At 60.4% G+C, this 114190-nt stretch carries 109 protein-coding genes and 1 tRNA gene (2 of these 110 cut by a window edge); 59 read left to right on the forward strand and 51 right to left on the reverse strand.

Going from position 1 to position 114190, the window contains the following annotated elements:
• Both MPZ60_RS08445 and MPZ60_RS08450 read left to right on the forward strand, forming a co-directional pair.
• Window positions 1-955 carry the 3' end of a TonB-dependent receptor gene (locus tag MPZ60_RS08445; RefSeq protein ID WP_034356621.1) on the forward strand. It extends 1136 nt beyond the left edge of the window, so only the last 955 of its 2091 coding nucleotides appear in the window; its start codon lies off the left edge, out of view; the stop codon is at window positions 953-955.
• 18 nt (window positions 956-973) lie between these two features.
• Window positions 974-2326, forward strand: a complete 1353-nt coding sequence (locus tag MPZ60_RS08450) for an NtaA/DmoA family FMN-dependent monooxygenase (RefSeq protein WP_034356624.1) — start codon at window positions 974-976, stop codon at window positions 2324-2326.
• Between the two features lie 665 nt (window positions 2327-2991).
• Here MPZ60_RS08450 and MPZ60_RS08455 read toward each other — a convergent pair.
• Complete coding sequence (locus MPZ60_RS08455; RefSeq protein ID WP_012837742.1) at window positions 2992-3426, reverse strand: YbaN family protein; 435 nt, start codon at window positions 3424-3426, stop codon at window positions 2992-2994.
• Window positions 3427-3642: 216 nt separating this feature from the next.
• On the opposite strand from MPZ60_RS08455, the gene MPZ60_RS08460 reads away from it, so the two are divergent.
• Window positions 3643-4746, forward strand: a complete 1104-nt coding sequence (locus tag MPZ60_RS08460; protein WP_034356627.1) for an enoyl-CoA hydratase/isomerase family protein — start codon at window positions 3643-3645, stop codon at window positions 4744-4746.
• 109 nt (window positions 4747-4855) lie between these two features.
• Here MPZ60_RS08460 and MPZ60_RS08465 read toward each other — a convergent pair whose 3' ends face one another.
• Window positions 4856-5965: a DUF72 domain-containing protein gene (locus MPZ60_RS08465; RefSeq protein WP_034356630.1), complete on the reverse strand. Its 1110-nt coding sequence runs from the start codon at window positions 5963-5965 to the stop codon at window positions 4856-4858.
• A 178-nt stretch (window positions 5966-6143) separates the two neighbouring features.
• On the opposite strand from MPZ60_RS08465, the gene MPZ60_RS08470 reads away from it, so the two are divergent.
• The 7 genes from MPZ60_RS08470 to MPZ60_RS08500 all read left to right on the forward strand — a co-directional run bounded on the left by MPZ60_RS08470 (window position 6144) and on the right by MPZ60_RS08500 (window position 16462).
• Window positions 6144-8525: a Tex family protein gene (locus MPZ60_RS08470; RefSeq protein WP_034356633.1), complete on the forward strand. Its 2382-nt coding sequence runs from the start codon at window positions 6144-6146 to the stop codon at window positions 8523-8525.
• A 60-nt stretch (window positions 8526-8585) separates the two neighbouring features.
• Window positions 8586-9833, forward strand: coding sequence for a S9 family peptidase (locus MPZ60_RS08475; RefSeq protein ID WP_242881841.1), 1248 nt, complete (start codon window positions 8586-8588; stop codon window positions 9831-9833).
• A gap of 66 nt (window positions 9834-9899) precedes the next feature.
• Window positions 9900-10742: an HDOD domain-containing protein gene (locus MPZ60_RS08480; RefSeq protein ID WP_034356638.1), complete on the forward strand. Its 843-nt coding sequence runs from the start codon at window positions 9900-9902 to the stop codon at window positions 10740-10742.
• 208 nt (window positions 10743-10950) lie between these two features.
• On the forward strand, window positions 10951-11712 hold the full coding sequence (locus tag MPZ60_RS08485) for a response regulator transcription factor (RefSeq protein WP_034356641.1): 762 nt from the start codon (window positions 10951-10953) through the stop codon (window positions 11710-11712).
• A gap of 156 nt (window positions 11713-11868) precedes the next feature.
• Complete coding sequence (locus tag MPZ60_RS08490; RefSeq protein WP_242607022.1) at window positions 11869-12582, forward strand: sensor histidine kinase; 714 nt, start codon at window positions 11869-11871, stop codon at window positions 12580-12582.
• A 133-nt stretch (window positions 12583-12715) separates the two neighbouring features.
• The gene (locus MPZ60_RS08495) at window positions 12716-13735 is read left to right on the forward strand and encodes a patatin-like phospholipase family protein (RefSeq protein ID WP_034356647.1); all 1020 of its coding nucleotides are present in this window, start codon (window positions 12716-12718) and stop codon (window positions 13733-13735) included.
• A gap of 300 nt (window positions 13736-14035) precedes the next feature.
• Window positions 14036-16462 (forward strand): AI-2E family transporter, encoded by a 2427-nt coding sequence (locus MPZ60_RS08500; RefSeq protein ID WP_034356650.1) that lies wholly within the window; start codon window positions 14036-14038, stop codon window positions 16460-16462.
• A 17-nt stretch (window positions 16463-16479) separates the two neighbouring features.
• Here the strand turns inward: MPZ60_RS08500 and MPZ60_RS08505 are convergent, their stop codons facing one another.
• The 8 genes from MPZ60_RS08505 to MPZ60_RS08540 all read right to left on the reverse strand — a co-directional run bounded on the left by MPZ60_RS08505 (window position 16480) and on the right by MPZ60_RS08540 (window position 25580).
• Entirely contained in the window at window positions 16480-17616 is a 1137-nt protein-coding gene (locus MPZ60_RS08505) for an iron-containing alcohol dehydrogenase (protein WP_003063321.1), read from the reverse strand.
• A gap of 590 nt (window positions 17617-18206) precedes the next feature.
• A complete protein-coding gene (locus MPZ60_RS08510; protein WP_034356653.1) occupies window positions 18207-18551 on the reverse strand; it encodes a DUF4148 domain-containing protein in 345 nt (114 codons plus the stop codon).
• Between the two features lie 277 nt (window positions 18552-18828).
• A complete protein-coding gene (locus tag MPZ60_RS08515) occupies window positions 18829-19923 on the reverse strand; it encodes a porin (protein WP_034356656.1) in 1095 nt (364 codons plus the stop codon).
• 107 nt (window positions 19924-20030) lie between these two features.
• The gene (locus MPZ60_RS08520; protein WP_242881840.1) at window positions 20031-20834 is read right to left on the reverse strand and encodes a CoxG family protein; all 804 of its coding nucleotides are present in this window, start codon (window positions 20832-20834) and stop codon (window positions 20031-20033) included.
• Window positions 20824-21303, reverse strand: a complete 480-nt coding sequence (locus tag MPZ60_RS08525) for a (2Fe-2S)-binding protein (protein ID WP_034356661.1) — start codon at window positions 21301-21303, stop codon at window positions 20824-20826. Before MPZ60_RS08525 ends, MPZ60_RS08520 begins: the two co-directional genes overlap by 11 nt.
• The gene (locus MPZ60_RS08530) at window positions 21300-22181 is read right to left on the reverse strand and encodes a xanthine dehydrogenase family protein subunit M (RefSeq protein ID WP_034356664.1); all 882 of its coding nucleotides are present in this window, start codon (window positions 22179-22181) and stop codon (window positions 21300-21302) included. The genes MPZ60_RS08525 and MPZ60_RS08530 overlap by 4 nt, the downstream gene beginning before the upstream one ends.
• A complete protein-coding gene (locus tag MPZ60_RS08535) occupies window positions 22174-24480 on the reverse strand; it encodes a xanthine dehydrogenase family protein molybdopterin-binding subunit (protein ID WP_034356667.1) in 2307 nt (768 codons plus the stop codon). The genes MPZ60_RS08530 and MPZ60_RS08535 overlap by 8 nt, the downstream gene beginning before the upstream one ends.
• Before the next feature lie 116 nt (window positions 24481-24596).
• Entirely contained in the window at window positions 24597-25580 is a 984-nt protein-coding gene (locus MPZ60_RS08540) for a tripartite tricarboxylate transporter substrate binding protein (protein WP_034356671.1), read from the reverse strand.
• A gap of 178 nt (window positions 25581-25758) precedes the next feature.
• Here MPZ60_RS08540 and MPZ60_RS08545 point away from each other — a divergent pair, with 178 nt between their 5' ends.
• Complete coding sequence (locus MPZ60_RS08545; protein WP_003061480.1) at window positions 25759-26283, forward strand: MarR family winged helix-turn-helix transcriptional regulator; 525 nt, start codon at window positions 25759-25761, stop codon at window positions 26281-26283.
• Window positions 26284-26764: 481 nt separating this feature from the next.
• Here MPZ60_RS08545 and MPZ60_RS08550 read toward each other — a convergent pair whose 3' ends face one another.
• Complete coding sequence (locus MPZ60_RS08550; protein WP_003061482.1) at window positions 26765-27937, reverse strand: FAD-dependent monooxygenase; 1173 nt, start codon at window positions 27935-27937, stop codon at window positions 26765-26767.
• Between the two features lie 143 nt (window positions 27938-28080).
• Between MPZ60_RS08550 and MPZ60_RS08555 the strand changes: the two genes are divergently transcribed.
• A complete protein-coding gene (locus MPZ60_RS08555; RefSeq protein WP_034356674.1) occupies window positions 28081-29052 on the forward strand; it encodes an AraC family transcriptional regulator in 972 nt (323 codons plus the stop codon).
• Between the two features lie 146 nt (window positions 29053-29198).
• On the opposite strand, the gene MPZ60_RS08560 is transcribed toward MPZ60_RS08555, so the two are convergent.
• The 5 genes from MPZ60_RS08560 to MPZ60_RS08580 all read right to left on the reverse strand — a co-directional run bounded on the left by MPZ60_RS08560 (window position 29199) and on the right by MPZ60_RS08580 (window position 34906).
• The gene (locus MPZ60_RS08560) at window positions 29199-31385 is read right to left on the reverse strand and encodes a TonB-dependent siderophore receptor (protein WP_052057628.1); all 2187 of its coding nucleotides are present in this window, start codon (window positions 31383-31385) and stop codon (window positions 29199-29201) included.
• A gap of 84 nt (window positions 31386-31469) precedes the next feature.
• Window positions 31470-32186: a DUF4198 domain-containing protein gene (locus MPZ60_RS08565; RefSeq protein ID WP_034356725.1), complete on the reverse strand. Its 717-nt coding sequence runs from the start codon at window positions 32184-32186 to the stop codon at window positions 31470-31472.
• Window positions 32187-32526: 340 nt separating this feature from the next.
• Window positions 32527-32886 carry a DUF3325 domain-containing protein gene (locus MPZ60_RS08570; protein ID WP_034356680.1) on the reverse strand — a complete coding sequence of 120 codons (360 nt, stop codon included), beginning with the start codon at window positions 32884-32886 and terminating at the stop codon, window positions 32527-32529.
• Between the two features lie 2 nt (window positions 32887-32888).
• Window positions 32889-34601 carry a PepSY domain-containing protein gene (locus MPZ60_RS08575; protein ID WP_034356684.1) on the reverse strand — a complete coding sequence of 571 codons (1713 nt, stop codon included), beginning with the start codon at window positions 34599-34601 and terminating at the stop codon, window positions 32889-32891.
• Complete coding sequence (locus MPZ60_RS08580; RefSeq protein WP_034356687.1) at window positions 34598-34906, reverse strand: DUF3649 domain-containing protein; 309 nt, start codon at window positions 34904-34906, stop codon at window positions 34598-34600. The genes MPZ60_RS08575 and MPZ60_RS08580 overlap by 4 nt, the downstream gene beginning before the upstream one ends.
• A gap of 902 nt (window positions 34907-35808) precedes the next feature.
• On the opposite strand from MPZ60_RS08580, the gene MPZ60_RS08585 reads away from it, so the two are divergent.
• Window positions 35809-36789, forward strand: coding sequence for an alpha/beta hydrolase (locus tag MPZ60_RS08585; RefSeq protein ID WP_034356728.1), 981 nt, complete (start codon window positions 35809-35811; stop codon window positions 36787-36789).
• A gap of 16 nt (window positions 36790-36805) precedes the next feature.
• A complete protein-coding gene (locus MPZ60_RS08590; protein WP_034356690.1) occupies window positions 36806-37663 on the forward strand; it encodes a GNAT family N-acetyltransferase in 858 nt (285 codons plus the stop codon).
• 26 nt (window positions 37664-37689) lie between these two features.
• Here the strand turns inward: MPZ60_RS08590 and MPZ60_RS25190 are convergent, their stop codons facing one another.
• Both MPZ60_RS25190 and MPZ60_RS08600 read right to left on the reverse strand, forming a co-directional pair.
• A complete protein-coding gene (locus tag MPZ60_RS25190) occupies window positions 37690-38136 on the reverse strand; it encodes a heme-binding protein (RefSeq protein WP_370688516.1) in 447 nt (148 codons plus the stop codon).
• Between the two features lie 333 nt (window positions 38137-38469).
• Window positions 38470-39426, reverse strand: coding sequence for a folate-binding protein YgfZ (locus MPZ60_RS08600; protein WP_034356692.1), 957 nt, complete (start codon window positions 39424-39426; stop codon window positions 38470-38472).
• A 44-nt stretch (window positions 39427-39470) separates the two neighbouring features.
• Between MPZ60_RS08600 and mltG the strand changes: the two genes are divergently transcribed.
• The 6 genes from mltG (at window position 39471) to MPZ60_RS08630 (ending at window position 44379) form a co-directional block, all read left to right on the forward strand.
• The gene (mltG, locus tag MPZ60_RS08605; protein WP_034356694.1) at window positions 39471-40463 is read left to right on the forward strand and encodes an endolytic transglycosylase MltG; all 993 of its coding nucleotides are present in this window, start codon (window positions 39471-39473) and stop codon (window positions 40461-40463) included.
• A gap of 89 nt (window positions 40464-40552) precedes the next feature.
• Window positions 40553-41242, forward strand: a complete 690-nt coding sequence (gene tmk / locus MPZ60_RS08610) for a dTMP kinase (protein ID WP_034356697.1) — start codon at window positions 40553-40555, stop codon at window positions 41240-41242.
• Window positions 41239-42264 carry a DNA polymerase III subunit delta' gene (gene holB / locus MPZ60_RS08615; RefSeq protein ID WP_034356700.1) on the forward strand — a complete coding sequence of 342 codons (1026 nt, stop codon included), beginning with the start codon at window positions 41239-41241 and terminating at the stop codon, window positions 42262-42264. Before tmk ends, holB begins: the two co-directional genes overlap by 4 nt.
• Before the next feature lie 123 nt (window positions 42265-42387).
• Entirely contained in the window at window positions 42388-42711 is a 324-nt protein-coding gene (locus MPZ60_RS08620; protein ID WP_012837773.1) for a PilZ domain-containing protein, read from the forward strand.
• Between the two features lie 112 nt (window positions 42712-42823).
• The gene (locus MPZ60_RS08625; RefSeq protein WP_034356703.1) at window positions 42824-43654 is read left to right on the forward strand and encodes a TatD family hydrolase; all 831 of its coding nucleotides are present in this window, start codon (window positions 42824-42826) and stop codon (window positions 43652-43654) included.
• On the forward strand, window positions 43651-44379 hold the full coding sequence (locus MPZ60_RS08630) for an ankyrin repeat domain-containing protein (RefSeq protein ID WP_034356706.1): 729 nt from the start codon (window positions 43651-43653) through the stop codon (window positions 44377-44379). The genes MPZ60_RS08625 and MPZ60_RS08630 overlap by 4 nt, the downstream gene beginning before the upstream one ends.
• Window positions 44380-44491: 112 nt before the next feature.
• Here the strand turns inward: MPZ60_RS08630 and msbA are convergent, their stop codons facing one another.
• A complete protein-coding gene (gene msbA / locus MPZ60_RS08635) occupies window positions 44492-46360 on the reverse strand; it encodes a lipid A export permease/ATP-binding protein MsbA (RefSeq protein ID WP_034356707.1) in 1869 nt (622 codons plus the stop codon).
• Window positions 46361-46660: 300 nt separating this feature from the next.
• Between msbA and tolB the strand changes: the two genes are divergently transcribed.
• From tolB to MPZ60_RS08660, 5 genes are all read left to right on the forward strand, one after another.
• Complete coding sequence (tolB, locus tag MPZ60_RS08640; protein ID WP_034356708.1) at window positions 46661-47980, forward strand: Tol-Pal system beta propeller repeat protein TolB; 1320 nt, start codon at window positions 46661-46663, stop codon at window positions 47978-47980.
• Between the two features lie 67 nt (window positions 47981-48047).
• Window positions 48048-48575, forward strand: a complete 528-nt coding sequence (pal, locus tag MPZ60_RS08645; protein WP_034356711.1) for a peptidoglycan-associated lipoprotein Pal — start codon at window positions 48048-48050, stop codon at window positions 48573-48575.
• Window positions 48575-49336: a tol-pal system protein YbgF gene (gene ybgF / locus MPZ60_RS08650; protein WP_012837777.1), complete on the forward strand. Its 762-nt coding sequence runs from the start codon at window positions 48575-48577 to the stop codon at window positions 49334-49336. The genes pal and ybgF overlap by 1 nt, the downstream gene beginning before the upstream one ends.
• Window positions 49336-50160 carry a ThiF family adenylyltransferase gene (locus MPZ60_RS08655; RefSeq protein ID WP_034356714.1) on the forward strand — a complete coding sequence of 275 codons (825 nt, stop codon included), beginning with the start codon at window positions 49336-49338 and terminating at the stop codon, window positions 50158-50160. The genes ybgF and MPZ60_RS08655 overlap by 1 nt, the downstream gene beginning before the upstream one ends.
• A gap of 96 nt (window positions 50161-50256) precedes the next feature.
• A tRNA-Lys gene (locus MPZ60_RS08660) sits at window positions 50257-50332 on the forward strand.
• Between the two features lie 460 nt (window positions 50333-50792).
• Here MPZ60_RS08660 and MPZ60_RS08665 read toward each other — a convergent pair.
• The 3 genes from MPZ60_RS08665 to MPZ60_RS08675 all read right to left on the reverse strand — a co-directional run bounded on the left by MPZ60_RS08665 (window position 50793) and on the right by MPZ60_RS08675 (window position 52503).
• A complete protein-coding gene (locus tag MPZ60_RS08665) occupies window positions 50793-50978 on the reverse strand; it encodes a hypothetical protein (RefSeq protein WP_003070780.1) in 186 nt (61 codons plus the stop codon).
• A 560-nt stretch (window positions 50979-51538) separates the two neighbouring features.
• On the reverse strand, window positions 51539-51937 hold the full coding sequence (locus MPZ60_RS08670) for a cytochrome c family protein (protein WP_034383582.1): 399 nt from the start codon (window positions 51935-51937) through the stop codon (window positions 51539-51541).
• Window positions 51934-52503, reverse strand: a complete 570-nt coding sequence (locus MPZ60_RS08675) for a ferritin-like domain-containing protein (RefSeq protein WP_012837780.1) — start codon at window positions 52501-52503, stop codon at window positions 51934-51936. Before MPZ60_RS08675 ends, MPZ60_RS08670 begins: the two co-directional genes overlap by 4 nt.
• Before the next feature lie 190 nt (window positions 52504-52693).
• On the opposite strand from MPZ60_RS08675, the gene MPZ60_RS08680 reads away from it, so the two are divergent.
• The 7 genes from MPZ60_RS08680 to MPZ60_RS08710 all read left to right on the forward strand — a co-directional run bounded on the left by MPZ60_RS08680 (window position 52694) and on the right by MPZ60_RS08710 (window position 73512).
• Window positions 52694-53389, forward strand: coding sequence for an RNA polymerase sigma factor (locus MPZ60_RS08680; protein WP_034356731.1), 696 nt, complete (start codon window positions 52694-52696; stop codon window positions 53387-53389).
• 412 nt (window positions 53390-53801) lie between these two features.
• Entirely contained in the window at window positions 53802-55037 is a 1236-nt protein-coding gene (locus MPZ60_RS08685) for an EAL domain-containing protein (RefSeq protein WP_034356719.1), read from the forward strand.
• A 1014-nt stretch (window positions 55038-56051) separates the two neighbouring features.
• The gene (locus MPZ60_RS08690; protein ID WP_242607023.1) at window positions 56052-57593 is read left to right on the forward strand and encodes a TolC family protein; all 1542 of its coding nucleotides are present in this window, start codon (window positions 56052-56054) and stop codon (window positions 57591-57593) included.
• Between the two features lie 17 nt (window positions 57594-57610).
• Window positions 57611-58393, forward strand: a complete 783-nt coding sequence (locus MPZ60_RS08695) for an efflux RND transporter periplasmic adaptor subunit (RefSeq protein ID WP_034356737.1) — start codon at window positions 57611-57613, stop codon at window positions 58391-58393.
• Between the two features lie 209 nt (window positions 58394-58602).
• Window positions 58603-69993: an Ig-like domain-containing protein gene (locus MPZ60_RS08700; RefSeq protein ID WP_034384959.1), complete on the forward strand. Its 11391-nt coding sequence runs from the start codon at window positions 58603-58605 to the stop codon at window positions 69991-69993.
• Between the two features lie 36 nt (window positions 69994-70029).
• Complete coding sequence (locus tag MPZ60_RS08705) at window positions 70030-71394, forward strand: efflux RND transporter periplasmic adaptor subunit (RefSeq protein WP_034356941.1); 1365 nt, start codon at window positions 70030-70032, stop codon at window positions 71392-71394.
• Window positions 71395-71400: 6 nt separating this feature from the next.
• Window positions 71401-73512, forward strand: a complete 2112-nt coding sequence (locus tag MPZ60_RS08710; RefSeq protein WP_187771867.1) for a site-2 protease family protein — start codon at window positions 71401-71403, stop codon at window positions 73510-73512.
• Window positions 73513-73685: 173 nt separating this feature from the next.
• On the opposite strand, the gene MPZ60_RS08715 is transcribed toward MPZ60_RS08710, so the two are convergent.
• From MPZ60_RS08715 to MPZ60_RS08845, 27 genes are all read right to left on the reverse strand, one after another.
• A complete protein-coding gene (locus tag MPZ60_RS08715) occupies window positions 73686-74273 on the reverse strand; it encodes an NAD(P)H-dependent oxidoreductase (protein ID WP_034356946.1) in 588 nt (195 codons plus the stop codon).
• A gap of 75 nt (window positions 74274-74348) precedes the next feature.
• Window positions 74349-74729: a MerR family transcriptional regulator gene (locus MPZ60_RS08720; protein WP_034356949.1), complete on the reverse strand. Its 381-nt coding sequence runs from the start codon at window positions 74727-74729 to the stop codon at window positions 74349-74351.
• Window positions 74730-75632: 903 nt separating this feature from the next.
• Window positions 75633-75836 (reverse strand): hypothetical protein, encoded by a 204-nt coding sequence (locus tag MPZ60_RS08725; RefSeq protein ID WP_242899885.1) that lies wholly within the window; start codon window positions 75834-75836, stop codon window positions 75633-75635.
• Window positions 75837-75952: 116 nt separating this feature from the next.
• On the reverse strand, window positions 75953-76204 hold the full coding sequence (locus MPZ60_RS08730) for a hypothetical protein (RefSeq protein WP_242881837.1): 252 nt from the start codon (window positions 76202-76204) through the stop codon (window positions 75953-75955).
• Window positions 76205-76299: 95 nt separating this feature from the next.
• Window positions 76300-77091 carry a DNA adenine methylase gene (locus MPZ60_RS08735; RefSeq protein ID WP_242881836.1) on the reverse strand — a complete coding sequence of 264 codons (792 nt, stop codon included), beginning with the start codon at window positions 77089-77091 and terminating at the stop codon, window positions 76300-76302.
• Window positions 77012-77245, reverse strand: a complete 234-nt coding sequence (locus MPZ60_RS08740; RefSeq protein WP_242881834.1) for a Com family DNA-binding transcriptional regulator — start codon at window positions 77243-77245, stop codon at window positions 77012-77014. The genes MPZ60_RS08735 and MPZ60_RS08740 overlap by 80 nt, the downstream gene beginning before the upstream one ends.
• A gap of 189 nt (window positions 77246-77434) precedes the next feature.
• Window positions 77435-78358: a phage Gp37/Gp68 family protein gene (locus MPZ60_RS08745; RefSeq protein ID WP_242881833.1), complete on the reverse strand. Its 924-nt coding sequence runs from the start codon at window positions 78356-78358 to the stop codon at window positions 77435-77437.
• Between the two features lie 88 nt (window positions 78359-78446).
• Entirely contained in the window at window positions 78447-78857 is a 411-nt protein-coding gene (locus MPZ60_RS08750; RefSeq protein WP_242881832.1) for a hypothetical protein, read from the reverse strand.
• Window positions 78858-78939: 82 nt separating this feature from the next.
• On the reverse strand, window positions 78940-79101 hold the full coding sequence (locus MPZ60_RS08755) for a hypothetical protein (RefSeq protein ID WP_242881830.1): 162 nt from the start codon (window positions 79099-79101) through the stop codon (window positions 78940-78942).
• Window positions 79098-79376, reverse strand: a complete 279-nt coding sequence (locus tag MPZ60_RS08760; RefSeq protein WP_242881829.1) for a hypothetical protein — start codon at window positions 79374-79376, stop codon at window positions 79098-79100. Before MPZ60_RS08760 ends, MPZ60_RS08755 begins: the two co-directional genes overlap by 4 nt.
• Before the next feature lie 235 nt (window positions 79377-79611).
• Window positions 79612-79902 (reverse strand): hypothetical protein, encoded by a 291-nt coding sequence (locus tag MPZ60_RS08765; protein WP_242881827.1) that lies wholly within the window; start codon window positions 79900-79902, stop codon window positions 79612-79614.
• Window positions 79895-80224, reverse strand: coding sequence for a hypothetical protein (locus tag MPZ60_RS08770; protein WP_242881825.1), 330 nt, complete (start codon window positions 80222-80224; stop codon window positions 79895-79897). Before MPZ60_RS08770 ends, MPZ60_RS08765 begins: the two co-directional genes overlap by 8 nt.
• A 172-nt stretch (window positions 80225-80396) precedes the next feature.
• Window positions 80397-80654 (reverse strand): hypothetical protein, encoded by a 258-nt coding sequence (locus tag MPZ60_RS08775; protein WP_242881824.1) that lies wholly within the window; start codon window positions 80652-80654, stop codon window positions 80397-80399.
• Window positions 80654-82033, reverse strand: coding sequence for a hypothetical protein (locus MPZ60_RS08780; RefSeq protein WP_242881822.1), 1380 nt, complete (start codon window positions 82031-82033; stop codon window positions 80654-80656). The genes MPZ60_RS08775 and MPZ60_RS08780 overlap by 1 nt, the downstream gene beginning before the upstream one ends.
• 52 nt (window positions 82034-82085) lie before the next feature.
• Entirely contained in the window at window positions 82086-82778 is a 693-nt protein-coding gene (locus MPZ60_RS08785; RefSeq protein WP_242881821.1) for a hypothetical protein, read from the reverse strand.
• Window positions 82779-82860: 82 nt separating this feature from the next.
• A complete protein-coding gene (locus MPZ60_RS08790) occupies window positions 82861-83427 on the reverse strand; it encodes a hypothetical protein (RefSeq protein WP_242881819.1) in 567 nt (188 codons plus the stop codon).
• Window positions 83428-83515: 88 nt separating this feature from the next.
• Window positions 83516-83776, reverse strand: a complete 261-nt coding sequence (locus MPZ60_RS08795; RefSeq protein WP_242881818.1) for a hypothetical protein — start codon at window positions 83774-83776, stop codon at window positions 83516-83518.
• Window positions 83766-84257 (reverse strand): hypothetical protein, encoded by a 492-nt coding sequence (locus MPZ60_RS08800; protein ID WP_242881817.1) that lies wholly within the window; start codon window positions 84255-84257, stop codon window positions 83766-83768. Before MPZ60_RS08800 ends, MPZ60_RS08795 begins: the two co-directional genes overlap by 11 nt.
• On the reverse strand, window positions 84254-84538 hold the full coding sequence (locus MPZ60_RS08805) for a hypothetical protein (protein ID WP_242881816.1): 285 nt from the start codon (window positions 84536-84538) through the stop codon (window positions 84254-84256). The genes MPZ60_RS08800 and MPZ60_RS08805 overlap by 4 nt, the downstream gene beginning before the upstream one ends.
• Complete coding sequence (locus MPZ60_RS08810; protein ID WP_242881814.1) at window positions 84510-84731, reverse strand: hypothetical protein; 222 nt, start codon at window positions 84729-84731, stop codon at window positions 84510-84512. Before MPZ60_RS08810 ends, MPZ60_RS08805 begins: the two co-directional genes overlap by 29 nt.
• On the reverse strand, window positions 84724-85053 hold the full coding sequence (locus MPZ60_RS08815) for a hypothetical protein (protein WP_242881813.1): 330 nt from the start codon (window positions 85051-85053) through the stop codon (window positions 84724-84726). Before MPZ60_RS08815 ends, MPZ60_RS08810 begins: the two co-directional genes overlap by 8 nt.
• Before the next feature lie 128 nt (window positions 85054-85181).
• Complete coding sequence (locus MPZ60_RS08820) at window positions 85182-85436, reverse strand: hypothetical protein (RefSeq protein ID WP_242881812.1); 255 nt, start codon at window positions 85434-85436, stop codon at window positions 85182-85184.
• Window positions 85437-85441: 5 nt separating this feature from the next.
• Window positions 85442-86344: a DUF2303 family protein gene (locus MPZ60_RS08825; protein ID WP_242881811.1), complete on the reverse strand. Its 903-nt coding sequence runs from the start codon at window positions 86342-86344 to the stop codon at window positions 85442-85444.
• An 85-nt stretch (window positions 86345-86429) separates the two neighbouring features.
• Window positions 86430-86783 (reverse strand): hypothetical protein, encoded by a 354-nt coding sequence (locus MPZ60_RS08830; protein ID WP_242881810.1) that lies wholly within the window; start codon window positions 86781-86783, stop codon window positions 86430-86432.
• A 40-nt stretch (window positions 86784-86823) separates the two neighbouring features.
• Window positions 86824-87150 carry a hypothetical protein gene (locus MPZ60_RS08835; RefSeq protein WP_242881809.1) on the reverse strand — a complete coding sequence of 109 codons (327 nt, stop codon included), beginning with the start codon at window positions 87148-87150 and terminating at the stop codon, window positions 86824-86826.
• Window positions 87151-87403: 253 nt separating this feature from the next.
• On the reverse strand, window positions 87404-87655 hold the full coding sequence (locus tag MPZ60_RS08840; protein WP_242881808.1) for a hypothetical protein: 252 nt from the start codon (window positions 87653-87655) through the stop codon (window positions 87404-87406).
• Window positions 87656-87935: 280 nt separating this feature from the next.
• Window positions 87936-88589, reverse strand: coding sequence for a VWA domain-containing protein (locus MPZ60_RS08845; protein ID WP_242881807.1), 654 nt, complete (start codon window positions 88587-88589; stop codon window positions 87936-87938).
• A gap of 484 nt (window positions 88590-89073) precedes the next feature.
• Between MPZ60_RS08845 and MPZ60_RS08850 the strand changes: the two genes are divergently transcribed.
• Both MPZ60_RS08850 and MPZ60_RS08855 read left to right on the forward strand, forming a co-directional pair.
• Complete coding sequence (locus MPZ60_RS08850) at window positions 89074-89409, forward strand: hypothetical protein (protein ID WP_242881806.1); 336 nt, start codon at window positions 89074-89076, stop codon at window positions 89407-89409.
• Window positions 89410-89764: 355 nt separating this feature from the next.
• Window positions 89765-90349: an HNH endonuclease gene (locus tag MPZ60_RS08855; RefSeq protein WP_242881804.1), complete on the forward strand. Its 585-nt coding sequence runs from the start codon at window positions 89765-89767 to the stop codon at window positions 90347-90349.
• Window positions 90350-90733: 384 nt separating this feature from the next.
• On the opposite strand, the gene MPZ60_RS08860 is transcribed toward MPZ60_RS08855, so the two are convergent.
• On the reverse strand, window positions 90734-91138 hold the full coding sequence (locus tag MPZ60_RS08860; protein ID WP_034371683.1) for a hypothetical protein: 405 nt from the start codon (window positions 91136-91138) through the stop codon (window positions 90734-90736).
• Window positions 91139-91208: 70 nt separating this feature from the next.
• Between MPZ60_RS08860 and MPZ60_RS08865 the strand changes: the two genes are divergently transcribed.
• Complete coding sequence (locus tag MPZ60_RS08865) at window positions 91209-91415, forward strand: hypothetical protein (RefSeq protein WP_242881802.1); 207 nt, start codon at window positions 91209-91211, stop codon at window positions 91413-91415.
• A 177-nt stretch (window positions 91416-91592) separates the two neighbouring features.
• Here the strand turns inward: MPZ60_RS08865 and MPZ60_RS08870 are convergent, their stop codons facing one another.
• Entirely contained in the window at window positions 91593-91814 is a 222-nt protein-coding gene (locus MPZ60_RS08870) for a hypothetical protein (protein ID WP_072248266.1), read from the reverse strand.
• Between the two features lie 24 nt (window positions 91815-91838).
• Between MPZ60_RS08870 and MPZ60_RS08875 the strand changes: the two genes are divergently transcribed.
• The 24 genes from MPZ60_RS08875 to MPZ60_RS08990 all read left to right on the forward strand — a co-directional run.
• Window positions 91839-92369, forward strand: coding sequence for a phage regulatory CII family protein (locus tag MPZ60_RS08875; protein WP_242881801.1), 531 nt, complete (start codon window positions 91839-91841; stop codon window positions 92367-92369).
• Window positions 92370-92792: 423 nt separating this feature from the next.
• A complete protein-coding gene (locus MPZ60_RS08880) occupies window positions 92793-95261 on the forward strand; it encodes a DUF5906 domain-containing protein (RefSeq protein WP_242881800.1) in 2469 nt (822 codons plus the stop codon).
• 311 nt (window positions 95262-95572) lie between these two features.
• Window positions 95573-95818: a hypothetical protein gene (locus MPZ60_RS08885; protein WP_242881798.1), complete on the forward strand. Its 246-nt coding sequence runs from the start codon at window positions 95573-95575 to the stop codon at window positions 95816-95818.
• Window positions 95818-96651, forward strand: a complete 834-nt coding sequence (locus MPZ60_RS08890) for a hypothetical protein (RefSeq protein ID WP_242881796.1) — start codon at window positions 95818-95820, stop codon at window positions 96649-96651. Before MPZ60_RS08885 ends, MPZ60_RS08890 begins: the two co-directional genes overlap by 1 nt.
• On the forward strand, window positions 96648-97280 hold the full coding sequence (locus MPZ60_RS08895) for a hypothetical protein (RefSeq protein ID WP_242881795.1): 633 nt from the start codon (window positions 96648-96650) through the stop codon (window positions 97278-97280). Before MPZ60_RS08890 ends, MPZ60_RS08895 begins: the two co-directional genes overlap by 4 nt.
• 113 nt (window positions 97281-97393) lie before the next feature.
• Window positions 97394-99217 carry a phage terminase large subunit family protein gene (locus MPZ60_RS08900; protein WP_242881794.1) on the forward strand — a complete coding sequence of 608 codons (1824 nt, stop codon included), beginning with the start codon at window positions 97394-97396 and terminating at the stop codon, window positions 99215-99217.
• Window positions 99218-99247: 30 nt separating this feature from the next.
• Window positions 99248-99553, forward strand: a complete 306-nt coding sequence (locus tag MPZ60_RS08905; RefSeq protein WP_242881792.1) for a Mor transcription activator family protein — start codon at window positions 99248-99250, stop codon at window positions 99551-99553.
• Between the two features lie 84 nt (window positions 99554-99637).
• The gene (locus MPZ60_RS08910) at window positions 99638-100498 is read left to right on the forward strand and encodes a TIGR04255 family protein (RefSeq protein ID WP_242881791.1); all 861 of its coding nucleotides are present in this window, start codon (window positions 99638-99640) and stop codon (window positions 100496-100498) included.
• A gap of 94 nt (window positions 100499-100592) precedes the next feature.
• Window positions 100593-101408: a hypothetical protein gene (locus tag MPZ60_RS08915; protein ID WP_242881789.1), complete on the forward strand. Its 816-nt coding sequence runs from the start codon at window positions 100593-100595 to the stop codon at window positions 101406-101408.
• A gap of 160 nt (window positions 101409-101568) precedes the next feature.
• Entirely contained in the window at window positions 101569-102012 is a 444-nt protein-coding gene (locus MPZ60_RS08920) for a hypothetical protein (protein WP_242881788.1), read from the forward strand.
• Window positions 102013-102139: 127 nt separating this feature from the next.
• Window positions 102140-102373: a hypothetical protein gene (locus tag MPZ60_RS08925; protein WP_045839672.1), complete on the forward strand. Its 234-nt coding sequence runs from the start codon at window positions 102140-102142 to the stop codon at window positions 102371-102373.
• 74 nt (window positions 102374-102447) lie between these two features.
• A complete protein-coding gene (locus MPZ60_RS08930) occupies window positions 102448-103953 on the forward strand; it encodes a phage portal protein (protein ID WP_242881787.1) in 1506 nt (501 codons plus the stop codon).
• 5 nt (window positions 103954-103958) lie between these two features.
• A complete protein-coding gene (locus MPZ60_RS08935; protein WP_242881785.1) occupies window positions 103959-105356 on the forward strand; it encodes a S49 family peptidase in 1398 nt (465 codons plus the stop codon).
• Window positions 105357-105388: 32 nt separating this feature from the next.
• Window positions 105389-105754 (forward strand): head decoration protein, encoded by a 366-nt coding sequence (locus MPZ60_RS08940; RefSeq protein WP_242881784.1) that lies wholly within the window; start codon window positions 105389-105391, stop codon window positions 105752-105754.
• A 29-nt stretch (window positions 105755-105783) separates the two neighbouring features.
• Window positions 105784-106824, forward strand: coding sequence for a major capsid protein (locus MPZ60_RS08945; RefSeq protein WP_045839669.1), 1041 nt, complete (start codon window positions 105784-105786; stop codon window positions 106822-106824).
• Between the two features lie 10 nt (window positions 106825-106834).
• The gene (locus MPZ60_RS08950; RefSeq protein ID WP_242881782.1) at window positions 106835-107170 is read left to right on the forward strand and encodes a hypothetical protein; all 336 of its coding nucleotides are present in this window, start codon (window positions 106835-106837) and stop codon (window positions 107168-107170) included.
• On the forward strand, window positions 107163-107636 hold the full coding sequence (locus MPZ60_RS08955) for a hypothetical protein (protein ID WP_242881780.1): 474 nt from the start codon (window positions 107163-107165) through the stop codon (window positions 107634-107636). The genes MPZ60_RS08950 and MPZ60_RS08955 overlap by 8 nt, the downstream gene beginning before the upstream one ends.
• 25 nt (window positions 107637-107661) lie before the next feature.
• Window positions 107662-108333, forward strand: a complete 672-nt coding sequence (locus MPZ60_RS08960; protein WP_242881779.1) for a phage tail tube protein — start codon at window positions 107662-107664, stop codon at window positions 108331-108333.
• Between the two features lie 44 nt (window positions 108334-108377).
• Window positions 108378-108833: a hypothetical protein gene (locus MPZ60_RS08965; protein WP_242881778.1), complete on the forward strand. Its 456-nt coding sequence runs from the start codon at window positions 108378-108380 to the stop codon at window positions 108831-108833.
• A gap of 473 nt (window positions 108834-109306) precedes the next feature.
• Entirely contained in the window at window positions 109307-112465 is a 3159-nt protein-coding gene (locus MPZ60_RS08970) for a phage tail tape measure protein (protein WP_242881777.1), read from the forward strand.
• Between the two features lie 2 nt (window positions 112466-112467).
• Window positions 112468-112824, forward strand: a complete 357-nt coding sequence (locus tag MPZ60_RS08975) for a hypothetical protein (protein ID WP_242881775.1) — start codon at window positions 112468-112470, stop codon at window positions 112822-112824.
• On the forward strand, window positions 112821-113282 hold the full coding sequence (locus tag MPZ60_RS08980; RefSeq protein ID WP_242881774.1) for a DUF1833 family protein: 462 nt from the start codon (window positions 112821-112823) through the stop codon (window positions 113280-113282). Before MPZ60_RS08975 ends, MPZ60_RS08980 begins: the two co-directional genes overlap by 4 nt.
• Entirely contained in the window at window positions 113282-113686 is a 405-nt protein-coding gene (locus MPZ60_RS08985) for a hypothetical protein (RefSeq protein WP_053282533.1), read from the forward strand. Before MPZ60_RS08980 ends, MPZ60_RS08985 begins: the two co-directional genes overlap by 1 nt.
• Window positions 113677-114190, forward strand: partial view of a DUF1983 domain-containing protein gene (locus tag MPZ60_RS08990; protein ID WP_242881773.1) — the 5' portion only. The gene runs 5687 nt beyond the window's last position; the window shows 514 of its 6201 coding nt (coding positions 1-514); it begins with the start codon at window positions 113677-113679; its stop codon lies off the right edge, out of view. The genes MPZ60_RS08985 and MPZ60_RS08990 overlap by 10 nt, the downstream gene beginning before the upstream one ends.

Genomic DNA, 114190 nt, shown 5'->3' on the forward strand with positions numbered 1-114190 from the left:
CGAAAGCCTGCTGCTGCGCGGCCTGTCCGCCTTCGACGACACGAAAAAGAACCTGGGTATTTTCGGTGAGCTGAACTTGCGCCTGACCGATCGCTGGACCTTGAGCAGCGGGCTGCGCTACCAGCAGGACGAGGTGGTGCGCAACGGCAGCTCGGTGCTGGCGCCTACCCCCCTGGGCTACACCAAGACCTTCTCGGCCCTGCTGCCCAAGGTCTCGTTGGCCTATGCAGCCACGCCACGCTGGACGGTGGGTGCCTTGGTCAGCCGTGGCTACAACCCGGGCGGCGTCTCGCTGAACCTCACCAGCCGGCAATGGGCCTACTTCAAGAAGGAGTCGATCTGGAATTACGAGCTGTTCAGCCGCACCAGCCTGTTCGATGACAGGCTGATGCTCAACACCAACCTGTTCTACATGGACATGCGGGATGCGCAGTACAACATCCCGGTGGTGATCTCGCCGGGCGTGGCTCAGTCCTACACCATCAACGCCGAGAAGGCCCATGCCTACGGCTTTGAGCTGGGCGCCGACTACCGCGCACTGGACAATCTGAGGATCAAGGCCGGCGCAGGCGTGCTGCGCACGAGGATCGAGGAGATGAGCAGCAACCCCGGCTACGAGCACAACCGCTTCGCCCGCTCGCCCGGCTACACCGTCAGCGTCGGTGTGAGCTGGGATGCCACTCCCCGGTTCAATGTCTCGGCTCAGGTGCGCCACCTGGACGGCTACTACTCCGATACAGCCAACACCCGTGCCTATGTGGTTGGCTCCAACACCATCGCCGACCTGCGCATGAGCTACGCGTACAACGCGCACGTGCAACTGTACGGCTACATCAAGAACGTCTTCGACAGGCGGGCACCCACTTACCTGCAGCAAAACCGCGGCATCGGCGGCATCGAGGCCAGTATGACGGCGCCACGCATGATCGGCGTGGGCGTGCGCGGAACGTTCTAAGAGGGGAAGGATGCAAGCATGACAAAGCGCAAACCACTGCACATCGGCCTTTCGCTGGCCCCCACCTGGCTGAGCGGCGATGCCTGGAGGCGACCCGGCAGCAATATCGAAGGGCTGTACTCCAGCGACTTCGCCCTTGACCTGGCCCGGCGCGCCGAGGCCGCGCACCTGGACTTCGTCTTCCGGCCCGACGTGAGCTTTCTGCCCATGGAGGTTCTGGAGACGGGCGCCGGCTTCGCCAGCCTGGACCCCACGGTACTGATGGCCGCGCTTGCGCGCGAGACTTCGCGCATCGGCCTGGTGTCCACGGTCTCCACCACCTTTTTTCCGCCTTATGCAGTGGCGCGCCAGCTCCAGTCGCTGCACTGGATCAGCAAGGGCCGCGCCGGCTGGAACATCGTCACCGCCTTGCAGGGCCACGAGAATTTCGGGCTGCAGGTCATGCCCGACGCCGACGAACGCTATGCGCGGGCTGCTGAGTTCACAGAGGTGGTGCGCCGGCTGTGGGACAGCTTTCCCAATGAGGCCTTGAAGATCGACCGGGGCAGCGGCCGCTATGCCGATGCTTCACTGGTGCGCCCCATAGACCACGAGGGGCCGCATCTGAAGGTGCGTGGCCCCCTGAACCTGCCCGCCTTTGGTGGCCCGCGAATTCCGCTGGTTCAGGCGGGCGCATCCAGCACCGGGCGCGATTTTGCGGCGTCCGTGGCCGACATCGTCTTCGCGCCCACGCCCGACCTCGACGCGGCGCTGGAGCTGCGGCGGGATCTGTCGCAGCGCGCGCAGCGCCATGGCCGCCAGGCCCAGGATGTGCGCCTGCTGCCCGGCCTGAGCCTGTACCTGGCCGACAGCCGCGAGCAGGCCCGGGAGCTGTTCAGGCAGACGCATGGCAGGGTCGACAAAGGCCGCAAGCTCGCATCGATCAAGGCCATGACCGGTCTGGATCTCACGGACTGGCCTGCGGACCGACCGATTACCGGAGCTGATCTGCCGGCGCCTGTGGCGACGCCCTCCAGCCGCACGCATGCGGGCCTGCTCAGGCGCCTGATCGAGCGCGAGTCACTGCGGATCGACGAGTTGCTGCTGCGGCCGGAGATACTCTCGGCTGCACACTGGCAGGTGGTCGGCACGGTGGACGATGCCGTCGAGCAGATCGTCGAATGGAGCGCCGCCGGCGCCATCGACGGCTTTCTGGCCGCGCCCGGCGGCTCCGTGGAGTCCCTGCATTGCGTGCTGGAGCAGTTGATACCCCGCCTGGTGGAAGCCGGCCTGTTCCGCTCCCGCTACACAGGCACCACGTTCATGGAGCACCTTGAAGAGTCGCGTCAGGAGCGTGTTCATGCAGCGGCCTACCCATCTGCTCGCTCGTAGCGGCGATCACGCAGCTTAGTTGTCGCAGTCACGTCCGTCATTGGCCTCAATACTCTGTGGGTCAAACCCTCCCTGGGGCTTGCAGTTGGAGTCGAGTGTCTGTGGATCAGGACATTCTTTGTTACGTTGGCGCCTGCCAATGAGATACGGAAAAAAGCATGGCGAGAGCATCGCTGTGCTTGGGGAGTCACACCAGCGCAGCCCGCCAATGCCGCGGCGGCCGCTGATGCGCTGCGCTAGCGCGTGAAGGCGCAGCACTTGACGTCGATCAGTTGGTGACTCGGTTTCCTGCTGCCCTTGATGTTGATCATCGTGCGGCCTTGGCGTTTTATGCTCATCGGCGCAGGCGCGCAACTTTTCCCGGATGTGCTGTCACCTTCCCAGCCCCTGGCCGGAACCTGCGTGTAGGTCATCGGGATATTGCTGGTGTCGCTGTCGCCCCGCTCACGCGGGTCGGCCTGGTTGCTTCCGCGCCAGCTCCCTGCGCGAGAGGCTCCTGCATGTCGATGCACACGGCCGATGCCGTGGCCAGAGCAGGCATTCTTGGGGGCAGACACTTGCCCTAGCTGTTGGTCTTTCCTACCCGATAGCGTGCGTTGTCCAGAACCAAGAATTGGCGGCAGCATTGCCTGCACATGCTTCGTGGAACGGTGCTGTGAGCTGCTCTAAACCTGCGGCTCCGGCCTGAGCCACAGCCAGAGCAATACGCAGGCCATGATGCTCAGCGTCATGGCCGTGAGCCATGGCTTGTACGAGAAATACAGAATCAGCAGGCTGCTGGCGCCCATGCTGACGGTTGCCGTCCATTTGGCACGGCGGCTGACCTTGCCGCCAGTGTCCCAGTTGTGCAGCAGTGGGCCGAACACACGGTGAGCATAGAGCCAGCGATGCAGTCTGGGTGAGCTGCGCACAGCCGCCCAGGCGGCCATCAATATGAATACCGTGGTGGGCATGCCGGGAACCACGGCGCCTATCAGCCCCAATATCACGCAAACCAGCGCAAAGGCAATGAGCAAATAGCGCAGCGGCGCGGAAAGCTGCTTGGACTCCAGGTGCGGTTCTTCGCGAGGGGTTTCGGGCGGTGGTGGCAGATCGTTCATGAGGCAGAAGGTGGGCCGCAGAAGCTGGTGAAGCTGCAGCCTGGCACGGCTCCCATATTAGTCAGCATTGCAGACCGCTCGGGCTTTGTGGCTGCGATGCTGGCGGTATTTGTCACGTCCTTGTCCCTGCTTGCGTGGAGTGCAACCGCATAATCGGTGCGCATGGCCTGGCGACCGATTGGCGACCAGCATGGAATTGATTCAAGGAGCAAGACAATGACCCCCACCCCGAGCGCCGATATGTCCGATGTGATTGCCGAAGTCCGTGGCAAGCTGGGCATGATTACGCTCAACCGGCCCAAGGCGCTCAACGCGCTGTCTCTGGGTATGGTGCGCGATCTGCTGGGTACTTTGCTGGCCTGGCAAAAAGACGACTCGATTCTGGGCGTGGCCATTCGTGGCAGCAACAAGGAAGGGGTGTTCGGGGCGTTCTGCGCCGGTGGCGACATTCGCTTCCTGCACGCGGCCGGCAGCAGCGGCAATCCGCAACTCGAAGATTTCTTCACCGAGGAATATGCGCTCAACCACCTGATTCACAGCTTTGGCAAGCCCTATATCGCTTTCATGGATGGCATCGTCATGGGCGGTGGCATGGGTATCAGCCAGGGCGGCTCGCTGCGTATCGTGACCGAGCGCACCAAGATGGCAATGCCCGAGACGGCCATTGGCCTGTTCCCCGATGTGGGGGGCGGCTATTTCCTCTCGCGCTGCCCCGGTGCCGTGGGCGAATGGCTGGCCTTGACCGGCGACACCATCGGCGCGGGCGATGCCCTGGCTTTTGGTCTGGCCGATGGCTGCATTCCTGCCGAACAGCAGACAGAGCTGTGGGAGACCCTTGCGACCACGGACTTTGCCAATGTAGAGGCGCTCAATGCCGTGGTGCGCTCCCGCTTTGTGAGCGCCGAACCAAAGACAACCACTCACCGCGCGGAAATCGATGCCTGTTTTTCTCAGCCCACGGTGGCTGCGGTTGTGCAGGCCTTGCAGGCCGGCAGCGAATGGGCCCAGTCCGAAGCTGCCACGCTGCGCAAGCGCTCGCCGCTGATGCTGCATGTGGTGCTGGAGCAAATCCGCCGTGCGCGCCAGATGGATCTGGCCGAAGATCTGCGCATGGAGCGCGATATGGTGCGCCACTGCTTTTATCTGCGTCCGGGTCGCAGCGAGACCGTGGAGGGCATCCGCGCACTGGCGGTGGACAAGGATCACAGCCCGCGCTGGAATCCCGCCAGCATCGAAGAGGTGAGCGATGCCGAGTGGCAAGCGTTCTTTGACAGCCCCTGGCCTGCGCATTCGCACCCGCTGGCGGCGCTGAAGGACTGATTGAAGTTCTCATTCAGAAAGCCCGGCAGGTTTGTGGCCTGTCGGGCTTTGTTTTTGATAGCCATCAGCGCTTTGAAAGTAAGCGTCTGAGGGGGATTCGAGTATTAATTCAGTATGACGGCCGCGGATGCTTGTCAGAGCCTGAGTCTGAAAGGCTCGCAAGCGCCTGCGCCAGCAGCGCTATCGAGCGGGGGGCACATCCCTCGGCATCGTTGCTGATGGTCACAAAAGCGGGCTGACCGGCACCGGTGATGCCGGCAATCGTGCGGGCCAGCCGCTTGCGGGTATGCCGATCTTCGCTGAGGATCTCGTTGAACGGCTGGTGCTTCTTCTGGGCATCGGCATAGCCATAGGCGCCAAAGATGCGATTCAGGTTCCAGCGGCACACCAGTGGCCCGGGCCACAGCGCACGCAGCATGGGCAACTGCTCTTCAATCGTAGGCATCTTGCCGTGCAGGCCCAGACAATAGGTTGCGCCATGGGCCTTGAGTGTCTGGGGCAGCGCCGGGGTCAGCAGCTCGGGGTCTCTGACCTCGACGGCCACGACGACTTGCGGATGTGCTTGCAGTGCCAGCCTCACGGCGGACAGCAGAAGGCCCAGCTTGTCCATCAACAGGCCGGGGCGGCTGAGCAGACTCCAGGGCAGGGGGCTGAGCTGAAAGACCAGCACGCCTAGTTTGCTGCCCAGCCCTTCGAGAGTGGGCTCCACAAAATGCTCTATGGCCAGGTGAGGGTCCAGAAACGCGGGGTTGGCTTCGCGCGGCTTGCCTTCCTCGCTGCGTACCTGGGCATCGGTGATTCCGGCCGGGCATTTGACGACAAAGCGAAAGTCGTCATCGACCTGCGCGGCAAAGGCTGCATATTGGCTGGCCGTCAGCGGCCGCCAGAAGGTGCGGTCGACGCAGACGGTGCGTAGCAGTGGGTGCTGGTGATAGGCCGTCAGACCTTTTTTGGCCAGCACGCTGCTGTCGTAGGCACCGTCCCAGACCAGGCCTTCCCAACCCGGATAGGACCAGGTCGAGACGCCCATGCGCAGCAGGGGAGGCAGTTGCGCGGCCAGGTCCTGGTACTGCGCAGCTGCAGGGGCCAGAGAAATAGCGCCGCGCCTGGGTTTGCGTTCAACTGTGTCATCGGCTTCTTCAGTCCGAGCCTTACCGGTGCCGTCTCCGGGTGGAGGCAGCTCATCGGCAAAAAAATCGTCCTGGAAGGTATCGGGCATGTCGCAATAATTTTAATGAAATTGGCCTTCCGTGCATGCTCATCAAGGGAAAGCAGCTATGGAAAGCATAGTTTTTAAGGTTTGCTTGCACTTATGCTGGATATCGAGGGCAGTCTGGCGGCATGCCTATGGCAAACTCATTGGCTTCCTGTGTTGAACGCCGTGGGGCGAATATCGAATGCAAAAAATCATTGGTCAGATTGCTCAAGAACTGAATGTCAAGCCGCAGCAGGTGAGCGCGGCTGTGGAGTTGCTCGATGGCGGCGCCACGGTTCCGTTTGTGGCCCGCTACCGCAAGGAGGCCACGGGCGGTCTGGACGATACGCAACTGCGCACGCTGGACGAGCGCCTGACCTATCTGCGCGAGCTGGACGACCGCCGTGAGACGGTGCTCAAGGCCATTGACGAGCAAGGCAAGCTGACCGATGCGCTGCGCCTGGCGATTGCCAGTGCGCCGACCAAGCAGGAGCTGGAGGACATTTACCTGCCCTTCAAGCAAAAGCGCCGTACCAAGGGCCAGATTGCCAAGGAGTTCGGCATCGAGCCGCTGGCCGACAAGCTGTTTGCCGACCCCACACTGGATCCGCACAAGGAAGCCGAGGCTTTCTGCAAGCCCGCGACGACCCTGGACGATGGCAAGCCCGGCCCCGACTTCAGCACCACCTTTGCCGTGCTGGACGGCGTACGCGACATCCTGTCCGAGCGCTGGGCCGAAGACCCGGCACTGGTGCAGAAGCTGCGCGAATGGCTGTGGGATGAGGGCCTGCTCAAGTCTAAGAAGGTCGAGAGCAAGAACGAAAACGACCCCGAGGTCGCCAAGTTTCGCGACTACTTCGAATACGACGAGCCCATTGGCCGCGTGCCCTCGCACCGTGCCCTGGCCGTGTTCCGTGGCCGTGCACTGGAGGTTCTCGAAGCGAAGCTGGTGCAACCGGTCGAGCCTGAACCGGGCCAACCCAGCCTTGCTGAAGGCAAGATCGCGCTGCACCTGGGCTGGAGCCATGCCAAGCGCGCCGCTGACGATCTGATTCGTAAATGCGTCGCCTGGACATGGCGTGTGAAGCTGAGCCTGTCCACCGAGCGCGACCTGTTCAGCCGCCTGCGCGAAGATGCCGAGAAGGTGGCCATCAAGGTGTTTGGCGACAATCTGCGTGACCTGCTGCTGGCGGCGCCCGCCGGCCAGCGTGCCGTGATCGGCCTGGACCCCGGCATTCGCACCGGCGTCAAGGTGGCCGTGGTGGACAGCACGGGCAAGCTGGTGGACACCACCACCATCTACCCGCACGAGCCGCGCCGCGACTGGGATGGTTCTTTGGCCGTGCTCGCCCGTCTGGTGGAAAAGCACGATATCAATCTGATTGCCATCGGCAACGGCACGGCCAGCCGCGAGACGGACAAGCTGGCGGCGGACCTGATCAAGATAGCCTCCAAGGCCGACAAGAAGATCGACAAGGTGGTGGTGAGCGAGGCAGGTGCCTCGGTCTATTCGGCCAGCGAGTTTGCGGCGCAGGAAATGCCGGACATCGATGTGAGCCTGCGTGGTGCGGCATCGATTGCCCGCCGCCTGCAGGATCCGCTGGCCGAACTGGTCAAGATCGACCCCAAGAGCATTGGCGTGGGCCAGTACCAGCACGATGTGAACCAGAGCGAGCTGGCGCGCCAGCTGGATGCCGTGGTCGAGGATTGCGTGAACTCCGTGGGTGTGGACTTGAACACCGCTTCGGCTCCGCTGCTGACGCGCGTCTCAGGCCTGTCGGGTTCGGTCGCCAAGTCGGTCGTGCGTTGGCGCGATGCCAATGGCTCGTTCAAGAACCGCAAGCAACTGATGGAAGTGGCCGGTCTGGGGGCCAAGACCTTCGAGCAGGCCGCAGGCTTTCTGCGCATTCGCGGTGGCGACAATCCGCTCGATATGACAGGCGTTCACCCCGAAACCTATCCCGTGGTGGAGCAGATCATTGTCTCTACCGGCAAGCCCGTGGACCAGATCATGGGTCGTGGCGAGGTGCTCAAGTCTTTGAAGCCTGAACAGTTTGCCAATGACAAATTTGGTGCTGTGACGATCAAGGACATTCTTGGCGAGCTGGAGAAGCCCGGCCGCGACCCGCGCCCCGACTTTGTCGTCGCCCGCTTCAATGATGGTGTGGAAGACATCAAGGACCTGAAGGAAGGCATGACGCTGGAGGGCACGGTCAGCAACGTGGCCCAGTTCGGCGCGTTTGTGGACTTGGGCGTGCATCAGGACGGACTGGTGCACGTGAGTCAGATGAGTCACAAGTTCATCGAAGATGCGCGTGAAGTGGTAAAGACCGGGCAGATCGTCAAGGTCAAGGTGCTGGAAGTCGATGTGGACCGCAAGCGCATCAGCCTGACCATGAAGCTGGACGCCGCGCCTGCGCGCCGCGATGGCCCGCGCGATAACCGCTTTGAAGGCGCTGGTCGTGGCAACAGTTACGGCGCCGGCAACCGTGGTGGCTATGCGCAACCCCAGCGTGGCAACCAGCCCACAGAGCAAAACGCCATGGCATCAGCCTTTGCGAAGTTGCAGGGACTGAAGAAATAATCTCCTACCGGGCCGCCACTTAATTCATATTACAGGCGGCTTTTTTGTGGGAGCACATCAATGCGCAAAGCGAGAGGGCGGGTGATACTACCGGCCATAGGGGTGGCAATCTTGGTGGTCTTTATCGGCGCCAAGATGGCATCGCGCGGCTGGATATCGTTGGACAGAATCAAAAGCAAGGCCCATGCCCAGCAGCCTGCACCCCTGGTCTGGCCACCAGCCCTGGCGCCAGAGAACGATGACTTTTGTCATACCGTCAAGCTCAATCTTGCCCAGGTTGACAAGGCCCAAGAAGAGGGCATCAACATAGATCAGCAGCGGCGCTGCATCACGCGTGCGGCGATGGCAGAGCATGAGGTGGCCAAAGTGCGTCATGTCGCCGCTCGCAAGCTGCACGAGAGCCAGCGCGCGGAGCAGGGGCAGATCGAGCAGGTGGTGGATCAACAGATCGCTTCTGGCGAAATCGCTCTGCAAAACCTGATGCAGGCTCGCGCAGGCAAGACAACACAGATTGCGACAGCCTTGTTGCCGGCGGCCCATAAGCCTATCCAGCCGATGCCGACACCGCCTTCTCAGCTGTTTGTTCCCATGAGCTATCGGAGCGGGGATCTGAAACTCAATGCCTTTGTTACCCCGGACCCCAGAGATGGGAGGAAGCAGCCTTTGATTGTCTGGCTGACGGGGGGAGATACCAATAGCCTGGACGATTTCTGGAGCGAAGGGCCAGCCGCCAATGATCAAAGCGCCAGCGCTTTTCGCAAGGCTGGCATGGCGATGCTGTTTCCCGCATTGCGCGGCGGCAATGACAATCCCGGCCAGCGTGAGTATTTCTGGGGGGAAGTGCAGGACGTGGCAGCAGCCATCCTGCAGGCCGCACAGCTGCCTTATGTCGATCCGGCACGCATCTATCTCGGTGGGCACAGCACCGGAGCCACGCTGGCCTTGCTGACGGCGACGGCTGGCTTGCCCGTTCAGGGGGTGTTCGCTTTTGGTCCGGTGGACGAGATCGGCGGCTATGGCTGGCCCGTGAAATGGGGCTTGCTCTCGGCGGATGAAAAGCGCTTGCGTTCGCCCGTCTACTGGCTGCATGCCATAAAGAGCCCGACGTGGATCATCGAGGGCAGCAAGAGCCCGGGCAATATCAACAGTCTTGACAATATGTGCGCCGCACGAAAATCGAATCAGCTGCACTGTGTCTCGGTTCAGGGGGCTGATCACTTTTCCGTGTTACAACCCCTGACACGCAAGCTTGCCAGCCAACTGGTCATGGGTCAGCCAGTGCAACTGAATAGAGATGAAAAGCTCTGACCTTCCTATGGGCCCACTCGTGTTCATTTCGTGGTGGCGACAGCCTTGCCACTGCCTTTGATCCAGATGAGCCGCGTCAAACCATTGAGCCTGTCAACGTTGCTGGAGCAGCATGTATTGCTGCCAAGCCAGCCGCGCGTCGTTGCGCTGCTGTCGAGTGAACTGCGCAAGCCGGAGCCCGGCATGCGCAGCCTGGTGCAATTGTTTTCCAGCGATCCGGTTCTGACCGCTCGTCTGCTGGCTGCGGCCAATGGGCCAGCGCATCTGCTGGGGCAGCGCGTGCACAGCATTCCCGAAGCACTGGTGCTGCTGGCGCCGGTTCAGTTGCGGCAATTGGTGCAGAAGGCGGCTCCAGTCAGCGCATCTCATGTTTCGGCAGGCTGGAGTCTGGCGAATTTCTGGCGCTACAGCCTGGACACGGCACGCATGGCGCGCGCGCTCGCAATGTCGGTTCAGGCCAACGCCTCGCAGGCCTATGCGTTGGGGCTGCTGCATGGCCTGGGAGAGTTGTTGCTGCAGGCCGCCGACCCTGACACTTTCTTCCGACTTTCCGAGTTGCTGGAGCCCATGCATCCCAAGCGCCCCCAGGTGGAAATGCAGCTGATGGGCTATTGCTCGGGCCAGATTACGGCCCATCTGGCGCGACAGTGGAATTTTCCGGAGCAGATCAGCGATGCCTTTCAGTTCATGCATGCGCCGATGGAGCAGCCTGTATTCGAGCCCTTGACGGGGGTGCTGCATCTGGCCATCTGGCGGGCATCGACCCGCGCGCTTAACTGGGGTGAGCGTCAGCTGGCTGTGACTTTCCCTGCTGAAACTGGACTGGCGCTGAGCATGGACATCGACATGGTGCTGCGTCAGGCATCCATCGACTGGCACGCGGCAGGCTCTCTGGATGTTCAGTTTTAGGGCTCCTGGGCGCCTGGGATGAGGAGTCGGCGGTTTTGAGTAGGTGTCGTCAGAAAACCGTGATTACTCAAATTGCATTTTTTCTTACGCTGAGTTGCAGTTTTAATTGCTAAAAACTATCTAATGACGCGCTGGGGAGTTTTTATCTATATGGTGTCTTGAGCACCATCCTGAGTCCCCGGCAGGCAACTCTGGCCAGGAGAGAGAAATGACCCCGAACGGTGCAAACAACTCTGGTGATGCCTTGATGCTCCGACCCATGGCTGTGGAGCTCGGTAGTCCTTCCATGTGGCCCGATCATATGGTGGGGCAGCCCGACAAGCCCGTCAGAGTTCTGTTGGTGGACGATGATGCGCATCTGCGCATGGTGATCGCACAGGAAATCATGAATGATCGGCGCACCATGGTGGTTGCTCAGGCGGACAACCTCAAGGATGCAAGAAAAGCCATTCGTCAACATGAGTTTGATGTCATGTTGCTGGATCTGAAGCTGGGGGCTGACGATGGTCTTGAGTTGATCGAGGTGATGAAAAGCCAGCGCCCGCAGGCCGAGGTCATTGTGGTTTCGGTGGTGGAGACGGAGGAGCAGGTGTTGCACGCTTTCGAGCTGGGGGCAACCGGCTATCTGGTCAAGAACTCCTGGTTTGGCAACTATCCTCAAGCGGTGCTGCAGGTCGTCAATGGCGGTGCATCCATCACTCCCAGTCTCGCCAGGCGGCTGTTGCAGCGGTATGACAAGCGGCCGGCCACCGGGGCCGTGCCGGGGGCCGGTATGTCCGACAGGCTCTCAAGTCGCGAATGCGAGGTCTTGCGCATGGTTGCCAGTGGCAATACCAGTGCAGAGATCGGCGTGCAGTTGGAGATCAGCACCATGACGGTCAACACGCACATCAAGAACATCTATCGAAAGCTCCAGGTGCGCACCCGAGCACAAGCCGTGCGTTTCGCCTACCTGCGTGGCTGGTTCTAGGCGCCAGTATCTGCGAACGCATTCACCATGTCCTACGTCTGGCAGCTGCTTCTGTGGAGTGTTCAGCTGCTGCTGTGGCTGCCCTGGCTTTTGCAGCCTGGAGCGGTGTTCAATTCAGCTCCCTGGTGGACTGCTGCGCTAGGCGCGGCGGGCAGCATGGCGGCTGTCGTCTGGCTGTTGCCTCTGGCATATCGCAGCGTGCTGTGGCGCAGACGTAAAAGCGCGCGTCCATCGAGAGAGGTACAGCTGGAGCGCAGGCGCATAGCGGAGGCATTGCATGACGATGTCGGCAGCCAACTGGTGCAACTGATCAGCCTGACAGGGCTCGGCACGGACCCGGCAATTCGCAGCAACGCAGAACAATGCCTGCTCGATCTAAGGCTGATTGTTGATTCCATGGATAGCCGAAACGAACCCTTGGGTGTCCTTCTTGCTCGTTTCAGGCACAGGCTGCAACCTGTGCTGGATCATCGAGGCATGAATCTGCACTGGGATGTTTGGGATCCGGAGATGTCTGGCGATGCCGGCAGTCTGCCGTGCGGCGCCATGGCCGAGGAAATCATGGCAGTGGTGAAGGAGGCCGTGAGCAATGTGCTGCAGCACACTGACGCGCCTGAACTCTGGATCACGCTGGCTGCCGACGAACAGTGGAAAAGTGCTTCAAATGTTTCAGATGCCTCCTTTGTGCATGCTCGCCTGAGCATTGAGGATGCGGGTCCTGTCAGACCGGCTGATGGCAGGCAAATCCCGGGCGTAGCATCTGCTGGCATGGGGTGGGTCAATATGCGCCGCAGAGCGCTTGTCATGGGGGCGAAACTGAGCATCTCCGCTCGACCCGGTGGCGGTACCTCGGTCACGCTCAACTGGTGAAGTCGCCGAGCTGATCGCGAGCAACGGGGCTTGCAAGCACAATGCCCACATGACGTCATCCACAAGAGCATTGCGAATCTATGCCGGTCTCAAGGCGCGGCAATCTATAGAGCGGCGGGGCTTGCAGCCGGATATGGTCAGAGTCATACCGGCGGCTGCAGGCGGTCCCAAGGGCTTGATTCTCGGACCTCTGGATCGCTTCATCTTTGGACAGTGGTTGCAGGCCAGCGCGCAGCCGGTGGATCTGATTGGTGCCTCCATCGGTGCCTGGCGCATGGCGACAGCTTGCCTGGACGCACCAGTGGAAGCCTTTGAGCGACTGGAGCGTGACTATATTGCACAGCGCTTCGATCCCCCCGAAGGGCAGAGGCGCACGCCGTCGTCGCTGGTCAGTGAGCGGTTTGCGCAGTCGCTGCAGGATTTTTACGGGGGGCGTGTGGGTGAGGTTCTGGCGAATCCGCGCTATAGGCTGCATGTGATCGCCGCCCGCGGGCGTGGCCTGCTGTCACGTGCATCGCCCTGGCGCACTCCATTGGGCTATGCGGCCGCGTTTGCAGGCAATGCATTGCATCGGTCGGCATTGGGCTGCTTGCTGGAGCGGGTGATCTTTTCCTCTTCTGCAAGCGATGCCGTGCATGCTCTTCCCTTTGGTGTTGCGGACATTCGGTCTGCGCAGACCCGGCTGACGGAGAGTAATTTCATGGATGCCTTGCGAGCCAGTTGCTCCATCCCTTTCGTGCTGGATGCCGTGCAAGACATTTCAGATGCTCCCAAGGGTGCCTACTGGGATGGCGGCATTACCGACTATCACATGCATCTGGATTATCTGGCCTCTCGTAACGGCGATGGGGTGGTGCTATATCCTCATTTCCAGAAGGCGGTGATTCCTGGATGGCTGGACAAGGGGCTGAAATGGCGTCATGGACCGAGTTCGTATCTGGACTCGATGATTGTGCTGGCCCCTGATCCCGCCTGGGTGGCTTGCCTGCCGAACGCCAAGTTGCCGGATCGGCACGATTTTCTGAGCTATGGCACAGACCATGATGCGCGCGCCAAGGCCTGGAATACCGCGGCGGCGGCCAGTCTGCAACTGGCCGATGAGTTTGCGCAGTGGCTGCATGCACCTGATCCGGGTCGAGTCGAGGCTCTATAGCGCTTTTTTGCAAATTACGACAAAGCCTGACAGCAGAGGGGGGCAGAGCCAGTTGGAATTCTGGATGAGCGCACTTTGTCTCAGAAAATCATAGACAACAGTCCATCAAGGATGCCAATGTCAGAGAACCGAAACGAGAATTCCCCGTCCGATGAATCGTCTGCAATCCCCGAGGTCAACTTTGGCGCGGTTGCGCCAACCAAGCCGTATGCGGGGGCACCGGTCGAAATCGAGACTTTCTCGCGAGAGGCGGGTTCGGCCGGAGAGGGCCGGCAGCCAGCTCCCGGTTTGTGGGAGGGCATGGACAGACGAGCCAGGGCCAACGTGGCTCCGGGGCTTGTGCATCTGGCGGAAATGCTGCCGGCCCTGCGTTTGCTCATCGGGCTGATGATTGCTTCCATCGTGATTCTTGCCCTCTATTTCGGGCGGGACATGCTGATTCCTCTGGCCCTGGCAATGCTGTTCGGCTTCTTGCTCGACCCTGCTGTCAGCAAGCTCAAGCGCTGGGGGCTGCCGCGAATGGCTTCGGCCATTGTGGTCGTGGCTTTTTCTCTGGCAGCACTCGGCGGCTTGGGCATGTATCTGGGCAGTCAGGTGCAGCAACTCAGTGCCGATCTGCCGACCTATCAATCGACGATTCGCGACAAATTGCGCAGCCTGCGCAAGAGCGCAAACATGCCCAGCGCCTGGGATGGCGTTTTCAAGACCTACAACACCGTTGAGAAAGAGATTGCCAGCGTGGACAACGCCAGGGCGCGGGTGCAGAAAGTGGAGGTTCAGCCTCCCGAGTCCAAGCCCACTACACGGATGCTGCAGTGGCTGGGGCGTATTGCCGAGCCGGTGACGACCGCAGGCATCGTGTTGCTGTTTGTCATACTGATTCTGCTTGACAGGGACGAGCTGAGGGATCGGTTGCTTAGGCTGGTGGGGGGCAACCTCAATGTGGCCACCGATGCGCTGGATGAGGCCTCGCAGCGCATTGGCAAATATCTGCGCATGCAGTTCATCGTCAACGTCAGCTATGGCGTGCCACTCGCCATGGGCTTGTTGCTCATTGGTGTGCCAGGGGCGATTCTCTGGGGGGTGCTGGGCGCCATCATGCGATTTGTGCCTTATGTGGGCCCGATGATGTCTGCGGTATTTCCGCTGGCGCTGGCCTTTGCGGTCGATCCCAGCTGGGATATGTTTTTGATGACTCTGGGCCTGATTCTGCTGCTGGAGTTGATCAGCAACAATGTGATCGAGCCGTGGCTATATGGCTCAAGTACAGGTTTGTCGACCTTGTCAATCATTGTTGCCGCAACCTTCTGGACAGCGCTTTGGGGGCCGATCGGCCTGATTCTTTCCACACCTTTGACGGTGTGCCTGCTGGTGCTGGGGCGCTACATCCCCTCGCTCAAATTCATGGAGGTATTGCTGGGCAGCGAGCCCGTTCTCGGGCCGCAGCAACGGCTGTACCAGCGTCTGCTGGCCGATGACGCTGATGATGCCATCAGCATGGCCGTACAGTCCGTGGAGGAGCGTCTGCTCTCGAAGTCCGGCCAGGATGACAGAGCCAGTGCCGTCAGCGGGTTTTATGATGAGGTTGCCATTCCTGCTCTGCGTATTGCAACCCAGCAGCATCTGGAGTCGGCAACGGCCGAACATCGCTTGCGGCTGTCCAATGGCATGGCAGCCTTGCTTGATGAGTTGCAGGACCAATATGCATTCAGAAGCAGTGGCGAGCATGCCCAGGCGGCTCCCGGTGAAGGTGATCAGCGTCGATGCCTGCGCATTCATTGCGCGGGTGTGCGCTGGGAGGTGGATGCCCTGGGCGCAGCCATGGTGGCCCATGCAGAGAGCTTGCATGGTCATGAGGTTAGCTGCTCCGGATGGGCACTTGCCCCGGACTCGAAGTCCTTGCAGTTTGATGCCAATGGCTTGTTGGCGGATCGCGAGTGGGTTCAGGCCGTAAAGCAATCGGATCTATTGGTGCTGTCGATCTTCAATCACCAGCCACAAAGCATGGCGAGACGCATTGTGCGGCGCATTCGCCGCCATTGGCCGGGTGCACGAGTGGTGCTGTGCCTGTGGAATGCTCCAGCCGTGGCAGCTGACCCCGAGTTTGCCCGACAGACAGGAGCGCAGGCCTGCGTTACCAGTCTGCGTGAGTTGCATCTGTGGGTAGAGGCCATGCAGGTTGGAGATCCCGGCGAGTGTGTGATTGCTGCTCCGATTCCCGATGACGATGAGCAGCGCGTCAAAATGCTGCATGAAAGCGGGGTGCTGGCACCAGCATTGACAGCGCTATATCGCGATACGGCCAAGAAGGCCGTCAATGCTTTCAACACCAAGTGGGCTCAAGTTTCCTGGGTGGATGCTGAACGTGTCTTTGCGCCGGGCAGTCTGCTTCCGCTGTCAGCGCAAGAGGGCGCTCAACAAGGCGTCCCTCGTGATGGCTCGGTGTGCTCGTATGTCGTGTATGAAGAAGAGGCCATTGTGGTCGGAGACTTGGCGCGAGACCCCCGATTTGCAAGCGACTCGGTGGTGCATAGCCTTAAGCTGCGCTTTTACGCGGGTGTGCCTCTGGTGGACAAAAAAGGCAATGTGCTGGGCTGCCTTTCCATACTTGATGACGAGCCTCGAAACATGTCCGACGATGAGCTCGAGGTGCTCAGCAGCATGGCGAGGCAATTGATGGACGATGTGCGCGAAGCGCTCAAGCAGGGCCCTGTCGTTGAGGCTTGAGCACTGTGTGCAGTCTGTCAGAGCGAGGTGCTGAGCATCTGCTCATAGTCCTGCGCGGATGCCAGCCGTGGATTGGTGGCGTGGCAGTGGTCCTTGAGTGCACCGCTGATGATTGCATCAAACTGCGCGCGCTCCACGCCCATGGCAGCCAGACCCGATGGCAGGTTCAGGCGGGCATTCATATCTCGAATAGCGTCGGGGATATCGCTTCCGCTGCTGAGACCCATGGCATGTGCCATGCGGTTGAGGCGGTCCTCGCGCTGAACGCTTTCGGCTTCGGCATTGAAACGCACGACTGCGGGCAGAAACATGGCGTTGAGCGTGCCGTGGTGCAGGCGCGGGTTGATGCCGCCCAGGCTGTGACTGAGGCTATGCACGCAGCCCAGCCCTTTCTGAAAAGCCATGGCCCCTTGCATGCTTGCGCTCATCAATTGGCGGCGGGCTTCCGCGTCGTTGCCATTGAGCATGGCCCGCTCGATATGCGCCCAGCCCCGGGTCAGCCCGTCCAGGCCAATGCCGTCAGCCGGTGGATTGAAGGCCGAGGCCATAAAGGTTTCCATGCAATGGGCTATGGCATCCATGCCGGTTGCTGCCGTCAGCATGGGGGGGAGGCCGAAGGTGAGCTCGGGGTCGCAGATGGCAGCCTTGGGCACCAGATGCCAGCTGTGAAAACCCAGTTTGCGATGGTCGTCCACGATGATGATGGCACCACGCGCCACCTCGCTGCCCGTGCCGCTGGTGGTGGGCACGGCAATCAGCGGAGCAACTCGTTCCGTAATACGAGGCGAGCCGCCTTCAATCGTCGCGTAGTACGAGAGCGGGCCTTCATGCGTAGCTGCAATTGCCACGCCTTTGGCGCAGTCAATGGCACTGCCTCCGCCCACAGCGATCAATCCATCGCAGTTCTGGGATTTGTAGATTTCAGCCGCAGCGCGCACCGCCGCTTCAGTGGGGTTGGAAGGAGTCTGGTCAAATACTGCATGGGGCAGGCCGCCCAGTGCATTTATGGCTTTTTGCAAGATTCCTGCCGCCTTGACGCCGGGGTCGGTCACGATCAGCGGCTTGCTGATACCGACACGCTCGCATTCCTGGCGCAGCATTTGAACGGCGCCAAAGTCAAACTGGATCTGAGTCACGTAATTGATGAAGGCCATGTTCTGTTTGCTCAGTAAAAAGGGAGTCTTGGCAATCTAGAAGCCTAGAAGCCGAATGCGGCCACGCAAAGACAGCAAACCCTAGGGGGGTGGAAAAATCGTCTCCCAGGGGACAGGGGGTGTTCTGGGCAGAGTCGATCACGCCACCCCTTTAGATGCCAACCTGAAGCACTGATGTTTCATACCTTCATGGCAAGACAATCCGTTAACAAAGAACTGTGGCGATGGCTGCCGCCCTAATTCCAGCCTTTGCACCTTTGCCAAAGGTTGTGCACGTAAGCTATCTGTGAGCGATGAAGCTACATGTGAACTGCGCTTTGCCAATTGACGGGCACTGTCTGCTGCTCGCCCGCCCCCCGTTGGTTGGTCTTCAGGAACGGCTCAGGGGGCGGCGTCTGTGGGGCGATGATCAATTGAAGGAAGCGGATAAAGGCTTGGACTGGGTGATGCCAGCAATCCAAGCATTGATCATCGCCACTCGGCCGGCAGCATGGGGCAGTTGCTGCCGGTGGTCAGATCAAGCATGCCGGTCATCGCATCGCGCAATGCTGGTCAAGGAAGACCGGGGCCCAACAAGGCCTCTATTGACCTCAGCGAGCGATGGACTGCATACGAGCTTCCCGCGCTGCTGGAGATTCGCGCAGCAATTCGTTAATCACTTCTTCGCGTGTTTTACCGGGAGCTGCAGGGGGTGCAAAGTTGGGGAAGTTGCTTTCTCCATACGACAGGCGACCGTTCTTCATCGCATCTGCAGTTTCGGCCTTGACTTGATCACGTGTCTTCTGGCTCACGAAGTGTTCGGGGTGAACAGTCACGCCTTGCTCGTTATTGGCTGGGTGTTCATAGGCTGCCGAAGCCATCCCCGGCATGGCTAGTACAGCTACTGCTGCTGCGCTTGCAAATACGGACGCGATGGAGAGACGACGTTGAGGCATGGTGGGAGCTCCTAAGAAAGTCGGTGAAACACAATCTCCCAGGCCTTGATAGAGGTAAGGAGGAGATGTGTGGATCTTAGGAATCCGACCCCAACAGAAGCGGGACAGCGCGGTGACATTGTTGTCAGCTTCTTCTCATGCCGACCTGGACTGCCCTTGGGCAGTTAGATATGTCCGGTCTATGTTGGTGAACGAGCACCGCCTGGGGAATGTCACTTCTTCTGAAAAGCGGGTGCAGGCCACCAGGCTACCCGCACCCGCTGTATTGGCTCCGGCTTTAGAACGTATGGCGCAGGCCCATGCCAAAGCCAGTCTGGTTGACGCCAGGCAGCGGTGTTCCACCAGCTTGAGCGCTGCTTGCTCCAAAGGCCGCATTGCCGCTGTTCTTCATATAGCCCAGCGAGGCATAGGCCGCAGTGCGCTTGGACAGGTTGTAGGTACCGCGCAGTACCAGCAGCTGACCCTTGTCCGCGTTGTCCTTGTACTTGAGCTGGTTGTACTGGGCGTCCACGCTCCATTGCCCAATGGGGTAGGTCACGCCCACAAACCACAGGTCGTTGCGCGGCGATGCGATATAGCCGTCATTCTTGCGACGCATATAGCCACCACCAATCTTGGCGCCACCAAGCTTCACATAGCCGTTGAGCATGGTGCGCTTGTCGACTTTGTCGCTGCTGGTCAGCCCCGCGAAAGCACCGGGGCCGCCGCGCAGCTCGTCATGCGCCAGCGCCGCTCCCCATGTCGTGGTGTCGTACTTGAGCATGGCCGACCACTCGCGGCAGGTCTTGGAGTCGGTGCTGCTTTCTCCCGCGCAGTTGGTACCGCCGGGACTGGGGCCCGCATTGACGGCATCGCGGCCGAAGCTATAGGTTGCGCCGACCGTCAGGCCCGAGAACGTGCCCTTGTAGGAGATCGCATTGTCGGCACGTGCATTGGGAAAGTAGTTGTCCAGACTGGCCATGCTGTGCAGGCTCGGACCGATCACGTCAGCGTCGAGTACGGACCAGAACAGCATGGTGTATTGACGGCCCAGCCCCAACGATCCCCAGGGGCCGTTGAGGCTGACGAAGGACTGGCGGCCGAAACCACGACCGCCCTGGTTGAGAGCTCCGCTGTCGGGACCGATACCCATCTCCAGCGTGAAGGATGCGCTCAATCCGCCTCCCAGATCCTCGCGGCCGCGAAAGCCCAGGCGCGATGGAACGCTGCCCGTCAGATTGGGCATGCGTGTGAGGCTGGACTTGGTTGCGCCCACGTTGTTCATGGTTTCGACGGCCGTGTCCATGATGCCGTAAATCTGTACGGACGATTGTGCATGTGCCAATCCTCCCACCCCCAGAAGCGCAATGGCGCTCGCTACCTTCTTCAGCATGAATGTCTCCAATTTTTAATGTCGTTCAGTATTTTTTGCATGCGTGGCTTGATGTGATTGAGCTGTTGAGTCGTGAGCCTCCTTGCTGGTCGGAGCAAAAACAGTGCTTACTTGTGCAGAGACCGGAGCCATTCCCGGCATTCGGATGCAGCTGTGGCAGGCCACTCGACACAGATCGTCTTGTCCATCTGACGCACTTCTACGCGTATGACCTGGCCGGCGCGGCGTGCATTGCGGGCACCTCCGAAGATGCGAGCCCACCAGCCGGCTTCGCTGTATGTGTCCTGTGTCGAGGCTGTGATGGCTGCTTCCATCTGTTCCTGCGGAACTTTGCTAGAGGAGACGGTCGGCGCTGCGGCAGGTTTGATCTCAGGGCTCGCGACAGCTTGCTCGGCCAATGAAGGCATGGCGGGCGCTGTCGAGGGGCTGGCGGAGGAATGTGGTGCGGCATCAACGATCAAGCCACCAGCCTCGATGCGAGCAGCCAGATTGCTGCCAAACTCTTCCCAGAGACGATCGGCCTTGGTTTTCATGACCGACAGGCCGAAGGCGCCCAGGCGGCCCAGCACGTCGACATTGACCTTGATCCGTAGATCGGTGCCGCCGTTGGCAGCAGGCGTCAGGAACACTTCGCTGGTCTGCTTGAGCGAACTGGCCACCGAGGCATCCTCGCCGGTGCCTTCCACGCGCATGTATTCCGGAGCCTTCTGCTCGACGATCTTGGTCTTGAGCTTGAACTTGGCGCTGATGAAGGAAATCTTCTGGTGCATCTCCGCCACGTATTCCGTGGGGCTGATGACATCGATGGACTTCATTCCGGGCACGGCTCCGGCCATGATCTGGGGATTGAGGAGCAGATCCCAGACCTGCTGGGGAGGGGCTGAAACGGTCAGGGTTTTTTCAATTTCCATGATGCATCTCCTGTGCTGCATGCAGCACGGATTCGACGATTTGGGTGTAGCCGGTGCAACGGCAGAGATTGCCGTTGAGGCCGTGGCGCACTTCTTCGCAGTTGGGCTGGGGCGTGTTCTTGAGCAGGTCGCAGGAGGCCATGATGAAACCCGGCGTGCAGTAGCCGCATTGCAGGCCGCCGCACTGCATGAAGTTCTTCTGCAGGGGGTGCAGCTGCTCGTTGGCGGCCAGCCCTTCGATGGTGGTGATGCTGCGCCCCTGAACCTGCACGGCCAGCATCAGACAGGATTTGATGACTTCACCGTCCAGCAGCACCGAGCAGGCGCCGCAGGTGCCGGTCTCGCAACCCCGCTTGGTGCCGGTCAGGTGCAGGTCGTCCCGCAGGAAATCCGATAGCAGTCGCCGTGATGCGACTTCGGCGCTGTGCGATTCGCCGTTGACCTGGCATTCGATGCGATGCGTGCTCATGCGGCAACTCCTTCATTGATATCAATTCCGAACAACGTGGCCACCGTGCGGCGGGTCACCGTGCGCACCATGGCGCGGCGAAACTCGCTGCTGCCCCGCAGGTCGGAGACCGGCTGGATGTCCTCGGCCACGATGCTTGCGACCTCTGAAGCGAGCTGCGCATTCACGGTCTTGCCGCGCAAGCAGTCTTCGGCACGGCGCAGCCTGGTGGGAATGGGCGTGGATGCCCCAATAGCCAGACGTGCCTGGTGACATATCTGCCCCTCTCTTTGCACGACCAGGGCCACGCTGACCAGGGGACGGTGCTCTGCTGCCGTGCGCAGAAAGCGCGTGTATTCCCCCTGGGTGCCGGGCGCCTGCAGCGGCACCCGGATTTCCAGCAGTAGCTCATCGCTCTCCATGGCCGTGGTGTAGTAGTCGACCAGGAACTCTTCCATCGACAGCACGCGTTCTCCGCGTGTGCTGCCCAGAACGACCGAGGCGTCGAGGGCCATCAGACAGCCGGGCGGGTCCGTGGATGGGTCGGCATAACAGAGATTGCCGCCTATCGTGCCCTGGTTGCGCACCTGCGGATTGGCCACCTGGGCGGCCATCCGGGCCAGCACCGGTGCATGCGCCTTCACGAGCTCGGAGCGAGCCACATCGATATGGCGGCTCATAGCCCCGATACGCAGACCTTGGTGCGGATCGAAATCGATGCCATGCAGCCGGGGCAGCCTCGCCACCGAGATCAGGTGCGTGGGCGCAAGCATGCGTTGGCGCATGGCCAGCATCAGCGCAGACCCGCCCGCGATGATGCGTGCATCGTCACCGTACTCGGCCAGCATCTGGCTGGCCTCCGCAACCGAGCGGGGCTCCGCAAAATCAAATTCACGCATGGCTTGCTCCTTGCTGCTGCTTGTCGCGCAATGCAGCCAGCACTTTTTCCGGGGTGATGGGCAGATCGGTGATGCGCACGCCAATCGCGTCATAGACGGCGTTGGCTATGGCTGGCGCGCCGGGTAGGATGGCTGTTTCGCTGGCACCCTTGGCGCCATAGGGGCCGTTGGGATCGTTGGATTCCACAAGGCCGCCGCGCAGCATGGGAACCGCATCGGCGGTGGCCATGTTGTAGTCCGCGAAATTGCCGTTCGCCAGGCGCCCGCCCTCGTAGTGCAACTGCTCATACAGCGTCCAGCCTATGGCCTGAACGGTGGCGCCATTGGTCTGGCCGTGAATCGCAGTGGGGTTGAGCGCCTTGCCGCAGTCGTCGGCGACATAGCTGTCGATGACGCTGACCTGGCCGGTCTCGATATCCACTTCGACTTCAACGGCCTGGGCGGCGTAGGAGTAGGCAGCGGCGATATTGCCGTAGAGCTTGTCGTCATGCATGACGGTCTTTGGGTCCCAGGTTCCGGCGACCTGGATACCACCTCCACCATGGCGCCAGATATGCTGGCGTGCCAGCTCGGCCACGGTGATGCGGCGTTCAGGCTCCGCGCTCACATAGACGGCACCGCCTTTCAGCGTCAGCGCGTCGTGCGGTGCACCCAGGCGCTCGGCAGCCAGGCTCAGCAACTCTTGCCGCGCCTTGCGCGCAACGATGATGGCCGCGTTGCCGCCCGACATGGTGACGCGTGAAGCCAGAGTACCCACGGCCACTGGTGCGACATCGGTGTCGGGTGCAAGCACATGAATATCGGCCAGAGGCAGGTCCAGCTCATGGGCCACGATCTGGCTGAGCATGGTGCTCGCTCCCTGGCCCATATCGCATTCACCGCTGATGAGGAAAACTCGACCGTCCTCATTGATCTTGATGACCAGCGTCGATCCATCCCAGTTGCCTATGGTGCGATTGCCGCTCACATGCATGGCAGCTGCCATGCCCACGCCGCGGCGCTTGATGCCACTGGCCTTGACGCGTTGGCGTTTGCTTGCCCAACCTATGGCCTCGGTTGCCATGTCTATGCACTCCAGCAGTCCTGTGCTGCCGATATGCCAGCCGTGAATCGAGACATCACCGGCCTTGAGCGCGTTGAGCTTGTGCACCTGCACCGGGTCCAGGCCCAGTTTCTCCGCCATGGTGTGGATATGGCTGTTGAGCGCAAACTGCATCTGGGTTCCGCCAAAGCCCCGGAAGGCGCCGCGTGGCGGATTGTTGGTGTAGTACAGCGTCGCTTCAGAACGCACATTGGGATTGCGGTGCATGTTGTCGCTGCGCATGGCACTGACGTGCATCACATCACCGGCAAGGCCTGCATATGCACCGCATTCGGCAATGATGCGAACCTGCTTGGCGACAATGCTGCCGTCCTTGAGCATGCCCAGCTTGAGGGTGATGCGCTCGGGCACGCTGGCACATGCGGCCTGGAAGTCCTCCAGGCGGTTGTTGACCAGCCGCACCGGACGTCGGGTATGCAGAGCCAGCAGGCCGGCAAGCAACTGGTTGTCGTCCTCCACGATCTTGCCGCCGAAGCCACCTCCGGTAGCGGCCTGAATCACGCGCACGCGGGAAATGGGCAGACCCAGGGTCATGGCCACCTGCATGCGCACCAGATTCACTGCCTGGGTCGAGGTATAGAGCACAAGCCGGCCATCGGGGTCCAGCGAGGCCACCGTGGCCATGGGCTCCATATAGCCGGGGTATTGAGAATGCGTGGTGTAGGTGGCTTCGTGAATCAGATCCGCGGCGGCAAAGCCTGCCTCCACGTCACCGCGCTCGAACTGGATATGCTGGGCCACATTGTTGCGCCCTGGATGGATGTCGAAGGCTTCCTCGTCCCTGGCTTCCTCGGGCGTCAGAATGGCGGGCAGTTCTTCGTATTCCACCCGAATCAGATCCAGCGCGTCGCGTGCGATCTCTTCGGAAACAGCGGCCACGGCTGCCACCTCTTCGCCGCAATAACGCACCACGCCTTTGGCCAGGACGGCGCGCTCCTTGTGATGCGCCCCCCAAAGATTGGCGGGCGCATCCTCGCCGGTCAGGACCGCCTTGACGCCAGGCAGCGCGCGCGCCTCGGTGGTGTCTATGCGAGCGATGCGCGCATGCGGGTAAGGGCTGCGCAGAACCTTGCCATGCAGCATGCCGGCAAGCTTGAGATCTCCTGCGTAGATGGCCCGACCAAGCACTTTTGCCTTGGCCGTCACCTGTGGAGTGTCCATGCCCAGCGTGGATCGAGATGAAAGAGCAGATGTCATATCCGTACCTCGCAGCGGAAGGCCCGGGGTCGCTGCGGACCAGAGGCTTGTGCCACTTCAGTCATATAGAGGTTTGTTGGAATCGCCCAGGACTGGGCCTGAACGATTCATTGGTGTCACTCGGCCACGATGCCGAGTTCCTTGATGGCTTTGCCCATCACCATGTACTCGCGTTGATTGAGATCGCTGAGCACCTTGGGCGACCCGCCCGCAGGCAGGGCGCCGAAGACAGCCAGTTTTTCCACGACTTCGGGCTCACGCAAAATGGCATTGAGGTGCTCGTTGAGCAGATTGATTACCGCCGCCGGAGTCTTTTTCGGCGCGAAGAAGCCGTTCCAGGCGCTGACCACCACATCCTTGTAGCCCAGCTCGGTCAATGTCGGAACGGCAGGTGCCAGCGATGAGCGCTTGGTATCGCCGATGGCCAGCGCCACCAGCTTGCCGGAGTCCAGATACTGGCGCACAGGCCCGAAAGTGACCCAGGCAGTATCGACATGGCCGGCCACGACATCGGTTACCGACGGGCCGACGCCGCGGTATGGAACATGGGACAACTTGACGCCGGCGGCTTTGTTCAGCCATTCGCCGGCGATGTGCATGGGCGAGCCGGCGCCGGGGCTGGCATAGGAGACGGTGGCGCCACTCTTGGCCCTGGCAATCAGTTCGGGCAGGTTTTTGACACCGAGCTTGGGGCTCGTGACCAGCACCAGGGGCTGGGTGGCGGTGTTGATGATGGCTTCGTAGCCGTTGAGTACGTCGTAGGCTGCAGCGCCCGACAGCTTCATGACCAGGGGGGCGGTGGTGAAGGGGTTGGGAGTGAACAGCAATGTGTAGCCATCGGAGCGTGCACGCCCCACCATGCCGTTGCCTATCGCCCCGCCGGCACCCGGGCGGTTGTCGATCAGCACGGTCTGCTTGAGCCTGTGGCTGAGCTTGTCGGCAAAGAGGCGGGCGATTGCATCGGTATCCCCGCCTGGCGGGTAGGACACGATCACCGTGATGGGCTTGCTCGGATAACTTTCTTCGGCAAGCACCGGCTGCGCAAGCAGCGTGCCGCAGGCAAGAGCGGTAAAGCAAAACTGGCGTCTATCAACTGACATGGTCGCCTCTCCTTGGGCCGTGGGTATAAATCTGGCGTGCGATCTTTAATGATTCATAAGTGAAACACTGAATCGCAAAAGAAACAATAAACGGAGTTATACGCTTATGGTTGATCGATCAAATTGCTGTTTTCACTGTTGACATATGAATTTGTTAATTCAGATGGAACAATGGCGCATGAACAAGAAAACATGCGAAACGCCCTGGTCGCAGCTCAATGCGCAAGGCGACGGACTGACAGTGGACGACTTCATCACCACCTTGATGAGCCAGGTGGGAAATGCTCTGCGGCGCACGATTACCGTGCCCTATGCCGAGAAACACGATCTGACGGTCTCTGAGTGGCGCTTGCTGGCCTTGATTGCTCACTCGAAGCGGTTGGCCTTCTCGGATCTGGTCATTCAGTCCACCTCGGACAAGGCCTTGGTGAGCCGCGCTCTCAAGCGGCTGCAAGCCAAAGGCCTGGTGGATCTGCAGGGTGAAGGCAATACGCCGCGCAAGAAGATTTTTTGTCAGGTCACCGAACAGGGCGAGGCCCTGCATGCACAGGTCATGCCCTTGGCGCGTGCCAGCCAGGCTGCCGCCATTCGGGCATTGCCTGAAGATGAGCGCAATGCCATGTACAACGCGCTGATGCGCTTGCGTGCACATTGCGAGAAAGCAGGCGCTTTGTCCGGCGAGGATGAAGCAGGTCTGGAATAGTTCCTGTGTCCCTGTGTTGGACAACCGCCAGAATGCTGTTGCAACACATATAGACGCACGAATTTCCGCATGCTGCAGGCGGGGTCATCCGCACATTACATGTGCTTCGCCGGTTGATGCGTCATTTGAGAATGAGGGCCGGGGTCCGCAACTTCCAAAGCAGCGGCCGGAAGTCACAGGCCAGTACTTTCTCGCCTGGCTTCCGAGGCCGCTCGTCACCGTCCTCTGACATGTCTCGCAAGTCAGCAGCGCTTGGCGAAATCCGGATCCGCCATGGCAAGATGCGCTCCCGCAGATGCCTGTTTTCTTGCTCATGGGCAGAGGCAGGCTCATGCAATGGGCCAAGCAAGGCATGGGCGCCTGCCAGCCATGCACCGTGGCTTTTCGCCAGATGCCGACAGCGCCACGATGCCCGTTCAAGACCGCACCATCAACCCCCGAAGGCGCTGCGCAGGGCAACACTGCCGGGGTGTACTGTCGTTTAGGTAGAGCAGGCAACCGGCTCGGCCGTCAAAGCAACTTGCCACGCGTCATAGCCATAGACCCAGTCGGCATTGCCTCCGGCACGCAGCCAGTTATTGCCTCGCGAGCCTATCTGGATCTGGCTGGTGCGCTGCTTGCGCATGGCCTCGTAGTTCTGCAAGGCTTGCGCAACGCCTTCGGCATCCTGCACTGCATCAAGGTTGCGGGCCAGCACCACGGCATCTTCGATAGCCATGCCGGCGCCCTGGGCCATGAACGGCATCATGGGATGGCTGGCATCGCCGAGCAGCGACACTCGTCCCTGCGACCAGTGCGGCAGCGGGTCGCGTTCATACAAAGCCGTCTTGAGCACGCTGTCACACGCATCCAGCAAGGCTCGTGCATGTGGATGAAAGCCGGCATAAAAGCTGCGCAGTTCGGTCACGCTGCCCTCGGTGGTCCAGGATTCCTCATGCCAGGATTCCTGCGCCGTGGTGGCGAAGATAAAGGTGTCGCGGCCCTGATTGAGCGGAAAGGTCACGATCTGGCTGTCAGGAGTCGGTCCCCACCATTTGGTGAAGGCCCCGATATCGGGAACATGGCGCACACGCTCGGTGGGCACCACGGTGCGAAATGCCACCACTCCGGTAAAGCGTGGGCTCTCTGCGCCAAACAGGGATGTGCGCACCACCGAATGAATTCCGTCCGAGCCTATCAGCGCATCCAGTCCATCGACTCGCGCGCCGTCGGAAAATTCCACGGCAACACCGGCATCGGTTTGCACAATCCGGTTGACGCGTTTGGCGAACTTCACCTGCTCATGGGGAAAGGCGTCGGCCAGCGCAGCCAGCAGGTCGGCGCGATGGATGGTGAGTTGTGGCGCACCGTATTGACGCTCGGCCTCATTGCCCATGGTCAGGCGCGATGTTTCCTCGCCGTTGTCCCAGGTGCGGCTGATACGGTGCGTTGGGCGGGCTGCCGAAGCCCGTACGGCAGCCGCAATGGCATCGCCCAGTCCGTCTAGTGCGCGCACAGCATTGGGCGTCAGATTGATATCGGCGCCCACGCGCAGGTATTGCCGGCTCTGCTCGAACACCGTCACCTCGTGTCCGCTGCGGTGCAGCGCGTTGGCGGCGGCCAGGCCACCAATGCCGCCGCCCACAATGCCTATTTTCAATCGTGTCTTGGACATGTTTGCTCCTTGATATGGGTATGGTTTGCTCGTTCCGGGCTGCGCAGGCAGCCCGCATACGGTGCCAGCCAGTGTCGACAAGGCCGCCTGTCACGTGAAGCGCAAAGCATCCATAAAATGACACAAATCGTCCGGAATCCTCCATGAAACAAAGCAGCGACCATTTAAGCGACGTGCTGGCCATCTGCCGAGCCGAGCGCGCGGTGACGGCCAGCTTTTCATTGGGTGAGCCTTGGGCGCTGGCGTCCGAGGGAGTGCCGGGGACCATGATCCGCATCGCCCAGGGGCAGCCGTACTGGCTGCAAGTACAAGGCCAGTCACCGTTGCAGGTCTTGCCTGGCGATCTGGTGGTGTTGCCGCTGGGCAGTCCGCACGTAATTGCGTCGGACCTCGCGCTGGCACCGGTTCCGTTCGCACGCATGATCGAACGCTTTGCCCAGGGGCCGAAGGACGAGAATCCTCTGACGTTCGAGCATGGCGGAGGCGGGGCCCAGACCCGCATCGATTCGGTGCTGCTCTGGATATCGGCCTACTGCCGGCACTCCATATTGACTCTGCTGCCGCCGCTGCTGCACATACCTGCAGCGCAGGCCGCTCCACCGGCCATGCTGGGCAACATGCTGCAGACTCTGATAGAGGACTCGCTGGCGCGACGCGCCGGCTGGCGTTTGGCAGCCGCGCGCCTGGGTGAGTTGGTCCTGATCCACGTGCTCAGCAACCATTTCGCCGCACAGCAGCAGCGCGGTCAAGGCTGGGTGCGCGGCCTGGCCGATGTGCAGATTGCCAGGGCCATGGCCGCCATCCACGGCCGCCCCAGCCATGGCTGGACCTTGCAGGCCCTGGCCAGGGAGGCGGCCATGTCGCGCTCGCTCTTTGCCGAAAAATTCAAGGCGCTGGTTGGAGAATCGCCCATGGCCTATCTGCAGCAGCAGCGTATGGCCCATGCAGCCCAGCAACTGGAATCGGGTTTGCCGCTGGCCCAGATCGCCGAGGATTGCGGCTACGAGTCAGAGCGTGTTTTTGCCCGCGCCTTCAAGCGCTGGTGCGGTTTGCCACCGCGCGCCTATCAGCGCAGCGCCAAGGCGCTCAGAAACGAATTTGCTGCGCTGAAATGAGGTTCTCCAGCCGCTTGCGTGCAGCACTTCAATCAAGCGCAGCCTGCCTTGCCAGCTGCCCTCACAAACTGAAGAGAAGGTGTCTTTGACGCCTTCGCCTCGGATTCCATAGTGGCGGCTGGACATTGTTCGCATTGCCTGCCCGTTCAGTAACGATAGGTGGCAGTCAGCAGAAAGTTGCGGCGTTCGCCGTAGAAGCAGTCGCCGCGCGACAGGCATTGGGTGATCACCACCTTGTCGCCGATATTGTTGGCATGCAGGGCAAGGCGCCAGTCTCCGGCGTCATAGGCCACCATCGCGTCTGCCAGCAGGGATGAGGGCGTGTCGATGGCAGAGGTGCCGCTCCACTGTGGTCCGATATAGCGCAGACCGGCGCCGAGACTCCAGCCTCCGCGGCCCTGAGCGGCAAATCGGTGCATCAGCCAGCTGGAGGCCATATGGCGCGATACCGAGGCCACGCGCTGTCCCTGGTCGCCAGCATTGCTGCGGCTGATTTTTGCGTCGGTATAGGCGTAGGCCAGCGTCCAGTCCCAGTTTCTGGCAAGGCTTGCGATCAGCTCGGCTTCAAAGCCCTGGGTTTTGACCTCGCCCAGTTGCAGGCTGTTGAGCGGGTTGCCTGGGTCATTGGTCTTGCGATTCTGTTCACGCAGGCCGTAAACCGCGGCATAGCCAGATATGCCTTTGCCCTCGGGAATCCATTTCACGCCGGCTTCCAACTGCTTGCCGCGCTGGGGCTTGAACGGCGTGCCGTAGAAGTCCACGCCGCCCAGTGGCTGGAAGGACTCGGTGTAGCTGACATACGGAGCCCAGCCGCCACCGGCCTGGTAGGTCACACCCAGGCGCTTGGTGGTGGCAGAGTCGTCGGCAGCCGCTGCCGGGCGACCTTCGGTCTCGGTTTTGGCCTTGTCGTGACGCAAGCCTACTGTCGCGGTCCAGGGGCCCCAACGCAACTGGTCCTGCAGATAGAAACCGAGCTGGCGCTGTGACACGTTGGGCGCACGTACCAGCTGGGAGGCCGAGGGCGGCGTGAACGTGCCATACACGGGATTGTAGACATCCAGCGCCGTGCCTGGCCCGCGCCAGTTGGATTGGTTGCTGGTGTTGCGCTGCCAGTCCATGCCTGCAAGCAGCTGGTGCTGAACCTCACCGGTTTGCAGCAGGCCTTCGAGCTGCGTGTCGACCAGCAGCATGCGTCCGCCATTGATCTGCCATACGGCATCGCGCTGTACGGTGCGGCCGTTGGCGTCAAACACCGGACGTGCCGGACGGCCCGTGGCTGCGTTGGCTGCAAAGCTGGTGTAGAGCGTGCGGTAGTCCACCTCGCTGATGGTGCGGCGCAGGTTCTGACGCAGTGTCCATTGAGGGCTTAGACGATGGCTGAACAGATAGCCAAAGGACTTGTTTTCGGAGTCGTACTTGTCCCAGCCCGGTTCGCTGATAAAGGTGTTTGTCGGAATCTGCCCATAGGGGCTGGGCAGGCGCGTGCCCTGCCAGGGAAAGAACTGGGTGATGGAGCCGCTCTTGTCCTTTTGGTACAGGGCTTGCAGCGTCAGCGAAGTATCGGTGCTGGGACGATAGGTCAGCGAAGGCGCAATCACCACGCGGTCGTCCTTGACATGATCGACCTGGGTGTTGCTGTCGCGGCCCACGGCCACCAGTCGGTAGAGCCACTTTCCTTCGTCGTCAATGGCGCCCGTCATGTCGCTGGCAATCTGTTTGCGGCCGTGGCTGCCCAGCTGTATCTGCACCTCACGCATGCGCTCGGCCTGGGGGCGTTTGCTGGTCAGGTTGAGCACACCGCCCACGCTGCCCTGGCCATAAAGCACGGAGGAGGGGCCGCGCAGGAATTCCACGCGCTCCAGCGTGTAGGGCTCGACTTTGATGTTGTTGTAGGTGCCGTAAGTGCGCAGCAACCCGTCCTGGTACTGACTGACATCACCGCCGCGGGCCTTGAAAGAGTCCACGCGGTTGTCGAAATAGCTGGAATTGATGCCCGCCGTGTAGCGTGTGGTTTCGCGCAGTGTGGTCACGCCCTGGGCTTCGAACTGGTCGCGCGTGACCACGCTGATCGATTGCGGCGTTTCGATCAAGGGTGTATCTGTCTTGGTGGCCGAGATCGCACGCCGGGCGACAAAGCCGCTGACCGGACCTGTGGCAGTTTCGCCGGCCAGGCTGTCTTGCACGGTAACGGGGGCCAGCATGACTTCGGCACTGCCGTCTGCGCTGGGTGCGGGAAGCGAGGTCTGTGCCTGAGTGCCCAGGCTCAGGCAGGCCAGGGCGCTGAGCAAGGTCAGCGATGGTCGGCTGGGTACGCCGGGGAATGGGTAGTTCATGATGCTGTTATCAAATAGATGGTCACGGACAATGACCACCAGGGTTGGTTGGAGCGGTTGCAGGAGTGAATGGGAGGCTCTGCGTCAGGGCTTGATGGCGGACGGCAGGGCGGGGGATGGCATGCCGTCCTTGACGCTGAAGCTCAACGTGGTCACATAGCTGGCTTCGCCATAGCGCTTGCCTTGCGCTTCGCCGCCTTGCTTGTCGCTGTGATGCACTTCGGCCACGTACAGGCCCTTCCAGGGCAAGGCAAAGTTGACCCGGCCCTGCTCGTCGCTTTGCGCCTCGCGCGACCAGCCCGAGGGGGCGACGATTTGCACCTTGGCCTTGGGCAGGGCCTGACCGTTGAAGCTCACCATGAATTGGCCCTGCTGGCCCGTGGGCACCAAATCCAGGGCCTGGGCATTGACGGCCACGGCCTGTGTCGGCGTTGCTACCCAGCGGGCCGCAGGTACCCACAGCAAAGCTGGTTCATTGCGCTTGCTGCGGTCAATCAAGGGATAGGAGGCGCTGGCAAAAAGGGTTTGGGCCTGGCTTGCCGCGTTGTAGCTGAAACCCGTGGCATTTCGCTGGCCGCTCAGTTGCAGCGTGCCGCTGGCTGTTTGCTGGGCCAGCGTGGGTGTGGCCAGAAATTTGTCCAATGCACCGGGCGAAGTCTCGCGCAGGTTGTCATTGAACTCACCAAAAAACAACTGGGCCTGGCCGCCATCGTTCTCCAGCCAGACTTGATGAGCATGGGCTGTGCCCAGACTGGCAAGCAGCAGAGTGGCGAGAGCAATGGGATGATGAAAATTGCGCATGAAAATCTCCTTGGATGCTGGATAGGTGAATGAATTGCTCTGCACGAGTGAAGGTCTTCTGCCCGATATCCAGACTCAAGCACCGGTCTGGATTCCAAGAAAAGAGAGCCTGTTGATCTCTTGTATGGCCCTGTGCTCTTTCCTTGCACCTCTTGTTCAATCGATTGGTCACGGCCAGCCATGCAAGGGCCGAGGCGGCTGCTGCATCGCGATGCGCATGCAATGTCCTTGCCCGGTCATGATCGGGATTCCTGTTGCATCAATAGCTGCCTGGGTTCTCAGTCATTGATGCTCAGCGACTCTCTGATTCGTGGCCCCTGCAGGTTCTGAAGGCAGTCCGTCAAGGACCGAGGCGGTCGAAGGTAAAAACCAGTATTCCCAGTGCCAGTGCCATCAAGCCAAACAGAGGCAGGCGCTGCGCTTGCCAGGTCGCCATGCTGGTGGCGGCCAGAGCCGCCAGGCAAAGAGCGGCCGTCCACACGGTGGCCGACATGGCTGCGGTGGTTGCGCCCGGAAAGCCCAGAGCAATGCCCAGTGACAAGGCCAGCAGGATCCAGCCGGCTTGGAACAGGCGCTGGCGGCGCAGTACTGCGGCGGGAGCTTCACTATCGATATCCGGCCAAGCGTCTTCATGGTGTCGGTCCATGGCCAGGGCAAGGGCCGTCCAGGCGGCAAAGCACAATAGAAAGTCGAGCAGCATTGCTATGCCTCCTGCGCGGTGTTGTCGCCAGGGATCCCTTGGGAGCCGGGCTGGCGTCCCGGGGCTGTCGCAGCCTTGGCGGGGAGCGCATGTCTGGCTGCAGGCTGGGATTTGCGTTGCAGCAGATGTCGGGTGAGGGCGGCAAGCATCAGCCCCGTGACCGCAAAACTCAGGTCCATGCCGGCCCAGCTCCAGTCCATGGCCGGCAGGCTGATGCCCAGATGCGTTGAAGTGGTCAAGGCATTGACCAAAGGCAATAGCAGGTATGCGGTGGCGGCCATGCCCAGCACCAGTGCCCATCCTTGGCGCGTGGGCCGGATCAGGCCCAGCAGCAAGGCCAGCGCCCAGGTGCCGAAGAAGCAGGACAGTTCGGCATCGGGGCGGCCTGGCATCTCCAATGGCAGCAGCCGGTTGGCCAGCAGATAGGCCGCGATCGCCAGCGGCAGACCGCCCATGAGGCCGATATTGAAACTTGCCACCAGCCGTTCGCCAAAGGGCAGGGGGGCGGCAGGTGTCTTGCGCAGGGCCTGGGCGCGGCGCTTGACCGACCACAGTATCAGGCCCGAGGCAATCATCAGCGAACCCATGACGCCAAAGCCAAACAGCACCCAGCGCATTCCGATATCAGCGAAACGTCCCAGATGCAGGCCATAGAGCACGCCATAGGTTTTGATGGCCGGGCTTTGCGGATCGACCTGGGTTTGTAGCTGGCCGGTGCGGCCATCGAAACGCAGCCGCGCTGGTCCGTATTGCAGCCTGTCGCCGTCGTGGCGGGTGATTTCCACCAGAGGACCCTGGCTGTCGCTGCGCACGGTGATGCTGCCGACACGACCGCCCCGCCACAGCTGACTGGCCTGGCTCAGCATGGGGCCCAGATCCAGCATGGGCAGGGGTTCGGCCTGTGCGTTGCTGCCACGCCTGGCGCTGCGCGCACCGGGAACATCGCCCTGCAACTCGGAGAAATAGCTTTGCGAATCCGTTCCTTTTGCGCCAGGGTAGGCGGCGGCTATGCCGGCCGGCATATACATGGCGTGAAAGATCATCAGACCGCTGAACGTAATCATCAGATAGAACGGCAGCACCAGTACCCCCGAGACGTTGTGTGCGTCCAGCCAGGCGCGCTGTCCGCCCTTGCGCGGGCGAAAGGTGAAGAAGTCCTTGAAGATTCGGCGATGCGTGACCACGCCGGTCAGCAAGGCAATGAACATCATCAGCGTCGCCGCGCCCACCACCCAGCGGCCCTGGATCGTCCAGCGGCCCTTGTGAGCGGTGCGAAGCTCGAAATGGAAGCGGTAGAAAAATTCTCCGCCAGCGGTCTCTCGGGCCTGCAGTGCGGCCCCGGTTTGCGGGTGCAGCAGCAAAGTCTCGAAGCGGCTGTTGGGCTTGTCGCGCCACAGTACATTGACGGCCGGCGTACGTTCATCGGGCAGACGCATGATGAAGTTGCTGACGCCCGGCGCGTGCTCGTGCAGCGCCGCCTGGGCGCGTTGCGCAACGTCGCTGTCGGGTAGTGGCAGGCCATGCAGCTCGGGTCGCATCCACAGATTGAATTCGTTCTTGAAGAAGCTCAGCGTGCCGGTGACGAAAATCGCAAACAGAAGCCAGCCCAGAATCAGTCCCGACCAGGTGTGCAGCCAGGACATGGCCTGGCGAAAACCCTCCTGCTCGGGCTGACGCGTGGTTCTGGCGCTTGTCTTGGTTTGAGGGGCGGTCATGCTTCCACCCCCAACCACAATGGCCCATACAGCGCTGCGCTTAGGGCTAGGGCAGGAAGGAGTACACCGGCCCAGGCAAGCCAAGCCGTGCGTGCATAGAAGGTCCAGGCAATAGCCATGGCGTAGATGACCCAGGACAGCAAGGTGGCGGTCATCACCGCCTCCACGCGGCTCATCAGGGAACTCAGCAGCAGACTCAGGGCAGCAGTACTGAATGCGGCCAGCGCATAGCCTCCAAGGACGGCAGCCAAACTGCGCGAGGCAATCGCAAGGCGGTAGTGAATAAGGGGCGATGTGGCTTTCATACCGCCTCCTGATGCGCTGGAGCTGGGCGGCAAGGATTGCCGCAGACAGGAGCTGCAACGACAAAGCGCGGGTGAATCACCCTTGATGAGGAAAAGCAGGTATACGGAGAGCTCAGCATGACAGACAACCAAACGATGCAGTCGATTCGCTGGCTGGCTTGCGTCAAGAAATCATGCTGGCGTGCGAAGAAATGTAAAGCCGAGTATAGATGTAATTGAGAATGATTGTTATTTATTTGTTATTCGGCTTACAGAGCCTAAAAAGCGACATCTGAAGTTCTTCCCATCATTGGGCCATTGCCTGCCTGGCGGACGCCTGAAGGCCCTTCCTGGAGCGGTGGGCGACTCATCGCCGGGGCAGACCGGTATTCCCCTGAGCCCTACCTGGTGCGCAAGCTAGTTCTTCTTCTCTTCTGCACACGCTCTATTGCGACCACCACGGATGGCAGCTGAACTGGCTGAAGCGGCGAGTGCATTGTGTGCAGGATGCTTAGGATCTGGCACAGGACACCTTCATGCGTCTTCTCAGTCAGTACTCGCAGGAATTGCAGGAGCGTGCTTTTTTGCCGCTGTGTTGGCGGGCGGAATGGGCAGCCGCGATGCACAGGCCCTGCATGGGCTCTCTGGCCGTTCTGGTCTCTTTGCTGTTGTGGTTCACCTCGACTCAGGTGAGCGACGATGTCGGCATGTCGGGCCTGCTCTACGGACTGATGGTCTGGATGCTCCTGCCGCAGGTCCTGCTTCACCGGGATCCCGCGGCTGCCGCCGTGCTGCTGCTTGTCATGGGCTGGCTCCCTGGAACGTCTGCGACGGTATCGATTACCAACAATTGTCGGCATTGGCCTGCAGACTTCGGAGTTGCAACGCACAATGCCATCCTGTGTTTTTTTACCGTCGTGATCATGTCCGATTCTTCTGCGGCTTTGCCAGCCAGTCTGACACCCTCCATGCGCGATGTGCTGCGCCGCATGGAGCGGGCCGCGCGCACTCCCATGCATCAGCTCGGTGCGGAAGCTGCCAAGGCGGCTTATGAAGCTGGCGCCGGCGTGCTTGAGATCCCCAAGCAGGCCTTGCCCCGTGTGGAGGACCTGCAGATTCCCTCACGCGACGGAGCGAATCTGCCGGCCCGCCTCTATGCTCCTGTGACCCGCGATGAAGCCCCCGCTGCGGGCTTGCCTGCGCTGCTGTATCTGCATGGTGGCGGCTTTACGGTAGGCAGCGTGGCCACGCATGACCAGCTTTGCCGCCAGCTCGCACACCTGGCGGGTTGCATGGTTGTGTCGCTGGACTACCGCCTGGCGCCGCAGTTCCAGTTCCCCGTTGCACATAACGATGCCTGGGATACGCTGCAGTGGTTGGCAGCCCATGCGCAAAACCTGGGGGCGGATGGCAGCCGCCTGGCTGTCGGCGGCGACAGCGCTGGCGGTACGCTGGCGGCAGCCTGTGCCATCGAAGCGCGCAACACCGGCCTCAAGCTTGCCTTGCAGCTGCTGATCTATCCGGGAACCACGGCGCACCAGGATACCGACTCCCATCGCCGCTTTGCCCATGGACTGGTTCTTGAAGAAGCTTCCATCACCTGGTTTTTTGCGCAATATATCGCCAGACGCCAGGATCGCGAGGATTGGCGCTTCGCTCCTTTGCTGGCCCCCGATGTCGACGATGTCGCACCCGCCTGGATCGGCCTGGCCGAGTGCGACCCCCTGGTGGACGAGGGCGTGGAATATGCTGACAAGTTGCGCATGGCAGGCGTGTCTGTGGATCTGGAAATCTACAAGGGCGTGACCCATGAGTTCGTCAAGATGGGCCGCGTGATTGCCGAGGCGCGTCAGGCGCACCGTGACATGGCGCAGGCCTTGCGCGGCGCGTTTGGATTGAATTGAAACCAGAGTGAGAACCATGAATCGACAGGACTTTCGCAGCTTTACCCGTATCGAGGTGCGCTGGGCCGAAGTGGACGCGCAGAAGATCGTCTTCAATGCCCACTATCTGATGTATGCCGATGTGGCCATCACCAACTACTGGCGCCAGCTGGCCATTCCTTACGAGGCAGGCTTTGCATCGCTGGGCGGCGAGCTGTTTGTGAAAAAGGCCAGCACGGTCTATCACGGCTCGGCCACTTTGGGCGATGTGCTGGATGTCGGCATCCGCTGCGTCAAACAGGGCAATACCTCGCTGCAGTTCGAGGCAGGCATCTTCCGGGGCATGGAGCTGCTCAACACCGTGGAGCTGGTCTATGTGTTTGCCGACGCGGCGACGCAGACCCCCAGGCCCGTACCCCAGGCCATGCGGGATCTGCTCACGGCCTATGAAGCAGGGCAGGAGGTCGTCACGCTGCGCTCGGGCAGCTGGAACGATCTGGGGCGCGACGCCGAGCGCCTGCGCCTGGCCGTGTTTGTGCGCGAGCAGGGCGTGCCGCGCGAGATCGAGATCGACGAGCTCGACCCTGTGGCGCGTCATGTGGTCTTGTTCAACGGCTTGAACCAGCCCGTGGCCACGGGCCGGCTGGTCAGCGATGCGCCGGGCGTGGGGCGTATCGGCCGCATGGCCGTGGATCGCAGCGTGCGCGGCGGCCGCTGGGGGCGCATGGTGCTCGAGAGCCTGATGGATGCGGCGCGCGATCGCGGTGACAAGGAAATCGTGCTGCACGCGCAGCGCCATGCTGAAGCCTTCTATTTGCGCGCAGGCTTTACGCCGGTAGGCGAGCCTTATGAGGAGGCCGGCATTCCCCACATCACCATGTGCAAAGTACTTTGATACATTTTTTGATAGCTTGTAGCGCTTTATCTGTAGGCGTTCAAGCCCGATTTGATGCTTGATGCGAAGGAGCACCCATGGCAAGAATCATGACCGTCCTCTGTCTGATCGGGGTGGCGGCGGCTGCCTATGTGGCTTATCGCTACGGGGTCTTCTGAGTCCGTTCGGGCGAGGTCCGGGACAGAGGTGAGCGGGCGGCTGAAGGTGGGGGCCACCCGCTGGCGAGAGCGCTCTGCGGCGGCCTGCTTCGCAGGCCTTGCCGCACGCAGGCTCGAGCCCAGCCCTTTCTCCGCTGCGTGCCGGCGGCATTGCTGCAGCTGATCCTTCAGCGCGGTGATGGCCTTCTGGGCGCAGGCCTCGTCCAGATGGCCGCCAGGCGCACCGGCCACGCCAATCGCACCAAGGGTTTCATTGCCGGTCTTCAGGGGCACGCCGCCCAGCACCATGGCCAGCAGCACGCCAAAGCGGTCCACGCCGAGGCGCTGACGTTGTAGCCGTCGGCGCTGCGGGCCGCCACGGTCTGCTGGGCCAGCTGCACGGCGCTGGTGCTGGCAATGCTGCGGGTGGAGGCGGTCGCTGCAGCTGCGCTGCGGGCTCCAGCAAAGTCTGGCCGTTGAGGCGTCGCAGCCCACTGCCGTCCGGCAGGACGTTGTCGTCCAGCAAGTGGGAGGAATCAATGCGAACGCAGAGCCAGCCTTCGGGGTCTGTTATCTTTTTGAGGAAAAGATAATGACCTGGGTGCAAGTAAAGTTTAGCGGTGGCCGGGCCCGCACTGCCAGGCCTGCGGCAGTGCGGGCCCGAGACGTTCAGATATCCGCCAGCAGCTCGTAGGGCAGGGGCAGGGGCTGCAGCGCAATGCCCTTGCCCGCATCGGCGCTCTGGCCTTCGGCCAGCGCAGCATGGGCAAACAGATCGTCGCGGCTGGAAGAGGCAATCTGCATCGAGACGATGGCATCCCAGCCGCCTTGCACAGCTGCTGCTGCCTGCACCACGGTGCCGGTTGCCTGCTCGAGGTCTTCGGCGCTGAAGACTTCCTGGCCGACGCTCAGAGCCTGCTCGGCATGAACCAGATAGGCGCGGCGCTTGAGCGTGCCGCGGAACTGGCTGCGAGCCACCACTTCCTGGCCGGGGTAGCAGCCCTTCTTGAAGTTGACGCCGCCCAGGGATTCGTAGTTCAGCATCTGGGGCACAAAGGCATCGACCACGGGAGCCGATAGCGTGGCCACGCCGCTCTGGACTTCGGACCATTGCCAGAGGTCTTCGCTCAGCAACTGCCCTTCGGGGGCCTGGCCCGCAGGGCCTACCCAAAGCGCACGCTGGTTGCCTGCAGCGGGGTAGAGCGCGATCACATGGGCATCGCCTTGCTGCTTGAGCGCCCAGGCCGCCGCATTCTTGCCGGCAAGCTGCTCGGCGGCCTGGCCGGCCAGGCCGTAGAGAGCAAAGTCGGCTGTTGCATCGCTGAGCTTGCACTGGGCGCGCAGCACAAACATGGACAGGCGCTTGAGCGTGGGGGCTAGCAGGCTGCGGTCACAGATCAGCACAATTTCATCAGCGCTGCGCCTGAAGCCGATAAAGCTGGCCAGCATGCGGCCCTTGGCCGTGCAAAAAGCCGCAAGGCGGGCCTGATCGAACTTGAGCAGCGCGAAATCGTTGCTCAACTGGCCATGGAGAAAGCTGGCTGCGTCGGCGCCAACGGCGCGGATGACACCAAGGTGGGAAATGGGGGTAATGCCGTTCAGGGGCAGCGTCTTGGGCTGGGTCATGGCTGAATTATGATCGTCGCTCTGTGTACTGATGGATCTAGCTTGTGCGTGCCCTTATTCGAGCACTGATATTTTTGCTGCTTCTGGCTGCCCTGGCGGCGGGAGGCGCCTGGTGGTGGCTGAACCAGCCGCTGCAGTTGTCCGAACCCAGTCTGGAGCTGGAGATAGAGCCCGGCACCACGCCACGTGGCGTGGCGCAAAACGTGGTCAAGGCCGGGGTGCAAACCGATGCGCGCCTGCTCTATGCGTGGTTTCGCTTCTCTGGCAAGGACCGCGCCATCAAGGCTGGCAACTACGAACTGAGCACGGGGCTCACGCCCTATGTGCTGTTGCAAAAGCTGGCGCGGGGCGAGGAAAGCCTGCGTGCGCTGACTCTTGTTGAAGGCTGGAACTGGCGCCAGGTGCGTGCGGCGCTGGCGCGTGAGGAATTCCTCAAGCAGGACAGTGCAGGGCTCAGCGACGAGGCCGTGATGACGGCACTGGAGCGCGCGGGCGTGCCGCCTGAAGGCCGCTTCTTCCCCGACACCTATACCTACGCCAAGGGCAGCTCGGACATGGCAGTGCTGCGCCGTGCGCTGCATGCCATGGATCGCCGTCTGGCCGATGCCTGGGCCATGCGGGCGGCCAATACCCCGCTCAAATCCGCTGATGAAGCCCTGATCCTGGCCAGCATCGTGGAAAAGGAAACCGGCCGCGCCGCAGACCGCGCGCAGATTGCCGGCGTTTTCTCCAACCGCCTGCGCATAGGCATGCGTCTGCAGACCGATCCTTCGGTCATCTATGGCGTGGGGGCCAGCTTTGACGGCAATCTGCGCAAGCGTGATCTGCTGGAGGACACGCCCTGGAACACCTATACCCGTGCGGGCCTGCCCGTCACGCCGATCGCCATGCCCGGCAAGGCTGCGCTGATGGCGGCCGTGCAGCCCGATCAGACCAAGGCTCTGTACTTCGTGGCCAAGGGTGATGGCACCAGCCATTTCAGCGCCTCGCTGGACGAGCACAATAGGGCCGTCAACCGCTACCAACGCGGTCAATAAGCAATCCTTGAGGGCTGCAGGCCGTGGTCTGTGCCCTGTGTCGAATCAAACAACTGGTGCCGCCATGCGCCGCACTAGAGGAAATATCAGTGAGTACAGCTTTACCCAAGGGTCTGTTCATCAGTTTTGAGGGCATCGATGGCGCGGGCAAGTCCTCGCATATCGAGGCACTGGCCCAGGCTTTTCGCGATCAGGGCCGGGCGGTCACGCTGACCCGCGAGCCCGGCGGCACGCCGCTGGCCGAAAAGCTGCGCGCCCTGATGCTGCATGACGCCATGGACCCGCTGACGGAGGCGCTGATCGCCTTCGCGGCCCGGCGCGACCATCTGGTGCAGGTCATAGAACCGGCGCTGGCGCGTGGCGAGGTGGTCATCAGCGACCGCTTCACCGATGCCACTTTCGCCTACCAGGGCGCGGGCCGAGGCTTCAGCTGGGAGCAGTTGTCGGCTCTGGAACGCATGGCTCAGACCGGTACCGCGCTGCAGGCAGGGCCGTCCCCGGACTTCATGCGCGAGCCCGACATGACGCTGTGGTTTGACCTGCCCGCCGAAGTGGCTGCCGAGCGCCTGGCCACGGCCCGTGTTCCCGACCGCTTCGAAGCCCAGCCCGGCGAGTTCTTTGCCCGCGTGGCCCAAGGCTATGCGGAGCGAGCCCGGACTGCGCCTCAGCGCTTTGTGCGCATCGATGCCCATGCCAGCCGCCACGCCGTGTGGCAGCAGATCACCCAGGCCGTGGTGCGCAAGGGCTGGCTGGCCATCATGGTGGGCAGCAAGCCATGAGTGCCGTCGACGTCGAAGCGCCCTGGATCGCCGCGCAGCGTGGCCGCCTGCTGGCCCAGCGTGGTCATGCCTGGCTGCTGCAAGGGCCTTCGGGTCTGGGCCAGTACGCTCTGGGACTGTCGCTGGTGCGCGCCTGGCTTTGCGAGCAGCCGTCTGCGCAAGGCGCTTGCGGCCACTGCGCCAGCTGCCATGCCATTGAGGTGCGTGCCCATGCCGATCTGTGCGTGCTCATGCCCGAGGTGCAGATGATGGAGCTGGGCTGGCCGCTGCCGGAAAAAGCCCAGGCCGACATCGACGACAAAAAGCGCAAGCCCAGCAAGGAAATCCGCGTGGAAGCCATGCGCGATGCCGTGGAGTTCTGCCAGCGCACCAGCGCGCGCGGACGCGGCAAGGCCGTGCTGGTCTACCCGGCCGAGCAAATGAATGCGATTACCGCCAACGCCCTGCTCAAGACGCTGGAGGAGCCGCCCGGAGACACCCGCTTCGTGCTGGCCAGCGAGGCAGCGCACCAGTTGCTGCCCACCATTCGCAGCCGCTGCCTGACGCACACCATGACCTGGCCTGCGGCGGCCGAGGCCGCGCAGTGGCTGCAGGCGCAAGGTTTGAACGAGTCGGATGCCGCTGCGGCCTTGCAGGCTGCCGGCGGCCGACCCGGCGATGCGCTGCGCATGGCGGCGGACGCGGGCAAGGCCGCCGCCTGGGCGCAACTGCCAAGGCAGCTGGCCAAGGGAGATGTGGCTGCGCTGGCGGCTTTTGCTCCCGTGGATGCCGTGCAGGCGCTGCAGAAAATCTGCCACGACCTGATGGCTCTGGCCGGCGGCGGCGAGCCCCGGTATTTCTCGCCCGCCGATCTGCCGGGCAAGCCGCTGCCCATGGCGCTGCTGGCCGAATGGTCACGCGAGCTGGTGCAGGCGGCGCGCACGGCCGATCACCCCTTCAATGCCGGGTTGATGATGGAGGCCCTGGCCTCCAGGGCTCGGGCGGTGCTGATCTCGGGCAAAGCCGCCAGAGCCGTGCGCTAGGTCATGAGGCAAGGGTTTGGTCAAAATTTTTCCGGGTGTTAACCTCGCGGGTACAGCCGCCCGGCTGCCACAAGAATTCTGCTATCCACTATGAACGCAACTACCACCCCTCGTCCCAGCGTGATGCAGCTGGCGATCAAGGAAAAGGCAGCGCTGTATGCCGCCTATATTCCGTTGTTCGCCGAAGGGGGGATTTTTGTGCCCACGCAGCGTGACTACCGACTGGGCGATGATGTCTATGTGCTGCTGACCCTGCCCGACGATCCGCAGCGCTACCCGGTCGCGGGCCGTGTGGCCTGGGTGACGCCCGAGCGAGCTTCCGGCAATCGCACCCAGGGCGTGGGCATCCAGTTTCCCAAGGATGCCAAGTCCGCCGAGCTCAAGGCCAAGATCGAGCAGATTCTGGGCACGGCCCTGAGCTCCGAGAAGCCGACCCAGACAATCTGATTTTTAACACTGGCGCGCTCCCACATCAGAGACGCCGAGCAAGAGCCGTCTCGCAGCGATGGCGTCGTCCCCTGGGGAAGCGGCGCAGCCGCTCAGGAGCGGTCCAATTTCTATGTTTACCGATTCCCACTGTCACCTGAATTTCCCCGAGCTGAGCGCCAATATCGCGCAGATCCGCGAAGCCATGGCTGCTGCCAAGGTCACGCGCGCGCTGTGCATCAGCACGACGATGGAAGAGTTTCCCGAAGTGCACCAGCTGGCGCTGGACTACGACAATTTCTGGGCCACCGTGGGCGTGCACCCCGACACCGAGGACATGACCGAGCCCAGCGTGCAGGACCTGGTGGAGCGCGCTGCGCTGCCGCGCGTGGTGGCGATCGGCGAGACCGGGCTCGATTACTACGGCATGGAAGACCGCAAGGGCGGTCGCACGATTGCCGATCTGGAATGGCAGCGCGAGCGTTTCCGCACGCATATCAAGGCGGCGCAGATCACGCAAAAGCCGCTGGTCATCCATACCCGCAGCAGCTCTGACGACACCCTGGGCATTTTGCGCGAGTGCGGCGAGGCGGATTCCGCCACCCAGGCCGGCGGGGTGTTTCACTGTTTCACCGAAACCGCCGAAGTGGCCCGTGCCGGGCTGGACATGGGTTACTACATCTCCCTGTCGGGCATCGTGACCTTCAAGAATGCCCAGCATCTGCGCGACGTGGCGGCCTTCGTTCCGCTGGACAGGCTGTTGATAGAAACCGACAGTCCTTATCTAGCGCCCGTGCCCTACCGCGGCAAGACCAATAATCCTTCATATGTGCCCTTTGTGGCCAAGCAGATTGCCGAGGTGCGCGGCATTTCCATCGAGGAGGTGGCCGCCGCCACCAGTGCCAACTTTGACCGCCTGTTCAAGGGCGTGACCTTGTCAGCGAACTCTGGAGCCAGTGCATGAGTCTTTTTGCTGCCCCATCGATTGCATCATCATTGAGCCGCCGCCAGAGCCTGCGCTGGGCCGGTGCTGCTGTCGTCGGGGTGGCTGGCCTGCCAGGACTGGCACGAGCCAATGACTACGAGGACTATTCGCGGGCGCTGGTCAGCGACAACTCCAGTGCCATGGTGAATCTGATCTTTCGCGGCTTCAACGCCAACACCCTGGATTCGCGCGGGCGGCCGGGGCTGGTGGCGGCCCTGCATCAGGACTCGCTCAAAGTCTTCGATGTGCTGCTCAAGGCGCCGCGCATCGATGTCAATCTGGCCTCGCGCCAGAATGAGACGCCGCTGATGATGGCCTGCATCAAGGGCCATCTCGACATTGTGCGCGAGCTGATCAAGCGCGGTGCCGACGTCAATCGCGAGGGCTGGACGCCGCTGCATTACGCGGCCTCTGCCGATACGCCGCAGACGCTGGACATCATCAAGCTGCTGCTGGAGGAAAGCGCCTATATCGATGCCGCTTCACCGAACGGCAGCACGCCGCTGATGCTGGCCGCCCAGTACAGCAGCGAAGCCGTGGTCAGGCTGCTGCTGCAGGAGGGGGCGGACATCACGCTGCGCAACCAGCGCAATATGACGGCAGCGGATTTCGCCAGGCTGGTGGACCGGCAGTACATGGTCGATCTGCTGGGCAAGGCGCTGCAGCATGAGCGCCGTACCCAGCCCTCGCGCGGGAGCTGGTAGTGGGCGCAGTTCACCGCCGTCATTAATATTTTGATAGCTGCTAACGCCCAATGAAAAAGGACTTTAGAGTTGTTTGACTCTGAAGTCCTTTGTTCATATGCGGTAGCAGCTCTTAAATTTGAGGCTCTCCGGGGGTCGAGCTGCGCACCTGATTGTGCAGGCGGGCGTAGAGGCCGCCCAGCTCCATCAGCTGTGCATGCGAGCCTTGCTCGGCAATTTGGCCGCGCTCCATGACCACCACGCGGTCCGCATGCTCGATGGTGGACAGGCGGTGGGCGATCACCAGCGTGGTGCGTCCCTGCATCAGCCGGTTCAGGGCTTGCTGGACCAGGCGCTCGGATTCGTTGTCCAGTGCCGAGGTGGCTTCGTCCAGAATCAGGATGGGCGCGTCCTTGTAGAGCGCGCGCGCAATGGCCAGGCGCTGGCGCTGGCCGCCCGAGAGCTGGCTGGCATTGTGGCCCACCAGGGTGTGCAGGCCCTGAGGCAGATTGCGCACGAAGTCGCCCAGATTGGCCGCCTCCAGCGCGGACCAGACGCGGGCCTCGTCAATATCCTTGCCCAGCGCCACATTGGCCGCGACGCTGTCGTTGAGCATGACCACGTCCTGGCTCACCATGGCGAACTGCTGGCGCAGCGTGTTCAGGTCCCAGTCGGCCACGGGCACGCCTTCCAGAGTGATCTGGCCGCTGGTGGGCGAGAAAAAGCGGGGCAGCAGATTGACCAGCGTGGTCTTGCCGGCACCGGACGGCCCGACCAGGGCCACGACTTCGCCGGCCCTGACGTTCAGGCTCAGGTGCGAGAGGGCCGGAGCCTTGTCCGCGCCGAACTGCACGCTCACATCGCTCAGCTGCAGCGCGCCGCTGACCTTGGCGGAGGGCTTGAAACTGCCGCCTTGCTCGTCGGTGGAGCCTTCGAGCAGGGCCAGGCCACGCTCCAGTGCGGCCACGCCGCGCGTGATGGGGTTGGCCACATCGGCCATGCGGCGAATGGGCGCAATCAGCATCAGCATGGCCGAGATGAAGGCGGCAAAGCCGCCCACGGTCACATCCTGCACGCTGGCCGAGCCGATGGCGGCGCCGCCTTCGCGGCTTTGCCACAGGGCGATGCAGAGAATCACCGACAGCGCAATCGCCGCCAGCACCTGGGTCAGCGGCGTCATGGCGGCCGAGGCGATGGTGGCCTTGGTGTTCAGGCCGCGCAGCTGCCGGCTCAACTCGCCAAAGCGCGACTGCTGCGAAGCCTGGGCACCATGCAGGCGCACCATGCGGTGGGCCAGCACGTTCTCCTCCACCACATAGGCCAGCTCGTCGGTGGCCGTCTGGCTGGACTTGGTGATGCGATAGAGGCGGCGCGACAGCGTCTTCATGACCCAGGCCACACCCGGCACCATGAAGGCCACGATCAGCGTGAGCTGCCAGTTCAGATAGATCAGGTAGCCAAGCAGGGCGATCAGTGTGAAGCCGTCGCGGGAGATACTCATCATGGCCTGCACCAGCTGCTGGGCACCGGTCTGCACCTCGTAGACGATGGTGTTGGACAGCGCCGATGCCGATTGCCTGGAAAACAGGCTCATGTCGGCGGCCAGCAGACGCTCGAACAGCTTCTGGCGCAGACCCAGCATGCCGTCATTGGTGATGCGTGCCAGAGCGTACTGGCCCGTGAACTGGGCCAAGCCGCGAATGACGAACAGGCCGATCAGAAACACCGGCACCGTCCACAGCGCAAGCGAGCCAGCCGTAAAGCCGCTGTCAAGCAAGGGCTTGAGCAGTGCCGGCATGGCGGGCTCGGTGGCTGCCCCCACCAGCGTGGCCAGGATGGCCAGACCCCAGGCCCAGCGCTGGCCCGAGAAATAAGGCGTCAGGCGCTTGAGGCGCTGCATCAGCGGCAGCTCGGATGGATTGACGGGGGCTGCTTGAGCGGGAGCTGGGGCAGGGACGGCCTTGGCGGTCTCGCTCGGCGATGGGGACGGTGTGGCTTGCATAAGCGCGTGATTTTAGGGCTTGTGCTTTTGGAGTCCGCACGGATCTCAATAGATGAAATTTGGGATGAAGTTGTAACCAACTATGCCTGTTTGAATATAAAGCGCAAGCCTGCGGCAGAATCGGCGAGGGGATTGCCTCTGCGCTCATGCAGACTCTGGCATGCTCCCGATCTGAAAGTTTTGTGGCACTTGCGTTTGATCACCCTACTGAGCACGTTCTTACATCAGGAATCCGTCAGTGTGTGTAACATTCGCGCTTGTGTTTGTACCGGGCAATTCCGGAAATTTTGATGGCTGCCAATGACTATTGACCGACTTCCATCCCTGACAACCTGGGCGGCAGGGCCGCGCGCTTCCCGCAGAGCCATGCTGGCAACGTTAGCCGCCACGCCGGCCCTTCCGGCACTGGCCCAGTTCAGGGTTGAGGTAACAGGCGTGGGCCTGACACAGTTGCCGATCGCAATTGCCCAGTTCAAGGGAGAGGGCTCGGCCCCACAGAAGATTTCCGCCATCATCCAGGCCGACCTGGAGCGCAGCGGACAGTTCCGCGGTGTGGATGCCTCGGGCCTGGCGCTTGACGAGACCTCACGCCCCGATGTGGCCCAGTGGCGTCAGAAGGGTGCCGATTCGCTGGCGACCGGCAGCATCACGCGTCTGGCGGATGGCCGCTGGGATGTGCGCTTCCGCCTTTGGGATGTGGTCAAGGGCCAGGATCTGGGTGGTCAGGGCTTCGCAGTCACCACCGGCGATCTGCGGCTCGTGGCCCACCGCATTGCCGACTACATCTATGAAAAGCTCACGGGCGAGAAGGGCATTTTCTCCACCCGCATTGCCTACGTGACCAAGGCAGGTGCCCATTACCGCCTGTGGATTGCCGATGCGGACGGCGAGAATGCCCAGTCCGCGCTGTCCAGCCCCGAGCCCATCATTTCCCCAGCCTGGGCGCCCAACGGCACGCAACTGGCCTATGTGTCCTTCGAGTCACGCAAGCCCGTGGTCTATGTGCACGATGTAGCCAGCGGCCATCGTCGTCTGCTGGCCAACTTCCGCGGCTCCAACAGCGCTCCCGCCTGGTCGCCAGACGGCAGCCGTCTGGCCGTGACGCTGAGCCGCGACGGTGGCTCGCAGCTGTATCTGCTCAGCGCCCAGGGCGGTGAGCCCCGCCGTCTCATGCAAAGCAGCGGCATCGATACCGAGCCCTGCTTCTCCAGTGACGGCCGCACCATTTACTTTGTCAGCGATCGTGGCGGTGCACCTCAGGTCTACAAGGTCTCGTCCTCGGGCGGCAGCGCCGAGCGAGTGACCTTCACCGGCAACTACAACATCTCGCCCGCCATCAGCCCCGACGGCAAATGGCTGGCCTATGTCTCTCGCGTGGGCGGTGGCTTCAAGCTCCAGGTCATGGATCTGGCGACAGGCACCGTGAACTCCGTCACGGACACCACGGCGGACGAAAGCCCGAGTTTTGCGCCCAATAGCCGTCTGATTGTTTACGCCACCATTCAGGGCGGCCGTGAAGCACTCATGACCACAACGCTGGACGGCAAGATCAAGGCGCGTCTGGCCGGTGCAAGTGGAGACATACGTGAGCCCGACTGGGGCCCGTTCCAAAAACACTGATCTGAAGTTTGCTTTCCCTCTTTCTTTCTAGTGATGAAGTCCGTTGTGGACTGTTCGGAGAAATCTCATGTTGACTATCAAACGTCTTTCCCTGGCTTTGGCTGTGACCGCGCTGGTCGCAGGTTGCAGCTCTGGCGTCAAGCTGGACGACAAGCCCGTTGACGGTTCGCTGTCCAGCCAGGGTGCTGGCGCAAGCGGCCAGGGCCAAAGTGGCGTGTCGGGCGTGGACCTGACCGGTTCCGCCGCTTCCAAGGCAGGCCCTCAGGGTGTCAGCCGCATCGTCTACTTCGACTTTGACAGCTACTCTGTCAAGGCTGATGCACAGCCCCAGATCGAAGCCCATGCCAAGTTCATCAAGGCCAACCCCGCAGCCAAGGTGCAGCTGGAAGGCCATACCGACGAGCGCGGCGGCCGTGAATACAACCTGGCCCTGGGTCAAAAGCGCGCTGAAGCCGTGCGCCGTTCTCTGGGCCTGCTGGGCGTGAACGACGCTCAGGTTGAAGCGGTGAGCTACGGCAAGGAAAAGCCCGCTGCTGAAGGCCATAGCGAAGACGCTTACGCCCAAAACCGTCGCGTTGAAATCAACTACCGTTAATGATGAAGCAGGCCTTGTTGACTCTCCGTCACGCAACGCTGCCTCGCATGGTGGCGGCCGGCCTGCTGGCCGGCTCTGCCATCAGCGCCCATGCAGCCCTGTTTGGTGATGACGAGGCGCGCCGCGCCATCATCGAACTGCGCCAGCGCGTTGACAGCCTGCAGCAATCGCAGGAGCAGACCCGCCGCAGCCTGCTGGATCTGCAGTCGCAGATCGAGTCGCTCAAGTCGGACCAGGCCAAGCTGCGAGGGCAGAACGAGCAACTGACACGCGACGCCGCGGAGTTGCAGCGTGGCCAGAAAGATCTGGCCAAGGGCTTTGACGAGCGCCTGCGTCAGTTCGAGCCCGTGAGCGTCACCGTGGACGGCGTGGAGTTCACTGCCGATCGCAATGAGCAGCAGGAATTCGAGCAGGCTCTGGGCATGTTCCGTTCGGGCAAGTTCCCCGAGGCCGGTCAGGCCTTCGCCGCTTTCCTGCGCCAATGGCCCAAGAGCGGCTATACGCCGTCGGTGCGCTTCTGGCTGGGCAACTCGCAGTACGCCACGCGCGACTACAAGAATGCCATCGCCAATTTCCGTTCGGTCATGACCAATGCGCCCATGCATGCTCGTGCACCCGAAGCGGCCCTGTCCATCGCCAACTGTCTGGTGGAACTCAAGGACACCAAGGCAGCTCGCAAGACCCTGGAGGAGCTGCTGCAGGCCTATCCGAACTCGGAAGCCGCAGGGATTGCCAAGTCCAAGCTGGCGACGCTCAAGTAATGGCCGAATATTCACAGCCTCAAGCGGAAACAGCGCCCCGATCCGGCGCTGTTTTTTCTATGGAAGAAGCAGATGTGCAGCGCCGCTTTGGCGGTTTGGAGCGCCTCTACGGCGTGCAGGGGGCAGCCCGGATTCGTGCGGCCCATGTGGTGGTGGTTGGTGTGGGCGGAGTCGGTTCATGGACGGCCGAGGCTCTGGCGCGCAGCGGCGTGAGCCGCTTGACTCTGATCGATATGGACCATGTGGCCGAGTCCAATATCAATCGCCAGATCCACGCGCTGACCAGCACTGTCGGTCAGGCCAAGATCGATGCCATGCGTGATCGCATCGCCGAGATCAATCCAGCCTGCGAGGTCAATTGCATCGATGAATTTGTCGATCCAGACAACTGGCAGCAACTCTTGCCGGCAGATGTTGATGCGGTGATAGATGCTTGCGATCAGATCAAGGCCAAGGCCGAAATGGCGGCGCATGCGCGCAAAACCAGGCAGTGCTTTATCTCCGTTGGTGCTGCAGGTGGCAAGCGCATGGCCCACTTGGTGGACATTGCAGACCTGAGTGCGACAACCCATGATCCGCTTCTGTCGCAGCTGCGCTACCGACTGCGCAAGCAGCATGGCGCTCCCAAGGATGGCAAGCGCATGGGGGTGACTTGTGTGTTCAGCCGCGAGGCTGTCGCACCACCTGATGCATCTTGCTCAATCGAGGGCGGTGATGGCAGTCTCAACTGCCACGGCTATGGCTCGGTCGTGGCTGTGACAGCTACCTTTGGTCAGTGCGCAGCAGGCTGGGTACTTGATCAGTTGGCTCGCAAACCAAGCTAATCCAACTAATTCAAGAATTAGGCAAAGAGCCGGAAAAAATAGATTACAATAACGTCATTCCACTGATTAGGCAACTACTGCTTTTGATGTGTGGCAGGGTCTTTAGCTCAGTCGGTAGAGCAGCGGACTTTTAATCCGTTGGTCGCGAGTTCGAATCTCGCAGGACCCACCAGAATACATAAGCCGCTACAGCTGGTAAAGCTGTAGCGGCTTTTATGTTTTATTCCCATGGTGGGAGCATTCATCGCTCCAAGGAATTGCGGTTTGCTCTCCTGAGCGTTCATGGACACGGGCGGCCCTTGCTCTGTCGGCCTACGGTTCGGATAGCGCTCCGTATCGATTTCTGTGCCGGGTTATCAATCAACAGAAACGCCTCTTGCGAGGCTGAGTGGCCTCTGCAGCCAGGTTTTGTGCTTCACCAAAGGCTTTGTCCGTCGGAGTGGCGAACCTGCTTTTCGCTGGAGAGGCAGCGGCTCAGCAGATCGGTCAGTTTAGGTGATGGTGGAGCCAGGCCTTGTCTTCTGGCGGGCCAGCGGTGCTGGCGCTGGTCGCCGTGTGCTTGTCGAAAAAGCAGAACCCCGCTCAGTTCAACCGTGGCGGGGTTCGTCAGGAGATCGGAGACCGAGCTGCTGTTATGGGGTTTTGCTTCTTCCCCGGTAGTTCAGGTCGGTGGCCGAGTAGTTCTCACGCTTGCGCCAGTCCATTTGAATCGGGCCGGCGTGGTTGGCTGGATAGGTGATGCGCTCTTTTTCGCGATTGAGTTCCCACTGCTTTGCATCCACGATGCGATGGACTGTGGACTCTTTGGATTTGCTCATGGGGAAGGCGGCCTTCAATCAAGTTTCTGAACCTAAAGAAGACGGTACAGCTGCCGGGATGGCGAGTCCAGTGAATTCGCCTGATGAATGACGGATCGCCTGGATTGCGTTGGAATCACGACTACTAGGGGGTATTTTTAGGGTGGATGCGGATAGTTGCTGCTTGGAGGGTGGGGCTGTGTTCCCGTCAAGGCGTCAGCCTTGAAGCGGCCTGAGCCCTGTGCGACAGCTCAAACGCTGCAAACAGAGCGTCGGGAAATTCTCGTCGGGCATATTGGCCCCCGGAATGAGAAAAGTCCGCTGTGGAAGATGGGCAGGGTGATGGATTCCAGGTGAGCGATGCCTTCGACTGTGACTGTTAGACCCAAATACATGCAGCCGGCGATCTGTCGTCCACATCCTGCCTCGATGCGTATTCCGGTTGGGCCGACTCCTCGCGCCGGAGGCGAGGCATGGTGTTGCATCGGCCGGTGGAATCCACCGCCTGAGGCAGTCAGCCTGAGCATTTTCTTGGTGAACTGCTTCAGGCCGATTGCGACGCGCAGCTAGGGTATATGCATTCAATGCGGGAGTGCTCGAAGTGAATGACACTCTCGTGAATCGTTAGCTTGCTTGAGGTAGGCAATCAAGTCGCTACGCTCCTTGGGGTCAGGGATTCCGGCGTACGTCATTGTCGTGCCTGGTAGCATCTTCATGGGCTGGGTCAGGAAGCGATCGAGTGTTTTTTCGTCCCAGATGAAGCCGGAATTCTTCATCGCATCCGAGTAAGCAAAGCCGGGAACCGTGCCAGCACGCCGTCCCAACAGGCCGCAATGATGCGGTCCCACTCGGTCGTATGCCAGCGCATGGCAGGCTGCACAGCGAGCGTATATCTGCTCGCCAGGAAGTTTGTCAGGTGCTGCATGCACTGTCGCAGCGAACGACAGCATGCCAAGCAGCAGCCACCGTTCGGTGTTCATGATACGAATGCCGTGGGGACCGGTGCTTCGCCCACTGCCTGGCGCAGTACTGCCCAGTGCATGGCTTCATCACCCAGAATGCTGGCCGCAGCCTTGGATAGTTCTCGATTGCCAAACAAGGGAACGGCTCCCAGATAAGCACTGACGGCCCCTTGCTCCAGTCGTGCCGCAAAGCGCAGCACATCCTCCTGTGATTTCAGCTGATTTGCTGGGAAGTTGTAAGCAGTCTTGGGGACTACCGGCTTGCCACCCAGTTTTTCAACCGTCTTGGCAAGTAGTTCAGCATGCGCTTTGTGATGGCCCTGGAAGGTCAGGGCCAGATCCAGCACCGAGTGTTGTAGCAGTTTGCTTTCGGCTCCCAACTGATAAGCAGCAATGGCCTCCAGCTCTGCACTCAGGGCGGTGTTCAGGATTTGAGTGTCCTGGGCTTTTCCATCGCCGGTTTTGGCGGCCAGCGCTTCACGGCCGGCTAGTAGCGCAACAGCGGCACCTGAAAGCATCAGCCCGGATTGGCCAAGAAAGAGGCGGCGCGCCTCCTGTGGATGAGCGATATGCAAAAACGACATGATGCACTCCTTCGTAGGTGACGAGGCCAGCTTTGGGAGACCGGAAATCCGGTGGCCAGGGCAAGCACTCATCCATTGGATGGATCGGAGCGTCACCACGTTCCGCCCCTGTTGGCAGCAGGGCCGAGAATCAGATCGACACGGGAACGCTGGACGCGGATACACCATCCAATGGTCAAAGGAGGCGTACATGCCGCACACTCAACCTTCGAACCACAGCCCTGCGGTTGCTGATGCTTCGGATCTGGAGCTCGCTTTCAGAGCCGCAGCTGGCGATGAGGTGGCTTTCGAGGCCATCATGCGACGCCACAATCGCTTGTTGTTCCGCACCGCACGAGCCATATTGAAAAGTGACACGGATGCCGAAGATGTCGTGCAGCAGGCCTATTTGCAGGCTTGGCAGGCATTGGGGAATTTCAGGGCGGATGCCAAGTTGTCGACATGGCTGGTACGCATTGTCGTTAACGAAGCACTTGGACAGATTAGACGTCGTCAGTTGAAGATCGTGCCGCTGGAGTCCGCGATGGCATCGACCCAGCAGATGGATGCCAGTTGGCAGCAAGACGATATGGACCGCGGCCCCGATCGAACCGTCATGCGTTCGGAGTTGCGTCGAATCATGGAGGCGCGCATTGACCTGCTGCCCGATGACTTCCGCAGGGTTTTCATGTTGCGCGGCGTCGAAGAGATGAGTGCGCAAGAGGTGTCGCAGATACTGGAAATTCCAGAGGCCACGGTGCGCACGCGCTTCTTCCGTGCACGAAGCATGCTTCGTGAAGGGCTTTCACAGGATCTGGATATGGCGCTCAGCGACGCCTTCAATTTCGATGGAGAGCGGTGCAATCGCATCGTGTCCTTGGTACGGGCAAGACTACCCCGGCGTTAAGCAGACATGCTTGAATCATTGGTTCTGATGACCATGCAGCAAATGCAGACCGATTCGCAAGAGTGGATAGTAGATCTGCGCTTCACTAACTCTGGATTTCTTCATGCGTAGACCTCCCTGGGGTGGGCTCTCTACTTTTGAGTGGAGCGAGGATTTGAGGAGGCTTCAAAGCGGATAACAGGTGGCGACATATGCCACGAAGCCGTCATACAGAAAAACTCACCGCGGAAACATTCCTGGAGCAGCAGCTGAAATCCAGGTGGATGGCGAAGCTGGTGGATTGATTGACATTTTCACCACGGCAGCTGCTGAGACACTTGTTGGATATCGATGATCATCGCTTCACATTGCATGCTTTTCCAGATTAAATATTGACAAAAGCCGTGTGAGTCGACTGTATGTAAGAGGGGGCATGCAGATGAACGATCTGGAGGTTGACGGGAATCGCCATCTCAATCATTTGATGAGATCAGGTGTGTGCGCAGAAGGAGTGGATCGCATACTGCGTGCGGTTCGCAAGCATCTGGGAATGGATATCGCCTTTGTCTCACACTTCGGTGCGGCCGAACGGGTGCTCAAGCATTTGGACAGTGTTTCGGGCGGGCCGCTCCATCAAGGCCAGAGCATTCCCATGCAGGAGGGATACTGCCTGAAGGTTGTTCATGGCGAGCTGCCCGAATGCATTCCGGACACAAGTTGTGTGCCGGCTGCTCAGCACATTTCTGCAACACATGCAATTCCAATTGGGTCTCATTTGAGTGTTCCCGTCCGTCTCACGGATGGGCATGTGTATGGGACGCTTTGCTGCTTCAGCTATCTCCCGAACCCAACACTAGGGGAGCGCGACATGCAATTGCTGCGCGCATTTGCAGAGATTCTGGCAGACCGTATCGAAGAGCAGGCTGCCGAGGAGCAGGTCAAGGCACGGTTGGTCGGTGAGGTCCGATCCGCGTTGGCGCACGGTGATCCGAGGATGGTTTTCCAGCCGATCTGCAGTTTGCGTGACAAGGCCATCTGCGGCTTTGAAAGCCTTTCGCGTTTTGATGTCGAGCCCAGGCATGCGCCGGATTATTGGTTCGATGTGGCAGACAAGGCCGGTTTGGGCATTGACCTGGAGTTGTGCGCTGTTTCCAAGGTGCTGCCAGCGCTGGAGCGGCTGCCCGCCAACAGCAGCGTAAGTGTCAACTGCTCGCCACAATTGCTGCTTAGCAGCAAATTCCATCAACTACTTGATGGCATTGATGATCTCTCACGTCTGGTCCTGGAGATTACAGAACATGCTGCGGTCAAGGATTACAAGGCTCTTGCCATTGGGCTGGAGCCTTACCGTCGCCGGGGCGCGAAACTGGCGGTTGACGATGCTGGTGCAGGCTATTCCAGCATGCGGCATATCCTCAATCTCGAGCCCGAGATCATCAAGCTGGATATGAGTCTTACTCACTCTATCGATACAGATGAGAAACGGCGTGCACTGGCCAGAGGCCTCATCAGCTTCGCGCATGAAATAGGAAGCCTGGTGATTGCAGAGGGCGTTGAACGGGCGGAAGAGCTGGATATGCTGCAAAGGCTTGGAGTGGATTGCGCTCAAGGGTATTTGCTTTCCAGGCCACTTGAGATTGATGCCGCGGCGGTGTTCTCGCTTCACTAGTCGGCAGGTGTCGCTACATGGGCGGTCGCATCGTTTGGGTGTCTGGCAACCGATCTCGTCCTGCAGACGGCTGGCTTAGCTGGCTTCGTTCGCCTGCATCGAGCAGGCCTTGGCTCTTCTCGTGACTCCTTTGCAAAGGGCCTGAGCCCATATGGAGCCTCGGGTGACGGGTGCTTGGTTTGAGCTTGGTTTGTGCTTGGCCCTAGCGTAAACATCTATGTAGTGCTGTCAATCAATGCGAGCATACTGTTTGCGAATATCAATTGCACGAGGACGCTATGAAGTGGCTGCTTGTCAGTTTTGCGCTCATGGTGTTGACGCTCTGCGTCAGCTTTGTCGCGTCGGTCGCGGACGACCTGAGGCAAGGCAGCGATCAGGATTGACTGCCGGGGTTTTCAGCACCCCTCATGAGGCATTTCCGCGCCATCGATTGCAATCGTCACGCCCATGATGTTGCGGTCGATTTCCATTGGGCGTCCAGACCCCTCAAGCTTGACGATGTCGCTGCCGCGATTGAACTGCCTGGCTTTGCTGGAGCAGTTTGATGTGCCTGGTGGGCGTTGTTGTGCGTCTTCCAATGCCTCGGAATGCCTGGCAAGCGCGCTTGCGAACGGTGTTGATCTGAAATTCACAGCTCAGGGCTGAAATCTCCAATAGCAGCTATGCGCCGTCGGCTCTGAGAAAACCCGAAGGAGCGCCTTGCTGTCTCCAACCGGAAGCGGCTTTGGAAGCAGCCTCAGGCAGCTACACACTGCACCACAACCGACTCGCTTGACCAGTCTCCACCAAGGACTCAATGCACCAATTGGGGCAAAAAATGAGTGCGGCTGCATGGTGCTTCTGGCAGAAGAAATACCTGATTTCAGTGATTGCGGTTGTCACCTTTGATCAGTAATATCGCGAACACATTTTTTGACAATTAAGACTTTTGCATACTTTTTGAGGTTTGGTGCATAGATTCCATCTGGGCCAGTCTTCTTGTCAAACCGTCTTTGCCACCATCCCCTTGCGAATATGAACGCCATTGCTCACTGCCGGTCCGAGACAAATTTTCGTGGCCGTGTCCGGCTCACGGCCTTGTTGGGCTCTGCCATCTGGCTCACTGGCTGTGCCAACCTGAGCAGTCAGGCGCTCTCGACAGAAGAAATTCAGTCGCAGGTCCAGGCCGATCGGCAAAGCCTCGGCAAGGACGTTGCTCCGCTGACTGGTGTGGTGAGTCTTGAAGAGGCCATTGCGAGAGCCATCAAATACAACGCAGCCCAGCGCCTGCGTGGCATGGAAGAGGCAGTGGCCCAGGGCACGGCCAATGTTGCCAAGTTCGACATGCTGCCCAAGCTGGTGGCCTCGGCCGGCTACCGCTACCGCGACAAGGACCTGATCAGCCGCAGCACGGACTCGGTCACGGGCGCGCCTTCCCTGGCTCATCCCTATATCTCGTCGGATCGTGAGTCGACCTTGGCTTCGCTGAGCTTCTCATGGAGCCTGCTGGACTTCGGTCAAAGCTATTACGCCGCTCGTCAGCATGCGGATCGCGCCCAAATTGCGGCTGAGCGTCGCCGCAAGGCCATACACACGCTGATCCAGGATGTACGTATCGCTTACTGGCGTGTGGCTGCGGCCCAGGCCCTGGAGTCTTCGCTGCAGACCGCAGGCCGGGATGCAGACAAGGCCCTGGAAGACTCGCGCAAGGTCGAGGCGGAAAAACTGCGCTCCCCCATGGAGCCGCTGCGCTATCAGCGCCAGTTGCTGGAGAACATCCGCCTGCTGGAGGCCATTCAGCAGGAGCTGTCTTCCTCGCGCATCGAGCTGGCATCCTTGATGGGGGTCTCGCCCGCAGAGCTGAACCAGCCGCTGCGCGTGATCGAGCCTGCGGCCTCGAATGCCCAGCGCTGGCTGGAGCAGCCGGTGGACAAGCTGGAGGACCGGGCCCTGCTGCTGAACCCGGATCTGCGCGAGAGCCTGTACAACGCCCGTATCGCCAATGAAGAGACCAAGCGCGTCATGCTGCGCATGTTCCCCGGCCTTTCCTTCAACTACGGTGTCAACAAGAGCAGCGACAGCTATCTGATCAACGACCGCTGGCAGGATGCGGGCCTGCAGATCTCTTTCAATCTGCTGGGGCTGCTGTCACTGCCTGCGCAGCGTCAGCTGGCCGATGCGGGTGTCCAGCTGGCCGATCAGCGTCGTCTGGCTACCCAGATGGCGGTATTGACACAGCTGCATGTAGCGCGTTTGCAATTTGCGAACGCCGTGCGCCAGTATGAAAGAGCGCAGACCATTGCCTCGGTGGACCAGCGTCTGTCCGAGCATGTGAACAACCAGGTGCAGGCCGACAAGCTCAATGCGCTTGAACGGGTCTCCCAGCAGACCACAACTATTCTTTCCGTGCTGCGTCGTTACCAGGCCCAATCCAATATGCAGGCCGCCAGTTCCCGTCTGCAAGCCACCTTGGGCATGGAGCCCGTGATCGAGGGCTCCGACAGCATGCCCTTGCTCGAACTCACGCAGGCCGTTGGCAAATCGCTGCAAAGCTGGGACGCGGGCCAATTCCAATGAAGTCTTGCGTGTCTCCCTTGATTCTGGGTCTGGCGTTGTGCCTGTCGCTCACCGCCCACGCCCAGCACGGCTCCTCAGTCCAGAGCTTTCCCAAGACTCAGGCACCCTTGCCCAGTGTGCTGGACCAGCGTGAGATCCGTGCCCAGCTTTCACCGCGCCGCTACACCACTCTGGCAGCAGAGATCGGTGCCAAGGTACAGCGTCTGCCCGTGGTGGAGGGGGGCGCATTTCGTCAGGGACAGTTGCTGGTGCAGTTTGACTGCAGCCTGCCGCAAGCCCAGTTGAACAAGGCACAGGCAGGGGTGGATGCCACCGAGAAGACCTGGAAGGCCAACCAGCGCCTGGCCGAGCTGAACTCTGTCGGCAAGGTGGAGCTGGATGTCTCTCAGGCCGAATGGAACAAGGCCAGGGCCGAGGTCGCCGCCAACCGCAGCTTGCTGAGCAAATGCCAGATCACCGCGCCCTATGCGGGTCGCGTGGCCGAGCAGAAGATCCGCGAGCAGCAATATGCGCAGCCGGGCCAGGCGCTGCTGGACATTCTGGACGACTCCGCGCTGGAGCTGGAGTTTCTGGTGCCTTCGCGCTGGCTCAGCTGGCTGCATTCGGGCTCGGAATTCCAGGTGCGCATTGACGAGACCGGCAAAACCTATCCCGCCAAGGTGCAGCGCCTGGCTGCGCGCGTGGACCCGGTGAGCCAGTCGGTGAAAGTCAATGCGGCCATTCACGGAAAGTTTACCGAGCTGATCGCCGGAATGAGCGGGCAGGTGCTGCTGGCACCACCCCAGACTGGCAAGCCCTAGACATTCAAATACAAGAGCATATTGCGCATGCCATTCAAAGGTTTCAGATTACTTTAATGCTGAAGTCTATATATGAAAGGCGCCAAAAGCTCATATTTTTATAGTCCGATAGCAAGAGACCGACAGCTCCCGGGAAGAGGGCAAGCCGGCGGCCTGAACCTGCAAGGCAGGCAAGCGCCATGCCACCTTCATACAGGAAGGACACTTTGATGACCCGCAAATCTCGCTCATTCTGGAGCCGTCTGACACAGGCCATGACGGCGCAGGCAGTGAAGACCGATGCCGCCCAGCGCTTGCAGCCGGCTTCTGCCGTGCGCCCGCTGGCATTGGAGCAGCGCTTTATGTTTGACGGTGCAGCGGCGGTGGATGTGGCGCATGCGGCTACAGATGCTGCGGCGCCTGCGGCCGCAGAGCATATGGTGGACACGGCAACTGCGCTGCGACATGCGCTGACCGTGGAAGCGCACAGAGCGACCGAGGCTTCGCCGGCGACTACACAGCGCCAGGAAGTGGTCTTCGTTGACAGCAATATCAAGGATTACGAGCAGCTCATCAGCGGCCTGAAACCAGGCACTGAAGTCGTCGTGCTGGATGCGAACAAGGATGGGCTGCAGCAGATTGCCAATTACCTGGACGGCCGCAGTGGCATCGATGCCATCCATATCATCAGCCATGGCTCGGAAGGGCAGGTGCTGCTCGGCACGTCGGTGCTGGACACGGGCAGCGTCCAGCAGCGTGCGGACGATCTGGCCGCCATCGGTGATTCGCTGAAGGCGGACGGCGATATCTTGATCTACGGCTGCGATGTGGCCAAGGGTTCCGGCCAGACCCTGATCCAGCAGATCGCCAGCCTCACGGCAGCCGATGTGGCGGCTTCCAGTGATGCGACCGGCGCCCTGAGCAAGGGTGGGGACTGGTCGCTTGAGGCGCAGGTGGGAAGCCTGGAGACCGCTTCGCTCTGGCAGGACGCGGCGCCCGGCTATGACGGCCTGCTGGCCACGGTTTCACTCAATTCGACCTGGTTGGCCAATAATGCTGACGAGTGGAGCTACTCGGATAACCAGGTCGCTGGAAATCTCGCGGCCACTGCCACTAGCATCTATCTCAATGTGGACTCGAATGCCTTCAACACGCCTCCCGTCGAGTTCACCATCAGCAGCAGCGGCGGCCCGTTCAATCTGGATAGCATCTCCGTCCAGGCACTCGACGCCAGCGATTATCAGTTCGAGATCTATCCCACTGGCAACGAGGCCGCCAAGGTCACCAGCGTCCTGATCGCGAATCAGACCGGTCAGACCATCGTCATCCCTGCCAACCTGCTGAACATCACGTCCTTTACGATCCGTTTCCTCGATGTAATTCCGGGGCCGGATGTAAATGAGGGGAGTCCAGCCAACATGGACTTCCTCAGCTTCACGACTTCTCCCGCCAATACCGCGCCGACCCTCGGCAACGTCAATGGCGACAGTGTCGCCTGGGCTGGCGTTGGCAGTAGCGTGACGCTGGACGCCGGCGGCAACGCCACGCTGGCGGATGCTGAATTCGGCGCACTTAACGGAGGCAATGGCAACTGGGCCGGCGCGAGCCTGACCCTGCAACGTCCCAGCGGCGCGGTTCCCGGCGATGACTTCGGCTTCAATACCTCGGGGGCGCTGTTCACTGTCAGCGGTAACAACCTGCAGTTCAATGGCAACACATTCGCCACCTACGCCAACACTGGCGGTGTACTGACCGTCACCTTCAACAGCAGCAGCGCAATAGCCACCACCGCACTGGTCAATGACGTGGCACATCGAATCACCTACCGCAGCGACACCCCGGCCGGCGATGCTACGGTGCGTTTCACCCTGAGCGACGGCACCTCCAGTGCCACGGCTGATACCACGGTCACCAGCGACACCATTTACATCACCAACCTCATCGACACCGCCACGATCAACGCGGCTAACGGGGTGAGCATCAGCGAGGCAGTGGCGATTGCCGCTCAAGACGCCACGGGTAGCCAGACGCTTGTTTTCGGCACCAATTTTTTCAGCAATACCGTATCGCTGGCCGGAAACCTGGCCATCAACGAAAGCCTGACCCTCAACACCGATTCGGCCTCGGGGCTGGTCATCAATGGCAGCACCATTACCTTGGGTGGCGGCACTACGCTGAGCTTTGTGAATGGGAGCGGCGACACGGCAACCGTCAACAGCACCATCGCAGGGACCGGCGCGCTGGCCAAGTCCGGCGCTGGCACCCTGACACTCGGCTCCACCAGCAATAATGCCGGTTGGTCCGGGGCCGTGTCGGTCACGGGCGGAACGCTCACTACCGACACCGGCTCGCGCCTGTCGAGCGGTAGCCTGACCCTGGACGGCGGCACCCTGGCCATGACCGTGACGGGGGTGGGAGCGTCCACCACCTTCACCAATGCCATTACCTTGGGTACGGGCGGCGGCACCATCAGCGTTGCCGGTGGCAGCGGTGCCAACACCGCCAATTTCTCTGGCGTGATTTCCGGCGGCGGCAGCCTGACCAAGACGTCTCCGTCGATCCTGCAGCTCAGCGGCAACAACACCTACACCGGTGCCACTAACGTCACGGGCGGCACACTGCTCGTCAGCCATGCCAATGCACTGGGTACCACTGCGGGCGGGACTACTGTCAGCAATGGCGCAACGGTGCGTATCGACGGTGCCCTGAGCGTCGCCGAGAGCTTCGTGGTAAGTGGCAGCGGCACGACGGTGTCCTCCGTCAATTACGGTGCCATTCACCTCGTTTCCGGCTCCTCCACCTTGAGTGGCAACGTCACCCTCGCTGGCGGTACCGATATCAGTGCTGCCTCTGGCAGCACCCTGACCCTCTCCGGCGCCCTGAGCGGGCCGTTCAGTCTGAACAAGACCGACAGCGGCACGCTGACGTTATCCAATACCGGCAACGAGGCAGGCCATACCGGCGGCACTACCATCACCGGCGGCACGCTATCGATCGCCAACGACGACCACTTGGGGTCCGGTCAGGTCACGTTGAGCGGCGGCACTCTGGCCGTCACCGGCTCCACTACCATCGATAACGCAATCGCCGTTGCTGCGGCATCGACCATCAACAACAGCGCCAATGCCGCCCTGAGCGGCGTTCTCAGCGGCAGCGGCACCCTGACCAAATCCGGTGCCTCCACCCTGACCCTTAGCGGCAATAATACCCACAGCGGTGCCGTCAGCTTGTCCGCCGGCGGCCTGAACCTCAGCGGCGGTTCGGCGATCGGCAACAACAGTGCCGTGACGCAATCGGCCGGCACTACGCTGACCCTCTCCAGCGACGAGACCATCGGCTCCCTGGCTGGCACAGGCAGCGTGGTACTCAACGCCGGTCTGACTACCGGAGGCGACAACACCAGTACCACCTACGCCGGTGCTATCTCGGGTCTGTTCGGCCTCACCAAGGCTGGTAGCGGCACGCTGACGCTGACCGGCAACAACAGTTACACCGGCGCCACCAACGTGTCGGCGGGCGGGCTGACGCTCAACCGCGTCGGCGGCGCGCTGGACGACAACACGTCGGTGGCGCTGGCGTCCGGCGCGACCCTGACCGTCTCGGCCGATGAGACCATCGACGCCTTGTCCGGCGCCGGTACGGTGGCCCTCGGCACCTCCGCGCTGACGATCGGCATCAACGGCACCAGCAGCACCTTCTCCGGCGCGATCACCGGTTCCGGCACCCTGACGCTGGATGGCGGCGGCACCTTCACGTTGTCCGGCACCAACAGCGGACAGAGTTGGGGGATGCAGGTATTGAGCGGCGGCACCGTTTCGATCGCCGGCGACGCCAATCTGGGCAGCGGAACCCTGCAACTGAACGACGGCACGCTGTCTGTTACTAGCGCCGGAACCATCGACAATGCGATCTCGTTGGGCGCGAGCGCCGGCAGCATCTCAGTGGGCTCCGGCTTGGCCGTCAGCCTGAGCAGCGCGATCGGCGGTACTGGCGCCCTGACCAAGACTGGCAGCGGTGCACTGACACTCTCGGGCAGCAACAACTACGCCGGCACCACCACTGTGTCCGCCGGCACCCTGTCCGTAGCTGGCAGCACTGCCAGTGCCACCACAGTGGCCGCCGGGGGCACGCTGGCCGGTACCGGTATCCTGGGCGGCAATGTGACGGTGCAGAGCAGTGGCTTGCTCTCCCCGGGTAATGCCGGCGCGGGCAGTCTGACGATCAACGGCAATCTGCAGATGAACGCGGGCAGCGTCCTGGCTGTCGAGATCAACGGCACCACAGCTGGCACCCAGTACGACCAAGTAGTGGTGAATGGCGCGGTGATCGTTGCCGGCGCCACCCTTTCCGCCACCCATGGCTACACGCCCGGCCTCGGCGACGTCTACACCATCATTTCCAACAATCTCGCGGATGCCGTCACCGGTAGCTTCAGCGGCCTCGCCGAAGGCGGCACCCTGACTGCCGGTGGCAACAGTATCCAGCTGACCGCCAACTACGCCGCTGGCGACGGCAACGACTTCACCCTCACAGCGCCGATCAACAGCATGCCGGTGGTGACTGGTCTTGACGGCGACAGCACGCCCTATACCGCCGGCACCACGGTGGTGCTCGACGCCGGCGGCAACGCTGTAGTCAGCGACGCCGAAGACGACTTGGCGAACTGGAGCGGCGCCAGCCTGGTGGTGCAGCGCTATACCGGCGGAAGCGCCGACCCGAGCGCCAACGACCTGTTCGGTTTCGACCTCAGCAACGCCAACTTCAGTGTCAGTGGCAACGCCTTCAGCGGCGACCTGCAGTTCGCCGGTCTCACCTTCGCGACCTACAACTACGCCGGCGGCGTGCTGACCATCACCTTCACCGGCAGCAGCTTTCCGGCGTCCACCGCGCTGGTGCAGGACGTGGTACGCCATATCAGCTACAACAACGCCACGCCCTACGGCGACGCGAACATCCGTTTCGCGCTCACCGACAGCCTGGGCGGCACAGTCAACAGCGACGTGACGCTCACCTGCAACACCATCTACGTCGACCAGAGCAACGACGACGCCGGCGGCGACGCGGCGGACGGCTTCAGCCTGCGTGAAGCGTTGGCTCGCGGTGCGGCCCAGGGCGGCGCGGACACGATTCGAGTGGTACTGGCTGATAACAGCACCATCACCCTCGGCAGCGGCGTCACCGGAGGCGCGGGCGACACACTCGATCTGGATGGTGCCAATGGACTTACTATCGGTGGCAGCACCATTACCCTGGGTGGTGGTTTCACCATCAGCAACGGTTTTACCGACACCGCCACGATCGCCAGCACGCTGGCCGGCAGCGGCTCACTGACCAAGACAGGCGCCGGCACGCTGACGTTGGCCAGCACCGGCAACGAAGCCGGCTTCTCGGGGGCTATCGCCATTGATGGCGGCACCCTGGCGGTCGGCACCGACGATGCGCTCGGCAGCGGTGAGCTGCAGTTCAACGGCGGCACCTTCGATGTCACCACTGGCGGTGTCACGGTCGACAACAACATGGTCTTCGGTGCCGGTGGTGGCTCGCTCCACGCCGACGTCGACTGGACCGCCTCGGGTGTGTTCTCCGGCGGCGGCACGCTGAGCAAGACCGGTATATTCGGCACCCTGGCGCTGAGCGGTACCAGCCAGCACACGGGCACTACAGTTCTCGGTGAGGGCATCCTGGCCGTCGGCAGCGACAGCAACCTCGGCAGCGGTCTGGTGAGCGTCTATGGCGGCACCTTCTCGGTGACCAGCAACGGCCAGACCATCGACAACGCGTTCGACATCACCAGCCGCTCGGGCGCAATCGAGCTCGGCTTCGGCATCGAAGCCACGCTGTCGGGCCTGATTACCGGCAGCGGCGACTTCTTCAAGAGCGGCAGTGGCACGCTCAACCTGATCAACATTGGCAACAGCGCCAGCAACTGGACCTTCGGCCAGATCAACGGCACGACGGTGGTCACCTCGGCCGACCAGATCGGCGGCGGTATCCTCAAGCTCGCCGGCGGTACGCTGGCGGTCAATTCCAACAGCACCTTCACCCTCAACCGCACGACTCAGGTGCTCAGCGCGGTCACTCTCGACGCCACTGGCAGCGGCACTGGCGTGGTGATCAGCCTCGGTGGCCTGACGAGCGGCAGTGGGGCGTTCAACCTCAACGCTGGCGATAGTCAGATCTACCTGGGCAACGCCAGCGGCCTGAGCGGCAATCTCACCCTGTCCTCAAGCGGCGGTACCGGCCTGGTGGCCGCGATCGGCAACAGCACCCTGGGCAGCGGCACGATCAACCTGACCGCTGGCGCCACCTTCGGCGTGGCCGGCAGCGGCCGTACCTTCAGCAACGACATCGTGCTGCTCGGCGACGCCACGCTGCGCACCGGTTCCCCGGCTACGGGCGATGACGACATCACCTTCAGCGGCGTCATCAGCGAAAGCGGCGGCGCGCGCAACCTGACGGTGAATGCCTACTCGGTCGGCGGCAACCATACCGACGTGGTGCTGGCGGGCAACAACACCTACACCGGCACGACCACGCTGGTCGCTGGCACCTTGAGCGTGGCGTCCGACGCCAACCTCGGTGGCGGCGACCTGATCCTTGCCGGCGGTACGCTGGCCGTTGGCGGCGCTACCACTATCGACAACAACGTGATTATGTCGGGTGGGGCGACTATCCAGGCTGATGCGGCGACCACCCTGTCCGGTGTGATTTCCGGTGGCGGCACACTGACCAAGAGCGGCAGCGCGACCCTGACGCTGACCGGTGCCGAGACCCACACCGGCGCGACCACCGTCTCCGCCGGCACCCTGGCGGTCAACGGCAGCACGGCCAGCGCCACCACCGTGTCCAACGGCGGCACCCTGGCCGGTACTGGTGCCCTGGGCGCAGTGACGGTGCTGAGCGGCGGTACGCTTGCCCCGGGCGGTAACGCGGCGGGCATCCTCACCATCAATGGCCCCCTCTCCATGGCCGCCGGGAGCACCCTGGCGCTGCAGATCAATGGCCTGACCGCGGGCTCCGGCTACGACCAGGTCGTGGTGAACGGTACGGTGGACATGAGCGCCGCCAACCTGGCCGTCACCCACGGCTATGCGTCGGCGGAAGGCGACGCCTACACCATCATCAGCAATGACCTCGCCGATAGCGTGACCGGCACCTTCAGCGGTCTTGCCGAGGGCGGCATCATGGCCGCCACTGGCAACGGCACCGCGCTGACCACCAGCTACATCGGCGGCAACGGCAACGACGTCACCCTCACGGCACCCATCTTCCCGCGGGTGACCGGTGTGACCTCCAGCAACGGCAATGGCCAGTACGGCATCGGCGACGTCATCACCATCACGGTGACCTTCGACGCCAATGTCAGCGTCACTGGTACCCCCCAGCTGCTGCTGGAGACCGGTGCCACCGACCGGCCCCTCAACTACGTTTCCGGTTCGGGCAGCAATACCCTGACCTTCAGCTACACGGTGCAGGCGGGTGACGTTGCGGCCGATCTCGACTATGCCGCCACCACGGCGCTGACCCTCAACGGCGGCACTATCAAGGGCGCTGCCAGCCAGGATGCCATCCTCACCTTGGCCGCCCCCGGCGCCGCCGGCTCCCTGGGGGCCAACAAGGCCCTGGTGGTCGATGGCGTGCGGCCGTCCGCAAGCATCTCGCTCAGCGACAGCAGCCTGACGGCGGGTGAGACCGCCACGGTGACCATCACCTTCAGCGAGGCGGTGACTGGTTTCAGCCTGGCGGACCTGACGGCCCGCTACGGTACCCTGAGCAACCTGAGCACCAGCGACAACATCCACTGGACCGCGACCCTGACGCCGGACGCCGGCAATACCAGCAACGGCAACTATGTCTCTCTGGACAACAGCCTCTACACAGATGCCTCGGGCAACACAGGCGCCGGCGTGGCCCTGTCCAGCCTCTACGCCGTCGATACCCAACGGCCGACCGCAACGATCGTGGTCAGCAACAACTCGTTGAATATCGGTGGCAGCAGCCTGGTAACCATCACCTTCAGCGAGGCGGTGACCAATTTCGGCCTGGCCGACATGTGGGCGACCAACGGCACCCTGAGCAACTTGAGCACCAGCGACAACATCACCTGGACCGCGACCCTGACCCCGACCAATGGCGTCACCCACAGCGGCAATGTCGTCACCCTGAGCAACTTCGAGGTCAACGACCTGGTGGGCAACGCCGGCACCGGCACCACCAACTCCAACACCTACTCGGTCGACACCCAGCGGCCGACCGCGACCATCGTGTTCGCCAAACCGAACATGGGCATCGGCCAGATGTCGCTGGTGACCATCACCTTCAGCGAAGCGGTGAGCGACTTTACCAATGATGACCTGACGGTGAGCAACGGTACCCTGAGCGCGGTGAGCAGCAGCGACGGCGGCGTCACCTGGACGGCCACCTTCACCCCGACGGCGGGCATCAACAGCGCCAGCAACTACGTCATTCTCGACAACACGGGTGTGCTCGACGGGGCGGGCAACGTCGGTAGCGGCACCACCACGTCCAACAACTATGGCATCGATGGCGTGCGACCCACCGCCACCGTGGCCATCGACAAGAGCTCATTGATCATCGGCCAGACCGCGCAGGTGACCATCACCTTCAGCGAGGCGGTGACCAGTTTCTCCAACAGCGACCTGACGGTGAGCAACGGTACCCTGAGCGCGGTGAGCAGCAGCGACGGTGGTGTCACCTGGACCGCCACCTTCACTCCGGCCGGGAACATCACCAGCGCCAGCAACGTCATCACCCTGGGCAATACTGGCTACACCGACACCGCTGGCAACGCCGGGACTGGCACCAGCGTGTCGAGCAACTACGCGATCGACACCCAGCGCCCGACCGCCACCATCGTCATGTCGGACCCAAACCTGAGCGCCGGCGAGACCTCGCAGGTGACGATCACCTTCAGCGAGGCGGTGACCGGTTTTACCTTGGGCGAATTGAACGCCGGCAACGGCACCCTGAGCAACCTGAGCAGCAGCGACGGCGGCGTCACCTGGACCGCGACCTTCACCCCGAACGCCAACACCAGCAGTGGGACCAACGTCATCACCCTGGCCAATACCGGGATCTTCGACATCGCGGGCAACAGTGGCGCGGGTACCACCAGTTCGGTCAACTACAGCATCGACACCGTGCGTCCCACCGCGACCATCGTGGTGGCCAATCCGGCGCTGAAGATCGGCGACACCTCCCAGGTGACCATCACCTTCAGCCAGGCGGTGAGCGGTTTTACCAACGCCGACCTGACGGTGGTGGGGGGCACCCTGAGCGCGGTGAGCAGCGCCGACGGCGGTGTCACCTGGACCGCCACCTTCACCCCGGCCGGCGACATCAGCAACGCGGCCAACCTGATCACCCTGGACAACAGTGGTGTCAATGCGGCCTCGTCGGGCAACACCGGCACGGGTCTCACCACCTCCAACAACTATGTGATCGATACCCAGCGGCCGACCGCAACCATCGTGGTGGCCAAAGACCAACTGGGTATTGGCGGCAGTTCGCAGGTGACCATCATCTTCAGCGAGGCGGTGACCGGTTTCAGCCTGGCCGACCTGACGGCCGGCAACGGTACCCTGAGCAACCTGACCACCAGCGACAACATCACCTGGACTGCCACCCTGACGCCGGCGGTGGGCGTGAACGCGGGCAACAACCATGTCAGCCTGGATAACACCGGCGTGACAGACATTGCAGGTAACGCGGGTTCCGGCACCACCGACTCGAATGCCTATGCAGTGGACAGCATCCGGCCTACAGCGACCATCGTGATAAACGATCCAACGTTGTCGGCTGGCGAGAGCACCACCGTGACCATCACTTTCAGTGAGGCGGTGACCGGTCTCGACAACAACGATCTGAGCGTGCCCAACGGCACGCTCGGCACGCTCAGTTCCAGCGATGGCGGGATCACATGGACGGCGACGTTCACGCCGACCAGCAACATCACTGACGCCAGCAACCTGATCACCCTGGACAATTTCGGGGTGACTGACGCTGCCGGCAATGCTGGCAGCGGCACCACGGACTCCAACAACTACGTCATTGATACGCTGCGCCCAACGGCGACCATTGTCGTGGCGGACACCAGCCTTGCGGTCGGTGAGACCTCGCTGGTGACCATCACCTTCAGTGAAGCGGTCGCCGGTTTCACCAACGCCGACCTGACCATTGCCAACGGTACGTTGTCGGCGGTTTCCAGTGCGGACGGCGGTATCACCTGGACTGCGACCTTCACGCCGACCGCCAACACCAGTGACGCCAGCAACCTGATCACCCTGGACAATTCCGGGGTGACTGACGCTGCCGGCAATGCTGGCAGCGGCACCGCCGATTCGAACAACTATGTCATCGACACCCAGCGCCCGACAGCCAACATTGTGGTGAACGACGCGGCGCTGGCGGTGGGCGAGAGTTCCACGGTCATCATTACCTTCAGCGAAGCGGTGACGGGGCTGGATATTGGTGACTTCACTGTGGCGAACGGCAGTCTGAGCAACCTCAGCAGCAGCGACGGCGTCACCTGGACGGCGACCCTGACGCCGACAGCCAGCATCACCGATGCCAGCAATGTGATCACGCTGAACAACACCGGCTATATGGATGCGGCAGGCAACAGCGGCATCGGCACCGCAATATCCAACTCTTATGTCATCGATACCCTTGATCCGGTTGCGCCAGAAATTACTCTGGATCAAGCCACGTTGGTGAATGGGCGGCAGGTCTCGCCAACGGGCTTGGTCTTCATTTCTGGTCTGGAAGCAGGAGGCCGTTGGCAGTATTCCTTGGACAATGGCGTTTCCTGGATTGAAGGCCGCGGGAACTCTCTCCAGCTACCTGGTCTCGGGGCATTCAGCCTCTGGGTTCAGCAAAGGGACGTTGCGGGCAATGTATCTTCGGTAACGTCACTCAGCGGCGTTGTTGAACCGCTGGTACCTCCTGCCGTGCCTGTTCCATTTGCCTATGCTGTGAGTAGTCCCTCTGATGGACTTGGTCTCGCTCCATTTCAACTTTCCGAGGTACCAGAGCCGAATGCTGGTTTTCTACACCCTGCATCGATGATGCTCGGCTCCGTATCTCGAGACGCAGGAATGCCTCGTCAAGATGGCTGGTCTGAATATGGCCTTCCGCAGTCAATTGCAGGCGTCAATGACTGGATGTGGGCGTCGCTTTTCGCGCCGGCAGAACCCAATCGCTCTGGATTTGATCCAGCACCTGAGCAGTTCTCGGTCACGAGTGGGGGCAGCACTCTGGACCTGAAGCCCGTCCTCCTGGCATCGGAGAGCCCGTGGGATATCGAGTCGCTCCAGTTCAGCTTCTCCGGTAAGCAGGAGCTGCCCGGATGGGTGCGCTTGGACCGTCATAGCGGCCAGCTAACCATCAACGCACCCAAGGACCTCAGCACGACGCTTGTTCTGCAGATCAAGGTCAGCGATGGAAAGGGACACGAGTCGGTGCGAACTGTCAAGCTGATAGTCGGCGATGCACAGGCTACATCCAGTGTGCCCACAGGGCGAGCCGGACTGAGTGAGAAGATGGCAAATGCGGCAAATCAGCAGACGGGGAAAAGGATGTCCCAGTATGTCCATGGTTGATGGAGTCATGAGTACAGCATATAAGGCGCTTGCGCCATGAACGCAGCCGTTTCTCCTCAGAGCGTGAACCCGGCAATGCTGCTGCTTGAGCTGGGGCATCGAGCCAGGGTTGCACGCAGCAATGCCGAGTTGCGCTTTTTGCTGGTCAACGATAGCCGTTTGCTCGTACCTTACCGTCAAGCATGTTTGTGGCTGGATGACGGCGGGGTAACGGCCCTATCCGGCGTGGTGGAGACCGATAGAAATACGCCTTATGCCCAATGGCTGCATGGGGTATGCCAGTTTCTCCAGGAGCAGCAACCCATGCAGGTTCGGCGCATTGAACCGGCTCAGCTTCCTTCCGAGTTGGCAAGCTCATGGAGCGAATGGTTGGGGCCCTATGCGGTATGGGTGCCTCTGCTGCAAGATGGCCAAAAGCCTGCTCCTAAAGGCGGACTGCTTCTTTCAGGGGCGCAGCCTATTGAAGAGCAGCGTTTTCCGCTGCTCGCCGAATGGTGTCATATCTGGTTCCATGCGTACTCTGCATTGCAGGCAAGCCAATCCAGGTTCTGGCGAAAGCCTGCGGTATCAATAACTGCGGCCAGGAGCTGGTGGCAGAGAAAGCCTGTCTGGATCATTGGCGGGCTTGTTGCGATTGGTGCTGTCCCTGTGCATATGAGCGCTCTTGCTCCGGGTGAACTGGTAGCGGCCCAGCCTGTGGTGTTGAGAGCCCCCTTGGATGGCGTCATTGATCAGATCCATGTCCAGCCCAATCAAATGGTACGTAAAGGCGAGCGCTTGTTTGGACTGGATGAGGCGCAGATCAGCAGCCGATTGGAAGTTGCCCGGCAAGCTCTGCTGACCGCTGAAGCCGAATATCGACAATCTGCCCAACTGGCCTTGGGCGACGCTCGCTCCAAGGCACAGCTTGCAGCGCTAGTCGGGCGCATAGGCGAGAAGCGTGCCGAGGTGCAATATCTGAGTGACCAACGTGATCGCAGCCGGGTACTGGCACCTGAAGATGGCATGATTTTGTTTGACTCGCCCACCGAATGGCTTGGCAAACCTGTACAGACGGGCGAGCGGGTGATGCGTATTGCCCGGCCTGATGAAGTGGAAATCGAGGCCTGGGTTCCCATCGGCGATGCCATTCCATTGGCCCAGGGCGCCACAGTGAAGCTGTATCTGGCAGCGAATCCCATGGCCGGGCTGGAGGGCAAGCTACGGTATATGGCGTATGACGCCAATGCCAGGCCAGATGGCAGCTACGCCTATCGAGTGCGTGCGTCCATGTCGCTCGCCAAGGAGGAGGCTCGTATAGGCCTCAAAGGTACCGCCAAGCTGCAAGGCGATTGGGTGCCTTTGGTCTACTGGGTTCTGCGCAAGCCCTGGGCCGTCCTGCGCCAGTTTATTGCCTGGTAAGTCGACATGAGTACCGCATGGCCTGCTTTGCGTGAAGAACTGGATTTGCTTCCCGGTCCTGTGCTGCCCGATGGTCAGCCCAGCTGGACCCTGCATGATCCCGTACGCAACCTTTTCTTTCAGCTGGACTGGGCCAGCTTTGAGGTGTTCAAGCGTTGGCATCTGGGCGTCGCTGACGCGATTGTGCAAGATGTCTGTGCTCAAACGACATTGACGCTCCACGAGGAAGACGTGAATGCGCTTTTGCAGTTTGCGCAGAGAAATGATCTGTTGGAGCCTCCTCCCAATAGCGCCGATGCGATGGCTGAGCGGTGGCAGGGAAGACGCTCAAGCTGGATGCAATGGCTTCTTCATAACTACCTCTTTTTTCGGGTCCCGCTGATCAGGCCTGATCGCTGGCTGACACGATGGGCGCCCTCGCTGGAGTTTCTATTCAGCCGAACCTTTGGCTGGGTCAGCTTGTTGGCTCTGTTTGCTGGGGTCTGGGGCGTTTCACGCTCCTGGGGAACGTTCACGGCCACCCTGGTTGATTCGCTGACCTGGCAAGGACTGCTGGCCTATGGATTGACGCTAGGGTTTGTCAAGGTGCTTCATGAACTGGGGCATGGCTTGATGGCCAAGCGATTTGGATGCCGCGTTCCGACCATGGGTGTTGCCTTTCTGGTGCTTTGGCCGGTGGCGTACACCGATACCAACGAGGTCTGGAAATTGACCCGGCGTGATCAGCGCCTCAAGGTCGCGGGTGCTGGCATCGCAACGGAGCTGATGATTGCCGCATGGGCCTTGCTGGCGTGGGTCTGGTTACCTGAAGGAGCCCCCAAGTCCATGGCCTTTTTGCTGGCCACTACGACATGGGTCAGCACGCTGGCCATCAATGCAAGTCCGTTCATGCGTTTTGATGGATATTTTCTGTTGTCCGACTTTCTGCAGATGCCTAATCTGCACTCACGTGCCTTTGCACTGGCACGCTGGGATCTCAGAGAGAAATTATTCAAGCTCGGTGAACCTCCCCCGGAGTCTTTTGCCGATGCCAAACGTCGCGGACTCATCTTGTTTGCCTGGGCTACCTGGATTTATCGATTGGTTCTTTTTTTGGGTATTGCCGCCTTGGTCTATCACTTCTTCATCAAGGCGCTGGGCATCTTGCTGTTTCTGGTGGAGATTGTGTGGTTCATTGCCAAGCCTCTCTGGTCCGAGATTGCAGCATGGTATTTGCGCTGGCCTCAGATCGTCCGTAGTCGAAGAGCACGTTGGAGTGCCATCGGAGCCTTTGCACTTATTGCGCTTTGCTGGCTGCCCCTGCCTGCCCCAATCCGCACCGAGGGTATGTTGCAATCCAGCGAAATATGGCCTTTGCATGCGCTTGATGCATCGCAGCTGCAGCAGCAAATGTTTGGCGACGCACGAATGGTCAAGGTTGATGCCCCTGTCTTTTTGCTGGACTCCCCGGTTCTCAAGGCCGCTCAGGCTCAAAACGATGCGCAGAGGACCCAGTATTCGCAGCAAATAGCGGCAGCAGGTTTCGACTCTGAGCTGCGCAGGGACTGGCAGGTTCTGCAAGAGCGTCAGCTGCAGGCGGCTACTCAACAGCAGGCAGTGGAAACCGAAGCCAGTCGCTACCGTCTGAATGCCTCGGGCACTGGAGTTCTGCGCGACGTGGATCCGGATCTTCGACCGGGAGACTGGCTGGCCCGGAATGAATTGCTGGGTAGAGTCGTGGGCGGCGATCGGCTGGAGGTTCTTGCCTATGTGCAGGAAGAAGATATTCAACGCATCAGCATCGGCGACAGCGCAATTTTTATCGCTGACGCGGGTGTGGGTCCGGTACTGGATTTGACGGTGCGCAGCGTTGATCAGGATGCGAGTCGTACCCTCTCGGAGGCTGCGCTGTCTGCGGCAGCTGGAGGCATGATTCAGGTCCGAAGCATGCAAGGCACCCTATACCCGGAGCGTCCGGTCTACAGAGTGGTGCTGGATGTGGTGACACCGCTCGAAACAGACGCTGTTTTGCAACACCGCTGGCGTGGCAAAGTCAGCATTCGCGGCCAATGGGAAGCGGCTGCGGCGCAGTTTGTGAAAACTGCGACGAGTGTTTTTTGGAGGGAGGCAGGTTTTTAGCCTCAATGAATGACTGCAATGGGCGGTGATTCAACCGGTCGATGCATCCGCCCCGCAGCAGGCTGTGGCCGTATTCCTTGGCCGTGCGGAGTTTCACGGAACGAAAGTGGGGGGCTTGCCGACCCCTGCTGTCGCAGCAAAGAGCGGTGGATGAGAACTAAGGAAGGACGCTGTCAGCGTAAGCCTGCACGAGTGCCCAGCGTGTGCACGCGCTTTATCCAGACGGCGCGCTTGGCGGCACTGGACTTGAGCACAGGGCCAAAACTATGCACATGCACGGGCCGGATCCCGCTGAACTCCAGAATGCTCTGTTTCATTTGCCGATGACCTGGTTGGCGCTGTACCCAGCGGTAGTACCAAGGGGGGGAATCCATTGTCACAAGCAGTTCAGCAGTGCGGCCGCCCAGCAGGCGGTCCCACAATGCAGAGTCGGCTCGGTATTTGAAGGCGAAACCTGGCAGGAAGATGCGATCGAGAAAGCCCTTGAGCAGCGCCGGTAGCCCGCCCCACCATATCGGATAGACCCACACCAGGTGTTGCGCCCAGGTAATGTCGAGCTGAGCGCCTTGGAGGTCGGCCTCCAGCGGCTGGCTATGCTCGTATCCGTGGCGCAGGATGGGGTCGAATTGCATTTCACCCAGCTCCAGAAGTCGGACCTCGGCTCCAGCGTGGCGCGCGGCATCGGCATAGGTGCTCGCCAAGGCGGCACATAGACTGTTGGTGGAGGGCTGGCCGAGGATGATGAGGATGCGACGGGACATGGCGATAGAGGCGGGCTGAGTTCGTAAGCCGCCAGCATCACCTTGTCCTTGGGGACAGAGTCAAGCCCTACAACGTCAAATGGAGAGTGGCTCTGGTGAACCGCATGTCTTTGCACCGTTGCATGTGCTCAGCTCCATGGACAATGCCGCCAGGGCGATGTCGGCAGCTTGCAGCCGCGCCAGTTCGTCGGCAATGGCGCGTCGCCGGGTCTGGAGCAGGGTCTGGACGGCGGCAGCGCCGGAGGGAGTGTCGATGCTGCGTAGCGGCTGTAGCGCAGCCAGGCGAAAACCCAGCGACAGCGCCTGGCGGATCCACTGCACGCGCTGCACATCTTCCGGTTCGTAGTGGCGGTAGCTGCCCTGGCGTGCCACGGTGCCGAGCAAGCCGTGCGCCTCATAAAGGCGTAGCGCTTTGGGCGTGCAGCCTGTGAGTGCGGCGAGTTCACCGATACGCATAGGTGACTCCCGTGCGCTTGGCAGTATGTATCTTTCTTGCTGAAAGTGCTGTTGGCTCAGGGTGCATGAATGCCTGGGGTCGTTTGAATGTGTTGTGGGAGTTGTTGACCCATGAATTTCGAGTGGTCGTGACAAAGGGTTCACGGCCATAGGCCTTGTCAGGAGCCATCGTGCGAATTTACGGCAATCCCATGGCGCGATTGCAGCAAATTTCGGCGCGGCCCTGGCACTCGACAATCGTCAGGGTTGTCCAGTGCGTGTCGGAAATCCTCTGCTAACGGCTTTTCTCTAGTAAGCAATGCCTTGCTGCCGCTCCTTTATCTGCTCATATTGACTGCGCTCGCTGCAGCAAGCATTGAGGGCGACTATTGGATGCCTCTTGCTAGGCAGGGCAGGGAGGTTTCAAGCATCCATCGCATACCTTAGCCCTGGGAAGACCTGGAGGGCGCGAGCAGCCTGGGTGCGCAACTGGTAAAATCAATCGATTAACCTGTTTTGGGCCGTGTCAATGCTTGTTGGTGACTCGGGCTTTTAATCCGTTGGTCGCGAGCTTGAATGTCGTGGAACCAGCCAGAATACAGGCGCTACAGCTATAGAAGCGGTAGCGCCTTTTTCGTTTACCAGTTTTTCATCGTGCGTGTGGCTGGCTCGAACAACAGAGTCGAGTCTGCTGATTTGGCCGTTGAAATAAAATTTCTGCTTGGCGCGTAGACGCTGCGCTGCTGGAAAAATCAAATGAAATCAATCGACTCCGTTAGCCCCACGCAAACCGCAATCCCCAAAGTGGGCTTTGTTTCGCTGGGCTGCCCGAGTGATGCTCAATGTATATCATCATAGCCTTCAACTGCTGCAACGAAAAAGGGCCTGTCCATCACTGGACAGGCCCTTTGTAATTGGCAGGGTTTACTCACCCCATTTGGTGCCTGGTGGGAGCTCCAAGGGCTTTATGTAGACGACCTCGTCTTCAATAGTGCCGAGAACTGGAATCGTGCGCAGCCCTGGTGAAGCTTGTTTGGTCAACTGCTCGATCAGATCGGCAGCTTTTTGTGCAGTGGCATCTCCCTGGCGCAGGTCTTTGATGAGTTGCGATATCTCGGTGCTGTTCATTTTTTCCATTCTGGAAACCTCTATCAAGTTGCATCGTCGTGCGCCTTCTAGGTTAGCGCAGAAATTTCAGACGAACAAAAGCCGGCTCATGGCCGGCTTTGTTGCTTTCTATATGTTTAGAGCTTTTTGACCAAGTCGGGAAGGCTGACCTCGCCAGCAGCGATCGCTGCCAGCTCCGCTTCGGGAAGTACCGAAAGAAGACTGCTGGCTCTGCGGTCGAGCTCCAGCTTTGCCATGCGGCTCCAATCTGGGTAGTTGATAACGTACTCGCGGCCGGCGGGATTGTTGCGTGTGTATCCGTTCAGATAGTCAGTGAGGCTTTGTTCAATGTTGGTCATGTTGGGCTGAATTGCTTGGTTCGTTGTCATGGGCACCATTGACGCTCTGCCTGGCCAGATGTCCAAGCAGTATCTGGCGTGTCCGACGCGTCCGTCGGACACTGCTCTGGTGCTTGACTGGGCTCTTAGAAAAGCCCTGCGGGTTCGTCCTCGCGGTTCCAGCTGTAGATCACCAGCTCGCCGCGCTCCACACGATTGGCTGCGCCGCCCACGGTGTAGTCGAGCTTCAGATCCTCCATCTCGAAGTCCTTGAAGCACTCCCTGATCGCAGGGTGGTCGTTGATGCTGATGACGGCCTTACCCTTGATCGCCTTGAGCTTCTTGGCCATGAGCTCGTACTGCTCCCAGTGGAACGGTACGCCATAGCCTTCCGTCTCCCAGTACGGCGGATCCATGTAGAAGAGGGTGTGCGCGCGGTCGTAGCGGTCGATGCAGGCTGCCCAATCGAGCTGCTCGATGTAAGTACCAGCAGCAAGGCGCAGGTGGGCGGCAGACAGGTTTTCCTCGATGCGCAGCAAGTTGATGGCCGGGGCCGTTGTGGCAGTGCCGAATGACTGGCCAGCTACCTTGCCGCCGAAGGATTGATGTTGCAGGTAGAAGAACCGTGCGGCACGCTGAATGTCCGTCAGGGTCTCGGGCTTCGTGTCCTGCATCCACTTGAAGACCTGGCGGCTGGTGAGCGCCCATTTGAACTGGCGGACAAACTCCTCGAGATGGTGGGTCACTACCCGGTAAAGATTCACCAGATCCCCGTTGACGTCGTTGAGTACTTCGACATCGGCGGGGTGCCTGGCGAAGTAGACGGCAGCGCCGCCTGCGAATACTTCAACATAGCAGTCATGCGCTGGAAAGCGCTTGAGCAGCATGTCCACCAGGCGGCGCTTGCCGCCGATCCACGGAATGATTGGGTTGGTCATTTATCTCAGCTACTGGCACGCATTGGTGCTCTTGAGGGGCGCGCTGGGCGCTCAGCTGATTGAATGCTCCGCATCTGGGGCATTTGATAGATAGACGAGTGTATTCACCTTCGCCCAGTTTGCGGCGGCAGTTGCCGCAGCGAATTTCCTGCATATGCTCTTTCCGAGGGGAAAAATTGGCTAGACTCGTCACGCTGTCGCGACAGTGGCGGGTCTTCGCCTGGCATGCAGGCCCGTTCTGCTGTTGGGGTCTTGCTCGGGTGTTACTGCACCTTTGCAAGTCGCCCGTCTTTTTTGATTTCGAGAAACCCGCTGTACTCAGGTCGGCGGGTTTTTTTTCGCGTCAGATCTCCACGGCTGGGCATTCATCCCATGTGCGGCCATCGAGCATGCGCCCTGCAGCCTTCTTTCCGACGCGGGCCATCTCGCCCCACATACACACATATAGGTCACTGCGCTTGCCGCCCGCAGCTATGAACTCCGGTCCGTCAGCAGGAGCCCACTCGCCCCACTGCTTGAACAGGAATGGCACGCCGGCAGCATTGCACTGGTCGCGCAAGCTTCTTGCCCAGTCGGGGTGCATGGGCCGCGCGCCTGGGCCTGACTCGCCACCGACGATCACCCAGTCCAGCGCTTCCAGAACGTTGGTGCCGTCTGCGGGGTTTCTGGGGTTGGCGAACATTCCTTCAAATGACACTGGGTCCAGCAGTGGCTCCATGCTCAGGAAGCGCACCTTGGCAGGCACGGCCAGCAGCTTGGGAATGTCCCGGTCTGCCTCTTCCTGATTCACGACCGTGGCCCCGATCCAGACATTAGGCAGCGGCATCATGTCCAGCAGCGTCAAGTCTTTGTCATGGCCGTGTACCAGATCGGTCAACATGCCTTGCACGTTTCCGATGCGTTTGGTCAGCAGCAGCCAGTCTAGGTGCGGCGTCTTCATAATCAGCCCGAACAGGTCCGCGCGCCATTGCGGGTCTACCGCGTTGTCGAACACATCGGCCAGCGATGCGCAGAAAACGCGTTGCCGGCGGCCATGGGTGGCAAAGAAGGCTTCATGGTTGGCATTCCAGGCTAGAGGCTTGTTCCAGTTTCCTACACTGGTGCGGCGGCGCGGCGCGCCAGGCCCCCAGTTGATCGCCTGACCACCGGCATAGCGCGCGTTGCGCGTCTCGGCATAGCAGTGGTCGCAACCGGGGCCAACTTTCTGGCAACCTTCCCAGGGGTTAAATGTGTGGTCTGTCCACTCGATTTTTGTGTTTTCGGCCATGTGGCGCTCCAAAAAGAACCCCGCTCAGTGGCGGGGCTCGGGGTTGCGGTTTTGCTGTTTCTCTTGGCGAGCGCGGCGAATCTCTCGTTTAGATGGTCGGGCCATTTGGCTTCTCCTGGATTCCGAATTCCGTGCCGTCTGCGTTCCACATGGGCACATAGCGGCACTGCTCGCACCGGTGAAAGTCGTAGTACCCGTTGCCCTCAGCGCGATACGTACCTTTCTTGCAGTGTGTGCACTGCAAACCAATGCGCGAGCGGTAGAGCGCATCTTTGGCCTCAATAGGCTCTTGTGCTTGTTGTGTCATTGCTTGGGCCATATCACTCTCTTTCGCAGGCGAATGTCTGGGATAGATAAGGTTCTGGAACACGCCGCCTTTCAGCAGGGGAGCACTGCCGGCGAAGAATTGTGGTGAGAATGCCTTGCGACCAACGGTCATCACCGGGAATTCCGCAGCCGTCAAGGGCGCGGGAGGCAACGCGACGTGCAAGGCGTTCAATTTCAGAATCCCAAGCCATGCGCGGGATTCCATTGACGGAAACACTGACCATCCAGAGGGCACGCCCCATGAAGAAGGCCACTCATTCCTCGCCAATATTCACAGTCAGATTCACGCCGCAGGTGATGCCTTGCGCTGCGTTGACCGAGAACATGTAGCGCCCATCGGAGCACTGCTCTGCAAACTGGCAGGGTTGAGTAATTGCGATGCGGCGTTGTCTATCGATGGCTGTCTTGAAGCTCATGAAAGTTGCTCCTGATCTTGTTTCACCACATCAGCTGCCTTCTGCGCTGTCGTGCGCGGCTCATCGAGCACCGACCCATCTTTCCCGCGCCAGTCGTTGCAGATGGAATTCGGTGTGATACCGAAGTAGTGGAGCCCGCAGTGCTGGTTCTTGCGGAACGTGTTGCTGTTGGTGCTCAGGCGTATCTGGGCCTGCCGGTAGTGCTTGCAGTTCATGCAGCGCGGCACGTCGCCCTCAAAGCCGACGCGCTTTTTCAGTTGACCGAGCTTGCTCATCGTGTGCCCTTCGCACGGACCATGGCGCCGCATTTGTCCACGGGAACAACGTGCTTGCCTCGCCAGCGGTAGCCAATGGGCGGGAGTAGCGTGCGCCATACCCAGGCGAATTTGTAGGCAAAGTCGTCTGGACCATACCCATAGGCTCCCATCAAGTAGTTCGCGCGCTTATCGCGCTTACGCAATTTTCTGAGCTTGGAGCGTTGATCACGTTCAAGGTCGTGGGCTCTACTCATCACTCGCCTCCGTGCGCTGCCCGGACGGCGCGCTGTGCTCGTGCCCAGTTGGCCATTACGCCGGCTTGGGCCTTTTCGAGAGTGCGTTCATTGAGCAACACGCTGGCGTTGCATCCGATGTTGGTGCAGAAGATGCGCGCCTGAAACAGCGACACGCCGCCAAAGGCTTCGTGGTTGACGCTGGAGCGCATGAGAGCCGTGTGGGCGCAGAACGGGCACACGGGTATGACCCCACTGCACATGGCTATCTTCAGCTCAAGCTCGTTGGGTGGCAGGTCTTGCTTAGCCATTGCTCTGCCCTTTCTGCGCCTGGGCGCGCTGTGCGGCAATAACTGCATTCGCCTCCACGCGAGCAATGAGCGCATCATGGTCTTCCCGGCTGCGGATTACCGGGTTCGCCAGGGCGAAGGCCTGCTTCGCTGACTGGTAACGCTTGATGATTGGGGGCAGCTCGCTGCTGATGGTGGCGAATAGGCTGCGCAAGCCTGCCTCATGCGGTTTCAGGTAGTGCTTGCCCATCTGCTTATAGAAAACTTCAAGAAAGCCATCCGTGCCATAGCCCGCAAGCGCGTCAAGCGCCTGCACTTCGGCCATGGTCAGCTTGATGTTCACATCCACTTCGATGCGTGGCCATTGAGTGAGTCTGTTCATTCACGGTCCTTTAATGCAGAGCCCCGCTCAGTGGCGGGGCTCCGGTTATCGATATTCCCGAGCGGGAAATTTGTGCGTTCAGGCGGTCTGTTTTGCTGATTCATTCCCGTTCGGGAAAGTTGGGGAAGGGCGCTCACTTGCTCTGCTCCTTCTGCGTTCCTTCCTTGGCTGCTGCATGGGCTACCCGGCGCGCTTCCTTATCGGGGTCAAGTTGTGCGCCGCGCTTGGCTTCCTCGAAAGCCTCCTTTGCGGTCTTCGATGCAGAGTCAGACCACCAGCCGTCATAGGCATACGATCCACAAGGGGCCGTCACCCGGATGTACCAGTTGCCCTTTCGGCTCTCGCGCTCGACTGTGATGGAGTGCTTTTTGAATGTGCGCGTGAATTGCATCACTCACCCCCTTGCGCTGCCTGGGCGGCGATGGTGGCGCGGCGGGGAAGCTCGACCCATGCAGCTATTGGCGTTCTCACATGCCAGTGGGTTTCTTCGTGCTCGTTGGCCTCGTACCAGCCCTCTGGGCAGTAGTACTCGTCCTTGTCTTCGTCATACTCAGCCCATCCTTCGGGGCACTCGTCGCCGGCCACCAGCCATGATTTCGGCACCCACATGGCACGGATCGGGATTTCCTTCCCTTCCATCCACGCCAGGACATAGCGGCCAGCGGGCGGCTTTTCTTGCGCCGCATCCCGCGCGTCTGCCTGCGCCTGGGGTGTCTGACCATCCCGCCACCAGCCGACGAAGCCGCCATGATTGATGAAGCCACGACCGGGCATTGCGCCGTCGACGGGCTTCTCGATCGCGTAGCCGGTGATCTGGTAGCCGCGCTCCTGCAAGTTCTTGAGCTTCAACGAGGCAACGTGGCAGAAGGCGGGCACCGCATACGCGGGAAGTCCGGTAGCAGTAGCCAGCAGGGCGCGCAGCTTGGATTCGATGGCGGCGCGCTTCTCATTAACTAGGCGCTGGGAGCCGTGGCCGTAGCCGACATCAGCGGCCTCGCGCTCAAGATCCGCAATCAGCCCCATCACTTCCTTGATGGCCGCATCAGGCTCTGGCAGCACCACTGGCGCGGATGCTGCCGAGGCTTCGCCAATCTTCGCCGCGAGCGCTAAAGCACCAGCCATCACGTACTCGTGGGGCTGCGTCACGTCCGATGGGCCATTCATCAGCCTTGCAGTGCGCGCGGCCTGTCGGGCTTCGTCTGGTGTCAACGGTGGTGAGGTCAGCGATGGCACGGCTGCCGGGGCGGCACCAAGCGCGTTCCTGTAGCGATCGAGCACTGCAGCGGCGTAATTCCAATAGTGCATTCCGCGTCCCTGCTTCATGATTTTGTTGTACAGGGCCATAAGCTCCTGTTTCATGTCGTCTACGAGCACGGGCGCGGCCATTTCCGCTGCTGGGGTGGCGGCAAGCGCGGCGCATTCCGGCGCGCTGGCAATCATTGCCTTCCACAGTCCACACGCCTTGACGCACGCCCCGAGGTAGTCGGCGGCGGCTTGCTCCATCTGCTCAGTAGGATCAACCGGCACGAGCTTCCAGCCCTCAGGCACTGCCACGGCTTGGGGTTCTTCCAGAGGGTCTTGCCTGGCTCGCTTTTTCCCTTCGTTGTAGCCAATTCTCCATGCCGCATCACAGCCCCATTCACTGCTGTATGGGTTTGCGATCTCAGAATTGCTCCAGCCAGCAGTCAGCCCTTTGCCCATACCTTGCACGTAAGCGGTGGTTATGACAATGACTTGGTTGTCTGTGATTTCAGGTGTCTTGTCTTGCATTTAGGTGGCTCCCAGAATGAGAAAAGCCCGCGGCGGCGGGCTGGGGTGTTGGTTAGGTGGCTGATGCCTGTTGCTTCGCGTTGTCGTAGGCCTTGATCCCCCACGCGATGGCATAGCAGTTCCAGAGGAAATGGAATTTGAATTCCTTGCAGTTCCACTCCCAGCAGTCATCCATCTGAAAGCCAGGCACGTCATCGCATCGAAAGTCGCGGGCAGCGTCGTAGGCGCGCACTTCGCCATCATCGGCAGTCGATAGAACTTCATCGTTCAGAGCACTCCAAAGCGCGGCCTTGTCGTCGCTGAATTTGTCGCGCTCCGCCTGGGTGCTGTATTCAGCATCGGGTTCGCTGCACTCCGCCCAGCTATCAAATGCCTCTTTGACATGCCGCCGAAAACTATCGGCACTGAACTCCATGACGTCCCTTGGCGCTGGTGCGAGCAGCTTCTCGTCCCAATAGCCAGGGTTGATTGCCAGTTGATCAGCGCGGCCTGTTTTGTTGTAGTGCTCTTGATCGGTGCGAAAGAACGCGAACATGTCCTGCAAGCGTCGGAATACGAAAGTTCCCATGTCGCCATCAATGCACAGCGTGCCTGGCCAAGTGATGATGTCGAACCAGTAGGCGCGGCTGTTCGGATCTTTGAACCGCAAATGACGGTTCACGCCATCGTCACGCACGATTTCCATCTGGTGCGCTTGCGCATCCTTGAGGAAACGATCCTCAGTGCATGCAATTTCTCGGGGCATTCGTGTCTCCAGAAAGCGAAAAGCCCGCTCAGTGGCGGGCTGTGATTCATTGATATGTGCGAGAAGGTCGATTTATGAAGATCTATGAATGGCTTGATGGCAGGCGCATAGCCGCCAGTAGTGCAGATTCTTCAAGCGTTGGGGCATTGCCTGAGATTTGGAAAAACCAATGGGCGGCTGCATGACTACCTGCGGGAACGAGGTGGGTATGCAAACGCATTTCACCCAGCCAACTGATCCAACCTCCATCGGACTCATGCCACCAGGTCAAGTTGCCCATTTCCCGGCTCTCATGGTGGTAGTCTGTCGCGGCTTCAACCGCGGCAGGAAAGTCGGGGGCATAGCCATGGGCGCGCACATATCGATCTTCTCCAACTTTTAAGTATGAGGACCAGTAGATGGGGGTGCCCTTTGTTTTGTCATGCGCACTGGCCGGGTTAATGCTCAGCATCAACAGGTACCCGTTGTCTTGCTGGATGTGCTTGGACAGGTTTGCTGGACCGTAACCGCTCAGCCCGAGCTGGGCATGCCATCCATCCATGCTGCCGGTGGCGCGAGCAGAGGTGGGACTGAATCGCCAGTCGGCAGTGTTGCCGCCGTGGGCGTCAACCCAAGCGATGTCCTCGTGCGGTGTGTAGGTGGTGCTCATAGATACTCCAGATACCAAAAAGCCCGCTCAAGGCGGGCCGGTGGCTTGCCATAGATGACTGCACATCTATGAATGAATGGGTTGGGGTTTAGGCTGCTTTCAGCAGTGGAGTGATGGGGCAGCTTTGCACGCGCAGATGGCCCAGGCCTTTGAGGGTGTTGCGGTAGCAGCTCACGATTGCGGCCTCGAGCTCTTGTGCAACGCTGGTGCCCGCAGCGATGATCTGGCCGTCCTCGGTGATGATGGCCAGCTGCGCGGGCTTGCCGTGGAAGGTTGCCTTCGGCGGCTCGTGGCTGACGGTGTGGATGTAGACGCCTTCGATGGTGCCTGTTGCTTGTTCACCCAGCATGGCGGTTCTCCTTTGCCTTGATGCGTGCCTGCTCGGCCTGCACGCGCGTGACGGTGTTGTGTGCTTCGAGCATCTGCTGTGGACTGCTTGCGTCCATGATGGTCTGGGCATAGCTAAGAGCCTCTGCCACCGGTGCGATTTCATCGGGGGTTAGGCGCATGACCTTTGTTTGCTCGTAGCGCTCGCGCAGGGCGTTCATGACGTCATGCGATGGCGCGATCAGATCCACGAGCTTCTGATCAATTTCTGCAGCCCTGGCCATGGCGACATTCAGGGCAGCGGACACCCTAAGAAAGTCGTCTTCTGTGCCGGTACCTTCATGCAGGCGCGTGAAGGCGTCCAGCGTGTCGAATCCATCCTTGAGCGTTTCGCCCTCTTCGTAGGGGCGGCAGTGGTTCAACAGGTGGATCGGGTACAGGGACTGTTCTTTCGGCGGTCGTGCCCGCTTGAACCGAGCCGCTCTGCGTTCGGCGCGGTTCACTGTGGCAGCTCCTTGACCGTGCCGTCCGGGTAGTGCAGGCGGTCGCCTACGCGGCTTGGCAGTGCAAATGCACGCATGCGTGAGGCCGGGATGCCGGGCGTGTCCTTGAGCTCGGGGCATTTGTAGGGCTCGCTGTTTCGGCCCTGCCAGGGGTATGTCTGCAGCGGTGCGATTGAGCGGCTTGTGCGGCGCTTCTTGAGCTCGCTGCTGCGCAGCACGGGCGTGGCGTGAGTGATGCTGACCGCGCTGTCCTCACTGGGTTTGATAGGTCGACGTTGCATGGCGGTTGGGTAGAGGAATGCAGAGGTTGTAGATCGCCAGCCAGTGCAGGCCGCACTGACTGTGGAAGGGGTAGGGGCAGGCATCGTTGGGCTTCAGGCCGGCTGCATAAGCTGCCTGCGCCTCACGTTCGACCGTGGCCTTGGGGATGCTGATCAGGCCGGTGACGGCGAAGCAGTGCAGCTTGTCAGGCACAGGCCGGCTCCTTGCTGCGGGCCGGTACCAGCGCACAGCTCAGCACGTTGGCGAGCATTTCGGTGCGTGGCGGGCGGCAGACAAGGGAGTGGATGCGTGCACGCTCCAGGCTTACGACCAGAGCGCGGCCTGGCGTCAGCTCGCTTTTGTATTCGTCCCAGAAGCGCTGCGCGCTCGGGCCTGACCATGTCACTCGCCAGGGCTCAACGTGGTGGTTGCCAAGCCGGTCATAAACCAGCAACTCCAGCTGGAAGACGCCGCATGCCGCCTTGGTGGCTTGTGGTGGGGTGCGGCTGAGATAGACGGTGCCGGTGTGGTTCATGGGGCCTCCTGTCGCTGGCAATGAAAAAAGCCCACGCGGCATCTGCCGGGCGGGCTGGGTGAATCAATCTGGCAAGCGTCCGGAGAGGGCACTTGGCAGATTCCCCTCGGGTGAGGGGAGGTGGTAGATCAGGCGAAGGGATAGCCTGCGGGCTCGTGCTGCAGGCGGCGCAGCGCTTCATCAATGTGCAGAGCGCGGCGGCTTCGCTCGGGGGCGTTGGTCATCAAGATGAGAGCGCCGGTGGCCGGCAGCTCTTGCACCCCGTGAACTTCCTCGCCGTCGAACACTGTGCCCAGAGCGAAGTGTTTGCGCAGGGCCTCGGCGTGACGGGTCTTGCCCGAGCCCTGCGGGCCGTAGACGATGATGGATTTCTTGTCTTCCATGGTGCTTAGCGGCTCTTCTCGTAGGTGCCGATCAGCACGGTCAGTGTGTTTTCGACCGACTTGCGAATGTCATCGGCAAACTCGGTGGCCATCTGTTCGATCAGCTCTTCCCAGCCCATTGGGCGCAGTGTCATGGTGGGCTTGCCGTCGGTGGTCACGCTCAGGCGCATCACGAATTCGCGCTCGCTCAGTTCGGGGTATGGCTTGCACTTCACGATGATGTGCGTGGGCAGCGTATCCTTGTCGCCTTTGATCGCCACGCTCTCGAAGGCAGAGCGCTGGGTGCTCAGCGCTTGTTCTTCGTGGTTCGACTTGGCAATGGCTTCGACAGAGATGTTGCGCACGGCCGCAATGGCCTTGGGCATATCGATGGGGGTATCTCCAGACTTGGCGGCCAGGATCGGTGCCCAGTCCTCCAGCCACTCAGCCATGCCGCGCTGAGTCAGGCCCACATTCATGACCTTTTTGAGCGCAGCATAGGCGGCAGTAGCCTTGAGCTCCAACGTGGCCCGGCTGGCGCAATGGCCTGGCTGGGTAGGGGAGCCCAGATCCAGCACAGCGGTAGCGTTCATCGCGTCAGCGTTCACGAAGATGCAGCAGCCGTCTTGCTTGTGCTCTTGGGTGTATGCCACGAAGTCGTTGATGTAGGGCGTGCGCATCGTGCCAGCGGCACGTCGGCGCGTAGGCATGAACTGCTCCAGATCCTCGAGCTTGAAGTCATTCGGCAGGGCTGCGGCGGTGAGGTAAGCGCCATCCTCAGGCCGCGTCATCTGCAGCGCAAAGTTGATTTGTTCGATCCGCGTGTCGCGTTGATCGTTGATGTACTGGGGCGGCAGTGCCGCAGCGCTCAGTGCGCCCAGCAGTTGGGCTTGATCGTTGGCCTGTGTGGTCTGTTCGGGGTTGTTCATGCTTGATATGTCGTATTGCGGAAAAGAAAAAGCCCGCTGGAAATGACTCCAGGCGGGCGGGCTGGTTGTTGCGGTGATGGCTGTTTCAGGCCTTGACAGGAATGCCGGGAATCTTCAGCTGGTTCGCGGGGATGAGCGACATCACGCCGTTCGTGCCTACGTGCATCACCGTCTTGCGCGTCACTTCCTCGCTGCGCTTGCCGTCTGCTGTGGGGCGCTGGAACTTCAACGTGTGTGCCACGGTCACCTGATGGGTGCCAGGAATGCGCGACAGGTGCAGCTTGACGTTGACCTCGCCCACTTTGTCGTTGTCGACCACGCCTGCGGCGACTTCGCCCAGGGCCATGGACAGCATGCGGTCAAACTGGCCGCCGTCCAGATCGGTGATGAATTCGCTCACGTTGGTTTGAGCGGCGCTGGTGTTGGGAACTGGATGCATGGATTTCTCCGGTGGTGGTGGCTTGCGCCGGGGTGGTAAATCAGAAAGGTGGGGCTTCGTAGATCTGCTTTCCTGGGACGAAGTGCATTCCACCGCTCCGGCCGTCGCCGTTGAGACGAGTTCCGCTAGAGATCCAGCGGCGTTTCTTGTTCAGGTAGAAATACAACTTGCGTCCCAGAACATTGCGCGTGAAGGTCTTGTGGTCTGGGTCCACGCCGTCGATCTGCACTATCAGTGCTGGTCGTCGGTTGGACGGGTCCCGCCAGTAAAACGCGACCGTGGCGGGAAGCTGCTCCCATATCCAGCCGTGTCTATCAAGGACGACCACAGTCCCCTTGGTACCTATGTCTGCGGTAAAGCTGTGCATGGGGCGTGCTCAAGGGAAGAGTGGTGGATTGGCGAGCCCGTGGGCCAGCACCAGGGCGATGCAAGCGCCGAGGATGACGACCCAGGCGACGGCCGTTGCTTTGATCAGGGTGCTCTGTGACTTGCTCAGCGAAGGCATCGGCAGGAAATTCCTTTGTTGAGGTGGCCGAGGTGCTGGAATGCATAGTCAAGTGCTTCCCAGACAGAGTCGGCCTGGTGGCTGATGGACACGCCGCCGCTGGAGAGTATGAAGGTCAGCATGGGGCGGCCTCATTGAAAAGCGACAGGTTGAGGTGGCCGGTTGTGCCAGCACGCACGTGGCGAATGGTCATCACTGGCGGGCGCTTTCGGGGTTTGCGCACTGTGCTGTTGGCTTGCTGTTGAGCCGCCATGGCCTGGCGGTGGCGCTCCCAGGTCTGGGCTACATCGGTCCGGCCACTGTTTCGATACACGAATTCAGGGCTGGTGATGGGCACGCTGGGCATGGTGACGCGGGCTGTCTGCATGGCGGTCTCCTATGGGTGCAAAAAAGCCCGCTCAGCAATCACGATGCTGGCGGGCGAGCGATAGATGGATGTGTGCGGCTGCTGGTGCAGATCCATCACGATGAAGCCTTGCAACAAGGCCTCGTCGTGATGGCCCTGGTTGCCCAGGGCCCCGCTCTTACTTGACCTGGTCCTTCAGCGCTTGCCAGAGCGCCTTGGGGTTGCGGTACTTAGAGCCAAGCCAGAAGCCGAGAGCAAACACGGCCAGCATGAAGCTCAGCAGGATCAAGTCGACCATGGCTTAGTCTTCGATTGCAGCCAGGATCAGGGCAGCGGTAGTGGGGAAGGCGTCGGCCTCGGCCACGGTCTTGGCGTCCACGATGTCGAACTTGGCACCCGTCAGATCGTCGTCCAGGCTGCGCAGGTACTTGGTGGCGCCGGCATCGTCACCCACTTGCACAAACAGGATGGTGAGCGCGTCATCGGTTTCCTGGCGGTTGGCCGCGTCGATGATCACCTTGGCTGCGGCTGCCTTGTCGTCGGGTTCGCCGTCGGTGAACACCACGATGAAGTCCTTCTTGTCGGACTTGCCGGCCAGCTTCAGCGCCTCGGTCAGTGCTTCGGCCAGGGGTGTGCCGCCGCGCGGCTGGTATTGGGCGAAGACGTCCTTGACTGTGTCGGCCGTAACGCCGGTGTGGGAGACGATGCCGGAGCCCGAGAACATCACCACGTCGATACCGTCAGAGTCCAGTTTGCCGACGTCGCGGGCAAAGCCCAGGGCCGACTCTTGCACCGCTTCATAGCGGCTGCGGCTGTCGCCGGGCTTGACGGGTTCGGCCATCGAGCCAGATTTGTCGATCACGACCACGTAGTCGAATTCGGACAGCTTGGCCAGGGCCGCAGCGGTCAGGATCGTACCAACGGCCAGGGAAGAGGAGGAGGTAACAGCGTTCATTGCAGTTGAGGAATTGCCGGAAAAGGGGTGTTCCGGTGGCACCATGAAAAAGGCCCGCGTGTTGCGGGCCTTGGGATAGAGAGCCGGTGCCATTGCTGGCAGCCATGGGAAAGAAAAGGTGGAGGGCGGATAAGTTGCTCCCCTGGCCCGGCTGGAAATGGGTGATGGTTGCCGTGTTCGCTCCGGCTTCTTCCTGCTTGCAGATTCGCCTTGCGGCTTGGGAGGTTCCAAAGGACTTTCACCTTGATGCTGGTGGGCAACTACCAGTCAGACCATCTTGAGTGCAGCCGGCAATGTGGCGCATGCTGGCCGCACTCAGGATGGCCCCGCTATTACTCTGCGGGATCGGGTTCACGTTCAAATCACATGCTTGCGTGCAGCTCGCATCTATGGGGAACTATCAGACTGATACTCGAGCGCCTGTGAAGTCGTGCGACATTCCGTTGTTGTCTAATCAAGTCGTTACAACTAAGGGAGGTGTTGAGTGAAAACTTTGATATCTGCAGTGGCACTGCTTGCTTGTACGTCTGTATTTGCGCAGCAGCCGCCTAGATTGGACGAGCGACTGCTCAAGGAGGCTTTCGAGGACAACCTCAAGGATGCAGACAGCGCTAAGTTCAAGGATTTGCGCTACAAGCCAGCCGATACCGCTGGCTTGTGGCATATGTGCGGGCAAGTGAATGCCAAAAATAGCTATGGCGCTTACATTGGCTTTGACCGCTTCGCAGGGGTCGTTGTCAAAGAGGGTAAGGAAGTGAGCTACCTTGTTATGACCATCGGCGAGGTGGCCGACATGTACTGCAAAAACAAGGGTATGTGATCGTATTGGTGTACAGGATGCCATCAGCCCGACGGCATCCTGCACTCCAACCGTTACCGCGCCACGGCTGGTGTCAGGCGCTGCACCGAAGTGCAGAACACTGCTATGAGCCTCGGCACACGCCACACAGGTCATGCCTGGCGTGCTCAGCTCGGGGAGCAGTGATTTACCAGTCTTCGCGCAGGGCCTGCAGCTGGTGGGAGCAGATTTCCGATGGCATCGCGGCGCTTCGCAGCGGGGCGTGCTGGACACATTTATCCGGCAGTATCGAGAATGGATGGAGAAGGGTGGGGTTCGCTCGCTGTAATAGGATCTGGATTCCTACATCACAGATTTCTTGCAGGAGGAACCCCGTATGGGAAGAAAGGCCTCGGTTGAGCTGTATCCGGGTCAGCGCCAGAAAGAACGACGCCAGTTATTCAGTCGTTTTGCAATCCCTGCTGTGGAGGCTGCTTACAGGGAAAAATTCTTCGCCCTGTTCGGTAAGCGTTGTTTTAAATGCGGCCAACCCGAAACCTACGTGCTAGGCACTAGGGGAATGAAGGTTCTTAGTATTGACCACCATGTCCCCATGGCGCTTGGTGGGCAGCTGGTTCCTGGCAATCTTGTGTCACTGTGCCGCAGATGCAATGGCACTAAGCTGGACCAAGACCCCGAAGCCTTCTACACGCCAGAAGAGTTGGGTCGCCTGCAGCCGTTTCTCGAACTCCAGCATGAACTGTTCAACTTCAGGTTTGACTGGGACGCCTGGAGAGCCGATCCGGCAGGCTATTTGATCGGCTTGGGTGTTTCACCAACCTTGGTCGATCAGCTCTTGCACGATGAAGATCACCCCGATTTCCTAGGTATGCCGGAGAAGGAGCAGAACGCTGCAGTGTCCGTATCCATTGGCATGCCACCAGAGCTGGCAAAGTATTTTGAGCCAGATCCATCAGCCTAACCCTTTTCCATCCACTCTCTTTTTAAAGGTCCGGGTCTGGTGCCCGGTCGATGCCGTGCCACCCGGCACAAGGCATTTCTTGGTAAACAAGTTTGCTTTGTGCTGAACAGCAGTGTAAACGGATTTACAAAAAATGGCGAATAAATTTGTAAATGAATTTACAAATAAATCAAATGCAGTCTGACTTGAAGTGCTTGCTCACCAAGAGTTGCAGCGTTTAAGATAAAAGCATGTATAAAAACACAGTACCAAAACGTCAAGCCAATGAGGGCGTATTGGTGCGCATTCGCGGGTGCGAAGAGTGTGATGAAGATGTGGTTTTGTCAGTCGAGGCGTGCACAAAAGATGGTGTGCGCGTCTTGGTCTTTCCGAATGAAGACCTGCTTACTTCTTGGCGTCAGCGTCTTGAAGCACTTGCATGATTGCTGTGCTGGCTGCATTGAATGCTTTTGCGCGGCTGAGCTTGTCAGCCTGAGGAATCATGTCGAACAGCACGGCAAGCTCAATTGCAGCAGGTGTCAGCTCTGTAGGGGCGTTAACTTGCACACTCACCTCCATAGGCCCTTCCCCTGTCAGTAGCCAACGTGAGTTGACCTTGAGGAAGGCTGCAACGGCATCGTGTGCTTCAGTTGAGAGCTTTTGATCGCGTTCCTTGGCATTGGTAATGATCATGCCAATGTTCTGAACAGATCTATTTGCAATTTTTGCCACTTCCTTGCGTTCGATGACGCGGCCAATGGCCTCGCCGCGCTTGTCCATCGCAAGTTGGAGTCTTTCACCGTAGAGCATGTGTTTACGATAAGTCCTGTTGTGTAAATTCGTTTTCCGTCATTCATGTAAACATGTTTACAATGAAGCGATGAAGAAAGCGCACGCAATTGAATTGCTTGGTGGCACGCCAAAGAAGGCTGCTGCTGCAATGGGCTACCGATCAATTCAGGCGGTCTACCTATGGCCTGATGTTTTGCCGCAGGCAACCGCTGATCGAGTGCGTGGTGTTTTGTCCCGTGTCGCTGATAAAAAAGCAGCAGACGCTCAGCAACCTAAGGCGCCCAGCAATGTCTAGGGCCCGCTCTCATCTCAATCACTACGCACCAGCCACCGTTCGCGGCGTTCTGCCCGTTCATGAGGGCTGGGTTTGCCTGTCCTTCGACCAGTGCGGCAGCGTGGTTCGCATGCGTTTGTCTGTGGAGCAGCTCAAGGCTTTGCAGGCAACGTTGGCCTTGGCTGTGGCTGGCTTTGCTCACGCTGTGACCCTCCCGCACAAGCCGCGCAACGCGGCAATGGTGGCGGGTGGTGCGGAGTTGGTCTGCTCCATGCGAGATGAGCAGGCCTGCACCCAGCGCTCGAGCTTCTCGGCCGAGAAGCCTGCAGACCCTTCGGCCTCCAGCACGAATATCAGTTGGCTGAGCAGCAGCTCGACGGCTGATTCCCAGGGCGTTGGCGAGGTGGTGGTGTTGGACATACCAATTAAGGGGGGTGGTCGCTGATGTCTCTAACTATCTCAATTCAAGGCTTGCCGGGATACGGCGATGAGCAGGGCGAGGCCGACAGTGCCGCTGGCATGGATCTGGTGGACGCCGCTCAGATGACGGCCCAGCATTTCCCAGGTGGTGTGCCTGCACTGGCCAAGGCCATGGGGGTGTCGCCCAACACGCTGCAGCACAAGCTGAACACCAACAACGATCGCTACATCCTGGGCCTGAAGGAGTCGCTGCTCATCCAGCAGGTGACGGGCAATCACGCGGTGTTGCATGCCATGGCCGCTGCCCTTGGCTTCACCTGCACTCGTGCGGTGGCTGATCAGTCGGGTGGCGATCCTATGGAGGCGTTCTGGCGCTTCCAGCAGGAGATGGTCGACTTCACCCAGCAGGCGACCAATTGCTTCAGGCCTGGTGCAACGCCATCGCGCAATGCACATCGTCGGCTGGAGTACCACGCCAATGAACTGGCTGCAGCCCTCAACCATATGGTGGCCGCATCAGCAGCCTTGCTCCCCAAGGACAGGGACGCAGTTTGATTTCAGCGCGCGCAACGGCAAAGCATTCACTCGGCCAGTCTCTGTCGGACTGCGTGGCCTGTGGTGGTTACTCCCATTCGATTCGTGTGAATGGTTGCGCGCGCTCTTTTATTGCCACGGCATCGGCATCGACAGACAGCACGCCGGGGGGTGACAGCCCTGGTGCAAGCACAAGAAACACAAGCATGTTCAATCCCTCAATCAGCCGCCGCGCCGCGTCGCGTGGGGCTTCGCCGTTCCCCGCCCCCCTTCTGTTTAGAAGAAGGCGCGCACACGTTTCGTTGTCAGTTGGAGCGGCTCTGCGCGCTGCTTCGGGCATGTGGTTTGCATGCAACACCGATCACGGGTCCTTCCTAGCCTTCCTGCATGCGGGTAATTCGATCCTCGTGAAGTCTGTAGTTAGCGAGTCAGGAAGTTACTGACATGGCCTCAAACTATGACGACGTTCTGAGCCAGCTGCAGGCGGCAGGCCTGCTGGTTGACTCCCTTGAGATTGGCCGTCTGCGACGCTGCCGCACAGCTGATGGCGGGCGAGAAAAGCGCGGCTGGTTTCTGCTACATGAAATTCGCTTGGACAACGGCAACGATCTGATCGTTGGCAGCTTCGGCGTATGGCAAGGCAGCGAAAACAATGCCCGCAAGGTTGAGATCAGCAAGAACGAGATCAGCCGCGAGCAGGCCGAGGCACTGCGCAAGCGCCTGGCCGAGGACAAGCGCCGGTCGGAGCTGGAACGCAAGGCCGAGGCCGAGCGGGCTGCAGCTCGTGCTTCGGCCGCATGGAAAAAGTGCGATGCCACCGGCGAGAGCACTTACCTGCAACGCAAGGGTGTGGCCGGGTACGGTGTGCGCTACTCGCCCAGCGGGGCGATGGTCATTCCGCTGCTGGACACCAGCAACAACATTCACGGTCTTCAAATCATTCGCGGCAAAAACCGCAAGCCAGGCACGCAAGAGAAGGAATACTGGCCGGTTGGCTTGATCAAGAAGGGCCGATTCCATCTGATCGGCATGCCCACGGCTGGCGGTCTGCTGCTGCTGGTCGAAGGCTATGCGACAGGTGCCAGCCTTCATGCCGCGACTGGCCTGCCGGTGGCCGTGGCCTTCGACGCGAACAATCTCGTGCCCGTGGGCGAGGCGCTCCGCGCTCGGTATAAGGGCCTGCGAATCCTGGCCTGCGCCGATGACGACAACACGCAGAAGTGCCACGCCAGGAATGAGGCCGAGTCGGTGCGCCAGGGCAAGCACGTGGAGTGCAAAACCCGAGTCTGGGTGGCCGACGGCCCCAAGTGCCCTCACTGTGGCGAAGATCACAAGGCAGGCAATGCCGGTGTAAGCATGGCCAGCACTTGCGCCATGCAGGTGGGCGGCTCGTGGCTGGCCCCTGCTTTCGCAGATCCTGCGGCCGTGCGCGAGGCCTGGCTGAGCAAGGGCGAGAAGTTCAACGACTTCAACGACCTGCACCTGGCAGAAGGCTTGCACGTAGTGCGCGACCAGATCGAGGTCCGCCTGCTGGAGCTTGGCTGGCGCTCGCGCAATGGCGCCAACGCCTTGCCCCGCACACAGGGGGGCGGGGAGGCGGGAGTTCTCGCTCCACTCAAGCCGATCGACAGCCTTGATGAGCTGCTCGAGCGCTACGCCTTGGTCTATGGCCAGGGCGGTGCAGTGTTCGATCATGATGAGCATCGCCTGGTCACCTTGACCGATATGGGCCACATCTGCCTGAGCCGCGACCTGTACCGCACGTGGAGCGAGCACCCGGACCGCCAGATCGTGAGGCCCGAGCAGGTGGGCTTCGATCCGGCAGGCAAGGAGCCGGGGATTACCTGCAATCTCTGGGATGGCTGGCCCACAAGACCTAAGGCGGGCAACTGCGAAAAGCTGCTGGATCTGCTGTGGCATATGTGCTCGGCCGAGAGCCAGAAGGATGACCTCTTCATGTGGGTGCTCAAGTGGTTGGCTTACCCGCTGCAGCATCCCGGCGCGAAGATGAAGACGACCATCGTCATGCATGGTCCGCAGGGAACGGGCAAGAATATGTTCTTCGAAGCCTACATGGCCATCTTCGGCAAGTACGGCTGGACGATCGACCAGAGTGCTATCGAAGACAAGTTCAACGACTGGGCCAGCCGCAAGCTGTTCCTGATTGCCGATGAAGTGGTGGCGCGGTCGGACCTGTACCACATCAAGAACAAGCTCAAGGCCTTCATCACCGGCGATCTGATCCGCATCAATCCCAAGAACATGGCCGCGTACTACGAGGCCAACCACGTAAACATGGTCTTCCTCTCCAACGAGGCCATTCCCGTGGTGCTGGAAGAGGATGACCGTCGGCACGCTGTGATCTGGACTCCCGAGAAGCTCTCAGCCAAGTTTTATGCCGAGGTCAAGGCAGAGATCGACTCGGGCGGCGTTGCCGCTCTGTACGACTTCCTGCTCAACCTCGATCTGGGCGACTTCACCAACGCCACGCTGCCGCCCATGACGGACTCCAAGCGTCAGCTGATCGACCTGAGCCTTGATAGCCCCAGCAAGTTTGTGAAGGCCTTTGAGGATGGTGACCTGCCAGGCTTCCCTGCCAAGGGGGCGCCAGCACTTCTCACGCCCTGCCTGATGTCGGATATGTACGAGCTCTACAAGTGGTGGTGCACGTCCACCAATGAGCGCGCACTGACATTACCGCGCTTCTCAAACGCGATGACACGAAAGCACAAGGGCGAGGTACTGCGCAAGCGGTACCGCCTGGACGCACATCAGGTCAAAGGTCCAGTCAGCGTTTGCTACCTGCCCGGCGGTAACGAATTACCAGCTGGCATGAACGAGGTCGAGTGGTTGGGTGATCGCATCGACATCTTCAGGAGGGCCGTGCGCGACCTGAAGGGTGGTGTCGCATGAGCATCGCAGCAGTGATTCGCCCAGAACTGTGCGCTATGTGCGGCATCGTGTGCGGCATGGTGTGCGCTGTTAAGTCATTGATTTTTAAGGTGTGTGCGCCATGTGCGCTATCACCCTTCACGGGGGTGCAGGCGGGCGCGTGCACACACATGCATGCAGGCGTGCGCATGTGTGTGCATGTTCATGGCGCACATAGCGCACACAGCGCACACCTCATACACATCAATCACTTACGTGCTTGTGATGCCGCACAACATGCCGCACTTCATAGCGCACATCTCTCTACACCCCCCTTTTTGAAAGAAATAGAGATGGAAGAAGAGAAGAAGAGGGTGATTCCCTGCACGCCTGAAAACGCTGCAGAGGTTCGCGCCGCGGTCAAAGCCTGGCCTCAACTGCAATCACTGGTGAAGTCTTTGCAGGACGGTGGGCATTTCCCTGGCCTGCGTGCCATGACGTTCACGCTCACGGGCAGCGCGGAGTTCGTGGGCAAGGGGTTGGGGGCACTGCTCCCTGAAAACCGCCCCACGGCCCCACAAACCGGCGAGGAGGCGTAATGCAGATCACGAGCAGCATCAAAGGGCTCAAGCCTGTTCAGACCTTGATGGACCGCCTCTCGCGCTCCAAGGTTCGGGAGGCCTCTGTGAAGGCGGTCAATGACACCGGCTTTGAGGTGCGGCGCGCCATGCAAGAGGAAATGCGCAGCGTTTTCGATCGCCCGACCGATTACATCCTGCGCAGCCCCATGCTGAAGAGGGCGACGGTAGACAAGCCCATGGCCACGATCGAGCCGGAATACATGGGCGGCAAAGGGGTCGACCCCAAGAAGATTCTGAAGGCCCAGAACCTGGGCGGCAAGCGTCGGGACAAACGCAGCGAGGTCGCGCTGCGGCGTGCCGGCATCCTGCCCAAGGGCTACCAGACCGCAATTCCTGCTGAGCCCTTTCCTGGGAGCGAGGACCGCTATGGGAATCTCAAGGGCGGCTTCATCGTCCAGCTGCTCAGCTACTTCCGATCGTTCGGAGAGCAGGGCTACCGCGCCAACATGACCGACGCTCGGCGCAAGGCTCTGCAGCTGCGCGGCGGTGCCGGCGTGCGCAAGGTGGGCCCGAACATTGGGCGTCGCTACATCCTGGCCTACGGCAAGTTGCGCGGTGGTGCCCGGTGGACGGCCAAAGGCGAAAACGACCGCCGCGCCTCCAACCTGGCACCGGGGATCTGGGCTGTGGTCGGCAGCTCCGGTGCCGACATCCGGCCCGTGCTGATGTTCGTGCGGTCCGGCAATTACCAAGAGCGCCTGGACATGGAGAAGGTGGGCCAGCGCGCTGATGTCGAAAACTACTTGAGCCGCAGAATCCGCTACCGGATGCGGCAGGCGGCAGGCGTATGAGCAATATGCAAAGCAGACACCCTGAGACGCTCACACTGAGCGAATTCAACAAGCACATGGGCTACAAGGGCCGTTTTGTCTACCAGTTGCGCAACGAGGGGCGGCTGGTGATGACCGAGGATGGGAAGCTGGTGCGGGTTGTCGAATCGATCCGGCGTATCGCGGAAACCAAAGACCCCAGCCGTGCAGGTGTTGCGGCCAGGCATGCGGCCGAGCGCGGTCATGAGCTGACCGGCTTGCCTCCCGCTGAGTCTTCGGACGATGAGGCGGACGCTGATGAAGGTGATGACGGCGACACCGGCAAGAGCACCTTTCATTTTCAGGACAGCAAAGCCAAGCGCGAGCACTACGCGGCGCTACGTGAGGAGAACGCCTACCGCAAGGAAGTGGGCGAGCTCATGGACGCTGATGAGGCCATCGGCGCCTTTTCGGACGCTGCAGCCAAGATTGCCAGCGTGCTGGATGCGGTGCCATCGACAGTGGGCCCGATGCTGGCCGGCCTGGAGTCCGACGAGGTGATACGCATTCTGGGCGAGCAAATGGATATCGCCAGAACTGAGCTCTCGGCCGCCATCAACAAGCTGGCCGATGACATCGAGAGCCGTCGAAACGGAGGGGCAGGCGAGTGAGAGCTTTAAATTCAGGTGCACTGTCGTGCCCGTCGCGGGCATTGCGATCGATGGCGCGCACGGTGGCGCCACGCAAGCGCAGGACAGTCAGTGATTGGGCTGACAAGAATCGGGTGCTCAGTACCAAGGGCTCCAGCCTGCCAGGCCAGTGGCGCACTGCTCGCAATCCGCCTTTGCAGGAGCCCATGGACGCATGCAGCAACAAGAGCGGCGTGCGCGAGGTGGTGCTCATGTTCCCCATCCAGTTCGGCAAGACCGAAGTGGAGGTGAACGCGCTCGGCTACATCATGACCGAGAATCCGGGCCCGGTGATGGTTTGCCTGCCCGGCGAAGTCAGCATGGAGAAGTGGGTCAACCAGAAGCTGGACCCCATGATCGAGGAGACCAAGGCTGTCAAGGATGCTCTGCGCAGCATCTCCAGCCGCAACTCGAGCAATACCAAGACCTTCAAGGATTTCATCGGTGGCCAGCTCTATCTTGAGCACGCCGGCAGCCCGTCCCGCCTCAAGTCCACCACCGTTCGGTTTTTGCTGGTGGACGAGCTCGACGAGTTCGCTGCTGCATTGCGCAGTGGTGATGACCCACTGCTCATGTTGGAGGGGCGCACCTCGGCATTCCCGGCCACTAGCCTGCGCATCTTCATCAGCAGCCCCCAGATCAAGGGTCAAAGCCGAATCGAAGAAAAGTTCCTGGCGGGTGATCAGCGGCGATACCACGTGCCATGCCCACACTGCGGCCATATGCAGCACCTGCAGTGGTCTGGCCTTAAATGGGCGCCGGACTGCTCCAAGGCCTGGTACGTGTGCCAAGAGCATGGCTGCATCATCGAGGAGCATCACAAAACGGCCATGATCGCCGCAGGCCGCTGGATTGCCACCAATCCCAACGGCGCCAAGGGTGTACGCAGCTACACCATCAACTGTCTCTACTACCAATTCGGCCTGGGTCCAACCTGGTCAGAGCTGGCTTCCATGTGGCTGGATGCCCAGGCCGACCCAGCAAAGCTCAAGGTGTTTCTGAATGACCGCCTGGCTGAGACTTGGGAAGACGCGACGATGCGCTCGGTGCGTTACAACGCCATTCAGGAGCGCGCGGAGCAGTACCAGATCCGTGTGGCGCCGAAGGGCGTGCTCTGGGTGACCGCAGGTGTGGATACCCAGGATGATCGCCTTGCCTTGCATCTCAGTGGCTGGGGCCGAGGCATGGGTTTTTGGGCCCTCGATTATCACGAGTTCCCCGGCGATCCCGCTGACGATGCCGTATGGGTGGCGCTGACTGAATACCTGAATCGACCTATTGAATCAAAGGTTGGATACCTGCTAGGTGTCGATGCGACAGCTGTTGACATGGGTGGGCACAGGTCCGAGGCAGTCAAGCACTGGGTACGCCTGGGCCTGGTGCGTCGTCCCATGGTGATTCAGGGCGCCGTGCCCAACAACGCGCCGGTGCTGGGCAAGCCTCGCTTGCTGGACGTCACCCGCAATGGTCAGACTGACCGAAAGGGCGTGCGCGGCTATTACGTTGGTACGGTCGCCGCCAAAAACTGGTTGTTCGGCCGGCTCAGTGTGGATGCAGACCGTAAGCCGGAGGAGCGTTATACCCACTTCTCTGAGGAGCTGGACCAGTTCTATTTCAAGGGCCTGGTCAGTGAAACCTTCGACCCAGCCAAGAACCGCTACGAGAAAAAGCGCGGCGCCCGCAATGAGCCGCTCGATACGGCCATCTACAGCTACGCCGCTGCGCATCACCCCGAGCTACGCCTGCACCGCAAACGCGAGATCGACTATCAGCTGCGTGAGCAGTTCCTCGAGAGCCAGCTGGCCGGGAGAAGCGATGGCGTACTGCTGTCGGCCGACTCCGGTAGTCCCTTGGTCTTGCCAGTACCCAAGCCCCCGCCAAAGAAGCGAAGCGTTTTCACCCCAATCAGCCTTTCATAAGACATTCACGCTACTTTAAGCTATAAAAATATGAGCAATAAACGCCTTGAACTGATCGATATCCTGCGTGAAGAGCTGAATGCTGCAGGTCTGTGCTTCGGTGTCGATCGCGCTACGGACCTGACTGAAAGCGTGCTGCGCCGGGTGGTCACCCGCATCGGCGGCATGAATGCCTATGCACGAAGCAGCGTGAAAAGTCGTGAGGAGGTTCGAGCAACTGTGCTTCGTGAGTTTGATGGTACGAACTGCAAGCAACTAGCAAGGCGCCATGGCGTTTCAGCAAGGACCGTCTACCGCTGGGTCGCATCCGAGCGAAGAGAACTACGGGGTATCTAGGGTGTTGAATGACCTTTAGAAAGCTGGTGCTTATCCTTAAAAATGTTAAGCTCATCTTGAATAAGTTGACTAACAGGAAAATTAATGATGTCTGCGGCGGATAAGGTTGGTTTTAAACCTCTACACGAGGCTCATGCCATCGAGACGGTCGTAGTGAGTGTTCAATTCCAGCAGCCGTTGCCGGATGAAGTTCTGCGTGCTGCCTTTCAGGTTGCAGATTCGTTTCATGAGCGTCTTAGTGGCAAGCAGGAAATGCGAAGTATGGGTGTTCGCATTGGGCCAGAAGGTGTGAGTCAAATGCAGTCTCCGTCAGCTGCGCTACCCGATGGGCTTGTCAGGTTCCGCGCAAACCCTAGTGCTGTCACTGTTGAGGAGTTGCGGGTAGAAAGGCAATCTCTAACATATGTGACTCAGATATATGGTGGATGGCAGCACTTTTGGCAGGGCGCTAGCTCACTCATTAATCCTGTGCTCACTTCAATTGCCTCCGCATTAGGCATTGGTACAGTTACCTCCTATGCGCTGACCTACATAGATAGGTTTGTTTGGGAAGGTGAGCCGTCTCAATGCAAAGCTGGCTTGCTTCTGAATGAAAGTACTGCGTTCGTAAGTCCATTTGTCTTAGGCTCTGAAGATCTATGGCATTCACACAGTGGACAGTTTTTGCGGGTCAGTGATTATGTGAAAAGACTTATGGTTGTTAACCTGGCTTGTGTGGATGAACCTGCACAGGATGAAAATTATAATTCGATAAAAAAGAGAGTTGTGCGTATTGAAAGCAGCGTTAGCGATGTCTTTAATCAAGAAGGCTTCTTGAGAAGAGATGCTGATGAATATAATATTCAATCCGAAATAAATGAAAGGTTTGCATCGCTTCATGAGAAGCAGCGAGATATTCTGCAGAATATTTTGAATAAAAATATGCTTAAAAAGATTGGGATGTAGTATGTTTCAGGTACAGACATTTCAAGAGCCGCAGAGAAACTATCTGGCTACCCCGGTAACGGGTGATGCTTATCCCCGCTCGGGTGCTCGACCAATGAGTTCAACTCTTGGTTTGATTTTTCACGATTATGGTAGGGAAGCGAAGGATTATTTCGCTACAACAATTAGACAGGTAGATAGTTCTACTGGGCTATTTGAAGATGTTGCTTATTCACTTGCGGGGCAGATTAGGCATAAGATTGCACCTTTAAAAGCTCAAGCAAAGCTTGCATTAACTAAGCGTGTAAATACTTTTTACGAGTTAAAAGACGCTTTGATAAATGAATATGGAATTTCTAAATCTGAAGACCCATATGTAGAGTTCAAATCGGCTAGAACCTTTGAGACGAGTGATAGCTGTTGGACGTATGGCATTGAAGCTCCCAGTCAAGGGTTTGAAGCCTATGAGGCTTGTGAGAACTTATTGTCGAAATTGGGTGCGGCAACATTAAGAGACCATATTTTGATTTCCGGTGCTAGGGCTGAGCAAAGGGCATTGGATCAACTAAGGCCGACGACTGAGCATGAGCATGCTATTGCGGAACTTCGCCAGTGGCACGACTTACAGGCAAACTGGGATGGGGAAGGAGCTGATGCGCCTCGGCGTGAATCCTTGGAAGCCGCCTCGCAGCTGATTTGTCTAATTATGTGGGGCTTCAAGGCGCCCGAGCCTATGCTGCACGCTAATGGGCGAGCAGGATTGCTATGGGATGATGACGATTTGTATGGTGAAATTGAATTTCTGGATGAGAATAAATTAGCCTACTACTTTCGAGATCAGCAAGGGAAACATAAAGGCGAAGTTATATTTGAGGGAAATGAGATTCCTGATGCGCTTAAAGTTTTAATTCCTGAGGAAAATGCCGTCTAACTGCCAGCAATTACATACAACTACAAGGTTTTCAGATGAGAGAGTGCAACAGTTCTCAGCTAGTAAACCAAGTTGCGCATGTGAAAGTGAGACACTTTCAGTTCATTCGCCTGGGCTTATTCGACACGATGAAACAATTCTTCGTGTTGTGGTTTCGCCTATGCACGTAAACAAGAAGAAGCCAAACGAAGTTAAATCTAATTTTCTTTCTCATGCGGAAACTAGAGGAGTCTCAATGCAGAGATCCCCGATAGCGTCGATTGGTGAGTTGGTTAACTGTATTTCTAAAGTTGCAGCTGGGGATGATCGTTGCTGGCTGGGTTATGTAGAGCTGAGCGCGGAAAACATTAGATCAATTCGCTCTGAAGACGGATCTCAGATGTACTGTGTAGCTGATGCTGCAAATGAAGAAAATCCAGCGCATGCTGAGATTCACATGTCAAGTGATATGCCTGATGCAGATAGATTAGAGTACAGAGCAAAGCTGACCAAAAAATTTGGAAAGATAAAAGGTCGAAAAGCTCTTTATGACGGAAAAGTATGGGATGCAATGCCTGAGGAAATTAAAGCGAAAGAAACTCCAGAAAGGTTTATTGAAGATTAACTCTTCTTGACAAAATTCTTAAAGGCGGGAGATTAAATTAGATCTCCTGCCTTTGTAGTTTTTGTTGTGCCAAAAATAGTGACAGTGTCACAAGTAACTGTCACAGTAACGCGCCGACCATCGGCGCATGGGACTTTATAGCCACTACAGCACGCAGCAGCTCACCGATCTTCGGGATCGCCTGAGCGTGGCCCATGAGCAGCAGCTCACTGGTCCCAGTTCCGCCAGCGGTCACGGCCGCTCGGTCCAGTTCCGCGACACAAGCGTCCGTGATCTGCAAAAGCAGATCAGCGACATCAACGATGAGTTGACCCGTCGCAGCGGCAAGCGCGCACGTCGACCCATCTATCTGGTGGGCTGAACATGGCGCGCAAGAATCGCAACAGTCGCCACCTTCGTGCCGCCGCCAGCGCCTCTCATGGTTCGCGTGCTGGCATGACTGCGTATCAAGGGGCGTCGCACTCCGATCTCGCATTTTCTGGCTGGCATCCCTCGCAGAGCAGCGCTGATGCAGCATTGCTGCCCGAGCTGGGCACCCTGAGCAGCCGCTCGCTGGACCTGACCCGCAACAATGGTCTGGTCTCCGGTGGCATGCAGACCATGCGCGACAACATCATCGGCGCGGTGCTGCGTCTGTCGTCGCGCCCCGATTACCGCCTGCTGGGCTGGACACCTGAGCAGGCCAGGGAGTGGGGCAACAACACTGAGGCTCACTTTCGCAGCTGGGCCGATACGACAGAGTGTGATGCAGCGCTCACTTTGAATTTGCTCGGGCTGACCACGCAAGCGTTGACCAGCGGCATGACGACTGGAGATGCGGTGGCACTGCCGCTGTGGCGGCCTCGCCCTGGGATGATCTGGAACACCAGGCTGAGCCTGATCGCATCCGCACGACTGGGGACGCCGCCTGGGCTCTCCGGCATGCCGCGTATGCGGGAAGGCATCGAGTTCGACAACGACGGTGCTCCCGTCGCTTATCACTTTCAAAAGGCGCATCCGGGCGATGCGCCCTACCTGTCAGGTTCTGAGGCCATGGATTTGACCCGCTGGGAGCGGGTTCCGGCGTTTACAGAGTGGGGCCGCCGTCGGGTTGTGCATCTCCACGACAAGGAACAGACGGGGCAGTCCCGTGGTAAGCCCATCCTGGCCGCGGTCATGCGTGAGTTTCACATGGCCGGCAAGTACTCGCAAAACGAGTTGCAAGCCAGCATGGCCAACTCCCTGGTGGCGGCGTTCCTCGAGTCCAACATGGACCAGCACTCATCCGAGGAGTTGTTCGGAGATGCGCCCCGCGATGCTTGGGAAACGTCGATGGAAGAGGCCCAGGCCATCCGCAAGCTGGAAGGCGCGGCCATCATTCCTCTGCCAGCCGGAGCCAAGGTCAGCCCATTCACGCCAGGCCGCCCCAACGTGGCCTTCGAGGCATTCATGCTGGCCGTGCTGCGCAACATCGCTGCCGGTCTGAACATTCCCTATGAGCTGCTGGTCAAGGACTTCAGCAAGACCAACTATTCCTCGGCTCGGGCTGCTTTGCTCGAAGCCTGGCGCTATTTCCACGGCCGTCGCCGTTGGCTGACCGACTACTGGCTGCGCCCTATCTATGAGCTGTGGCTGGAAGAAGCCGTCAATGCCGGCGTGATCGATGCACCCGGCTTCTATGAAAAGCGCTATGCCTACACACGCTGCCGCTTCATCTTTGGTGGCCGTGGATACGTCGACCCGGTGAAAGAGGCCGAAGCCGCCCAGAAGCGCATGGAGACGGGCCTTTCCACCATGGAAGACGAATGCGCAGAGCAGGGTAAGGACTACGAAGAGGTTCTTGACCAGCAGCGCATTGAGGACCAGATGCGTGCCGAGCGTGGACTTCCTTCTCTGTATGAATTGAGCAGGGGCCGTTCTCCAACTACCAAGGCCGAGAAGCCTGCCGAGCAAGAGGAATGAAAACCATGAACGCATTCAATTTTCATCCTCACATCGCTCAGCGCGTCTTCAACACCCCGCTGCTGATGCATCCCCAGAAGCTGGACGCCATCATCGCCGGGGTTGGCCAGAGAGTGCTTGGCACATCTGCCCCCTTGATTCAGGTGGGCGAAGCCGCGAAAGCCGAACTTGCGCCGGAGATGTTCACCACTAAGCGCGGTCAGCGCACAGATCGCGGCTGGCGTCTGGTGGATGGTGTCGCTGTGGTCAATGCCATGGGCGCATTGGTACATCGCACACGCCTGGAGGCCGACAGCACGCTGCTCATTGGCTACAACGATATGGCTGCCGACATGGAAGACGCCATGGCACATCCTGATGTGCATGCCATCTTGCAGGTCTATGACACGCCGGGCGGCGAAGTGGCTGGTGCTTTTGAATACGGCCAGCGCATCTTCGACATGCGCGGTCGCAAGCCCATCGTTGCAATTGCCGACGGCATGGCAGCCAGCGCCGGATACCTAGGCGCAAGCGCTGCGGACGAGGTGGTCATCACCTCTACGGGCTATGCCGGATCCATCGGTGTGGTGATGCGGCATGTGGACTTTTCCCGTGCCCTTGCGAACGAGGGCATTCAGGTCACTCACATCTTTGCCGGTTCACACAAAGTAGACGGCAACCCTTATGAGCCTTTGCCGGTTGCAGTACGTGAGCACCTACAGGCCGATATCGAGGGCCTGTACACGATGTTTGTGCAGGCGGTCTCCAAGCATCGTGGCCTCAGTGAGCAGGCCATTCGTGACACGGGCGCTGCTGTCTTCCGTGGCCAGGCGGCCATTACCGCAGGACTGGCCAGCCGCATCAGCACGACCGACGCACTGATTTCCGAATTGTCTGCGCGCCGTGCGCGGACGTACCCCGCTGGTGGGCAGCCCGCCCACGGCACCGCTGTCTCGAAAGGAGCACACATGAGCAGCACCGCACCCGAGGCGGGCAACCAGCCCGCAAATTCCAATGTCGCTACCGCTTCATCGGCGCATGAAGCCCGCATTTCCATCGCTGCAGCCCCTGCAGGACAGGTGCAAGCATCAGCAGATGCAGCCCGTGCTGAAGGGGCTGCCGCGGAGCGTGCGCGTGTAAGCGCCATCCTGGGTCATCCCAACGCATCCGCCAATCCAGCCATCACACGCCAGTGCATCGACACCGGCCTGACAGCCGAACAGGCAAAGGGCTTTCTGGATGCCGCGCCACAGGCCGTTGCTCCTGCAGCTCCGGCCGCAGCTGGTGGTGCGTCCGAATTCTCCAAGCACATGGCAGCCATGGGTAACCCTGCCGTGTCGGGTGTCGAGGCCAAGAACGGCGATCAGGGCATGGATAGCGGTGCTATCCAGAGCAGCTGGGCTGGTGTCTTCGGCGCCAAGTAACGCTGAAGTCTGAAAAGTAGAGGACTCAAAGCATGACGATTCTTACAGAAGGCCCCCGCAATGCGGGCTACCTGGTCAGCGAGGCCAACGGCACTCGCTCGCGCGAAGTGGTGACCTTGGCGGCTGGACACATTTACTTGCCTGGCGCAGTTCTGGGCAAAGTGACTGCTACCGATAAGTACGGCCCGCTCAACCCGGCCGGCAATGACGGCAGCGAAAAGGCTGCGGCCGTGCTGTACGCAGGCGTGGACGCCACTGATGCCGACAAGCCCGGCGTGGTTACCGCACGCGACAGCGAAGTGCAGGCCACCGAGCTGATCTACCCCGCTGGCATCACCCCTGAACAGACAACCACTGCCCTGGCTGACCTGGCCGCGTTGGGCATTGTTGCGCGCTGATCGGCGCGCGGAAAGGAAAAGGAGCACTCATGGCTCACATGGACATCTTCCGCCACAACGCTTTCCAGATGGTGGAGCTTTCGGTGGCAATTCAGAACGCACCCTATGTGCCCCAATACCTGGGCGGCCTGGGAATCTTCACGCCTAAGCGCGTTCGCACGGCCACCATCTCGGTGGAAGACAAGGGTGGTGTGCTCTCGCTGATTCAAACCAGCGAGCGTGGCGCTCCCATCGAGCAAGCGAAGGGCGAAAAGCGCACCATGCGTGATTTCCGCTCTGTGCGAATCGCCCGCGGCAAGACTTTGAATGCCGCTGAAATTGATGGCATCCGCGCCTTCGGTACCGACAGCGAGCTCCTGGCGGTGCAAAAGGAAGTCGGTGACATCATGAATGGCAAGACCGGCCTGCGTGCTGCTGTCGAGCTCACCCATGAAAACATGCGCCTGGGCGCTGTTCAAGGCCGGGTGCTGGATGCCGATGGCAGCGAGTTGTTCAACTGGTTTGATGCCTTTGGTATTGCGCAGCCTGCCGAGATCAACTTCGACTTCGCCAACGCCACGGCTGAAGGCGGTGAGATCCGCAAGAAGTGCAACCAGATCATTCGCAACATGGTCAAGGCGTCGGCTGGAGCCTGGATCAACGGACAGACCTATGTTGTGGGCCTGTGCGGCGACAACTTCTTCGATGATCTGACCCAGAACAAGGAAACGCGCGGCACCTACCTGAACCAGCAGGAAGCCGGCGATCTGCGTAACAGCGTAGGTCAGGCTTATGGCTCGTTCACCTACGGCAACATTTTGTTTGTGAACTACCGTGGCACGGATGACGGCAGTACCGTGGCAGTGGGTACGGACAAGTGCCGCTTCTTCCCAGTGGGTGCACCTGACGCCTTCATTTCCGGCTTCTCTCCTGCGGAGTTCCTTCCTTTTGTGAACACGCCTGGTCAGGATGTGTATGCCATGGTGGTGCCCGACAACGAGCGCCAAGCATGGGTAAAGCCCGAGGTGTACAGCTACCCGCTGATGATGTGCACCCGTCCTGCAATGCTGCAGCGCGCTAAGCGAGCCTGACGGGTAGGCCATGCAGCCCTTCAACCCACAGGCCCATGCCAGCCTCGCGCCCTTTTCGGGCGTCGAGCAGCTCATCAATACCTCCGTCATCGCGATGCTGGCCAATGCCACTGCAACCTGGCGCGGTGGTGAGCCGTTCGCTGTCATCTTCGACAGCAAGCCCCATGACGGCCTGGGGGTTGGTCAGTTTGAGCCGAGCTGCACCCTGCCACTGGCCTCCGCGCCTGGCCTTGAAGAAGGCGATGTGCTGGTGATCAACGGCCAGGAATGGGAGGTGATCGAGCCCGTGGTCGCTGACAGCTCGGGCTGGGCCACGGTGCTTCTGCGAAGGGGCGGCAATGGCTAAACCCAATCACCTGCAGCTTCAGATCCTCGAGTCACTGCAGGCCGTGCTTTTGGCTGCCAACACCGATGCCGGCACTCGTGTCCGTGTCGAAGGGCTCAACAACCTGCCGACATCGTCCCTGCCAGCGATCGAGATCGAGGTCAGCGATGAAGAGATCGAGCGCCGGACTTTGGGCTCTGGTGGTCGGGCCACGCTTCAGCGGGACTTGATTGTGGAGGTCGGCTGCCTGGTCAAGGGTGGCGGCGACTACCTCAAGCGCGCCAGCGAGTTGATGGCTCAGGTCGAAGAGGCGCTGTTCCCTGATGGGCCTACCGAGCTTGATTGCTTGCTGGACGGCAGGCCTCGCTTGAGGGGTACACGGCCGCAGCACGACGACCGCGGCGCGGATCCCGTTTATCGCATCCGTATCGGCTGGATCTTCCGCTATTTCACCGCCGAGGGCCGTCCACGTGCCCTGGGCTCCTGATCACCCCTTTTGAAAGGAATTCGCCATGAGCTCCGAAGACGTCCAAACCTCTGCCGGCAGCACCCTGCTTGTCTGCCCCAATCGCCCTACCGAATACACCCCTGCCGGCTACAAAGCCCTGCAATGGACCGAAGTCGCTGAAATCACCGACCTGGGTGAATTCGGCCGCGAATACAGCAAGGTCACTCACAACGCTGTTTCCACGCGACGCACCATCAAGCGCAAGGGATCATTTGATGAAGGTGCCATCACTCTGCCCATGGCTCGTTCCAAGAACGATGCCGGTCAGAAGCTGATGGCTGCTGCCTCTGGTTCTGATGACAGTTTCAGCTACAGCATTCGTCTGCAGGATGGCACTTGCCACTACTTCACGGCGCAGTGCATGTCCTTCAAGACCAATGTCGGCAGCGTGGACAGCATTACCGGCAAGACCGCTGTGCTGGAAATCGATAGCGACATTCTCGAGGTCGAACCTCAAACCTTCCAGCTCAAGTATGAGGCCGGCGTCAACGGCTCCATTCTGGGCGTTGCCATTCAGACCGTGGCCGAAGGTGGCAGCGGCACGCCTGTTACTGCCAAGGCTGCTGCCGGCTTTGCCTTCGAGAAGTGGAGCGACGACAGCACGGACAACCCGCGTGTGGACACACAGGTCACCGCCGCCGTCACCGTGACAGCCAGCTTCGTTGCCGTGCCCTGATCAATTGGGTGCACTCACTTTCATAAAGATTCAAGGAAATAGACATGGGTCTCATCAAGCGTTCCTCTCTCCAGACCGTCCAAACCGGATCCCTGCACCTCAAGGATGCACGCGGTATCCCCATGATGTTTACGCCCGAGGTGGGCGAGGGCGGCAAAGAACCGAAGCCTCAACCAGTCATCGTCACGATCTACGGCCCTGGCTCCGAGCAGCATCGCAAGGCCCAGCAGGGCGCCAAGCAACGAATCCTCGATTTGCTGCGCCAGGCTGACGATGAGGGTCGTCCGCGTGAGGTGTCCGAAGAAGAGCGCTTTGCCAATGGCGCTGATCTGCTGGCCGATACGGTCGAGAGCATCACCGGCTTTGACTTTGAAGGCCTGACGCAGCGCGAGTTTCTGCGCGACCTGTTTGCCGACCCCTCGTGTGGCTACATCACCGACCAGGTCAACGCCTTTGCAGGTGACTGGGCAAATTTTTACAAGGGTGCAGCCGCCGCCTGACGCTGCACGTTCGCACCCTGGCGTGGCTCAGCGCCACGCTCAAGCCGTCGACTCCATCCAAGAAATCCAGCCGCAGTGAAGAACCACCGCTCACACGCCGCCAGAAACTGGCAGAGGAAGGCCGCACGCACGATGTGCCTGACGCCGGCCCTGCTGCGTATCTGCTCGAGTACCTCTGGGATTTTGGCCCAGCAGAGCACAACGGCATGGGTTTGGTGCCCATTGGCTATCTGCAGATCAGTGCCTGGCAGCAGGTTACAGGTCTGCGGCTATCGCCCTGGGAGAGTGCAACACTGCGGCAGCTCTCGTGCTCATACTGCGCAGAGCTGGCAACGGCCACGGACCCCATGGCTGCAGCACCTGGCAGTGCAAATGAAACCCCAGAGCAGGCTGCTGAGCGCCGTGAACGCGTCAGTGGTGCTTTGTCAAGCATGCTCCGTAGACGCGCAAAACGTATCCGTTGAGGTGCAAGCATGAGCGAGAGCGTGCAGTTCCTCAAATTCGTCATCTCGGGTGATGATGCCGAGCTGGCAGAGGTCGTAGCGCGTTCGCGCAAAACGGTCACAGGGCTGTTTGACGTTCAGACTGCTGGTGCCAAGCGCCTGGTTGATTCCTCGGTCTATGTCAATGGTTGGCGCGAGTCCTTGCTCGAGGCCAGCGGCGCCGAGCAGCGCATGAGCGCCACGGCACTGTTTGAGGCCCAGCATCAGTCTGCGAAGAAGCTGGCCACGGATGCTGGCTATGTTGACTTCTGGGTCAATGCGCTGCATCAGCAGGAGGCGGCTGAAAAAAAGGTCGCCTCTGACAATGCCTTTCTGAAGTCATTGCAGGACCGCTCGAGCCAGATTGGCAAGACCACCGCTGACATTCTGGAAATGCAGGCTGCCGAGCGTGGGCTGTCCGCCCAGGCCGCGCCCATGATCGCCCAGCTGCGGCAGGCCGAGAAGTCTTTCGGGGCCACCGGGGTCAGCGCAGCCCAGACGGCCGCGGCCATGCGCATGGTGCCCGCGCAGTTCACCGATATCGTCGTTTCCCTGCAGGGTGGGCAACAGCCGCTGACGGTGCTGCTTCAGCAGGGCGGCCAGCTCAAGGATATGTTCGGCGGCACTGGGGCAGCCGCAAAGGCATTGGCCGGCTACATACTCGGCTTGGTCAATCCCTACACGGTTGCAGCTGGTGCAGTCGGCGTCTTGGCTCTTGCTTATTACCAGGGCAGCCGTGAAGCAGACCGCATGCGTGCGGCGGTGATTGAGTCGGGCAATGCTTCTGGCGTCACCATGGGGCAAATGCGCTCCTATGCCACAAGCATCGATGGGGTGATCGGCACTCATGGCAAGGCCGTTGAAGCAATTACTGCCATGGTGGCGGCAGGCGTGCGCGGGGGAGACCAGCTGCGCGACTACTCGGAAGCTGCGATTCGCTGGGAGCGGGCTACAGGCACGGCTGTTGACAAAACCGCCGAAAAATTTGGCAGCCTCCAAAACGAGCCTCTGAAGGCAACCCTCAAGCTGAACGAGGGCACCAACTATCTCACCTCGTCGGTCTATCTTCAGATCAAAGCGCTGGAAGAGCAAGGGCGCACTACGGAAGCAGCCCAGGTAGCGCAGAAGGCTTTTGCGGATTCGCTGGTTTCACGGTCAGACGAGATGGTGAAGCACCTGGGCCTGGTTGAGCGTAGCTGGATCGCCATCAAGGACGCCATCAAGGATGTCTGGGATCTCATCAAGAGCGTTGGCCGGGAGTCTGCTACCGAAGACCTGCTTAAAAAGCAGCAGGAGACGGTCGACAACCTCCGAATGCTGGCGGATAGGTCCCCGTGGAATGCCAGTATCAAGCCGAAGCTTGCTGCTGCCGAGGCGCATCTCGATGTGCTCCGCAAGCAGCAGGCCACAGAGAAAGAAACGGCAGCCGCAGAGAGTGCTCGTGCCGTCAACCTGAAGGCGACGGAAAAATGGGAGGCCCTTCTCGATCAGCATGCCGACAACCAGGCAAAGAAGAAAAAGGCACTTCTCAAGCTCGAGACCGAGTATCAAAACAAGCTCAAAGCCGTTGGCGACGACCCGACTGCCAGAAAGCGGGTGGACCAAGAATACCTGCAGCTTCAGAAAGCCACCGAGGAGCAGTACAAGGACAAGGGTGCAGCCGCTGGCGCCAAGAGAGAGCAGACGGCTTATGAGACCCTGATCGCCAGCATCCGCACCAAGGTGGACGAGGTCAAGAAGGAGCTTGAAGTCGAGCGCGAGCTCACTGACAGCCAGAAGATCCGAGCGAAGCTGGATAACGACGTCGCAGCAGGCCGTCTCAAACTATCTGACGCTCACCGCAAGAATGTCGAAGCGGCCCTTGCCGATCTGCAGGCCCAGGAAAAGCTCGCAGACGCCCGCAAGGGGCGCAAGCTGACCGATCAGCTGCTGTCGGAAAACTCTCCGCTGGCTCCCGACTTTGCACAGCAGTGGCGCCAGATTGGTGCTGCTTACGACGGTACTGCTGAGAGTCTTGACCGCCTGACTCAAGCCCAAGCCGTGCTGTTGGCCAAACAGCCCTTCGCGCAGCAGGCTACTGCTATTGCTCAGGCTCGTGCCGAGGCCGAGCAGTACCTGGCCACCATGCAGCGCGCTCAGGGGCGTGAAGTTCAACTGGTTGGAATGGGTGGGCGTAGCCGTGAATATTTCAACGGCATCAACCAGATCGAAGATACCTACGCGAGCAAGCGTTATGACCTGGGGCGTGATCGGGAGCGTGAGCGTGTACGTTCTGGCGGTGAGCTGCCGCAGAAGCTGAAAGACTACTACGACCAGCAATTCGCGCTGAATGATGAATTCGAGCGCAAGGCCAAGGCCAGCTATAGCAGTACGTTTGAGGCAATAGGGCAGGCCCAGAGCAACTGGGTCAATGGCGCCACTCGAGCATTCGACGACTACGCCGCCAGCGCGGCCAATGCGGCCGAGCAGACCGCTGGTGTCTTCAATCGCTTGTACAGCGGCTTTGAAGACAACGCCATTTCATTCGCCATGACTGGCAAAACCTCTTTCAAGGACTATGCCCAGTCGGTGATCTCCGATCTGATTCGGATCCAGCTCAGGGCACAGATGGTGTCCATTCTGGGCGGAACGAAAGGTAGCGGTCTGTTGGGCACGCTGATCTCTGGGGTGACCAGTCTTTTCGGCGGAGGCATGCAGGCTGCCGGCGTACAGGCTTCTGGTGCGGAGACCATGGCGGTCTCGGGATGGGGCTCGGTAAGCGGTGTTGATCTGGGCCCGGTGGCTGGCGGTCGCGCCAATGGCGGCCCTGTGACGGCAGGCAACCTCTATGAGGTCAATGAAAGAAAGATTCCTGAGCTGCTCAACATCGGTGATCAGCAGTTCCTGATGATGGCCGGCGCCGACGGCTATGTGACACCACTGCAGTCGGCAGGTTCTGCACCCGCAGGCAGCGGGCAGTCTGCCCCTGTACGCATTGACTTGCAGGTGATCAATCAAGGCGCCCCTGTGCAGGCTCAGGTCCAGTCTCAAAACCGAGCAGACGGCAGCGTTGCCATCAAGTTGTTTCTGAATGCCGTTGCTGAAGACATGGCCGGTGGCGGTGTTACGGCGCGCGCTACCCGGCAGCGCTTTAACTTGCAGGAGGCCTGACCATGGCGCAGCTACCAGACTATCTCACCATCCTGCTGGACGATACCGGCGAAGAGTTCGACCCAGGCGTCATCAAGAGCGAAATGGAGCGCGGCATGGCCAAGGAGCGCGTGGGCCAGAGTCGTGTCGTGGTGGAAGTGCCCGTCACGCTCCTGTTCGACAGTGCGGCAGATGCTGAGTCCTTCAACGACTGGTACTTCAACACCATCAAGCGCATCGGCTTTTTCACCTGGACAGATCCGCGGACTAAGACGGTCCGCACCGGCCGCTTCAAAGACGCTTCCATCGGCAAGCTGGTGCCCACTATTGCCGAGTATGCGCAGAGCAAACGCTCGTGCGTGCTGGAGTACCTGCGATGAGCAACTTTCGCACGCGAAACCAGCGCGTTACCAATGATGTCGGGCATATCGAGCTGCTCGAGGTGAGCAACCCCAGCTTTTCGGAGTCCATGTACATCTGCAATGACGTGCAGGACTTCGTGAGCCGCGGCATCAGCTATATCGGCCTGCCTTTTGGCTTCACGCTCCCTGATGACGTGTCCGGTCAGGCGCCACGCATGCGCCTGGCCATGGACAACGTGGGCCGCGGCGTCAGTGACGAGCTCGAGCGCCGCCAGCCGGGCACCACCACGATGGCCAAGCTGATTATCGTGCCGCGCGATCAGCCCGATGTGCACCAGCACGTTTACTGGCTGCCCATGACCAGCGTGAGCATCAGCGGGGCATCTGCCCAGGCAACCTGCAGTGTGGATGAGCTCATGCGCCGTTCGGCCTGCCTGCAGATCGCCAACCCTCACACCTTGCCGGGGGTCTTCTGATGCTGGATGCCACGCAACTGGATCGCTTCACCGGCATCCCCTATTGCCCGCGCCACATGGACTGCGCCGACCTGGCCCTGCTTGTGCAGCGCGAGCTGTTCGGTCGTCAGGTGGTGCTGGCCGGCAAGCGGGCACGACCGCTCGAGCTGGATGCGCAGGCTGCCGCGATTGCCAGCTATTGCTCAGAGCTGGGCACAGCCGTGGAGCAGCCCCAGGACGGCGATGCCGTGCTGATGCGTGACTTTGACGTCGAGCAGGCCGGTCATATCGGCATTTACGTGTTTACCAATTACGCACCGCATGTGCTGCACACCTCCCACAAGCTGGGTTCGTCTGTGCTGCACCGAGTGCAGGACTTACAAGGCTACGGCCTGATTGTTGAGGGCTACTACCGATGGAAGTGAATCGCGCTGAGTCTGCTGCTGTGGCTGCCGTTGGCGGGGTGCCTGCCGATGTGCTGGACACGGCGGGTCGCTTGGTCGTCACGCCTAATGCGCTGACGCTGGACGGTCAGCGTAACGTGCCGGCCGATCTGCAGCCCGGAGAGAGCCTGGCGTCTTTCCTCGAGCGTCATGTGCCCGGTATCGACTCCGGGGCCTGGACAGTGATGATCGGCGGGGCCGTGGTGCCCCAGGCCATGTGGGTGCACACCTTCCCCAAGCATGGGCAGTTGATCGCCTGCCGTGCCGTGCTGCGCAAGAGTGCCCTGCAACTGGTGGCCATCGCTGCGCTGTCGTATTTCACGATGGGGGCTGGAGCGGGGTGGATTGCGGGGTCATTCGGAGTCAGTGCCGGAGTGGCCGGTGCCATTGGGCTTGGCATGTTTATGGCCGGCTCGGTGCTGATCAACAAAGTACTGGCTCCCAAGATCCCATCGGCACAGTCTCTGGCCCAGAAGCAGATCTACA

The organism is Comamonas sp. 7D-2 (assembly GCF_022749555.1).
Lineage (GTDB): Bacteria > Pseudomonadota > Gammaproteobacteria > Burkholderiales > Burkholderiaceae_C > Comamonas > Comamonas thiooxydans.

Bases quoted from the DNA above. Each gene is read 5' to 3' on its own strand.
- MPZ60_RS08450 (WP_034356624.1), top strand. From the start codon at position 974: ATGACAAAGCGCAAACCACTGCACATCGGCCTTTCGCTGGCCCCCACC.
- MPZ60_RS08455 (WP_012837742.1), bottom strand. From the start codon at position 3,426: ATGAACGATCTGCCACCACCGCCCGAAACCCCTCGCGAAGAACCGCAC.
- MPZ60_RS08460 (WP_034356627.1), top strand. From the start codon at position 3,643: ATGACCCCCACCCCGAGCGCCGATATGTCCGATGTGATTGCCGAAGTC.
- MPZ60_RS08465 (WP_034356630.1), bottom strand. From the start codon at position 5,965: ATGCCCGATACCTTCCAGGACGATTTTTTTGCCGATGAGCTGCCTCCA.
- MPZ60_RS08470 (WP_034356633.1), top strand. From the start codon at position 6,144: ATGCAAAAAATCATTGGTCAGATTGCTCAAGAACTGAATGTCAAGCCG.
- MPZ60_RS08475 (WP_242881841.1), top strand. From the start codon at position 8,586: ATGCGCAAAGCGAGAGGGCGGGTGATACTACCGGCCATAGGGGTGGCA.
- MPZ60_RS08480 (WP_034356638.1), top strand. From the start codon at position 9,900: ATGAGCCGCGTCAAACCATTGAGCCTGTCAACGTTGCTGGAGCAGCAT.
- MPZ60_RS08485 (WP_034356641.1), top strand. From the start codon at position 10,951: ATGACCCCGAACGGTGCAAACAACTCTGGTGATGCCTTGATGCTCCGA.
- MPZ60_RS08490 (WP_242607022.1), top strand. From the start codon at position 11,869: ATGGCGGCTGTCGTCTGGCTGTTGCCTCTGGCATATCGCAGCGTGCTG.
- MPZ60_RS08495 (WP_034356647.1), top strand. From the start codon at position 12,716: ATGGTCAGAGTCATACCGGCGGCTGCAGGCGGTCCCAAGGGCTTGATT.
- MPZ60_RS08500 (WP_034356650.1), top strand. From the start codon at position 14,036: ATGGACAGACGAGCCAGGGCCAACGTGGCTCCGGGGCTTGTGCATCTG.
- MPZ60_RS08505 (WP_003063321.1), bottom strand. From the start codon at position 17,616: ATGGCCTTCATCAATTACGTGACTCAGATCCAGTTTGACTTTGGCGCC.
- MPZ60_RS08510 (WP_034356653.1), bottom strand. From the start codon at position 18,551: ATGCCTCAACGTCGTCTCTCCATCGCGTCCGTATTTGCAAGCGCAGCA.
- MPZ60_RS08515 (WP_034356656.1), bottom strand. From the start codon at position 19,923: ATGCTGAAGAAGGTAGCGAGCGCCATTGCGCTTCTGGGGGTGGGAGGA.
- MPZ60_RS08520 (WP_242881840.1), bottom strand. From the start codon at position 20,834: ATGGAAATTGAAAAAACCCTGACCGTTTCAGCCCCTCCCCAGCAGGTC.
- MPZ60_RS08525 (WP_034356661.1), bottom strand. From the start codon at position 21,303: ATGAGCACGCATCGCATCGAATGCCAGGTCAACGGCGAATCGCACAGC.
- MPZ60_RS08530 (WP_034356664.1), bottom strand. From the start codon at position 22,181: ATGCGTGAATTTGATTTTGCGGAGCCCCGCTCGGTTGCGGAGGCCAGC.
- MPZ60_RS08535 (WP_034356667.1), bottom strand. From the start codon at position 24,480: ATGACATCTGCTCTTTCATCTCGATCCACGCTGGGCATGGACACTCCA.
- MPZ60_RS08540 (WP_034356671.1), bottom strand. From the start codon at position 25,580: ATGTCAGTTGATAGACGCCAGTTTTGCTTTACCGCTCTTGCCTGCGGC.
- MPZ60_RS08545 (WP_003061480.1), top strand. From the start codon at position 25,759: ATGAACAAGAAAACATGCGAAACGCCCTGGTCGCAGCTCAATGCGCAA.
- MPZ60_RS08550 (WP_003061482.1), bottom strand. From the start codon at position 27,937: ATGTCCAAGACACGATTGAAAATAGGCATTGTGGGCGGCGGCATTGGT.
- MPZ60_RS08555 (WP_034356674.1), top strand. From the start codon at position 28,081: ATGAAACAAAGCAGCGACCATTTAAGCGACGTGCTGGCCATCTGCCGA.
- MPZ60_RS08560 (WP_052057628.1), bottom strand. From the start codon at position 31,385: ATGAACTACCCATTCCCCGGCGTACCCAGCCGACCATCGCTGACCTTG.
- MPZ60_RS08565 (WP_034356725.1), bottom strand. From the start codon at position 32,186: ATGCGCAATTTTCATCATCCCATTGCTCTCGCCACTCTGCTGCTTGCC.
- MPZ60_RS08570 (WP_034356680.1), bottom strand. From the start codon at position 32,886: ATGCTGCTCGACTTTCTATTGTGCTTTGCCGCCTGGACGGCCCTTGCC.
- MPZ60_RS08575 (WP_034356684.1), bottom strand. From the start codon at position 34,601: ATGACCGCCCCTCAAACCAAGACAAGCGCCAGAACCACGCGTCAGCCC.
- MPZ60_RS08580 (WP_034356687.1), bottom strand. From the start codon at position 34,906: ATGAAAGCCACATCGCCCCTTATTCACTACCGCCTTGCGATTGCCTCG.
- MPZ60_RS08585 (WP_034356728.1), top strand. From the start codon at position 35,809: ATGTCCGATTCTTCTGCGGCTTTGCCAGCCAGTCTGACACCCTCCATG.
- MPZ60_RS08590 (WP_034356690.1), top strand. From the start codon at position 36,806: ATGAATCGACAGGACTTTCGCAGCTTTACCCGTATCGAGGTGCGCTGG.
- MPZ60_RS08600 (WP_034356692.1), bottom strand. From the start codon at position 39,426: ATGACCCAGCCCAAGACGCTGCCCCTGAACGGCATTACCCCCATTTCC.
- holB (WP_034356700.1), top strand. From the start codon at position 41,239: ATGAGTGCCGTCGACGTCGAAGCGCCCTGGATCGCCGCGCAGCGTGGC.
- MPZ60_RS08620 (WP_012837773.1), top strand. From the start codon at position 42,388: ATGCAGCTGGCGATCAAGGAAAAGGCAGCGCTGTATGCCGCCTATATT.
- MPZ60_RS08625 (WP_034356703.1), top strand. From the start codon at position 42,824: ATGTTTACCGATTCCCACTGTCACCTGAATTTCCCCGAGCTGAGCGCC.
- MPZ60_RS08630 (WP_034356706.1), top strand. From the start codon at position 43,651: ATGAGTCTTTTTGCTGCCCCATCGATTGCATCATCATTGAGCCGCCGC.
- msbA (WP_034356707.1), bottom strand. From the start codon at position 46,360: ATGCAAGCCACACCGTCCCCATCGCCGAGCGAGACCGCCAAGGCCGTC.
- tolB (WP_034356708.1), top strand. From the start codon at position 46,661: ATGACTATTGACCGACTTCCATCCCTGACAACCTGGGCGGCAGGGCCG.
- pal (WP_034356711.1), top strand. From the start codon at position 48,048: ATGTTGACTATCAAACGTCTTTCCCTGGCTTTGGCTGTGACCGCGCTG.
- ybgF (WP_012837777.1), top strand. From the start codon at position 48,575: ATGATGAAGCAGGCCTTGTTGACTCTCCGTCACGCAACGCTGCCTCGC.
- MPZ60_RS08655 (WP_034356714.1), top strand. From the start codon at position 49,336: ATGGCCGAATATTCACAGCCTCAAGCGGAAACAGCGCCCCGATCCGGC.
- MPZ60_RS08665 (WP_003070780.1), bottom strand. From the start codon at position 50,978: ATGAGCAAATCCAAAGAGTCCACAGTCCATCGCATCGTGGATGCAAAG.
- MPZ60_RS08670 (WP_034383582.1), bottom strand. From the start codon at position 51,937: ATGAACACCGAACGGTGGCTGCTGCTTGGCATGCTGTCGTTCGCTGCG.
- MPZ60_RS08675 (WP_012837780.1), bottom strand. From the start codon at position 52,503: ATGTCGTTTTTGCATATCGCTCATCCACAGGAGGCGCGCCGCCTCTTT.
- MPZ60_RS08680 (WP_034356731.1), top strand. From the start codon at position 52,694: ATGCCGCACACTCAACCTTCGAACCACAGCCCTGCGGTTGCTGATGCT.
- MPZ60_RS08685 (WP_034356719.1), top strand. From the start codon at position 53,802: ATGCAGATGAACGATCTGGAGGTTGACGGGAATCGCCATCTCAATCAT.
- MPZ60_RS08690 (WP_242607023.1), top strand. From the start codon at position 56,052: ATGAACGCCATTGCTCACTGCCGGTCCGAGACAAATTTTCGTGGCCGT.
- MPZ60_RS08700 (WP_034384959.1), top strand. From the start codon at position 58,603: ATGACCCGCAAATCTCGCTCATTCTGGAGCCGTCTGACACAGGCCATG.
- MPZ60_RS08705 (WP_034356941.1), top strand. From the start codon at position 70,030: ATGAACGCAGCCGTTTCTCCTCAGAGCGTGAACCCGGCAATGCTGCTG.
- MPZ60_RS08710 (WP_187771867.1), top strand. From the start codon at position 71,401: ATGAGTACCGCATGGCCTGCTTTGCGTGAAGAACTGGATTTGCTTCCC.
- MPZ60_RS08715 (WP_034356946.1), bottom strand. From the start codon at position 74,273: ATGTCCCGTCGCATCCTCATCATCCTCGGCCAGCCCTCCACCAACAGT.
- MPZ60_RS08720 (WP_034356949.1), bottom strand. From the start codon at position 74,729: ATGCGTATCGGTGAACTCGCCGCACTCACAGGCTGCACGCCCAAAGCG.
- MPZ60_RS08725 (WP_242899885.1), bottom strand. From the start codon at position 75,836: ATGAACAGCACCGAGATATCGCAACTCATCAAAGACCTGCGCCAGGGA.
- MPZ60_RS08730 (WP_242881837.1), bottom strand. From the start codon at position 76,204: ATGACAACGAACCAAGCAATTCAGCCCAACATGACCAACATTGAACAA.
- MPZ60_RS08735 (WP_242881836.1), bottom strand. From the start codon at position 77,091: ATGACCAACCCAATCATTCCGTGGATCGGCGGCAAGCGCCGCCTGGTG.
- MPZ60_RS08740 (WP_242881834.1), bottom strand. From the start codon at position 77,245: ATGCAGGAAATTCGCTGCGGCAACTGCCGCCGCAAACTGGGCGAAGGT.
- MPZ60_RS08745 (WP_242881833.1), bottom strand. From the start codon at position 78,358: ATGGCCGAAAACACAAAAATCGAGTGGACAGACCACACATTTAACCCC.
- MPZ60_RS08755 (WP_242881830.1), bottom strand. From the start codon at position 79,101: ATGAGCTTCAAGACAGCCATCGATAGACAACGCCGCATCGCAATTACT.
- MPZ60_RS08760 (WP_242881829.1), bottom strand. From the start codon at position 79,376: ATGAGCAAGCTCGGTCAACTGAAAAAGCGCGTCGGCTTTGAGGGCGAC.
- MPZ60_RS08765 (WP_242881827.1), bottom strand. From the start codon at position 79,902: ATGGCTAAGCAAGACCTGCCACCCAACGAGCTTGAGCTGAAGATAGCC.
- MPZ60_RS08775 (WP_242881824.1), bottom strand. From the start codon at position 80,654: ATGCAATTCACGCGCACATTCAAAAAGCACTCCATCACAGTCGAGCGC.
- MPZ60_RS08780 (WP_242881822.1), bottom strand. From the start codon at position 82,033: ATGCAAGACAAGACACCTGAAATCACAGACAACCAAGTCATTGTCATA.
- MPZ60_RS08785 (WP_242881821.1), bottom strand. From the start codon at position 82,778: ATGCCCCGAGAAATTGCATGCACTGAGGATCGTTTCCTCAAGGATGCG.
- MPZ60_RS08790 (WP_242881819.1), bottom strand. From the start codon at position 83,427: ATGAGCACCACCTACACACCGCACGAGGACATCGCTTGGGTTGACGCC.
- MPZ60_RS08795 (WP_242881818.1), bottom strand. From the start codon at position 83,776: ATGCTGGGTGAACAAGCAACAGGCACCATCGAAGGCGTCTACATCCAC.
- MPZ60_RS08805 (WP_242881816.1), bottom strand. From the start codon at position 84,538: ATGCAACGTCGACCTATCAAACCCAGTGAGGACAGCGCGGTCAGCATC.
- MPZ60_RS08815 (WP_242881813.1), bottom strand. From the start codon at position 85,053: ATGAACCACACCGGCACCGTCTATCTCAGCCGCACCCCACCACAAGCC.
- MPZ60_RS08820 (WP_242881812.1), bottom strand. From the start codon at position 85,436: ATGGAAGACAAGAAATCCATCATCGTCTACGGCCCGCAGGGCTCGGGC.
- MPZ60_RS08825 (WP_242881811.1), bottom strand. From the start codon at position 86,344: ATGAACAACCCCGAACAGACCACACAGGCCAACGATCAAGCCCAACTG.
- MPZ60_RS08830 (WP_242881810.1), bottom strand. From the start codon at position 86,783: ATGCATCCAGTTCCCAACACCAGCGCCGCTCAAACCAACGTGAGCGAA.
- MPZ60_RS08835 (WP_242881809.1), bottom strand. From the start codon at position 87,150: ATGCACAGCTTTACCGCAGACATAGGTACCAAGGGGACTGTGGTCGTC.
- MPZ60_RS08840 (WP_242881808.1), bottom strand. From the start codon at position 87,655: ATGCAGACAGCCCGCGTCACCATGCCCAGCGTGCCCATCACCAGCCCT.
- MPZ60_RS08845 (WP_242881807.1), bottom strand. From the start codon at position 88,589: ATGAACGCTGTTACCTCCTCCTCTTCCCTGGCCGTTGGTACGATCCTG.
- MPZ60_RS08855 (WP_242881804.1), top strand. From the start codon at position 89,765: ATGGGAAGAAAGGCCTCGGTTGAGCTGTATCCGGGTCAGCGCCAGAAA.
- MPZ60_RS08860 (WP_034371683.1), bottom strand. From the start codon at position 91,138: ATGCTCTACGGTGAAAGACTCCAACTTGCGATGGACAAGCGCGGCGAG.
- MPZ60_RS08865 (WP_242881802.1), top strand. From the start codon at position 91,209: ATGAAGAAAGCGCACGCAATTGAATTGCTTGGTGGCACGCCAAAGAAG.
- MPZ60_RS08870 (WP_072248266.1), bottom strand. From the start codon at position 91,814: ATGTCCAACACCACCACCTCGCCAACGCCCTGGGAATCAGCCGTCGAG.
- MPZ60_RS08875 (WP_242881801.1), top strand. From the start codon at position 91,839: ATGTCTCTAACTATCTCAATTCAAGGCTTGCCGGGATACGGCGATGAG.
- MPZ60_RS08880 (WP_242881800.1), top strand. From the start codon at position 92,793: ATGGCCTCAAACTATGACGACGTTCTGAGCCAGCTGCAGGCGGCAGGC.
- MPZ60_RS08885 (WP_242881798.1), top strand. From the start codon at position 95,573: ATGGAAGAAGAGAAGAAGAGGGTGATTCCCTGCACGCCTGAAAACGCT.
- MPZ60_RS08890 (WP_242881796.1), top strand. From the start codon at position 95,818: ATGCAGATCACGAGCAGCATCAAAGGGCTCAAGCCTGTTCAGACCTTG.
- MPZ60_RS08895 (WP_242881795.1), top strand. From the start codon at position 96,648: ATGAGCAATATGCAAAGCAGACACCCTGAGACGCTCACACTGAGCGAA.
- MPZ60_RS08905 (WP_242881792.1), top strand. From the start codon at position 99,248: ATGAGCAATAAACGCCTTGAACTGATCGATATCCTGCGTGAAGAGCTG.
- MPZ60_RS08910 (WP_242881791.1), top strand. From the start codon at position 99,638: ATGATGTCTGCGGCGGATAAGGTTGGTTTTAAACCTCTACACGAGGCT.
- MPZ60_RS08915 (WP_242881789.1), top strand. From the start codon at position 100,593: ATGAGTTCAACTCTTGGTTTGATTTTTCACGATTATGGTAGGGAAGCG.
- MPZ60_RS08920 (WP_242881788.1), top strand. From the start codon at position 101,569: ATGCACGTAAACAAGAAGAAGCCAAACGAAGTTAAATCTAATTTTCTT.
- MPZ60_RS08925 (WP_045839672.1), top strand. From the start codon at position 102,140: ATGGGACTTTATAGCCACTACAGCACGCAGCAGCTCACCGATCTTCGG.
- MPZ60_RS08930 (WP_242881787.1), top strand. From the start codon at position 102,448: ATGACTGCGTATCAAGGGGCGTCGCACTCCGATCTCGCATTTTCTGGC.
- MPZ60_RS08935 (WP_242881785.1), top strand. From the start codon at position 103,959: ATGAACGCATTCAATTTTCATCCTCACATCGCTCAGCGCGTCTTCAAC.
- MPZ60_RS08940 (WP_242881784.1), top strand. From the start codon at position 105,389: ATGACGATTCTTACAGAAGGCCCCCGCAATGCGGGCTACCTGGTCAGC.
- MPZ60_RS08945 (WP_045839669.1), top strand. From the start codon at position 105,784: ATGGCTCACATGGACATCTTCCGCCACAACGCTTTCCAGATGGTGGAG.
- MPZ60_RS08950 (WP_242881782.1), top strand. From the start codon at position 106,835: ATGCAGCCCTTCAACCCACAGGCCCATGCCAGCCTCGCGCCCTTTTCG.
- MPZ60_RS08955 (WP_242881780.1), top strand. From the start codon at position 107,163: ATGGCTAAACCCAATCACCTGCAGCTTCAGATCCTCGAGTCACTGCAG.
- MPZ60_RS08960 (WP_242881779.1), top strand. From the start codon at position 107,662: ATGAGCTCCGAAGACGTCCAAACCTCTGCCGGCAGCACCCTGCTTGTC.
- MPZ60_RS08965 (WP_242881778.1), top strand. From the start codon at position 108,378: ATGGGTCTCATCAAGCGTTCCTCTCTCCAGACCGTCCAAACCGGATCC.
- MPZ60_RS08970 (WP_242881777.1), top strand. From the start codon at position 109,307: ATGAGCGAGAGCGTGCAGTTCCTCAAATTCGTCATCTCGGGTGATGAT.
- MPZ60_RS08975 (WP_242881775.1), top strand. From the start codon at position 112,468: ATGGCGCAGCTACCAGACTATCTCACCATCCTGCTGGACGATACCGGC.
- MPZ60_RS08980 (WP_242881774.1), top strand. From the start codon at position 112,821: ATGAGCAACTTTCGCACGCGAAACCAGCGCGTTACCAATGATGTCGGG.
- MPZ60_RS08985 (WP_053282533.1), top strand. From the start codon at position 113,282: ATGCTGGATGCCACGCAACTGGATCGCTTCACCGGCATCCCCTATTGC.